Source organism: Ruegeria sp. AL1 (assembly GCF_056540905.1).
In genome coordinates, this window is record NZ_JBQFXP010000002.1 from 112,878 (window position 1) to 222,609 (window position 109,732).

At 59.0% G+C, this 109,732-nt stretch carries 113 protein-coding genes, 1 tRNA gene, 2 pseudogenes and 1 riboswitch (2 of these 117 only partly in view); of the genes and pseudogenes, 58 read left to right on the forward strand and 58 right to left on the reverse strand.

Translation table 11 applies throughout. The features are described 5' to 3' along the window. Positions 1–572, forward strand: the 3' end of a protein-coding gene (locus ACRZ9X_RS03615; protein ID WP_480516003.1) for a hypothetical protein. The gene continues 907 nt to the left of window position 1, outside the view; 572 of the gene's 1,479 nt are visible here — the last part of the coding sequence; the start codon falls outside the window, past its left edge; it ends in the stop codon at positions 570–572. Positions 573–686: 114 nt separating this feature from the next. On the opposite strand, the gene ACRZ9X_RS03620 is transcribed toward ACRZ9X_RS03615, so the two are convergent. From ACRZ9X_RS03620 to ACRZ9X_RS03630, 3 genes are all read right to left on the reverse strand, one after another. Continuing rightward, the gene (locus ACRZ9X_RS03620; RefSeq protein ID WP_480516004.1) at positions 687–1,067 is read right to left on the reverse strand and encodes a hypothetical protein; all 381 of its coding nucleotides are present in this window, start codon (positions 1,065–1,067) and stop codon (positions 687–689) included. Positions 1,068–1,151: 84 nt separating this feature from the next. Beyond that, positions 1,152–1,553, reverse strand: coding sequence for a DM13 domain-containing protein (locus tag ACRZ9X_RS03625; protein WP_480516005.1), 402 nt, complete (start codon positions 1,551–1,553; stop codon positions 1,152–1,154). A gap of 360 nt (positions 1,554–1,913) precedes the next feature. Continuing rightward, positions 1,914–1,987, reverse strand: a tRNA-Cys gene (locus tag ACRZ9X_RS03630). 221 nt (positions 1,988–2,208) lie between these two features. On the opposite strand from ACRZ9X_RS03630, the gene ACRZ9X_RS03635 reads away from it, so the two are divergent. The 3 genes from ACRZ9X_RS03635 to ACRZ9X_RS03645 all read left to right on the forward strand — a co-directional run bounded on the left by ACRZ9X_RS03635 (position 2,209) and on the right by ACRZ9X_RS03645 (position 5,206). Next, on the forward strand, positions 2,209–2,862 hold the full coding sequence (locus ACRZ9X_RS03635) for a protein-L-isoaspartate O-methyltransferase family protein (RefSeq protein WP_480516006.1): 654 nt from the start codon (positions 2,209–2,211) through the stop codon (positions 2,860–2,862). A gap of 95 nt (positions 2,863–2,957) precedes the next feature. Next, complete coding sequence (locus ACRZ9X_RS03640) at positions 2,958–4,376, forward strand: TolC family outer membrane protein (protein WP_480516007.1); 1,419 nt, start codon at positions 2,958–2,960, stop codon at positions 4,374–4,376. Positions 4,377–4,450: 74 nt separating this feature from the next. After that, entirely contained in the window at positions 4,451–5,206 is a 756-nt protein-coding gene (locus ACRZ9X_RS03645) for a hypothetical protein (RefSeq protein WP_480516008.1), read from the forward strand. A 3-nt stretch (positions 5,207–5,209) separates the two neighbouring features. Here the strand turns inward: ACRZ9X_RS03645 and ACRZ9X_RS03650 are convergent, their stop codons facing one another. After that, positions 5,210–6,667 (reverse strand): cobyric acid synthase, encoded by a 1,458-nt coding sequence (locus ACRZ9X_RS03650; protein WP_480516009.1) that lies wholly within the window; start codon positions 6,665–6,667, stop codon positions 5,210–5,212. 60 nt (positions 6,668–6,727) lie between these two features. Between ACRZ9X_RS03650 and ACRZ9X_RS03655 the strand changes: the two genes are divergently transcribed. After that, positions 6,728–7,297: a cobalamin biosynthesis protein CobQ gene (locus ACRZ9X_RS03655; RefSeq protein ID WP_480516010.1), complete on the forward strand. Its 570-nt coding sequence runs from the start codon at positions 6,728–6,730 to the stop codon at positions 7,295–7,297. A gap of 79 nt (positions 7,298–7,376) precedes the next feature. On the opposite strand, the gene ACRZ9X_RS03660 is transcribed toward ACRZ9X_RS03655, so the two are convergent. Beyond that, positions 7,377–7,697, reverse strand: a complete 321-nt coding sequence (locus ACRZ9X_RS03660) for a DUF6280 family protein (protein WP_037310273.1) — start codon at positions 7,695–7,697, stop codon at positions 7,377–7,379. A 219-nt stretch (positions 7,698–7,916) separates the two neighbouring features. On the opposite strand from ACRZ9X_RS03660, the gene efp reads away from it, so the two are divergent. Continuing rightward, on the forward strand, positions 7,917–8,480 hold the full coding sequence (efp, locus tag ACRZ9X_RS03665; RefSeq protein ID WP_480516011.1) for an elongation factor P: 564 nt from the start codon (positions 7,917–7,919) through the stop codon (positions 8,478–8,480). A 55-nt stretch (positions 8,481–8,535) separates the two neighbouring features. Here efp and ACRZ9X_RS03670 read toward each other — a convergent pair whose 3' ends face one another. Together ACRZ9X_RS03670 and ygfZ are read right to left on the reverse strand one after the other, a co-directional pair. After that, the gene (locus ACRZ9X_RS03670; protein ID WP_480516012.1) at positions 8,536–9,477 is read right to left on the reverse strand and encodes an ABC transporter transmembrane domain-containing protein; all 942 of its coding nucleotides are present in this window, start codon (positions 9,475–9,477) and stop codon (positions 8,536–8,538) included. 106 nt (positions 9,478–9,583) lie between these two features. Beyond that, positions 9,584–10,321 (reverse strand): CAF17-like 4Fe-4S cluster assembly/insertion protein YgfZ, encoded by a 738-nt coding sequence (gene ygfZ / locus ACRZ9X_RS03675; protein WP_480516013.1) that lies wholly within the window; start codon positions 10,319–10,321, stop codon positions 9,584–9,586. Positions 10,322–10,394: 73 nt separating this feature from the next. On the opposite strand from ygfZ, the gene ACRZ9X_RS03680 reads away from it, so the two are divergent. Then, positions 10,395–11,069 (forward strand): TIGR04283 family arsenosugar biosynthesis glycosyltransferase, encoded by a 675-nt coding sequence (locus ACRZ9X_RS03680; RefSeq protein WP_480516014.1) that lies wholly within the window; start codon positions 10,395–10,397, stop codon positions 11,067–11,069. Positions 11,070–11,076: 7 nt separating this feature from the next. Here ACRZ9X_RS03680 and ACRZ9X_RS03685 read toward each other — a convergent pair. Both ACRZ9X_RS03685 and ACRZ9X_RS03690 read right to left on the reverse strand, forming a co-directional pair. Continuing rightward, a pseudogene (locus tag ACRZ9X_RS03685) lies at positions 11,077–11,832 on the reverse strand (hypothetical protein); the annotation flags it as partial. Positions 11,833–11,909: 77 nt separating this feature from the next. Next, a complete protein-coding gene (locus ACRZ9X_RS03690; RefSeq protein ID WP_480516015.1) occupies positions 11,910–12,779 on the reverse strand; it encodes a MurR/RpiR family transcriptional regulator in 870 nt (289 codons plus the stop codon). A gap of 155 nt (positions 12,780–12,934) precedes the next feature. On the opposite strand from ACRZ9X_RS03690, the gene ACRZ9X_RS03695 reads away from it, so the two are divergent. From ACRZ9X_RS03695 to ACRZ9X_RS03735, 9 genes are all read left to right on the forward strand, one after another. Next, a complete protein-coding gene (locus ACRZ9X_RS03695; RefSeq protein ID WP_480516016.1) occupies positions 12,935–13,690 on the forward strand; it encodes an N-formylglutamate amidohydrolase in 756 nt (251 codons plus the stop codon). Between the two features lie 8 nt (positions 13,691–13,698). Further along, positions 13,699–14,271 carry a TRAP transporter small permease subunit gene (locus tag ACRZ9X_RS03700; RefSeq protein WP_480516575.1) on the forward strand — a complete coding sequence of 191 codons (573 nt, stop codon included), beginning with the start codon at positions 13,699–13,701 and terminating at the stop codon, positions 14,269–14,271. Continuing rightward, positions 14,268–15,587 carry a TRAP transporter large permease gene (locus ACRZ9X_RS03705; protein ID WP_480516017.1) on the forward strand — a complete coding sequence of 440 codons (1,320 nt, stop codon included), beginning with the start codon at positions 14,268–14,270 and terminating at the stop codon, positions 15,585–15,587. The genes ACRZ9X_RS03700 and ACRZ9X_RS03705 overlap by 4 nt, the downstream gene beginning before the upstream one ends. Positions 15,588–15,604: 17 nt before the next feature. Continuing rightward, a complete protein-coding gene (locus ACRZ9X_RS03710) occupies positions 15,605–16,246 on the forward strand; it encodes a Link domain-containing protein (protein WP_480516018.1) in 642 nt (213 codons plus the stop codon). 58 nt (positions 16,247–16,304) lie between these two features. Then, positions 16,305–17,339, forward strand: a complete 1,035-nt coding sequence (locus ACRZ9X_RS03715) for a TRAP transporter substrate-binding protein (protein ID WP_480516019.1) — start codon at positions 16,305–16,307, stop codon at positions 17,337–17,339. Positions 17,340–17,429: 90 nt separating this feature from the next. Next, positions 17,430–18,782, forward strand: a complete 1,353-nt coding sequence (locus tag ACRZ9X_RS03720) for a glutamine synthetase family protein (protein WP_480516020.1) — start codon at positions 17,430–17,432, stop codon at positions 18,780–18,782. A gap of 93 nt (positions 18,783–18,875) precedes the next feature. Beyond that, positions 18,876–20,258: an aldehyde dehydrogenase family protein gene (locus ACRZ9X_RS03725; protein ID WP_480516021.1), complete on the forward strand. Its 1,383-nt coding sequence runs from the start codon at positions 18,876–18,878 to the stop codon at positions 20,256–20,258. Positions 20,259–20,325: 67 nt separating this feature from the next. Beyond that, positions 20,326–21,471, forward strand: a complete 1,146-nt coding sequence (locus ACRZ9X_RS03730; protein ID WP_480516022.1) for an iron-containing alcohol dehydrogenase — start codon at positions 20,326–20,328, stop codon at positions 21,469–21,471. Positions 21,472–21,529: 58 nt separating this feature from the next. Further along, a complete protein-coding gene (locus tag ACRZ9X_RS03735; RefSeq protein WP_480516023.1) occupies positions 21,530–22,300 on the forward strand; it encodes an alpha/beta hydrolase in 771 nt (256 codons plus the stop codon). Between the two features lie 13 nt (positions 22,301–22,313). Here ACRZ9X_RS03735 and ACRZ9X_RS03740 read toward each other — a convergent pair whose 3' ends face one another. Continuing rightward, positions 22,314–22,595, reverse strand: coding sequence for a DUF1496 domain-containing protein (locus ACRZ9X_RS03740; protein WP_170652487.1), 282 nt, complete (start codon positions 22,593–22,595; stop codon positions 22,314–22,316). 992 nt (positions 22,596–23,587) lie between these two features. Continuing rightward, a complete protein-coding gene (gene parE / locus ACRZ9X_RS03745; RefSeq protein WP_480516024.1) occupies positions 23,588–25,546 on the reverse strand; it encodes a DNA topoisomerase IV subunit B in 1,959 nt (652 codons plus the stop codon). 154 nt (positions 25,547–25,700) lie between these two features. Between parE and ACRZ9X_RS03750 the strand changes: the two genes are divergently transcribed. Continuing rightward, on the forward strand, positions 25,701–26,309 hold the full coding sequence (locus ACRZ9X_RS03750; RefSeq protein ID WP_480516025.1) for a carboxymuconolactone decarboxylase family protein: 609 nt from the start codon (positions 25,701–25,703) through the stop codon (positions 26,307–26,309). A gap of 65 nt (positions 26,310–26,374) precedes the next feature. On the opposite strand, the gene ACRZ9X_RS03755 is transcribed toward ACRZ9X_RS03750, so the two are convergent. Next, positions 26,375–27,247, reverse strand: coding sequence for an alpha/beta fold hydrolase (locus ACRZ9X_RS03755; RefSeq protein WP_480516577.1), 873 nt, complete (start codon positions 27,245–27,247; stop codon positions 26,375–26,377). A gap of 127 nt (positions 27,248–27,374) precedes the next feature. Here ACRZ9X_RS03755 and ppk2 point away from each other — a divergent pair, with 127 nt between their 5' ends. Beyond that, a complete protein-coding gene (gene ppk2, locus ACRZ9X_RS03760) occupies positions 27,375–28,304 on the forward strand; it encodes a polyphosphate kinase 2 (protein WP_480516026.1) in 930 nt (309 codons plus the stop codon). Between the two features lie 125 nt (positions 28,305–28,429). Beyond that, on the forward strand, positions 28,430–29,794 hold the full coding sequence (locus ACRZ9X_RS03765) for an MATE family efflux transporter (protein ID WP_480516027.1): 1,365 nt from the start codon (positions 28,430–28,432) through the stop codon (positions 29,792–29,794). A gap of 2 nt (positions 29,795–29,796) precedes the next feature. Here ACRZ9X_RS03765 and ACRZ9X_RS03770 read toward each other — a convergent pair whose 3' ends face one another. After that, the gene (locus ACRZ9X_RS03770; RefSeq protein ID WP_480516028.1) at positions 29,797–30,195 is read right to left on the reverse strand and encodes a hypothetical protein; all 399 of its coding nucleotides are present in this window, start codon (positions 30,193–30,195) and stop codon (positions 29,797–29,799) included. A gap of 13 nt (positions 30,196–30,208) precedes the next feature. Next, the gene (locus tag ACRZ9X_RS03775) at positions 30,209–31,411 is read right to left on the reverse strand and encodes a pyridoxal phosphate-dependent aminotransferase (RefSeq protein ID WP_480516579.1); all 1,203 of its coding nucleotides are present in this window, start codon (positions 31,409–31,411) and stop codon (positions 30,209–30,211) included. A gap of 90 nt (positions 31,412–31,501) precedes the next feature. Between ACRZ9X_RS03775 and ACRZ9X_RS03780 the strand changes: the two genes are divergently transcribed. The 3 genes from ACRZ9X_RS03780 (at position 31,502) to ACRZ9X_RS03790 (ending at position 32,724) form a co-directional block, all read left to right on the forward strand. After that, positions 31,502–31,894 carry a helix-turn-helix domain-containing protein gene (locus ACRZ9X_RS03780; RefSeq protein ID WP_480516029.1) on the forward strand — a complete coding sequence of 131 codons (393 nt, stop codon included), beginning with the start codon at positions 31,502–31,504 and terminating at the stop codon, positions 31,892–31,894. Further along, complete coding sequence (locus ACRZ9X_RS03785) at positions 31,891–32,148, forward strand: succinate dehydrogenase assembly factor 2 (protein WP_480516030.1); 258 nt, start codon at positions 31,891–31,893, stop codon at positions 32,146–32,148. Before ACRZ9X_RS03780 ends, ACRZ9X_RS03785 begins: the two co-directional genes overlap by 4 nt. A 78-nt stretch (positions 32,149–32,226) precedes the next feature. Continuing rightward, entirely contained in the window at positions 32,227–32,724 is a 498-nt protein-coding gene (locus ACRZ9X_RS03790; RefSeq protein ID WP_480516031.1) for a MarR family winged helix-turn-helix transcriptional regulator, read from the forward strand. Here ACRZ9X_RS03790 and ACRZ9X_RS03795 read toward each other — a convergent pair. Genes ACRZ9X_RS03795 through ACRZ9X_RS03805 form a run of 3 tightly spaced genes read right to left on the reverse strand, consistent with a single transcriptional unit; the run spans position 32,718 to position 34,563 of the window. Then, positions 32,718–33,437, reverse strand: coding sequence for a DUF1194 domain-containing protein (locus tag ACRZ9X_RS03795; RefSeq protein ID WP_480516032.1), 720 nt, complete (start codon positions 33,435–33,437; stop codon positions 32,718–32,720). The genes ACRZ9X_RS03790 and ACRZ9X_RS03795 overlap by 7 nt on opposite strands. Further along, positions 33,434–34,138, reverse strand: coding sequence for a DUF1194 domain-containing protein (locus tag ACRZ9X_RS03800; RefSeq protein WP_480516033.1), 705 nt, complete (start codon positions 34,136–34,138; stop codon positions 33,434–33,436). Before ACRZ9X_RS03800 ends, ACRZ9X_RS03795 begins: the two co-directional genes overlap by 4 nt. Next, positions 34,135–34,563 (reverse strand): VOC family protein, encoded by a 429-nt coding sequence (locus ACRZ9X_RS03805; protein ID WP_480516034.1) that lies wholly within the window; start codon positions 34,561–34,563, stop codon positions 34,135–34,137. Before ACRZ9X_RS03805 ends, ACRZ9X_RS03800 begins: the two co-directional genes overlap by 4 nt. A gap of 191 nt (positions 34,564–34,754) precedes the next feature. On the opposite strand from ACRZ9X_RS03805, the gene thyX reads away from it, so the two are divergent. Further along, positions 34,755–35,666, forward strand: coding sequence for an FAD-dependent thymidylate synthase (thyX, locus tag ACRZ9X_RS03810; RefSeq protein WP_480516035.1), 912 nt, complete (start codon positions 34,755–34,757; stop codon positions 35,664–35,666). Positions 35,667–36,082: 416 nt separating this feature from the next. Here the strand turns inward: thyX and ACRZ9X_RS03815 are convergent, their stop codons facing one another. Further along, positions 36,083–36,289, reverse strand: a complete 207-nt coding sequence (locus ACRZ9X_RS03815) for a cold-shock protein (protein ID WP_170652516.1) — start codon at positions 36,287–36,289, stop codon at positions 36,083–36,085. A 214-nt stretch (positions 36,290–36,503) separates the two neighbouring features. On the opposite strand from ACRZ9X_RS03815, the gene ACRZ9X_RS03820 reads away from it, so the two are divergent. Together ACRZ9X_RS03820 and ACRZ9X_RS03825 are read left to right on the forward strand one after the other, a co-directional pair. Then, the gene (locus ACRZ9X_RS03820; RefSeq protein WP_480516036.1) at positions 36,504–36,821 is read left to right on the forward strand and encodes an ArsC/Spx/MgsR family protein; all 318 of its coding nucleotides are present in this window, start codon (positions 36,504–36,506) and stop codon (positions 36,819–36,821) included. A 42-nt stretch (positions 36,822–36,863) separates the two neighbouring features. Further along, positions 36,864–37,232 carry a hypothetical protein gene (locus ACRZ9X_RS03825; RefSeq protein ID WP_480516037.1) on the forward strand — a complete coding sequence of 123 codons (369 nt, stop codon included), beginning with the start codon at positions 36,864–36,866 and terminating at the stop codon, positions 37,230–37,232. Between the two features lies 1 nt (position 37,233). Here ACRZ9X_RS03825 and ACRZ9X_RS03830 read toward each other — a convergent pair whose 3' ends face one another. From ACRZ9X_RS03830 to thrS, 5 genes are all read right to left on the reverse strand, one after another. Then, a complete protein-coding gene (locus ACRZ9X_RS03830) occupies positions 37,234–37,752 on the reverse strand; it encodes a hypothetical protein (RefSeq protein WP_480516038.1) in 519 nt (172 codons plus the stop codon). Continuing rightward, positions 37,749–38,510, reverse strand: coding sequence for an HvfC/BufC family peptide modification chaperone (locus tag ACRZ9X_RS03835; RefSeq protein WP_480516039.1), 762 nt, complete (start codon positions 38,508–38,510; stop codon positions 37,749–37,751). Before ACRZ9X_RS03835 ends, ACRZ9X_RS03830 begins: the two co-directional genes overlap by 4 nt. Then, positions 38,507–39,364, reverse strand: coding sequence for an MNIO family bufferin maturase (bufB, locus tag ACRZ9X_RS03840; RefSeq protein ID WP_480516040.1), 858 nt, complete (start codon positions 39,362–39,364; stop codon positions 38,507–38,509). The genes ACRZ9X_RS03835 and bufB overlap by 4 nt, the downstream gene beginning before the upstream one ends. Positions 39,365–39,434: 70 nt before the next feature. Continuing rightward, positions 39,435–39,737 (reverse strand): BufA1 family periplasmic bufferin-type metallophore, encoded by a 303-nt coding sequence (locus tag ACRZ9X_RS03845; RefSeq protein ID WP_480516041.1) that lies wholly within the window; start codon positions 39,735–39,737, stop codon positions 39,435–39,437. Between the two features lie 222 nt (positions 39,738–39,959). After that, positions 39,960–41,951, reverse strand: a complete 1,992-nt coding sequence (gene thrS, locus ACRZ9X_RS03850) for a threonine--tRNA ligase (protein ID WP_480516042.1) — start codon at positions 41,949–41,951, stop codon at positions 39,960–39,962. 220 nt (positions 41,952–42,171) lie between these two features. Here thrS and ACRZ9X_RS03855 point away from each other — a divergent pair, with 220 nt between their 5' ends. The 3 genes from ACRZ9X_RS03855 to ACRZ9X_RS03865 are packed head-to-tail and all read left to right on the forward strand — an operon-like array spanning position 42,172 to position 44,570. Continuing rightward, complete coding sequence (locus ACRZ9X_RS03855; protein WP_480516043.1) at positions 42,172–42,921, forward strand: alpha/beta fold hydrolase; 750 nt, start codon at positions 42,172–42,174, stop codon at positions 42,919–42,921. Further along, positions 42,921–43,913: an alpha/beta hydrolase gene (locus tag ACRZ9X_RS03860; RefSeq protein ID WP_480516044.1), complete on the forward strand. Its 993-nt coding sequence runs from the start codon at positions 42,921–42,923 to the stop codon at positions 43,911–43,913. Before ACRZ9X_RS03855 ends, ACRZ9X_RS03860 begins: the two co-directional genes overlap by 1 nt. A 42-nt stretch (positions 43,914–43,955) precedes the next feature. Further along, positions 43,956–44,570 (forward strand): hypothetical protein, encoded by a 615-nt coding sequence (locus tag ACRZ9X_RS03865; protein WP_480516581.1) that lies wholly within the window; start codon positions 43,956–43,958, stop codon positions 44,568–44,570. Positions 44,571–44,603: 33 nt separating this feature from the next. Here ACRZ9X_RS03865 and ACRZ9X_RS03870 read toward each other — a convergent pair whose 3' ends face one another. Further along, positions 44,604–45,197: a DUF6151 family protein gene (locus tag ACRZ9X_RS03870; protein ID WP_480516045.1), complete on the reverse strand. Its 594-nt coding sequence runs from the start codon at positions 45,195–45,197 to the stop codon at positions 44,604–44,606. 5 nt (positions 45,198–45,202) lie between these two features. Continuing rightward, positions 45,203–46,474 (reverse strand): polyhydroxyalkanoate depolymerase, encoded by a 1,272-nt coding sequence (phaZ, locus tag ACRZ9X_RS03875; protein ID WP_480516046.1) that lies wholly within the window; start codon positions 46,472–46,474, stop codon positions 45,203–45,205. Between the two features lie 111 nt (positions 46,475–46,585). Between phaZ and ACRZ9X_RS03880 the strand changes: the two genes are divergently transcribed. The 4 genes from ACRZ9X_RS03880 (at position 46,586) to ACRZ9X_RS03895 (ending at position 50,424) form a co-directional block, all read left to right on the forward strand. After that, positions 46,586–48,388, forward strand: coding sequence for a PHA/PHB synthase family protein (locus ACRZ9X_RS03880; RefSeq protein ID WP_480516047.1), 1,803 nt, complete (start codon positions 46,586–46,588; stop codon positions 48,386–48,388). A gap of 130 nt (positions 48,389–48,518) precedes the next feature. Then, positions 48,519–48,965 carry a phasin family protein gene (locus ACRZ9X_RS03885; RefSeq protein ID WP_480516048.1) on the forward strand — a complete coding sequence of 149 codons (447 nt, stop codon included), beginning with the start codon at positions 48,519–48,521 and terminating at the stop codon, positions 48,963–48,965. A gap of 136 nt (positions 48,966–49,101) precedes the next feature. Continuing rightward, the gene (gene phaR, locus ACRZ9X_RS03890; RefSeq protein WP_480516049.1) at positions 49,102–49,656 is read left to right on the forward strand and encodes a polyhydroxyalkanoate synthesis repressor PhaR; all 555 of its coding nucleotides are present in this window, start codon (positions 49,102–49,104) and stop codon (positions 49,654–49,656) included. Positions 49,657–49,698: 42 nt separating this feature from the next. Then, positions 49,699–50,424, forward strand: a complete 726-nt coding sequence (locus ACRZ9X_RS03895) for a trypsin-like serine peptidase (protein ID WP_480516050.1) — start codon at positions 49,699–49,701, stop codon at positions 50,422–50,424. A gap of 3 nt (positions 50,425–50,427) precedes the next feature. Here ACRZ9X_RS03895 and ACRZ9X_RS03900 read toward each other — a convergent pair whose 3' ends face one another. From ACRZ9X_RS03900 to ACRZ9X_RS03920, 5 genes are all read right to left on the reverse strand, one after another. Further along, positions 50,428–51,642 carry a DegT/DnrJ/EryC1/StrS family aminotransferase gene (locus ACRZ9X_RS03900; protein WP_480516051.1) on the reverse strand — a complete coding sequence of 405 codons (1,215 nt, stop codon included), beginning with the start codon at positions 51,640–51,642 and terminating at the stop codon, positions 50,428–50,430. Between the two features lie 112 nt (positions 51,643–51,754). Continuing rightward, positions 51,755–53,059 carry an NAD(P)/FAD-dependent oxidoreductase gene (locus ACRZ9X_RS03905; RefSeq protein ID WP_480516052.1) on the reverse strand — a complete coding sequence of 435 codons (1,305 nt, stop codon included), beginning with the start codon at positions 53,057–53,059 and terminating at the stop codon, positions 51,755–51,757. 8 nt (positions 53,060–53,067) lie between these two features. Continuing rightward, positions 53,068–54,426, reverse strand: coding sequence for a glutamine synthetase family protein (locus ACRZ9X_RS03910; protein ID WP_480516053.1), 1,359 nt, complete (start codon positions 54,424–54,426; stop codon positions 53,068–53,070). Then, complete coding sequence (locus ACRZ9X_RS03915) at positions 54,426–55,106, reverse strand: type 1 glutamine amidotransferase (protein ID WP_480516054.1); 681 nt, start codon at positions 55,104–55,106, stop codon at positions 54,426–54,428. The genes ACRZ9X_RS03910 and ACRZ9X_RS03915 overlap by 1 nt, the downstream gene beginning before the upstream one ends. Positions 55,107–55,164: 58 nt before the next feature. Further along, entirely contained in the window at positions 55,165–56,484 is a 1,320-nt protein-coding gene (locus ACRZ9X_RS03920; RefSeq protein ID WP_480516055.1) for a glutamine synthetase family protein, read from the reverse strand. Positions 56,485–56,534: 50 nt separating this feature from the next. Between ACRZ9X_RS03920 and ACRZ9X_RS03925 the strand changes: the two genes are divergently transcribed. Next, complete coding sequence (locus ACRZ9X_RS03925; protein WP_480516056.1) at positions 56,535–57,422, forward strand: M90 family metallopeptidase; 888 nt, start codon at positions 56,535–56,537, stop codon at positions 57,420–57,422. Positions 57,423–57,519: 97 nt separating this feature from the next. On the opposite strand, the gene ACRZ9X_RS03930 is transcribed toward ACRZ9X_RS03925, so the two are convergent. The 11 genes from ACRZ9X_RS03930 to secG form a co-directional block, all read right to left on the reverse strand. Beyond that, positions 57,520–58,326 (reverse strand): ABC transporter permease, encoded by an 807-nt coding sequence (locus ACRZ9X_RS03930; protein WP_480516057.1) that lies wholly within the window; start codon positions 58,324–58,326, stop codon positions 57,520–57,522. Then, positions 58,323–59,210 carry an ABC transporter permease gene (locus ACRZ9X_RS03935; RefSeq protein WP_480516058.1) on the reverse strand — a complete coding sequence of 296 codons (888 nt, stop codon included), beginning with the start codon at positions 59,208–59,210 and terminating at the stop codon, positions 58,323–58,325. The genes ACRZ9X_RS03930 and ACRZ9X_RS03935 overlap by 4 nt, the downstream gene beginning before the upstream one ends. 55 nt (positions 59,211–59,265) lie before the next feature. Then, on the reverse strand, positions 59,266–60,015 hold the full coding sequence (locus ACRZ9X_RS03940) for a transporter substrate-binding domain-containing protein (protein WP_480516059.1): 750 nt from the start codon (positions 60,013–60,015) through the stop codon (positions 59,266–59,268). 31 nt (positions 60,016–60,046) lie between these two features. Continuing rightward, positions 60,047–60,823 (reverse strand): ABC transporter ATP-binding protein, encoded by a 777-nt coding sequence (locus ACRZ9X_RS03945; RefSeq protein WP_480516060.1) that lies wholly within the window; start codon positions 60,821–60,823, stop codon positions 60,047–60,049. Between the two features lie 125 nt (positions 60,824–60,948). Next, positions 60,949–61,692, reverse strand: coding sequence for a phosphate/phosphite/phosphonate ABC transporter substrate-binding protein (locus tag ACRZ9X_RS03950; RefSeq protein WP_480516583.1), 744 nt, complete (start codon positions 61,690–61,692; stop codon positions 60,949–60,951). 5 nt (positions 61,693–61,697) lie between these two features. Next, positions 61,698–62,135, reverse strand: a complete 438-nt coding sequence (locus ACRZ9X_RS03955; RefSeq protein WP_480516061.1) for a tellurite resistance TerB family protein — start codon at positions 62,133–62,135, stop codon at positions 61,698–61,700. Positions 62,136–62,156: 21 nt separating this feature from the next. Then, the gene (locus ACRZ9X_RS03960; RefSeq protein ID WP_480516062.1) at positions 62,157–62,606 is read right to left on the reverse strand and encodes a tellurite resistance TerB family protein; all 450 of its coding nucleotides are present in this window, start codon (positions 62,604–62,606) and stop codon (positions 62,157–62,159) included. 41 nt (positions 62,607–62,647) lie between these two features. Further along, positions 62,648–62,941, reverse strand: coding sequence for a DUF1330 domain-containing protein (locus ACRZ9X_RS03965; protein ID WP_480516063.1), 294 nt, complete (start codon positions 62,939–62,941; stop codon positions 62,648–62,650). Positions 62,942–63,014: 73 nt separating this feature from the next. Further along, positions 63,015–63,791: an isocitrate lyase/PEP mutase family protein gene (locus tag ACRZ9X_RS03970; RefSeq protein ID WP_480516064.1), complete on the reverse strand. Its 777-nt coding sequence runs from the start codon at positions 63,789–63,791 to the stop codon at positions 63,015–63,017. Positions 63,792–63,893: 102 nt separating this feature from the next. Beyond that, on the reverse strand, positions 63,894–65,537 hold the full coding sequence (locus ACRZ9X_RS03975) for a CTP synthase (protein WP_480516065.1): 1,644 nt from the start codon (positions 65,535–65,537) through the stop codon (positions 63,894–63,896). A gap of 159 nt (positions 65,538–65,696) precedes the next feature. Beyond that, positions 65,697–66,062 (reverse strand): preprotein translocase subunit SecG, encoded by a 366-nt coding sequence (gene secG / locus ACRZ9X_RS03980; RefSeq protein ID WP_480516066.1) that lies wholly within the window; start codon positions 66,060–66,062, stop codon positions 65,697–65,699. A 151-nt stretch (positions 66,063–66,213) separates the two neighbouring features. On the opposite strand from secG, the gene nthA reads away from it, so the two are divergent. The 5 genes from nthA to ACRZ9X_RS04005 all read left to right on the forward strand — a co-directional run bounded on the left by nthA (position 66,214) and on the right by ACRZ9X_RS04005 (position 69,584). Next, positions 66,214–66,828, forward strand: a complete 615-nt coding sequence (nthA, locus tag ACRZ9X_RS03985) for a nitrile hydratase subunit alpha (RefSeq protein ID WP_480516067.1) — start codon at positions 66,214–66,216, stop codon at positions 66,826–66,828. After that, positions 66,825–67,502: a nitrile hydratase subunit beta gene (gene nthB / locus ACRZ9X_RS03990; RefSeq protein ID WP_480516068.1), complete on the forward strand. Its 678-nt coding sequence runs from the start codon at positions 66,825–66,827 to the stop codon at positions 67,500–67,502. The genes nthA and nthB overlap by 4 nt, the downstream gene beginning before the upstream one ends. Continuing rightward, positions 67,499–67,834: a nitrile hydratase accessory protein gene (locus ACRZ9X_RS03995; protein WP_480516069.1), complete on the forward strand. Its 336-nt coding sequence runs from the start codon at positions 67,499–67,501 to the stop codon at positions 67,832–67,834. Before nthB ends, ACRZ9X_RS03995 begins: the two co-directional genes overlap by 4 nt. Positions 67,835–68,049: 215 nt before the next feature. Beyond that, complete coding sequence (locus ACRZ9X_RS04000) at positions 68,050–69,342, forward strand: adenylosuccinate synthase (RefSeq protein ID WP_480516070.1); 1,293 nt, start codon at positions 68,050–68,052, stop codon at positions 69,340–69,342. Continuing rightward, the gene (locus ACRZ9X_RS04005) at positions 69,342–69,584 is read left to right on the forward strand and encodes a DUF2842 domain-containing protein (protein ID WP_480516071.1); all 243 of its coding nucleotides are present in this window, start codon (positions 69,342–69,344) and stop codon (positions 69,582–69,584) included. Before ACRZ9X_RS04000 ends, ACRZ9X_RS04005 begins: the two co-directional genes overlap by 1 nt. A 191-nt stretch (positions 69,585–69,775) precedes the next feature. On the opposite strand, the gene ACRZ9X_RS04010 is transcribed toward ACRZ9X_RS04005, so the two are convergent. Both ACRZ9X_RS04010 and ACRZ9X_RS04015 read right to left on the reverse strand, forming a co-directional pair. Next, positions 69,776–70,288 carry a GNAT family N-acetyltransferase gene (locus ACRZ9X_RS04010; protein WP_480516072.1) on the reverse strand — a complete coding sequence of 171 codons (513 nt, stop codon included), beginning with the start codon at positions 70,286–70,288 and terminating at the stop codon, positions 69,776–69,778. Between the two features lie 254 nt (positions 70,289–70,542). Continuing rightward, positions 70,543–72,417, reverse strand: a complete 1,875-nt coding sequence (locus ACRZ9X_RS04015; protein ID WP_480516073.1) for a hypothetical protein — start codon at positions 72,415–72,417, stop codon at positions 70,543–70,545. A 122-nt stretch (positions 72,418–72,539) separates the two neighbouring features. Between ACRZ9X_RS04015 and ACRZ9X_RS04020 the strand changes: the two genes are divergently transcribed. Then, positions 72,540–73,247, forward strand: coding sequence for a thiamine diphosphokinase (locus tag ACRZ9X_RS04020; RefSeq protein ID WP_480516074.1), 708 nt, complete (start codon positions 72,540–72,542; stop codon positions 73,245–73,247). Here ACRZ9X_RS04020 and ACRZ9X_RS04025 read toward each other — a convergent pair. The 3 genes from ACRZ9X_RS04025 to ACRZ9X_RS04035 are packed head-to-tail and all read right to left on the reverse strand — an operon-like array spanning position 73,192 to position 76,224. After that, positions 73,192–74,106: a DMT family transporter gene (locus tag ACRZ9X_RS04025; protein ID WP_480516075.1), complete on the reverse strand. Its 915-nt coding sequence runs from the start codon at positions 74,104–74,106 to the stop codon at positions 73,192–73,194. The genes ACRZ9X_RS04020 and ACRZ9X_RS04025 overlap by 56 nt on opposite strands. Positions 74,107–74,150: 44 nt before the next feature. Further along, entirely contained in the window at positions 74,151–75,524 is a 1,374-nt protein-coding gene (locus tag ACRZ9X_RS04030) for an L-serine ammonia-lyase (RefSeq protein WP_480516076.1), read from the reverse strand. 1 nt (position 75,525) lies between these two features. After that, complete coding sequence (locus ACRZ9X_RS04035; RefSeq protein WP_480516077.1) at positions 75,526–76,224, reverse strand: glutathione S-transferase family protein; 699 nt, start codon at positions 76,222–76,224, stop codon at positions 75,526–75,528. 168 nt (positions 76,225–76,392) lie between these two features. Between ACRZ9X_RS04035 and rpiA the strand changes: the two genes are divergently transcribed. The 6 genes from rpiA to ACRZ9X_RS04065 all read left to right on the forward strand — a co-directional run bounded on the left by rpiA (position 76,393) and on the right by ACRZ9X_RS04065 (position 82,575). Next, the gene (gene rpiA / locus ACRZ9X_RS04040; RefSeq protein ID WP_480516078.1) at positions 76,393–77,178 is read left to right on the forward strand and encodes a ribose-5-phosphate isomerase RpiA; all 786 of its coding nucleotides are present in this window, start codon (positions 76,393–76,395) and stop codon (positions 77,176–77,178) included. A gap of 129 nt (positions 77,179–77,307) precedes the next feature. Beyond that, a complete protein-coding gene (gene gor, locus ACRZ9X_RS04045; protein ID WP_480516079.1) occupies positions 77,308–78,666 on the forward strand; it encodes a glutathione-disulfide reductase in 1,359 nt (452 codons plus the stop codon). A gap of 72 nt (positions 78,667–78,738) precedes the next feature. Then, entirely contained in the window at positions 78,739–79,881 is a 1,143-nt protein-coding gene (gene hflK / locus ACRZ9X_RS04050; RefSeq protein WP_480516080.1) for an FtsH protease activity modulator HflK, read from the forward strand. Beyond that, positions 79,881–80,759, forward strand: coding sequence for a protease modulator HflC (gene hflC, locus ACRZ9X_RS04055; RefSeq protein WP_480516081.1), 879 nt, complete (start codon positions 79,881–79,883; stop codon positions 80,757–80,759). Before hflK ends, hflC begins: the two co-directional genes overlap by 1 nt. After that, positions 80,759–80,953 (forward strand): DUF2065 domain-containing protein, encoded by a 195-nt coding sequence (locus tag ACRZ9X_RS04060; protein ID WP_480516082.1) that lies wholly within the window; start codon positions 80,759–80,761, stop codon positions 80,951–80,953. Before hflC ends, ACRZ9X_RS04060 begins: the two co-directional genes overlap by 1 nt. Positions 80,954–81,135: 182 nt before the next feature. Then, positions 81,136–82,575, forward strand: coding sequence for a Do family serine endopeptidase (locus tag ACRZ9X_RS04065; RefSeq protein WP_480516585.1), 1,440 nt, complete (start codon positions 81,136–81,138; stop codon positions 82,573–82,575). 233 nt (positions 82,576–82,808) lie between these two features. On the opposite strand, the gene ACRZ9X_RS04070 is transcribed toward ACRZ9X_RS04065, so the two are convergent. The 5 genes from ACRZ9X_RS04070 to ACRZ9X_RS04090 form a co-directional block, all read right to left on the reverse strand. Then, entirely contained in the window at positions 82,809–83,477 is a 669-nt protein-coding gene (locus ACRZ9X_RS04070; RefSeq protein WP_480516083.1) for a Crp/Fnr family transcriptional regulator, read from the reverse strand. A gap of 128 nt (positions 83,478–83,605) precedes the next feature. Further along, positions 83,606–84,211, reverse strand: coding sequence for an inner membrane-spanning protein YciB (locus tag ACRZ9X_RS04075; RefSeq protein WP_480516084.1), 606 nt, complete (start codon positions 84,209–84,211; stop codon positions 83,606–83,608). A 15-nt stretch (positions 84,212–84,226) separates the two neighbouring features. Next, entirely contained in the window at positions 84,227–85,129 is a 903-nt protein-coding gene (locus tag ACRZ9X_RS04080; protein WP_480516085.1) for an EamA family transporter, read from the reverse strand. 86 nt (positions 85,130–85,215) lie between these two features. Further along, complete coding sequence (gene ftsY / locus ACRZ9X_RS04085; protein ID WP_480516086.1) at positions 85,216–86,352, reverse strand: signal recognition particle-docking protein FtsY; 1,137 nt, start codon at positions 86,350–86,352, stop codon at positions 85,216–85,218. A 57-nt stretch (positions 86,353–86,409) separates the two neighbouring features. Beyond that, positions 86,410–87,081: a lysoplasmalogenase gene (locus ACRZ9X_RS04090; protein ID WP_480516087.1), complete on the reverse strand. Its 672-nt coding sequence runs from the start codon at positions 87,079–87,081 to the stop codon at positions 86,410–86,412. A gap of 90 nt (positions 87,082–87,171) precedes the next feature. Between ACRZ9X_RS04090 and ACRZ9X_RS04095 the strand changes: the two genes are divergently transcribed. Beyond that, positions 87,172–87,567, forward strand: coding sequence for a hypothetical protein (locus ACRZ9X_RS04095; RefSeq protein ID WP_480516088.1), 396 nt, complete (start codon positions 87,172–87,174; stop codon positions 87,565–87,567). On the opposite strand, the gene xseA is transcribed toward ACRZ9X_RS04095, so the two are convergent. Next, a complete protein-coding gene (gene xseA / locus ACRZ9X_RS04100; RefSeq protein ID WP_480516089.1) occupies positions 87,564–89,051 on the reverse strand; it encodes an exodeoxyribonuclease VII large subunit in 1,488 nt (495 codons plus the stop codon). The two genes, ACRZ9X_RS04095 and xseA, sit on opposite strands and share 4 nt — an antisense overlap. A 75-nt stretch (positions 89,052–89,126) precedes the next feature. On the opposite strand from xseA, the gene purD reads away from it, so the two are divergent. Next, entirely contained in the window at positions 89,127–90,389 is a 1,263-nt protein-coding gene (purD, locus tag ACRZ9X_RS04105; RefSeq protein ID WP_480516090.1) for a phosphoribosylamine--glycine ligase, read from the forward strand. Between the two features lie 106 nt (positions 90,390–90,495). On the opposite strand, the gene ACRZ9X_RS04110 is transcribed toward purD, so the two are convergent. Both ACRZ9X_RS04110 and ACRZ9X_RS04115 read right to left on the reverse strand, forming a co-directional pair. Then, the gene (locus ACRZ9X_RS04110) at positions 90,496–91,221 is read right to left on the reverse strand and encodes an FG-GAP repeat domain-containing protein (RefSeq protein ID WP_480516091.1); all 726 of its coding nucleotides are present in this window, start codon (positions 91,219–91,221) and stop codon (positions 90,496–90,498) included. A gap of 47 nt (positions 91,222–91,268) precedes the next feature. After that, entirely contained in the window at positions 91,269–91,592 is a 324-nt protein-coding gene (locus ACRZ9X_RS04115) for a 2Fe-2S iron-sulfur cluster-binding protein (RefSeq protein ID WP_480516092.1), read from the reverse strand. 127 nt (positions 91,593–91,719) lie between these two features. On the opposite strand from ACRZ9X_RS04115, the gene ACRZ9X_RS04120 reads away from it, so the two are divergent. Beyond that, the gene (locus tag ACRZ9X_RS04120; protein ID WP_480516093.1) at positions 91,720–92,091 is read left to right on the forward strand and encodes an OB-fold nucleic acid binding domain-containing protein; all 372 of its coding nucleotides are present in this window, start codon (positions 91,720–91,722) and stop codon (positions 92,089–92,091) included. 471 nt (positions 92,092–92,562) lie between these two features. Here ACRZ9X_RS04120 and ACRZ9X_RS04125 read toward each other — a convergent pair whose 3' ends face one another. Further along, positions 92,563–93,252: a glutathione S-transferase N-terminal domain-containing protein gene (locus ACRZ9X_RS04125; protein WP_480516094.1), complete on the reverse strand. Its 690-nt coding sequence runs from the start codon at positions 93,250–93,252 to the stop codon at positions 92,563–92,565. Positions 93,253–93,382: 130 nt separating this feature from the next. Continuing rightward, positions 93,383–93,460, forward strand: a riboswitch (SAM riboswitch). Between the two features lie 62 nt (positions 93,461–93,522). Here ACRZ9X_RS04125 and metZ point away from each other — a divergent pair. Further along, on the forward strand, positions 93,523–94,713 hold the full coding sequence (gene metZ / locus ACRZ9X_RS04130) for an O-succinylhomoserine sulfhydrylase (protein ID WP_480516095.1): 1,191 nt from the start codon (positions 93,523–93,525) through the stop codon (positions 94,711–94,713). A 198-nt stretch (positions 94,714–94,911) separates the two neighbouring features. Then, a complete protein-coding gene (gene folE2 / locus ACRZ9X_RS04135; protein ID WP_480516096.1) occupies positions 94,912–96,015 on the forward strand; it encodes a GTP cyclohydrolase FolE2 in 1,104 nt (367 codons plus the stop codon). A gap of 346 nt (positions 96,016–96,361) precedes the next feature. Here the strand turns inward: folE2 and ACRZ9X_RS04140 are convergent, their stop codons facing one another. Beyond that, positions 96,362–97,141, reverse strand: coding sequence for a hypothetical protein (locus tag ACRZ9X_RS04140; protein ID WP_480516097.1), 780 nt, complete (start codon positions 97,139–97,141; stop codon positions 96,362–96,364). A gap of 11 nt (positions 97,142–97,152) precedes the next feature. Between ACRZ9X_RS04140 and ACRZ9X_RS04145 the strand changes: the two genes are divergently transcribed. Together ACRZ9X_RS04145 and ACRZ9X_RS04150 are read left to right on the forward strand one after the other, a co-directional pair. Continuing rightward, a complete protein-coding gene (locus ACRZ9X_RS04145; protein ID WP_480516098.1) occupies positions 97,153–98,601 on the forward strand; it encodes a TrkH family potassium uptake protein in 1,449 nt (482 codons plus the stop codon). After that, positions 98,601–99,062 (forward strand): annotated as a pseudogene (locus ACRZ9X_RS04150) (thiamine pyrophosphate-binding protein); the annotation flags it as partial. The gene ACRZ9X_RS04145 and the pseudogene ACRZ9X_RS04150, both read left to right, overlap by 1 nt. A 181-nt stretch (positions 99,063–99,243) precedes the next feature. On the opposite strand, the gene ACRZ9X_RS04155 reads toward ACRZ9X_RS04150, so the two are convergent. Then, positions 99,244–100,974: a peptidoglycan-binding protein gene (locus ACRZ9X_RS04155; RefSeq protein WP_480516099.1), complete on the reverse strand. Its 1,731-nt coding sequence runs from the start codon at positions 100,972–100,974 to the stop codon at positions 99,244–99,246. A gap of 205 nt (positions 100,975–101,179) precedes the next feature. On the opposite strand from ACRZ9X_RS04155, the gene ACRZ9X_RS04160 reads away from it, so the two are divergent. Further along, positions 101,180–102,109, forward strand: coding sequence for a glycine--tRNA ligase subunit alpha (locus tag ACRZ9X_RS04160; protein WP_480516100.1), 930 nt, complete (start codon positions 101,180–101,182; stop codon positions 102,107–102,109). Positions 102,110–102,117: 8 nt separating this feature from the next. On the opposite strand, the gene ACRZ9X_RS04165 is transcribed toward ACRZ9X_RS04160, so the two are convergent. Then, positions 102,118–102,750, reverse strand: a complete 633-nt coding sequence (locus tag ACRZ9X_RS04165; protein ID WP_480516101.1) for a MarC family protein — start codon at positions 102,748–102,750, stop codon at positions 102,118–102,120. Between the two features lie 78 nt (positions 102,751–102,828). Between ACRZ9X_RS04165 and ACRZ9X_RS04170 the strand changes: the two genes are divergently transcribed. The 5 genes from ACRZ9X_RS04170 to ACRZ9X_RS04190 all read left to right on the forward strand — a co-directional run. Next, entirely contained in the window at positions 102,829–103,350 is a 522-nt protein-coding gene (locus ACRZ9X_RS04170) for a DUF6446 family protein (RefSeq protein WP_480516102.1), read from the forward strand. Between the two features lie 4 nt (positions 103,351–103,354). Continuing rightward, positions 103,355–104,563: a sodium/glutamate symporter gene (gene gltS / locus ACRZ9X_RS04175; protein ID WP_480516103.1), complete on the forward strand. Its 1,209-nt coding sequence runs from the start codon at positions 103,355–103,357 to the stop codon at positions 104,561–104,563. A gap of 9 nt (positions 104,564–104,572) precedes the next feature. Next, positions 104,573–106,777: a glycine--tRNA ligase subunit beta gene (gene glyS / locus ACRZ9X_RS04180; RefSeq protein ID WP_480516104.1), complete on the forward strand. Its 2,205-nt coding sequence runs from the start codon at positions 104,573–104,575 to the stop codon at positions 106,775–106,777. A gap of 43 nt (positions 106,778–106,820) precedes the next feature. Next, complete coding sequence (locus ACRZ9X_RS04185) at positions 106,821–109,382, forward strand: putative PEP-binding protein (RefSeq protein ID WP_480516105.1); 2,562 nt, start codon at positions 106,821–106,823, stop codon at positions 109,380–109,382. A 203-nt stretch (positions 109,383–109,585) separates the two neighbouring features. Next, a protein-coding gene (locus ACRZ9X_RS04190) for a cell wall hydrolase (protein WP_480516106.1) crosses the window boundary here: on the forward strand, positions 109,586–109,732 show its beginning. The gene runs 480 nt beyond the window's last position; 147 of the gene's 627 nt are visible here — the first part of the coding sequence; its start codon is at positions 109,586–109,588; its stop codon lies beyond the right edge, outside the window.

The following is a 109,732-nucleotide window of genomic DNA, read 5'->3' on the forward strand; positions in this document are numbered from 1 at the left end:
TAATTGATACCGGCATCACCTTTCTGCCCAGCCAAGTCGCGTTGGAAGATCTGAAAGCACTGGATGATCTGAGCAGTGCCGAGGAGGCGCGTTTGGTGATTTCTGAAATCGCGTCAGGCCGCACCCTTTCGGTGTTCGACCAAGCACTTTATTGTACCCGCGATATCCATGTCTCATTTCCCGGGGCTTATCTGGCAGCAGCGTTGCGGGGCCCGAAACTCCGTGCGGCAGCCGCTACGGTGACGTCTTTGCAGAGTGCTTGCGAAAATGTGGCCAAAATCACTGCGACCGAAGCTGTTTTATCGGATCGACACAAGATTGCTTTGCCCGATGAGGTGCTTTTGTTTCAAACCGGTGATGATGTCGATAAGGGCTTGCTGCTGATTTCCTTGCTCATGTCAAGCTCGGCGATCTCCAGTTCCGACAAGTCCTCGGCGACCTTAAGTGTCACAGACAGGTCGACATTCTGCCAGATCGCGGATCAGATTATTGACCTGAAGAACCTTGGCCCGGTCGCTGTCATTTCAGGCACAGAACAGATGAGACTGGGGCAGGGGGCGATGCAACTCTGAATTAGGTATTTGGAAGAACGGCAGCCAAGTCAGGCCGAGTGGCACGTTGTCTGCATCAATGCCAGCCAGACCACTCCTGGTTTCGCAAAGCGCAGGTCAATGCTGAAAGGGCTTTCAATTCGGCCTTTTGCGAGGCAGCAGCGCCGCCAAAATCACGCACCACCCAAGTATTCCCTGCCCATGGGCGCTCAGGTTCTGCCGGTAAGAGAAAAACAGCATCTCCAGCGGCTTGATTGGCTCTCTGGGTGGCCAGATCACCCATTGAAGGGGTAGGTCCGGGATGATCATGCGATAGTACATGTAATAGATTTGCGGCGACAGCCATACGAACATCCAAAACAATACAAGAGCGCCCGCAAACCTTGCCCAAACCGGATAGGGGTGCAAAATGCGCCGTGCCGAAAAAACCACCAGCACAAATAGCGTGAGACTAAGCAAGGCAAGTCCTGCCTGCCCCCAGTTTGATAAATCGAAAAAGGAATCCTGACGGTACAAACCTGCCCTCCCAACCGCCGGGCAATCAGACGAAAACCGCCCACAAGCGCGGGCGGCTCTTGGTAGGCTTTGACGAGAGGTTGCTTATTTAAGCGGTGCAACCGCCAAAATCACAGTGAACTGTTCGCAATAAATGTAAAGCTCATTGTATTTTGACGTGTCGATCCCCGATGGGATCTTGAACGACGCTTCACCCTTCTTGACAGTCAGTTTGTCGTGAATCTTGGAGCCCTTGGCATAGCTCTCGCCATTGCCGAAACCAATCTTGATGTCCGGCGGGTTCTTGGACGGGTCAAAGACGTAATCGCTTTTGAGTGTGACGGTGTCGCCGGTAACGGAAACGGTCCCTTTTACCTTATAGCCACGACGGCCGGAAAGACTGCCCGTGCGTTCCTTGCCTCCGGCAAATGCAGAAGGGGTTCCCAGCGAGAGTGCGGCTGCCGAAGCAAGTCCCAGCTTGACGAATTGGCGGCGTTTGATTGTCATGACGAATTTCCTATCTCATTCTACGACGTCTAGATGCTGAGCAGACTATTGCTGCGCTGCCAATTCACATCGCGTCGAGGGAATTTGAGAATTTGAAACAAATGAAATTTATTTTTGGGAAGAAATCGCCGAATGTGTTCGAAATCCTTTGGAATTCAGGGCGGTAACCACGCGAATTGCATTGTTAGTTCGCTTATCTCTTCACCGCAACGTTTCGCCAAGTAAGCATAGGAAGGCGGCAGGGAAGGGGCTTTCCAGCTTCATGCACGGCACATCCCGTATGGCCTGCAAATTGGTCACTTCAGCATTTGCTGACGTTTTAATTCTATACATTTAATGGACTTGCTTGAATGAAATGTGTGGAGGCGAGTACCGGAATCGAACCGGTGTACACGGATTTGCAATCCGCTGCGTCACCACTCCGCCAACTCGCCTTTTCAAGTGAAATCAAGCACTTGCTGTGGTGTGATGGGCGTTTTAACAGCTTTGCCGAGGGAGGTCTAGAGGCTAACTTTGAAAACTGGTGTGCTCGACCTGTTTTGGGTGGGCGGCATCGGGTTTTTTTGCCGCGCAGGTTTTGATGCCTGGGCCGTTGCCGCTTGGCGGTCGATGTGGCACAAGCCGGAGAGACACGGCAAAGCACACGAGCGACCACATGACAGATTTTGCAGCCCGGCGCCTTACGATGGTTGATACGCAGATTCGACCTTCCGATGTGACCAAGTTTCCCATTATCGATGCCATGCTGAAAGTGAAGCGCGAGAACTTCGTTCCGGATGCGCAGCGGGAAGCGGCTTATGTTGATGGGCTGGTCGATCTGGGCGAAGGGCGCTGCGCGTTGGAGCCGCGGACATTGGCCAAGATGCTGGACGCGGTGAATATCACCGAGGAAGAGGTTGTGCTGGATATCGCCGCAGGGCTTGGATATTCAACCGCCGTCGCGGCGAAGATGGCGCAACTGGTTGTTGCCGTTGAGGAAAACGAAGCGCTTGCCAGTGAGGCACAGTCCGTTCTGGCCGAGGCCGATGTCGATAACGCCATCGTGCATGGCGGTCCGCTGGCCGAGGGTGCCGCCGAACATGGGCCCTATGATGTGATCATGATCCAAGGCGGGGTGGAAACGGTGCCTGCCGCGCTTTTGGATCAGCTCAAGGAACACGGTCGGATCATTTGTGTGTTCATGGAGGGGGATTTGGGCACCGTCAGGGTGGGACGCAAGTCAGCCGGTCGTGTCACCTGGCGCCATGCTTTCAACGCAAGTGCCCCGGTCCTGACGGAATTTTGCGCTGAGTGTGCATTTTCGCTATAGTTGACCAATAGTTTATTTTGACGCCTTGATTACTTGAAAACAAGGCCGCAAATTGCTCTGGTGATTGCGTAATTTCGTTTTGAGAGGATTTGGTGATGCGTGGGACGGCGAAAGGGAAGCTGGTCAGATCGTTGGCTTTGACCGCTGGCGTTGCGTTGAGTGCGCTGCCCGGACGTATGGTGTGGGCGGATAACCTGACCGATGCTTTCATCGGCGCGTATAACACAAGCGGTCTGCTAGAGCAGAACCGCGCCCTGTTACGCGCTGCGGACGAAGATGTAGCCATTGCCTTATCCGCGCTGAGGCCGATCATCAACTTTACTGCGCAGGTCAGTCAGGACACCACACGAGTATCGAACAGCGCCGGGGTGACGCGCACCGAGCCGTCCAACTTCTTTACCGGGCTGACGCTAAGCCAGTTGATTTATGACGGCGGTTTCTCGGTTTTGGGAAAGCAGGCCGCGCAGGAAATCGTTTTGTCGACGCGCCAGACCCTGATTGATATTGAACAGGTGATCCTGTTTCGGGCGGTGAATGCCTATCTGGGTGTCGTGCTTCAGGAAGAAACCGTTCAAATTCAGCAAAACGACGTGGATGTGTCAGCAGAAGAACTGCGCGCCTCGCAGGATCGTTTTGAAGTGGGCGAAGTGACACGCACGGACGTAGCGCTGTCCGAAGCGCAGCTTGCCAGCGCGCAGGCGGAACTTGCGGTAGCCCGCGGTAACCTCAGCACGGCGCAAGCGGAATACGTCAACGCGGTTGGCAAGCAGCCGGGACGTACGTCGGGCCAGCCCAGCCTGCCGCCTTTGCCGCGGTCGGAATCCGAGGCGATTTCGTTCGCTCGAAACAACCACCCGGCCATTCTTTCGGCCCAGCACGAAGTGCGCGCGCTGGATCTTGGGGTGCAGCAGCAGCGGGCGAATCTGGGCCCCAATGTCAACCTGAGCGCCGATGCTGGTATTACCGAGAGCTTTGACAACGATGATAGCGTCGAAGACGCAACCATCGCGCTGACATTCAATCAACCGATTTATGCCGGTGGTCGGTTGGCGGCGGAAGTGCGCCGGGCCATGGCGACACGCGATGCATCTCGGGCCAACCTTCTGAACGTGCAAAAGGACATCACCCAAGGCGTGTCGGAAGCCTATGCCAACTTTCAGGCCGCGTCTGCAAGCCTGCGGGCCTCAACCGAGCAGGTGCGCGCTTCGCAGGTTGCCTTTGACGGCATCCGCGAAGAGGCAACACTGGGCGCAAGGACAACGCTGGACGTTCTGAACGCACAGCAGGACCTTCTGGATGCGCAACTGAACGAGGTTGCATCGCGGACCGAGCGGTCGCTGGCGGCATATCAGCTGTTGCAGGCGCAGGGTCTTCTGACGGCGGAACGTCTTGGTCTGGCGGTTCAGATTTATGACCCGACGCTGTACTATAACCTGGTCAAGAAGGCCCCGGCGCAGGTCAGCAAGCAGAGCAAGGATCTGGATCGGGTGCTCAAGGCGTTGCGCCGCGAGTAAGGATTGTAGCTACCGGTTGTGGCGCTGGGTTGGATTGGGTACAATCGACTCAAGGCAAAGAGCGGTAGAGAACAATGTCTGATAGTGTAGTGAATGCAGGTTCAGAGGACGTCCTGTCATCGGTCAAGCGTTTGGTCGATGAGGATGTACGCGAAGAATCAGAGTTTATCTTTGTTCCGTCGTCGCCTCAGCGCAATCACGGGCGGCTCGTGCTGACCGAGGCGCTGCGCGTCAGCGCGGAATCGCCGACGCGAGGCAAGGCTGATCCTCTGAAGCTGACACCGCGGGACAGTATCTCTTCAGCCGGGCCGATGAATGCGGCCAATCTGTCCGATTTGCCGGAAACACCAATGCGCCTGCAGCCCTGTGACAAGGTGAGTGTAGATGATCCCGCCGAACCGCCCAAAGCCCCGGAAGGGAACCGCCAGCGGGACCTTACCGGCAGCTTGAGTGCAAAGATCGAAGCGCTGGAGGCGGCGATTGCGCGAACCGAGGACCAGTGGGAGCCGGACGGGCAGAGCAATGATGCCTATTCCGGCACGAAAACGCGCGCGGTCGAATGGCCCACGGACGCTGCCGAAACTCAGGCGGCGACGGAACCAAAGATGACGTTCATCAGAAGCAAGCGTCCCGGGCAGGACAAACCGGGTTCGGCTGAAAAAGCGCCTGAGGCCACAGTTGCATTGGACGATGACGCCCTGCGCGCGCTGGTAACCCAAATCGTGCGCGAGGAGTTGCAGGGTGCGCTTGGGGAAAGAATTACCAAGAACCTGCGCAAACTGGTGCGCCGTGAGATCAACAGGGCAATCGCCACGCGGGATCTGGACTAATCCTCACCCGCGCTGAGGCGCTTGCGCCAATGCCAATACCTGATCCAGATCCATGTGCCGCTCGAGGTGGTCGGCCAGCGCGTCCAGGACCTGGTCTACCCCATCTTCATATGAAATCTCGGATGTCACGCCCAGTTGCGCCAGATAGGTGGCGCGGAACCCGTCGGCTGCAAAAATTCCGTGCAAATAACTGCCGCGAATGCGTCCGTTCGCGCTGGCGGCCCCTTCGGGGCGACCATCGACCTCAAGCCAGGCGCGATTGCAATCAGGGCCTTCTGTGCGCCCCATGTGGATTTCATATCCGCTGACATGCTCGCGACCGGGCAGGGCGATGGCATTGCGCAACGTGACCTGTTTCTTGTCTTTCATGACTGTGGTCACGTCCAGCAATCCCAGACCCTTGACCTTGCCCGGACGACCATCCACCCCGTCCGGGTCGTCGATGGATTGCCCCAGCATCTGATAGCCGCCACATAATCCCAGCACATGCCCGCCGCGCCGGACATGGGCGTGCAGGTCAATGTCCCAGCCCTGAGCCCGGAAATACGCCAGATCGCCGATTGTGGATTTACTTCCGGGCAATAACACAAGGTCCGCATCGCCAGGCAGGGCGCGCCCGGCGGGCACGATCTCGACCGTAACGCCGGGTTCTGCCGACAGCGGATCGAGGTCATCGAAATTGGCCATTCTCTCGAGCTGAGGCACAACCACCTTGCACGTCCCGCCGGAGTGAGAACGGATGTCCATCATGTCTTCGGCGGGAAGTTTCCAGGCATCGTGAAACCAGGGAACCACACCCAGACAGGGCCAGCCGGTCCGCGCGGCGATATCGTCCCGGCCTTCGTCGAACAGTGCAACGTCGCCTTTGAACCGGTTGACGGCAAAGCCCCGGATCATGTCGCGGTCACCGGCGTCCAGCACCGCCTGCGTTCCCACGATCTGCGCAATGACGCCGCCCCGGTGAATGTCGCCGACCAGCACAACGGGTACACCAGCGGCGCAGGCAAAGCCCATATTCGCAATGTCTCCCCTTCGCAGGTTGGTCTCGGCCGGACTGCCAGCGCCTTCGATCAGCACCAGATCGGCATCCGCACACAACCTGTCAAAACTTTCGAGTGCGGCCCCCAAAAGTCTGGATTTGTCCTTGCGGTAGTCACCAGCCTTCATCGTCCCCGCGCGTTGACCCTGCACGATGATCTGAGCCCCCGTATCCGTTTCCGGTTTCAACAGGATCGGGTTCATGTCCGTATGGGGCGGTCGCCGTGCAGCCCAGGCTTGCAAGGCCTGCGCGCGCCCGATCTCGCCGCCATTCTGGGTGACAGCGGCGTTGTTGGACATGTTTTGCGGCTTGAATGGCGCAACTTTCAGCCCGCGTCGTGTGTAGGCGCGGGCCAGGCCGGCCACGAGAACTGATTTGCCGACATTGCTGCCGGTGCCCTGAATCATGATGGACCGAACCATGGCCTGTCTCCTATGCTGGCGCGCAGATGACCTGATTTGACGGCAAAGGAAAAGCCCCAGATGAACACGCCCGCGCATCTTTTGATCGGGGCCGCGGTCTTTGCCCGTCCTGCGCGTGGCCCTGTGCTTGCGGCAGCGCTGCTGGGATCGCTGCTGCCGGATGCTTCGCTTTATATTCTGGCCGGGGTATCGCTGTTTCTGCTGGGTATCCCCGAGCAGGTGGTATTCAGACAGCTCTATTATTCGCCCGAATGGCAGACGGTGTTCGCCATCGACAATTCATTTCTGCTCTGGGCCGCCGCTCTGATCTTGGGCCTTTGGCGGCGATGGGCATTTCTGACTGTGATGGCCGGGGCCGGGCTGCTGCATCTGGGGCTGGACTTCTTTCTGCATGCCGGGGACGGGCGGCCGCAGTTCTGGCCAATCACCGCATGGGTGTTCCACAGCCCGGTCAGCTATTGGGACAGCTCACACCACGCGCTCTGGGTTGCGCCAGTGGCGATGCTTGCATGTGTTTTATCATATGTTGTGCTGTGGCGGCGGGGGATAAGTGCAGGCGCTACACTGTTCTTTGGCGTTCTTTTGGCTGCTGAAATCTGGGTTGCGCGCCAGTGGATCCTGTTTTTCTGAAGAGCAAAGCCAGCTCAGGCCAATGAAAAACGCGCTCTGAGCGAAAGAGCGCGTTTTTTCTGTAGGTCGCGTTTATTGGTCAGGCTGCTTCGGCCTGCTGTGCGGCATTGCGGCGCTCGCTTTCTTCGCGAGACAGCGCAACCGAGGTGCGAACACCACGGCCCACAAATTCCATCAGGCCGCTGACCACGCGTTCGTTCGGGTCGATCCCGGCGCAGGACAAAACCTCGCGCCCATCGCGCGAGCGCGCCCAGCGGGCAATCTGCTCGGGGCCGTTGCCATATTTCTTGTCGTCCGCAATGGCATCGTCCAAAGCAGCCAGTACGACAGCCGCAAACAGTTTCCGAGCGCGGTTCCCCTGCTCATTGTTAAAGGCAGTGCCGTCAACGAAATCTCTCATCTCGTCTTCCTTGTTGTTCTTGCTCTTGCAATTTTCGGCGTAGCGGTGCTTATGACCTATTCAGCGCGATTCGGATACAGCAAAAATGCATAGCTACGTTGCGTAATGTGCATGGCTTTCTGCATGTGCAGCACTAGGTATCGTTGTCTTGCCAGGTGGTGTCCCGCCAGATATAGGGACGACAACTGACGCATCAACCGTTTGTGAAGGATTTATGTCATGCCCAAGATAAATGGGAACGAAATTCGCCCCGGTAACGTGCTTGAACATAATGACGGGCTGTGGGCAGCGGTCAAAGTGGACCACGTAAAACCCGGTAAAGGCGGCGCTTTTGCACAGGTCGAACTGCGCAACCTGCGCAATGGATCAAAGCTGAACGAAAGGTTCCGCTCGGCGGACAAGGTTGAACGTGTGCGCCTGGAACAGAAAGATCAACAGTTTCTGTACGAATCCGATGGCATGTTGGTGTTCATGGACTCCGAGACCTACGAGCAGATCGAACTGCCCGCCGAACTGCTGGGCGAACGCCGCCCGTTTCTGCAGGACGGCATGACCATCGTGGTCGAGTTCTACGAGAGCGAAGCGCTGAATGCGACGCTGCCTCAGAAGGTCACCTGCAAGATTGTCGAGACCGAACCGGTCGTCAAAGGCCAGACCGCCGCGAACTCATTCAAGCCTGCTGTACTGGACAATGGCGTCAAGGTGATGGTGCCGCCGTTCATCGGTCAGGACGAGATGATCGTCGTGAACACCGAATCGATGGAATATTCTGAGCGCGCCTGATCGCAGCGCCACAGCCGTGTTGAAAACCGCGCCTGCCTTGGTGCGGTTTTCTTTATTATCGGTCGTCGATTCTTCGATACCGTGAAGGGTCGGGACCGAACAGTTCCAGCATCAGTTCGAACTTGATCCGGTTGGCACTTACCTGGCGGTAAAATGCAATCAGAAACGATGTCGGTCCCTGAATGCGGCTGAGGCCACTTGTCGCTGCAACCACGGTGCCAACATCTGTGCGCCCTTGCAAAACAAGCCAACCGCCCAGCATGAGGACGCCAACGGTTCCAAGCCCGTTGATCACACTGAGCAGGAATTTGGCTGACAATTTCCAGACAAACATTTTTCGACGGGTTTCGAATATGTCATTGAACTCGGCGTCGATTTCATGAACGGCAGCCTGTATATCTTCATCCGTCAGCCGGTCGGTGGCATGTCGCAAAATACGTACACGATCAGCGATGAACCGGTTCACTCGGCGTTGTGAGATCAGGACGATGGCGATTTGCGGCAAGATCATCGACAGCGCGATCAGCCCAAGCTCTGGCTGTGTGGATGAGATATACCCGATCACGCTGAACAATGTTCCGATCTGCACCACCGGATCGGCAAAGGCCCCGCCAGCAAACTTGCCAAGTTCTTCCGCCTCGGCTGAAATCGCTGTTGTCATGGTGCCTTCGCGTGTTTCCTGACCACTGGCGCGCAGATCAGACGCGCGCATCAGTAATCGTCGTCTGATCAGGCGGATCATGTCCTCGCCCAATGTGCCCGAGCGGTATCCCAACAGCCATTTTAACCCGAGGCTCAGCAGGATGACTCCCATCATTCCGGCACCCAGCAGGAACAACCGCTCGGCCTCGACGTTGTCCTTGGTCAGGTGGTTGATGATGTCCCGTTGAAACTCAAGCGGTGCGGCTGCGAGGGCGGCAACAGCCAGCGACAGGATAATCAGAACAATCTGCCGCCCGGCACTCGCGCGCCAGATCGCGGTATAAAGCCGAAACATGCATACATCCCGAAACGTCCACCTCTTACAGTGATACCGCGCGCTCGGAGGACGTCAAACACTCAGCAAGGTGCCACCTGTGCAGGGTGATGCATCGGCAACATCGTTATTCCGGCAAATGCAGGGTTGCGTCGCCGGCGGTCATCTCTCCTTTGGCCCGGTCAAGGCGCAGGTAGGCGATGGCCTTGCCGCCGGATTGGGTGAACACGACCCCCGCCGCTTTGCCATTGGCCTGAATCTCGGCCCCGATTGGTGCGCTGCCTGTGATGTCGACGGTCCTCAGGCCCTTTCGCAACTCGGTCTTGTGTTTCATGCGAGCTGTGACCTCCTGACCGACATAACAGCCTTTCTTGAAATCCAGCCCATTCAGTGCCTCGAACCCGGATTCCAGGATGTAGCTGTCCGCCGTCAGCTCGACCCCGGTTTCCGGAATGCAGTGGCGCACCCGGATCGCGTCCCAATCAGTGCCGTCATCGCTTTCCGGATTGGTGCTGTAGCTGCGCCAGCCCAGATCAGCGTGCCGCGGGTCGGGCAGGGCACCGTCGGGGGCCGGACCGGTTCCGCGTTGCACGTTCAGGTCGGTCGCATCAATGCGCACATCCGCGCGCAGCTTATACATGGACAGCCGCTTGATCACGTCATCGGCTATCGTTTCTGCAACGTCCAGCACGACATCCGCGCCGTCGCGTTTCAAAAAGAAATCCGCCAGAAACTTGCCCTGCGGCGTCAGCAACGCTGCGTAGACCAACCCGTTATCAAGGCGCTGAATGTCGTTTGTGATCAGCCCCTGCAGAAAGCTGTCGGTATCCGTCCCGGTCAGGCGCAAAATGCGGCGATTGGGCATGGGTTGGTCCTCGTCTTTGGGTTTGGCACCGTGATATAGGCTTTCGCAACGCCATGACCAGAGGGTTTCCGACGTGTCCGCACCGATCAGTATCGTTATCCCGACGCTGAACGCCGGGAAAGAGCTGCCCGCGACTTTGCAGGCGCTGATGGAAGGGCTGCATTCTGGGCTGATCCGCGAGCTGATCGTGACCGATGGCGGCTCCACCGACCTGACGCTTGAAATGGCTGACGAGGCGGGGGCAGTGATTATCACCGGAGTGCCATCACGCGGCGGGCAATTGCGGCGGGGTTGCGATGCGGCAAAAGGCGAATGGCTAATGATCCTGCACGCCGACACCGAACTGCAACCTGGTTGGAGCGCAGTCGTGGCAGAGCACCTGACTTCGCCGCGCCCGGCTGCTTTCCGCCTTGTGTTCCGTGCAACGGGATTTGGCCCCAAATGGGTCGCGGGATGGGCCAATTTGCGCACTCGGTTGTTCGGGCTACCCTACGGGGATCAGGGCCTTTTGGTGCCGCGGCGGCTCTATGCTGCTGCGGGCGGTTTTCCGGATGTCCCCCTGATGGAAGATGTCGCCCTGATCCGGGCACTGCCGCGTGTTGTGGTGTTGAATGCGGCCGCAGTCACGAGTGCGGAACGCTATACCCGTCAGGGCTGGATCCGGAGGGGGGCTTGGAACCTTTGGACGCTGACCCGGTATTATTGCGGCGCGGACCCCGAGGTTCTGGCGCAGTCCTATCGGCGCTAAAGGCCGAGCGTAGCTCCACGATGGATTTACCCAGTCGGAAGGGCGCCGCAAAACTCACCAAACACAGCGCGACGATCTGCAAAACCAGAATATGCGCGTTGGCCTGCAGATACTCCCACTCGTCTTTCAGTTTTCCGACCTGATCCACCAGATCGTCATAGCTTTGCGCCAAAATCAGATAGTCGCCCGCAATCGCGGGCACTTTGCGGCGCATATTGTCGATGGCGGCTTGGGTGGTTTCGTCCAGAGTCGTGAAAACGAGAAACTGATCGATGTTGAATGCGTCAGCCTTGGCGGTCATTTCGCGCATGTCATCCATGTCGTCCTTGTCCTGACGTCCAAACAGAAACTGAAGCCCCTGCAGGGGGGCCACTTCGTTGGTAACGGCGATAAACAAGGGCAATTCTGAGTTGCTGGCGGTTGAGGCCGACAGAAACTCGACCTTTTCGCACAAAACCCCGGTATCCGGGTCATAGGCCGGATCACAAAAGCGCAGCCGAAAGCGCGCGGCATCCCTGTCAAAAGCAAGCGTGGCGGCGTAGGCGACGTCGATCTGCCGGTCCAGTCGAGAACTGTCCGAGGTATAAAGCCCCGCCAGAACCGCCACCAATGCACCGATGCCGCCCAGTACAACCCAGACCAGATCGGCCAGCTTCCAGGCACGATGTCCGGCTGGCTTGCGAAACAGAAATCCAGTGCCGATCAACCCGATCAAGAAGAAGATGATCAGCAACGGTAATTGATTTTCAGTCACAAAAGTCATGGCTCCAAAGTGAACCTCTGCCGCGCGGCTGGCAACACTCCTCACGCGCAGTTGTAGAATTGCGGGGTTTGTAACAGTTAAGAGCCTGAACTTTGGCCAAATTTTCTGAACAGCTTGGTGCGGTCGAACGCCTGTTCCAGCTCATCCGTGCGGTCTTTGACCGAATCCCACAGCCGTTCCTGCATTTCGGCGATGACACATTCCATCAAAGTCAGGATCGCAGCCATCGAATCCCATGCCGACGGTACGGCAATACGGGCCGCGAAGGTGTGCTTGGCCATGCGATGAATGGGCGAGCGCCACTGATCCGTCAGCAAAACAATCTGCGCCTGGCGTTCCTGACACAGCTGGCCGATCAGTAAAGTCGTATTTTCGTAGCGCCGAACATCCAGTGCGATCAGCACGTCATCCTTGCGGATATCCAGCAATTCATGGGTCCATGACGCGGCCACCGGCAAAAGGCGCACATCCGGTCGTATCATCTGCAAATGAAGATACAGGTATTGCGCCAAAGTGCCCGTGATGCGACCGCCGGTGATGAATATCCGCCGGGAGGGGTCGCATAACAGGTTGCAGAAACTGTCAAATTCCGACGGATCAATCTCGTCAATCGTGCGTTTCTGGTTGGCGAGCGTTTGCTGGGAGTAGCGGTTGAGAATGTGTTCCTCGGGCAGATCGTTTTTCCAGACATCGCGCTTGGCAACGGGGTCCGAGATCATCTCTTTGACCTCGCTGCGCAGGGCGGCCTGAAACTGCGGATAGCCGTCAAACCCGGTTTTTTGCAGCATTCTGGCAACCGTCGTGGTCGAAACCGACGCGGCCGTCGCCAGCTCGGTGATGCCACCAAGCCCGGCCATAGGGTAGTCGTCCAGCAAAACGCCGAGCAGTTGCCGCTCGGAAGGTGTCATCTTGTCACGATGGGCCAACAGCCGATCCGTCACACGCACTTAAGATCCTCCTCTCAGCGTTTCGGTGTCAGTGTGAATAATTTTTCATCAAGTTCAAGTGTGGTGTAATTTTAACAGGAAAATTATTGACAGATGTGTAATGCTTGTGGAAATTTTTCCAGAACCGATCATTCTTGGAATCACAGGGCAGCAGATTGGACTTCGGCACAGTTGTTCACACAGAAAACGCGGGCACCGCGCCGTCGGTTTTGGTGGTGTGCGAGCATGCGTCGAACCGTATCCCGGAATTTCTGGGCACCATGGGGCTGGATGCCGCGGCGTTGGATAGTCACATCGCCTGGGATCCGGGGGCCTTGGCCGTAGCTGAATTGATTGCCGGACGTTTATCTGCTGCATTGGTCTATGGGGGTGTCTCGCGTCTGGTTTATGATTGCAACCGGCCGCCCGAAGCCGCTGGTGCAATGCCGTCGCGCAGCGAAGACGTTGATATTCCCGCAAACGCTGCGCTGTCATCTGATGAGCGCAAGGCGCGGATTACCAACGTCTATGATCCGTTTCGAACAGCTTTGTCAGACCAGATAAGGACGCATCGAAGCTCATTGGAACTGATGGTGACAATTCACAGTTTCACCCCTGTATATCTGGGTCAGCGACGGCAAGTCGAACTGGGCATTCTGCACGGTGCCGACGACAGGTTCGCCCGCGCGATGATGGCAGGGTATTCCGTCGATAACCCTTATGTGACCCGTATGAACGAGCCTTATTCGGCCGCCGACGGCGTTGCACACACGCTGGATGCGCAGGCTCTGCCCAACGGGCTGCTGAACGTGATGATCGAGCTCAGAAATGATCTGATTGCGACACCCCGGCAACAAAGCAAGGCTGCGGAATGTCTGGTGCCGTGGATCACGCGCACGCTGGCCGGGTTCGAAGAGGGGGCAGCTGGGTGATCCGCGTCATGGGGGCATATGTCCGCGTGGTTGATGCGATCAACTACCGGGTCGGGCGGGTCATGATGTGGGGCCTGTTTGTGATGATGGGAATCTTGTTGTGGTCCTCGATCTCGAAGACCTTCTTTTTGCCTTCGCTCTGGACGCTCGAGATGGCGCAGTTCGCGATGGTGACCTATTACATCATGGGCGGGCCATATTCGATCCAATTGGGATCGAACGTGCGGATGGACCTGTTTTATCACAACTGGAGCCATCGCAAGAAAGCGTGGTTCGACGCTTTCACCGTTTTGCTTTTGATCCTGTATCTGGGGGTTTTGTTTTACGGTGGGCTGGGCTCGACCGCCTACAGTCTTGGTTACTGGGGCACAGAACCGGTGTCGTACTTCACCGGACTGCTGACCGGCAGTGAAGAGATCGGACGGCTTGAACGCTCATCTACCGCGTGGCGGCCCTATATCTGGCCGATTAAGTCGATCATGGTGTTGGGCTTTTTTCTGATGCTGCTGCAGGCGATATCAGAGTTCTTCAAGGACATCGCCAGGATCAACGGGCAGGAGATCGGGGTGCGTCGGGCATGAGCCAGGAATACATTGCCATCTTCATGTTTGCGTCGATGATGCTGATGCTGTTCACGGGCCAGCGTGTCTTTGGCGCGATCGGTGCCGTTGCCACCGTTGCCGCGTTGGCATTGTGGGGCACGGGCGGGCAGGACATCACCTTTTCTGCCGCGATGAAGCTGATGAAATGGTATCCGCTGCTGACCCTCCCGATGTTCATCTTCATGGGATATGTGCTGTCGGAAAGCCGTCTGGCTGATGATCTGTATCGCATGTTCCATGTTTGGATGGGCCCGGTAAACGGCGGGCTTGCGATAGGAACCATCGGTCTGATGGTTCTGGTTTCGGCCATGAACGGGCTCAGCGTTGCGGGTATGGCCATCGGCGCCACCATTGCGTTGCCCGAGTTGCTGCGGCGGGGGTATGACAAGACCATGGTTACCGGGGTCATTCAGGCGGGCTCCAGCCTGGGTATTCTGGTGCCACCCTCGGTCGTGCTGGTACTTTACGCGATGATTGCCCGGCAACCCGTGGGGCAGCTTTGGCTGGCTGGGATTGTGCCGGGTCTGCTGATGGCCGGGATGTTCATCCTTTATATTTGGGTGCGCTGCCGTATCCAGCCCGAGCTAGGCCCGGCTATGGAAGACGCGCACACCGTGCCGCGGGCCGAGAAAATCCGGCTGTTGGGGGCAGGGGCGCTGCCGCTGATCATCTTTGCGGCTATGATGGTGCCTTTTGTGAACGGTTGGACCTCGTTGGTGGAGAGCTCGGCGATCGGGGCGCTGACGGCGCTGGTTGTGTCGGTCGTGAAACGGCGCATGACCTGGAAGATTTTTGAGGATTGCACCAAGCAGACGCTGGCGATCTCGTGCATGTTCATGTGGATCATCCTTGCGGCATTGGGTTTTGGCGCGGTGTTCGACGGATTGGGAGCGGTCAGGGCGATCGACAACCTGTTTACCGCGCAGCTGGGACTGTCACCCTGGATGATCCTGATCCTGATGCAGTTGAGCTTTATCGTCATGGGCACATTTCTGGACGACACCGCGATGCTGGTGATTGTTGCGCCCCTCTATGTGCCGCTGGTTGGTGCGCTGGGCTTTGACCTGATCTGGTACGGGGTGCTGTATACGATCACCACCCAGATCGCGTACATGACGCCCCCCTTCGGATATAATCTTTTCCTGATGCGCGCGATGGCACCGCCGGAAATTACTCTGCGTGACATATACGGGTCCATTCTGCCATTTGTTCTGGTGATGGTGCTGGCTTTGTCGATCATCATGGTTTTTCCGCAGATCGCATTGTGGCTGCCAGATTACGTTTACGGCAAATGATCCAGGAGGCACGCAGAATGGACGAGGACAAGACTTCGCATAAACTGGAGCTCCGCATTCAAAAGCTCGAAAGCCGCATCCTGTATGGCGGCGCTGCAATCACGGCTATCGCGGCGGTTTTCGGGATAACCGGAATTGTCACATTGTCAGATGTCCGCGAAACTCTTGACGAGGCGGTGGACGCCGTTTTTGAAAGCGAAGCCAGCCAGGCCATTTCCGCAATGCAAAGCGAAGTGGAAGCCAAGCGGGACGAGATCTCGACTCACTATGAAGCGATCAAATCCGTTCGCTCAGAGCTATGCGCTGACCCCGGGTCGGTCGAAAAATACGGGTTCTGTATCTTTCACGCCTCGCCGCCGGGCGTGAACTACGTTCTGAACTACGGAGCAGCGGCCAGCCTGTGCGCCGCCAACGGGGCGCGTTTGTGCTCGGGCGCTGAAGTGAAAGCGGCGCATGGCAAAGGCTATTCGAAATGCGCGATCGGCTGGGTGTCCGATCTGGGCGCAAAATCGCGCCCGGGTGGCGATCCGACTTATAATCAGACCGGAACGCTGGCCATGTCGATGCAAACGGGAAGTGATGGATGTAAAGGCGGTTTCAGTACCTGGCCCGGGCAGAACATCGTGACCCAAACCGCCAACGCACATTGCTGCATGTGAGATAATCAGAGTGCCGGAAGGCATCACAAATCGAAACCCAACTGGAGAGGACGAAAACATGACAACAAGACGCAAGTTTCTGAAGACAGCCGGGGTTGGTGTCGCTGCCGCGCCTTTGGCGACGCCTGCGCTGGCACAAAGCACGATCACATGGCGGATGCAGACCTATGCGGGTCCGGCGCTGGCCGCCCATGTGATTGATCCGGCTATCGATATGTTCAACAAGATTGCCGGGGACCGGATGCAGATCGAGCTGTTCTATGCCGATCAGCTCGTCCCGACCGGTGAACTGTTCCGCGCCATGCAGCGGGGCACCATCGATGCGGTGCAATCGGATGACGATTCGATGGCCTCGCCCACCGAAGTGACTGTGTTCGGCGGGTATTTCCCGTTCGCCTCACGTTATTCTCTGGATGTGCCGGTGCTGTTCAACCAATACGGTCTGAACGAGATCTGGGACGAGGAATATTCGAAGGTTGGCGTCAAGCATATCTCGGCAGGAGCCTGGGACCCGTGCCATTTTGCGACCAAGGATCCGATCAACAGCCTTGAGGACCTGAAGGGCAAACGCGTCTTTACCTTCCCGACGGCAGGCAGATTCCTGAGCCAGTTCGGCGTGGTGCCCGTTACGTTGCCGTGGGAAGACATCGAAGTTGCCGTTCAGACCGGCGAATTGGATGGCATCGCGTGGTCGGGCATCACCGAAGATTACACTGTTGGATGGGCGGATGTGACCAACTATTTCCTGACCAACAACATTTCGGGAGCATGGGCGGGGTCGTTCTTTGCCAATATGGATCGCTGGAATGAACTGCCCGAGGATTTGCAGACCTTGTTCCGGGTGTGCTGTGACCAGTCTCACTACTATCGCCAGTGGTGGTATTGGGGTGGCGAAGCCAGCCTGCGCGTCAATGGTGACAAGCTGCAGCTGACATCGATTCCGGATGAAGAATGGTCACAGGTCGAAGAAGCAGCGGTTGTGTTCTGGGATGAGATCGCCGCCGAGTCCGAAATCAAGGCGAAAGTTGTGGACATCTTCAAGCAATATAACACCGACATGCTGAAGGCCGGACGGCCGTACCGCTACGGGTAATGCCATTGGCCGGCCCGCTTCTTGGCGGGCCGGCTTTTTCGAAGACCAAGAATTTTCGGCGAAAATTCTCGCACATCTCAGAGGTAATCTATGCTGACATTCGAGCATCTTAAGACACAGGTTGCGGCCGGAGAAATTGATACTGTGTTGGTTTGCATGGTGGATATGCAGGGCCGTCTGATGGGAAAACGGTTTCATGCCGCCCATTTCGTTGCCGGAGCCTGGGAAGAGACTCATTGCTGCAATTACCTTTTAGCGACCGACCTTGAGATGGGCACCCCGGACGGGTACGCCTCGACCAGTTGGGAGCGGGGTTATGGCGATTACGTCATGAAACCGGACCTCGGGACGCTGCGCCCGGTGCCATGGCTAGAAGGCACGGCGATGGTGATGTGCGATGTGCTGGATCATCACACGCATGAGGAAGTCGCACATGCTCCGCGTTCGGTTCTCAAGCGTCAGGTCAATCGTCTGAAAGAGATGGGCTATGACGCAATGTGCGCGACGGAGTTGGAGTTCTTTCTGTTCGAGAAGAGTTTTGATCAGATTCGCAAGGAAGGCTTTCGCGATCTGGAACCGATCTCGGGCTACAATGAGGACTACCACATCCTTCAGACCACCAAGGAAGAGCATGTGATGCGTCCGATCCGCAATCATTTGTGGGATGCGGGGATACCGGTTGAAAACTCGAAAGGTGAGGCCGAGACCGGGCAGGAAGAGTTGAATGTCAAATATGCGCCCGCGATGGAGACCGCCGAGTATCATTCGATCGCGAAAAACGCGGTGAAAGAGATTGCGTGGCAGCACGGGCATGCGGCGACGTTTTTGCCGAAGTGGCATCATGAGAAAGTGGGCAGTTCCTCGCACGTCCATCAGTCGCTTTGGGCTGGTGGGGAGCCAATCTTTTTCGACGAAAAAGATCCGCTTGGGATGTCGGTGGTGATGAAGAGCTATATGGCTGGATTGCTGAAATACGCGGCGGATTACACTTATTTCATGGCCCCTTATATCAACAGTTATAAGCGGTTCATGAAAGGCACCTTTGCGCCCACGCGGATCATCTGGTCGGTGGACAACCGTACCGCAGGGTTCCGCCTGTGTGGGGATGGCACCAAAGCTGTGCGAGTGGAGTGCCGGATTCCGGGCTCGGACATGAATCCCTATCTCGCGATAGCGGGTATGCTTGCTGCCGGGATTGCGGGGATTGAGGAGGGGCTGGAGTTGCAGCCTCCGACCAAGGGGGACGTCTATCAGGGCGAGACGGGGATGATCCCGGGCAACCTGCGTGCGGCGCGGGATGCGTTGCACGGGTCGGGCATGCTTCGGACGGCTATGGGGGATGATGTTGTGGATCATTATGCCCGCGCGGCTGAGGTGGAGATTGAAGAGTTCGAGCGGGTGGTGACTGATTGGGAGATTGCTCGCGGGTTTGAGCGAGCTTGAGGGACAGGAGCGAGGGGCCAGCCCCTCGCGCTCCCCGGGATATTTTTAGCCAGATGAAGCAGGGATCCTGCTGTCATTCGAGATGGAGTGAAGATGGGGCAGATGTTGAAATGTGTCTCGCCGGTTGATGGATCGGTTTTTGCAGAGCGTGAGGTGCTGTCGGCGGATACGGCAATGGCGGCCGTCGCACGGGCAGGTGCGGCGCAGGCGAAGTGGACGGCGCGGCCGTTGCAGGAGCGGATTGATCTTGTGATGGAAGGCGTGGCCGCTGTGGGTGCGATGAACGACGAAATCGTGCCCGAGCTGGCGCATATGATGGGGCGTCCGGTGCGTTATGGTGGCGAGTTTGGTGGCTTCAATGAGCGCGCCAGCCATATGGCTGCGATTGCCGAGGACGCGCTGGCCGATATTGCCGTGGGTGAGGATGAGACCTTTCAGCGCTATATCAAACGTATTCCGCATGGGGTGGTGTTTGTGGTGGCGCCCTGGAACTACCCTTACATGACGGCGATCAATACGGTAGCGCCTGCGCTGATCGCGGGCAATAGCGTGGTGCTTAAGCACGCCACGCAGACCCTTCTGGTGGGCGAGCGTATGGCGCAGGCGTTTCATGCGGCTGGTGTGCCTGAGGACGTATTTCAGAACGTGTTCCTCAGCCACGATGTGACCAACGACCTGATCGCGGGCAACGCCTTCGATTTCGTGAACTTCACCGGATCGGTAGGTGGCGGGCAGGCGATGGAGCGGGCTGCGGCGGGCACCTTTACCGGTGTCGGGACGGAACTGGGGGGTAAGGACCCCGGCTATGTCATGGAGGATGCTGATCTGGAGGTGGCGGTTGACACGTTGATCGACGGGGCGATGTTCAACTCGGGCCAATGCTGTTGCGGGATCGAACGGATCTACGTGCATGAGAGCCTCTATGATGAGTTTGTTGCCAAAGCGGTCGAGATTGTGAGGGACTATAAGCTGGGCAATCCATTGGATGCCGAGACAACGATAGGTCCGATGGCCAATGTGCGGTTTGCCGACGAGGTCCGGGCACAGATTGATGAGGCCGTCGCTGCGGGGGCGGTGGCTCATATCGACCCCTTCCCCGAAGATGATGGCGGTGCTTATCTGACCCCGCAAATTCTGACAAATGTCACCCATGACATGCGCGTGATGCGGGATGAGAGCTTTGGGCCTGTCGTTGGCATCATGAAAGTGTCCTCGGATGACGAGGCAATCGCATTGATGAATGACAGCGAATTCGGCCTGACCGCCAGCCTGTGGACCCGCGATGTGGAGCGCGCTGCGCGTGTTGGCGACCAGATCGAGACCGGCACCGTGTTCATGAACCGCGCGGACTATCTGGATCCGGGCCTGTGCTGGACGGGCTGCAAGAACACCGGACGCGGCGGCGGGTTGTCTGTTATCGGCTACCACAACCTGACACGTCCCAAATCCTACCACCTGAAGAAGGTCACGGCCTAAGGACGATTTGCCTGCCCCGGAGTGACCCCCTCACCGGGGCAGGCCTCAAAACAAAAGGAAATCTGACATGACACTTGTTGGAAACTGGTCCTATCCGACCGCGATCAAATTCGGCGCTGGCCGGATCAGGGAACTGCCCGAGGCCTGTGCCGCCGCCGGAATGAAGCGCCCGCTGCTGGTCACGGACAAGGGTTTGGCCGACCTGCCGATCACCACGGCCACGCTGGACATTATGGAGGCCGCAGGGCTGGGCCGCGGTCTGTTCAGCGACGTGGACCCGAATCCCAATGAAAAGAACCTCGAAGCCGGGGTTGCCGCCTATAATGGGGGCGGTCATGACGGGGTGATTGCCTTTGGTGGAGGATCGGGTCTGGACCTGGGCAAGATGGTCGCCTTCATGGCCGGTCAGACGCGCCCGGTTTGGGACTTCGAAGATATCGGCGATTGGTGGACCCGTGCGGATGGGGACGCCATCGCGCCCATCATCGCGGTGCCGACAACGGCTGGCACCGGGTCCGAAGTGGGGCGCGCCAGTGTCATTACCAATTCGGAAACCCACGCCAAGAAGATCATCTTCCACCCCAAAGTTCTGCCTACGGTCGTGATCTGTGACCCGGAACTGACTGTGGGCATGCCTAAGTTCATCACCGCGGGCACCGGTCTGGACGCCTTTGCCCATTGTGTCGAAGCGTTCAGCAGCCCGCATTACCATCCCATGTCTCAGGGCATCGCGCTGGAAGGGATGCGGTTGGTCAAGGACTACCTGCCGCGCGCCTATGCTGACGGAACCGATATCGAAGCGCGCGCCCAGATGATGAGCGCGGCGGCGATGGGGGCGACGGCGTTCCAGAAGGGCCTCGGCGCGATCCACGCGATGAGCCATCCGATTGGCGCGGTGTTCAACACCCATCACGGCACCACCAATGCGGTCTGTATGCCCGCTGTGCTGGATTTCAACGCCCCTACCATCGCCGACCGGTTCCAACAGGCCGCGGCCTATCTGGGCATTGAGGGCGGCTTTGACGGTTTCCGCGCCTTTGTGCAGGAATTCAACGATGCGCTGGGCATCCCGCGCAAACTCTCCGATCTGGGCGTGACCGAGGCGTCGATCCCTGAACTGGTCAAAGGCGCGATCATAGACCCGTCCTGCGGCGGCAACCCGATTGAGCTGACCGAAGACAACCTGACCGCGCTGTTCAAAGCTGCCCTTTAAGCCTCTTGCGCGCATTCTCCCTCATCATACATTCTGACTGTAGGTGAGGGAGATTTTCATGACAAAAGAGATTGTTCTGATCCACGGAGCCTTTGCCGGGCCGTGGTGCATGCAGGATTACGCGGAATTCTTCCGCGCGCGGGGCTGGACGGTGCATACCCCCGCGCTGCGCTATCATGGCGGGGACCCAAAGGCCGAGCCTGACCCGGGCCTGACCGACACCAGCGTCATGGACTACGCCGATGATATTGCAGCATTTTTGCAAGGCCTGGACAGCAAGCCTGTGCTGCTCGGCCACGCCATCGCGGGGGTGGTGGCGCAGCAGGTGGCGTCTCGGGGCCTGGCCAGCGCCATTGTCCTGATCAACCCGAATGCGGCTTGGGGGACCTTGCCCGAAACCGACGACGAACGCGCCGTGCCGCGCGCTTTGATGGAAGGCGGGGCGTTCTGGAAACAGCCCATGCGCGTCGATTTCGACCTGATGGCCCCCTTTGCGCTGAACAAGATGCCCGAGGCGCAGCAGCATGAGGTATTCGACCAGCTTGGCCCGGAAAGCGGGCGGGTGATGTTTGAGATGTTCTTTTGGATGTTCGACGATCACCACGCGATGAAAGTCGATATCGACAAGGTCGACTGCCCGGTTCTGATCGTCTCGGGCACCGAGGATCGGGCCGTGAACCCCAACACCTGCCGCGCGCTGGCGAAGCTTTACGGAGACCGCGCGACCTTTATGCCCGTCGAAAACCACGCGCATTTTCTGTTCATGGAACCCGACTGGGAAGGTCCCGCCGGGCAAATTGCCGTCTGGCTGGATGACAAGGTGGGCTAGCGCGCCCACCGCATTACCGGCTGGTCTGAAAGCTGCTTTGCGGTTTCCAACGCAGCTGACCATCCTCGCCCCGTGCACAACGCAACAGGTGTTCTTCGCGCGTGTTGACAGTTGAGGTCACGGTGTTGTCGCCGAACAGCACCACAAAGGCGTCCTCGGAATAGGCCATACCTTCGTAATAACAAAACCGCGTCTCAGCCCCGTCCGGAATCGGAGATGCGGTGCTGAGCATCTGCTGCGCAGAGGCTGCCGAGGCCATCAGGGTCAGGGCCAGCCCGAGGGTTACTGTTTTCATGTCGTCCTCCCGTTCGGAAATGTGTTCGTAGTTACATTGGGTCTTGGACGCTCGGAACCTCAAATGTCGTTCTTTGATAACGGATTGAGAGTAAGTGTGAACGGGATCAACGGGTTAGGCAAGGGGTTTGCGGTGTGCCGAGCTGAAGCCCGGCCTACGGGGAGATGGCCGGGATCGGACGCAGGTATTCTGGTGATGTAGGATGGGTGTTTACACCCATCCTATGCTTGCTTGAGACAATCGTTATAAGCACTCGTCCTGCGATTGCCGATATTCATTCACTACCTGTGGCGTTTTCGCAAAGTGTTCTAACTGCGAAATCTAGATCTTCTTGTGACTTCAGATTGGGCCAACGCGCCATGAAAAGATCGTCGATTATTTGCACTCCCTTAGTATCGATTACATCCAATGCAATTGTTCGAACTTGAATTCGATTTGGAAATAGTTCTCGAATATCAAAGACCTGCTCTGAATAAGTTATGGATTCTCCTGATGCAACCGGATCGAATTCAATAATTGCCCGACCATTTAATTCGAGCGCCTCTATTACCTTGTCATTGGAACTTACAATGAGACCAGAAATCGGTATGTTGGTAACGTTGTTTACCCTTACAGTAACTAAGTTTCCTTTTCCAACTGGACTAATCTCGGAGTATTCGACGATGCCAAGGTCAGTTACACATTTCTCAAGACGATCTCGAATTTCTTGATTGCTAGTAGAAGTCGGATCGATACGCCTGAACCACTCTGAAATCGAACGCGCACTTTCAGAACTAATGTTGTTGTCTTTTGCAGCTGATGGTTGACCGTAAACTACAGAAACAATCAGGGGCGCAATGCAGCAAGCAAGTGAAAGAAGAATTCTAATTTTCTCAGCCCATCAATTTTACGAAGAAACTCGATTTCCGCACAACTCTAAGGGCGCTTTCGGTGTAACTTGACCCTGCAAATCCAATTAGACGATCTAAGCTCTAATTGTGCAATCGTGTTTATCAAACATCTAGCTCCTCCACAAACCGCGCGTTCTCTTGGATATATTGGAACCGCAGTTCAGGCTTCTTACCCATCAGACGCTCGACCAGATCGCCGGTTTCGCCGGGTTCGTCCTCATCAATCGTGACGCGGATCAGTTTGCGGGAGGCGGGGTCCATTGTGGTCTCTTTCAGGTCTTTGGCGTCCATTTCGCCCAGGCCTTTGAAGCGCGAGACGTCGATCTTGCCTTTGCCACCCAGACCTTTTTCCAGCCATTCGTCTCGCTCGGCCTCGTCAAGGCAATAGACGCGTTTGGCCCCTTGGGTCAGGCGGTAGAGGGGCGGGCAGGCGAGGTACAGGTGGCCTGCGTCGATCATCGGGCGCATCTGGGTGAAGAAGAACGTCATCAGCAAGGATGCGATATGCGCGCCGTCGACATCGGCGTCGGTCATGATGATGATCTTGTCATAGCGCAGATCGTCGACGTTGAACTTGGTGCCAAGGCCGACACCCAAGGCCTGCGTCAGGTCGTTGATCTCGGCATTGGTGCCCAGTTTGGAACTGGCCGCGCCCAGCACGTTCAGGATTTTGCCGCGCAAGGGCAGCAGGGCCTGCGTTTTGCGGTCGCGGCCCATTTTTGCGGAACCACCGGCCGAGTCGCCCTCGACGATGAATAATTCGGTTCCGTCGCGTGTTGATGAAGAACAGTCCACCAGCTTGCCGGGAAGACGAAGTTTTTTAGTGGCGGACTTGCGTTGTGTTTCTTTCTCGGCCCGTCGGCGCAGGCGTTCCTCGGCCCTTAGGATGAGGAAATCCAGTATCGCGCCGGCGGATTTTGTGTCGGCGGCGAGCCAGTTGTCGAAATGGTCGCGGACCGAGTTTTCGACCAGCCGTTGCGCCTCGACCGTGGCGAGGCGGTCTTTGGTTTGGCCTACGAATTCGGGTTCGGAGATGAAACACGAGACCAGCGCGCAGCCGCCGGTGATCAGGTCATCGCGGGTGATCTGACCGGCTTTTTTGTTGTTGATCAGCTCTCCGTACGCCTTGATGCCTTTAAGGACAGCGGCCCAGAAGCCTGCCACATGGGTGCCGCCTTCGGGGGTGGGGACGGTGTTACAGTAGGATTGGATGAACCCGTCGCGAGAGGGCGTCCAGTTGATCGCCCATTCGACCTTGCCGGGGGTGCCGAATTTTTCGTTGAAATCTACGGTGCCTGCAAAGGGCTGCTCGGCATAGGTGGACGAGCCGTTCATCGTTTCTTTGAGGTAATCCGAGAGCCCGCCGGGGAAGTGGAACGTGGCCTCGGTCGGGGTTTCGCCGTCGTCGATATGAGATTTCCAGCGAATCTCAACACCCGAGAATAGGTAGGCCTTGGAGCGGATGGATTTGAACAGGCGGGCGGGTTTGAATTTGTGGTGGCCGAAGATCTCGGCATCGGCGTGGAAGGTGACCGTTGTGCCGCGCCGGTTGGGGGCCGCACCGATCTTTTCCACGGGGCCCAGAGGGATGCCGCGCGAGAAGCGTTGTTCGAACAGGGTTTTGTCGCGGGCCACCTGCACGACCATCGAGTCGGACAGGGCGTTGACCACGGACGCGCCCACGCCGTGCAGACCGCCCGAGGTCTGGTAGGCTTTGCCCGAGAACTTGCCGCCCGCGTGCAGGGTACACAAGATGACCTCGAGCGCGGATTTGTCGGGGAATTTCGGGTGCGGGTCGATGGGAATGCCGCGTCCATTGTCGCGGACTGTCAGGGCGTAATCTGCGTGCAGTTCGACCTCGATCCGGTTGGCGTGACCCGCGACCGCTTCGTCCATCGAGTTGTCGAGGATTTCGGCGACCATATGGTGCAAAGCGCGCTCATCCGTGCCGCCGATATACATGCCGGGGCGTTTGCGGACCGGTTCCAGACCTTCGAGCACCTCGATCGAAGAGGCGTCATAGGCGGTCGTGTTTTCGGGCGTCAAAAGATCGTCGGGCATGGGTGCTGCTCTTGTTTTCAAGTTTCCCCCATTATGGCAGGTGATGTGGTCCGGGGGAAGAGGGGCCCGAGGTGTTGTAGGTGGATTGCTGATGCTGCCGCGTTGCAATCCGGTGCAAACCCGGCTCAAGTGGTTGAGGAAACAGGAGGCGGTTATGAGCTGGATCAGGACAATTCCATTTGACGAAGCGACGGGCCGGTTGAGGACGCTCTATGAGCGGGTGACCGGGCCGGATAACAATGTGGACAACATCATGATGGCGCATTCGCTGCGGCCGCATACGATGGAAGCGCATATGGCGGTCTATAAGAACGTGCTGCATCACTCGGCCAATCAGGTGCCGAAGTGGTTTCTTGAGGTGCTGGGCGTATGGGTCAGCGCGTTGAACCGGTGCAGTTATTGCGTCGAGCATCATTTTGCCGGGCTGCAGCGGTTGCTGGGGGATGAGGCGCGTGGTGACGCGATCCGGGCCGCGATCGAGGCGGGTGAGCCGGGCGACGCCCCGTTGGATGCGGCGCAGGTTGCGGCGATGCGCTATGCGCGGGTGCTGACCGAGGCTCCGGCGGATTTGACTGAGGCGGATATCGAGGCGTTGCGGGCCGTTGGTTGGGACGATGGGGAGATTTTGGAGATCAATCAGGTGTGTTCGTATTTTTCCTACGCCAATCGGACGGTGCTTGGGTTGGGCTGTTCGACCGAGGGCGATGTTTTGGGCTTGTCGCCGAACAATTCGGATAACCCGGATGATTGGGGGCATCGGTGAGGGCAGGAGCGAGGGGCCAGCCCCTCGCGCTCCCCGGAGTATTTGGGAAAAGATGAAGGTGGGGGCTAGTGTTGCCAGGAGAGGATGGCGTTTGCGACGGCTTGCGGGTTTTGATGGTGTAGCCAGTGGTCGCAATCCGGCAATGTGATGCGGGTCAGGTCCGGTGCGAAGTCTTCGAGCCCCTTGGTGGATTGAGGCAGAAGGGCGCGATCCTGCAGTCCCCATAAAAGGAGATGTGGACAGGCCACGCGGAGTCTGTCCAGGGGCAGGGCAGGGATATCGGTTATTGGCTGTCCAGGTGCGGCTACCATGAGCGGGGAGGCGCGATACCAGTTCAACATTGCCTCGAGCCGGGCAGGGCGCGCCCATTCGCGCCGGTAGTCCTGCAGTTCCGCTGCCGTGAGCCAGTCCTGGCCCATGCCGAAGCGAAAGAAACGTTCCAGTCGCGCAAAGTTATTGGCCGAGAAATGTTTGGCTGCATCTGGTGCGCGCAGTTGGTTGATGTATTGCGAGGCTTCGGATTGCGCGCCGCCTGCGGCCATTTCCCGTTGAAATGGCACCGGATGGACGCCGTTGGCGATGATCAGCCGGTCAACCTGTTCGGGGCGAAACATGGCCAGCCCATAGGCAACTGATGCGCCCCAATCGTGGCCCAGGACCGTCACCGGTCTGCCGATGTGGTCGATCAGGGCGCTCATATCGGCGACCAGCTGTGACAGGATATAGTTTTTTACGCCTTTCGGGGCCCAGCTTTGTCCATAGCCGCGCTGATCCGGAGCGATGCAGTGATAGCTGTCGGCCAAATACGGTGCCAGATCGCGCCAGGCACCGCCATATTCCGGAAAGCCGTGCAGCATGAGCAAGGGTGGGCGGTCTGATTTACCCCAATGGCGGATAAAGAAGGGATGTCCGCCCAATGTGATGCGTTGGCTGTTCATCATGAGCCTTTTCTGGGTGCTTTTTGGGCGGAGTTGAGAGATTTCACCGCAGTTTGATGCCGATCAAAGCAGCAATTCGAGGTTTTTGCTAGGCGTTTGCCAAACAGTACATCAACGGAGAAACTGGATGGCAGCGATCGCCCAAACGGAAGAAAAGTCGCCTAAGATCAATATCGTTCCTGAAGCAAGGACCGAAACGGCAGTGCCCAGCACGGAAAAGATTCGGCGCGCCTTTGAAAGCGGGAAATATCCTTATGATCGAAAAATGGCACGGGCGGATTATGAACGCCAGAAGGCCCAGTTGCAGGCCGAATTGCTGAAGGTTCAGTTGTGGGCGCAAGAAACCGGCCAGCGGTTTGTTTTGCTGTTCGAGGGCAGGGACGCCGCCGGTAAAGGCGGTACGATCAAACGGTTTATGGAGCATTTGAATCCGCGTCAGGCGCGCGTTGTTGCGCTGAACAAGCCCACGGACGAAGAAAAGGGACAGTGGTATTACCAGCGGTATATCCGGCAATTGCCGACAGTTGGTGAGATGGTTTTCTATGACCGGTCCTGGTACAACCGCGCGGGCGTCGAGCGTGTCATGGGTTTCTGTACGCCCAACGAGTATCTGGAATTCATGCGTCAGACGCCCGAGTTAGAGCGGATGCTGGTCCGTTCGGGTATCCAGCTTTACAAGTATTGGTTCTCGGTCACGCAGACCGAACAACAACGGCGCTTCAAGAGCCGTGAGACGGATCCGTTGAAGCAGTGGAAACTGTCGCCAATCGACAAAGCCAGTCTGAGCAAATGGGATGATTATACCGAGGCGAAGGAGGCGATGTTCTTTTATACCGACACCGCAGATGCGCCCTGGACCATCGTCAAATCGAATGACAAGAAGCGTGCGCGTCTGAACTGTATGCGGCATTTCCTGTCGACCGTGGATTATCCGGACAAAGACCATTCGGTGGTCGGTGAGCCGGACCCGCTGATCGTGGGGCAGGCGCATCATGTCATTCATCGGTCCGAGCATATTCTGGGCACGTCACTGCACCCGGATGGCAAAGCGACCTGACCTGCCGCGCTGAATAGTGATGCCGCCGCCCTTTCGCCCGGGCGGCGGTTTGCCGTTTGATCTCAAGCTGAAATTTCACGCGTCCCCACTTGTCTCGGTCCCGGCGCGGGCCTAAGGCTGTCGGGATGAGCAATCCGATGACATATCGTGGCCATGCGCAGGCCATAGCCGTGCTGGGCCTGCCGTTGATCGGCGGACATCTGGCGCAGTTTGCCATCGGGTTGACCGATACCATTATGTTGGGATGGTACGGGGTTGAGGCGTTGGCGGCCGTTACGTTGGCCAACAGTTATTTTTTCGTGTTGTTCCTGTTCGGGGCGGGTTTTGGCTGGGCGGTCATGCCGATGGTTGCCACCGCTGCGGCCGAAGGTGATGAAACAAGCATTCGCCGCTCTACCCGTATGGGGTTGTGGCTGTCGCTACTTTATGCGGCGCTGATGATGCCGCTTTTGTGGTGGTCCTATCCGATCCTGATTGCGTTAAAGCAGGACCCTGAAGTGGCTGAAACTGCGTCGCAATACCTGCGTGTTGCTGGATGGGGATTGTTTCCCGCACTGTTTGTCATGGTGTTGAAATCCTATCTGGCCGCGCTGGAGCGGACCCAGATCGTGTTGTGGATCACCGTGGTCGCGGCTGTGGTGAATGCTTTTACCAACTATGCGTTGATCTTCGGCAATTGGGGGGCACCAGAACTGGGTGTGATCGGGGCCGCTATCGCCTCGGTGGTAACGCATATCGTGTCTCTGGCGGCGGTGATTGCCTATGCGGTTCGCACCTTGCCCGAACATGGGTTGTTCCAGCGGTTTTGGCGGCCGGATTGGGAGATGTTCAACAGCGTTCTGCGCCTGGGCATTCCCATCGGCCTGACCACTTTGGCCGAGGTGTCCTTGTTCGCCACTTCGGCTGTCATGATGGGATGGCTGGGACAGGTGCCCCTGGCGGCGCATGGTATCGCGCTGAATCTGGCCTCGGCAACGTTCATGGTGCATCTCGGCCTGTCGAACGCGGCCACGATCCGCGCGGGAAATGCGCTGGGCCGCCGCGACCGCGCGCATCTTGAAAAGGGTGCGATCGTGGTGACAGCCATGTCGCTGATCATGTCCTTGCTGACGATTGTTTTGTTCCTGACCTGCGCCGAGCCGCTGATTTCCTTGTTCATGGAAACCGACGATCCGCAACGGCCGCAGATTCTGTTGATTGGCAGCGGATTGCTGGCAATGGCGGCCTTGTTCCAACTGGTGGATGGGGCGCAGGTGATTGCACTTGGGCTGCTGCGTGGCTTGCAGGATGCCAAAATTCCGATGGTGATGGCGGCGCTTAGCTATTGGGTCGTGGGGATTCCCGCATCGTATTACTTTGGCTTTGTTCAGGGGATGGAAGGCATCGGCGTATGGCTGGGTCTCGTCCTCGGTCTGGCTTGTGCCGGGGTTCTGTTGATGGCGCGATTCTGGATGCAATCCGTGCGCACCGTCGGGGTCGCGGCCGAGTAGCCTTAGTTCTCCAACCGATCCGATTTCTTACGCACCAGTACCGAGCGCAGATCATGCATCGCCATCAGTAACCGGTCGGTGACATCCTCAAGCTGCGCCTCTGTTGCTTTGGACTGCGCCCACTGGGTAGTCAGGTTCAGGTGGTCTATGGTGCGATGAATATCGTCGATATCGCGGCGCGCCAGCAGGGCAGCGCGTTCCTGCATCCAGCGTGTGATCTCGGCCCGGTCTTCGTCGGTCAGATCACGCTGCCCCTGAGGTTTGACCTCGCCATTTCGGATGTTGATGACAGCGATCTGCTCCATCTCGATCCGGCGATGGCGGTTCTCCGTGTCGATCCGAAAAACCACCGCCCCGTTTTCACGGATACGGAAATAATAGTCTGGCAGGAGGTCTGACATCAGACGTCTCCTGTCACTTCAGCGCGGCGCAGAAGGTCTGGATGCGCGTACAGGCTTCTTTCAGTGCTTCGTCAGAGGTCGCATAGCTGACCCGGAAATTCGGCGATAAGCCAAAGGCCGCGCCAAAGACAACCGCCACGTCGGCCTCTTCCAGCAAAGCCGTTGCAAAAGCCTCATCCGAGTCAATCACTGTGCCTGCGGGTGTGGTTTTGCCGATCAATCCTGCGATCGAAGGATAAACGTAAAATGCCCCTTCCGGCACCGCACAGGTGATCCCGTCGATGGCGTTCAACATCTCGACGACAAGATCGCGGCGGCGCTTGAAGGTCACATTGTTCGGGGCCAGAAATTCCTGTGTGCCGTTCAGCGCCTCAACCGCGGCCCATTGACTGACCGAGCAGGGGTTCGACGTGGATTGCGACTGTATCTTGCGCATCGCCGCAATAATCTCGACAGGACCCGCGGCATAACCGATGCGCCAGCCGGTCATCGCATAGGCTTTGGACACACCGTTGCAGGTCAACGTACGCTCATAAAGACCAGGTTCAACTTCTGCAGGTGTGCAGAATTCAAAACCGTCATAAGCCAGATGCTCATACATGTCGTCGGACATGACCCAGACTTGCGGATGACGCATCAGAACATCGGTCAGGGCTTTCAATTCGTCACGGCTGTAACCGGCGCCGGTGGGGTTTGAGGGCGAGTTGAAAATGAACCATTTGGTCTTGGGCGTGATCGCGGTCTCAAGCTGTTCCGCGGTCAGTTTGAAGCTGTTTTCCAACGAGGTTTCGACCACGACGGGCGTGCCACCCGCCAGCAACACCATGTCCGGGTAGCTGACCCAATAGGGCGCGGGGATGATGACCTCGTCACCTTCGTTCATCGTGGCCATCAGCGCGTTGTACAATGTCTGCTTGCCGCCGGTGCCCACAGATATCTGTGCCGGGCTGTATTCCAACCCGTGATCGCGTTTCATCTTGGCGCAGGCGGCTTGCTTGAGTTCCGGGATGCCATCCGGTGCGGTGTATTTTGTCTTACCCGCCGCAATCGCCGCAACAGCGGCGTCCTTGATGTTTTGCGGTGTGTCAAAGTCCGGTTCGCCTGCGCTCAGGCCGATGACGTTGCGTCCGGCGGCCTTCAACTCGGCCGCTTTCGCCGTCATTGCTATGGTCGGTGATGGTTTTACGCGAGAGAGTGTCGCAGACAGGAAACTCATGGCGGCCTCGGTTTGTATGTTTAGCTTGTCTGTCATAGGGTGCGCCCGAATGACGATCAAGCGATATGAATAAGAGATTTGGAGACCCTGATGAAAGATGAAAACGACTGGTACGGCCCGGATTCTGCAACCTTCGGGGACCGGCTAGCGGCAGCGCGGGACGCTGCAGGGATGACGCAGGCACAGATGGCGCGGCGTCTGGGTGTCAAAAAGGCCACCATTGCAGCGTGGGAGAATGACCTGTCCGAACCGCGCGCCAACAGGCTGTCGATGCTGGCTGGTATGGTGAACGTGTCGATCATGTGGCTGTTGACGGGCGAAGGCGACGGCATGGACGCGCCGGTCGATTCCGATGACGATACAGTCGAATTGGCGGGCGTTGTCGCTGAGCTGCGCTCGATCCGGGGCGAGATGCGCGCAAGCGCAGAACGCGCGGCACGGCTCGAGAAAAAACTGCGCCTGATGTTGGAACAAGAGCAGTGAGCGAAACACGTGATACACGCATCAAGCGCATGAAAATGCGCTCGATGCGGCGTGGGATCAAAGAGATGGACCTGATTCTGTCCGCCTATGCCGAGCGCAACCTGGCGGAGATGGATGACACCGGGCTGGACTTGTATGATGCGCTTTTGCACGAGAATGACCAGGACCTGTACCAGTGGGTGACCGAGCAGGTCGCGCCGCCTGAACAGTTTGCTGCTCTGATCTCGGAAATCGCACAAACCTTTCAAAAATAGAAGAGAATTGGACTTAACCGATTTTTCGGAAATTCACGTCATCGTGCAGGGAACAGCGCGAGTGAATCGGAGGATCGGATGAGTATGGAAATGCAGGTTTCCGGGCAGGGGGCCAGGGGCTTCATGACCAGTTATCTTGAAGCACTGGCATTGGTCGAGCGTTTGCACCGCCTGCTTCTGGATGTCATCAAAGATGAGTTCGAGCGGGTCGGCATTCTGGAAATCAATGCTGTGCAGGCGTTGCTTTTGTTCAACATCGGCGATCACGAGGTGACTGCGGGCGAATTGAAAAGCCGGGGTTATTATCAGGGCAGCAACGTCAGTTATAACCTCAAAAAGCTGGTCGAAATGGGGTATATGCACCACCAGCGCTGCGAGATCGACCGCCGTTCGGTGCGCGTGCGCTTAACCCCACGCGGACGGGAAATCCGGGACATCGTTTCGCAGCTTTTTGCGCGCCATGCAGACGGCCTCCAAAGTCGCGGGGTGCTGGGGGCTGAAGGGATCGAGGATATCACCGGATCACTGAAACGGGTCGAGCGGTATTGGACGGACCAAATCCGCTATATCTACTGAATGTGCGGGGATGCGTCTGAAAGGATCAGCCCCTCCAGTTCGCGTTTCAGCTTGCGTGTCATGGCTTCTTCATAGGCTTCAAAGCCCAATGCAACTTCAACAAACGCATTCGGTCCAAGGGTGACCCAGGCACGATAACATGCCGATAATTCCCCGACCTGGACGTGGCGCCTGTCGCCTTGTTTGGGATCGTCAGTACCGATCACCAGACCGTTGATGGTGATCCCCGACCTGCTGAGCGTTTGTTTGACGTCGCGCGGATGCGGGCCAAGGTTGTGTTTGCCGTCGCCCGACAAATCCAGCGTGCGCCGCCAGCAGTCGGGATGTTGATCCAGAAGGCTTGCTCCAAAGGTCATCGCCGATCCCACCGCTGTCCCTTGCGGCGCGGCAGAGCGCGTGACCGAACGTAGGTTCTGTGTGACGCGCTGCAACGTCTGGGCGGACCGAATTTCGGTCCAATCCAATAACATTCGGTGATGGCCGGTCTCGCTCCACTCAAAAACCGCAAGCCGAACAAATGCGGCTGAGTTGGACAGCAACAACTGCGCCACTTCGGAGTGGCCCAAGGCTGCGGCCAATCCCTTGATCTGTAACTGATATTCACGGCTGTCGACTGATCCGGACACATCCAGCCCCAACGCCAGCGCCTGTCGGCATTGCGCGGTAGCGGCCCCTGCCCAGACGCACACCAGAACACATGCCAGCCGGATCATTCACGGTCGCCTATCGACAGCTCGCTCAGTTCCAGCCCTTTGAGTTCGCGTTCCAGCTTGCGGCGCATTGCCTGTTCAAAATCCTCGAAACCGTCGGCGATCTCCAAAAACGCTCCGGGCCCGTGCAGAACTTCCTGTTTAAAGAACGGGATCAGGTCAACCTCGCCTTCAAAGTCGGCAGCATTGATCACAAGGCCGTTGACGGTGACGTTGTCGAACGGGAAATGCTTATACGCGATCTGGGGGCCATACCCGTCATTGTTCTTACCGTCGCCGGAAATATCGATGGTCCGAAACAGGCATGCAGGTGCGCTTTGCATCAACCTTGCGCCAAATGCCAGTGCATGGCCCATCGCTGTCGGAGAGTCCATCGTCGACCGGACCGAGGTTCCGACGCGGTGCGCGATGGTGATCAGGGTCTCAGGGCTGTCGACCAGGTGCCAATCCACAATCAGGGCTTGGTTGAAGCTGCCGGACCACTCATAAACCGCCAACGCAACCGGATGCGGAGAGGCAAAGAACGCGGCCTCAACTTCGGGCGCGATCAGAGCGGCGGCCAACCCGCGGCGCTGCAGCATGTCCTCGGTCGCGTCAACCGAGGTCGAGATATCCATCGCAAGGGCAAGAGCCAGCCGACATTGTTCGGCCCAAGCGGGGCTGACGCCAAGCGTCAACCCCAGAGAGAACAGCCAGCGGATCACCAGTGACCGGTGCTTTCCATGCTGGTCCAGGGCTCTGCAGGCTCCAGAGCGTCGCCGTTCTGGAGCAACTCGATCGAAATATTGTCCGGCGAGCGCACGAACGCCATACGCCCGTCACGCGGTGGACGGTTAATCACAATCCCATTGTCCTGCAGCATCTGGCAGGTCTCATAGATATTGTCGACGCCATAGGCGAGGTGACCAAAGTGGCGGCTGTCGCTGGGCAGTTCATCATCGCCGTCCCAGTTGTATGTCAGCTCGATCGGCGCATCTTCCTGCCCCGGAGGGGCCAGAAAAATCAACGTGAACCGACCGGCCTCGCTTTCATGCCGGCGGGTTTCTTTCAGGCCCAGCAACTCATAAAACGCCATGGATTTTTCAAGATCCTTCACGCGAACCATAGTGTGCAGATATGTCAGTCCCATCGCGACTTTCCTTATTTCGTGTGTGCTTGTTCGCAGCTTAGCGCGCGAACAAAGCATGTCGAGGGGCGCGGTGGCACGGTGGGTTTCGGGCAGGGTGCAATTTAACGATACGAACCCTTCATATAGCAGTTTCGACCCCCGCGCGACCGAGATATAGTGGTGGGCGACTCATTGCTGGAAAGGAAAATTTCATGCCGCTGTCTTCTGACCAACTGGCCGAGATCGAAGCGCAACGCGCGCAGGCAAGCCCGACACGCCGTGTTGTCGCGGACGGTATGGAAGACCACCTATATACGGCGCATCAGGTTTTGGACCACGGTTTTGTTCGCGTGATCGATTATATGGGGGATGATGCGGCGATCTGTCAGGCGGCGCGCGTATCTTACGGCAAGGGCACCAAATCGGTTCAGAATGACGAAGGGCTGATCCGTTACCTGATGCGGCACTGGCATTCGACCCCGTTCGAGATGTGCGAGATTAAGTTACATGTCAAACTGCCGGTGTTCGTGGCGCGCCAGTGGATTCGCCACCGGACCGCCAATGTGAACGAATACTCGGCGCGGTATTCGATTCTGGACCGCGAATTTTATATCCCAGCGCCCGAACACGTGGCCGCACAATCCGAGGTCAACAATCAGGGACGTGGCGACACGTTGCAGGGGGAAGAGGCCGCGCGGGTGTTGGAGATTCTAAAGGCCGACAGCGCGCGTTGCTACGACAATTACGAGGCGATGATCGCTCAGGACGGCCAACAGGGGCTGGCGCGCGAATTGGCGCGGATGAACTTGCCAGCCAACATTTATACGCAGTGGTACTGGAAGGTGGACCTGCACAATCTGTTCCATTTCCTGCGGCTGCGGGCCGATCCACATGCGCAATACGAAATCCGTGTCTATGCGGATACCATGTGCAAGATCGTGGCGGACTGGGTGCCTTTTGCCTATCGCGCGTTCGAGGATTACCGCCTTGGCGCAGTCAATCTGTCTGCGCAAATGGTGGCCTGCCTGCGCCGTATGCTGTCCGGTGAAGCTGTCACGCAGGAGAATTCCGGCATGACCGCCCGCGAATGGCGCGAGTTTGAGGCTGTAATCCGGAAGGGCTGAGTGCATCTGGCGTTTATCCATCCGCTCGTTATGGATTTTCTGTGCCGACAGCAAGACATGTATGACGTCATTTCAGGGTGCTTTTTGTGCGACGCCACCGTTTGTCCCGGTAAAGTCAAATAGCCGATCGCCCGCCCGAATTGCTTGCCCGCGCCGGATTCACTGAGAGACTGCCTCGCCATTCGGGGCAAAGAAGGCAACGAAGGGCACAGGTCTGAATCTGCAAGCCGGGGAACTGGACGATTGTTCCGATTCAACCGGGATATCCTGCGCTGTTGCGATGGGGAAAGCCGTAGACACTCATGCCACAGATGATCCGGCGCGAGGCTAATATCGTCGTCAAATTGAGTGGTCAACGGCCGTCTGTTGGGCCGCTAACCGTTTTTAATACACTTCGTGATGTAACGAAGGTTCTTCTACAATGGCTTCAAATCAGCCGCCATCTGGCGTCCGTCACGGCCGTCCTGCAGCTCGTACTGGACTTTCTGATTGTCGGCGAGTCCGGTCAGACCGGATCGTTCTACGGCTGAGATATGAACAAACACGTCTTTGCCGCCTTCATCGGGGGCGATAAACCCATAGCCTTTAGTGGTATTAAACCATTTCACGGTGCCGGTAGGCATTTCCCGTGTCTCCTTCTACTTACACGTTGTCCCACAAATTGGTGGGGCTGTGGCTGGCGCGACGGCAACACATCACTATTTCACCCACGCAAGACAGCGCGAGTTTCGTGTTCCGCCTTTTTCAACATTGCACGGTAAAGTAAAAAATCAAGAATAACCGAGGCTAACGAACCGTTTTGCACAATTTTGTATCAAAGACAGGAACAATCGAAATATGCGCCTTTATGGACTGAAAACATGCGATACCTGCCGTAAGGCACTGAAAACACTTCCACAAGCCGAGTTTGTGGATGTCAGGGCGCAGGGTGTTCCTGCTGAAGTGCTTTCACAGGCTTTCGAAAATTTCGGCAAAGCTTTGCTCAACACCCGATCGACAACCTGGCGTGGGTTGAGCGAGGAGGAACGCAACCATCCCGTGTTGGATCTATTGACCGCCCACCCAACTCTGATGAAGCGCCCATTGATTGCAATTGAGGGGCAGATGTTCCTGGGTTGGACAGATGAGACCCGGCGGGGACTTGGAGTCGTCTGATCCATCACATATGTGACAAGCTCAGGTACGGAGTAGGTTTGAATGCGCAACGCAGCCATGGTTTTGGGCGTCATCGCCGGTTTGGTCGGAATGATCGTCGGTTTTTTCGGATATGGGTTTGTCGAGGCTATCCGCCAATTTGGCGAGATCGAAGGCATCGCCGAGCAGGTTGAGAACCCGGGGCTTGTTCAGACAGCCTCGGTCGTTGCGCCCTTGCTTGCGATTGCGGGCGGCGCAATGGCGCATTCACGCGCATTGATCGCGGGCATTTTGCTGCTGATTTCGGCGGCGGGGATGTATTATGCGTTTGGGTTCGGTGTCTTCACCATGTTCCCAATCGCCTTCGCAGGTGTTGCGGGGATGCTTGGGCTGGCCGCGGGAAAACCGGACCAGCCCAAGGCGCATTTCTAGGTTACTTCAAGCGCAGAATGCGATCCAGTGACAGTGGGCCTGCGCCGTTGATGAAAATGACCAGCAGCAGGAAGGTCCACATAACCCGCTGATCCATCAGTGTGATCGAGTTGTTGAACAAACCGCCCAATGCAACGCCGTGGCCAGTCACGTCAGCAATGGTCTGCACCCAGACAAACCCGATCATGCCAAGTGCGGCCAGACGGGTCAGCAAACCAACCAGCAAAAGCGCAGGCAGGACAAATTCTGCCACGGTGCCAAAGAAGATCACGATGCGCTGAAAAAAGCTCATCTGCGTGACGTCATACAGAACGGCTTCGGCCGCTTTGGGGAATATCTGACCGAACGCACCCGCCGAGGGCGAGAAAATCGAGCCATCGATTTTCAGCGTGGCCGAATTCCAGTAATAGACCAACAAGACAGCGATAAAAATCAGCCGGGCCAACGTCGGCGTCAACCAGCCGGACGCGCTGTCCACCTTTTCGATTTTTTCATTGTAAGTTGAGATCAGGGCAGTCATGTGTCCAGCCTTTCGATAGTCACGGAAGTAATTGCACCGCCCTGTAAAAGCAGTGCCAGAGTGGTTCCAAGGTCAAAGTCGGGGGCGTTTGCAACAACGGTTTCATAGGCTTCGCCGATGCTGTGCCCGCCTTCGATAAGAGCGATCCAATCGGCACCGCCCTCGGGCAGAAGATCGGGCGCGGGATCATATTCGGCGCGGGTAATCAATACATCCTGCGCGCCGGGTTCCGGTTTGGGAGCGTCAGTTAGCGAATTGAAGCGCCAAATCGCATGGATCGGCCATTCCGATCGGATGACCTGCATCGCAGGGGCCAGGGTCAGTTTCGCCTGCATCAGGTCCTCGGGCGAGAGCGTCAGCGCTTCGGCTTCGATCCCCTGACTGTCTGCGGCGTGATAGGACCGGCGCAGGGCGAGTTCCAACCGCGCGACATCCGCCAGATATCCAATGTGCGACAACTGCTCCATCCCCGCCAGAAACTCGGGGAATTTCTCACCATAAAACATCATCAATGGTGAAGAGGGTGGATTCTGCCGCAAGAACATTCCGGACAACCCGTCCATGTTCTGCGCGCCCAGCAGTTTGGTGATCACCGGAAAAGCCTGATGCATGGCTTCGGTCAGCGACACGGCAACATTGTTGCGGTAAACGCTGAACCTGCGACCCGCGGGTCGGTTTTCGGCGTCCAGCAGACCGTCAGGGACAGGTTGATTGGCATCCAGCAGGGCCGTGTGAAAATGTGTCTGCGACACGCTCATGCCGGAACCCGTTCGAGCGCGGTTTGCGCGCGTTCCGCCTCGGCCCGCAAAACAGGCCAGTCCGGAACATCCGTGTCCCATTCGATCAACAGGGGTTTTGGGCCGGATTTGTCCAGCACATAATCCAGAAGCGCCCAGACCGGGTCCACAACCTCGCGCCCATGGCTGTCGATCAACAGCGGTTTGCCGTGGTCGTCCTCATCCTCATCATGGCCGCCAAGGTGGATTTCACCGACCTTGTCCAGCGGATAGGCGTCGATATAGCCCTGCGGTGAGAAATCCAGATTGGTCGCTGACACGAAGACGTTGTTCACGTCCAGCAAAAGGCCGCATCCGGTACGTCGCGCGATTTCGCGCAGAAAATCGGGTTCGGACCATGTACTTTCTTCGAAGGCCAGATAGCTGGACGGGTTTTCCAGAAGCATCTGCCGCCCGACAATTTCCTGTACCTGATCAATATGATCGCAGACGCGACTTAGCGTTGCATCGGTATAGGGCAGCGGCAGCAGGTCGTTCAGAAAGTGGCTGTCATGGGTCGACCAGGCCAGATGTTCAGAAAAGCTGGCGGGGTTCAGCCATCCGACAAGGTGTTTCAATCGCGCAAGGTGATCCGCGTCCAACGGAGTGTCGCCGCCAATTGACAAACCGACACCGTGGACGGAGATCGGGAAAAGTTCGGACAGATGACGCAGTTGCGCCAGAGGGCGTCCGCCATCACCCATATAATTCTCGGCATGGATTTCCAGCCAGGCCACTGGTTTTGCGTGGTCAAGTATCTGCGAGAAATGCTGAGGCTTATAGCCGACACCCGGAGCTGCGGGCAAACGGTTCGACCTGAGTGCATCGTCCAACATGAACCTATTCCCTGATCACGACAAAGGGGCGGGCGTGATTGCCCGCCCCCTGACATTCGAATGTTCAGCCTTATGCCGGCAGGTCACGATCCAGCGGCTCCAGCGAACCTTCGCGGGCTGCGCCGTCTGCTGTCTTGGGCAGTTCGATATCGGCACAGGTGCCGGCATCGACCAGAGTCCATGCGTTGCCCTGATAATCGACGGTCGAAGTGCCCGCACAGGTGGTGCCGGGGCCTGCGGCACAGTCATTCTGACCGGCCAGAGACACGCCATAACATTTCTCTTTCGCCTGGGCGCTTGCTGTGGTGGCAACGCCCGAAACGGCGGCTGCAACTGCGCTTGCGATAACCAGTGTTTTTGCGGTGTTCGACATCTCGAGTAATCCTTTTGCTGACTGCGTATGTCTGCTTGTGACACTGACAAAGGTAGTGGCTTGGGCCGCAGAGTTGAATTCACGAGCCCGTGTCTCACAACCCCGTCAAAGACTGTCATGCCCTCTTGCAGGTTAACAAATTGTTTTCGAAATGAAAATTGCTAATTGTTTCAATCCGGCCCCGAATTCAGGGCCGGATTTTCAGCGATTTGCCGCCGAATGTTACAGCTGATCGGGCGGTGTCGCGGCCTGCGACAGCTCATTTGTTACAGTCTCAAGCGATTGAACCTGCGTTTGTTTTTCGCCCAGACGCCGCACGCTGACGGTACGGTCGTCCACTTCACGATGCCCGACCGCGAGAATCACGGGGACTTTACCAACTGAGTGTTCGCGGACCTTGTAGTTGATCTTTTCGTTGCGAATGTCGGCCTCGGCCCGCACACCTGCCGCCCTGAGAGTGTCGACCACGTCTTTGACGTAGGCATCCGCATCAGAGGTGATCGAGGCAACCACGACCTGACGCGGGGCCAGCCAGAACGGCAGCTTGCCTTCCCAGTTCTCGATCAGGATGCCGATGAACCGTTCGAACGAGCCCAGGCAGGCGCGGTGCAGCATATAGGGGCGGTGCCGGTCGCCATCAGCGCCGACATAGGTCGCGTCCAGCCGCTCGGGCAGGTTGGGATCAACCTGGAATGTGCCGCATTGCCAGACCCGGCCGATGGCGTCGGTCAAATAGAAATCCAGCTTGGGGCCGTAGAAAGCGCCATCGCCGGGCTCCAGCGTATAATCCCGGCCCACCGCCTTGATCGCGTTTTCCAGCGCGCCTTCGACATAATCCCAGCTTTCATCCGTACCCACGCGTTTTTCGGGGCGGGTGGCAAAGCGGATCTCGAACTCTTTGAAGCCGAGCTCGTCATAGACATTTGCCAGAAAGTCGATGAAGCGGGCGCATTCCTCTTGGATTTGGTCCTCGGTGCAGAAGATATGAGCGTCATCTTGCGTGAACCCGCGCACGCGCATGATGCCGTGCAAGGCGCCCGAGGGTTCAAACCGCGCGCATGATCCGAACTCGGCCAGCCGCAGGGGCAGATCGCGATAGCTTTTGAGGCCCTGATTGAACACCTGCACGTGGCAGGGGCAGTTCATCGGCTTCAGCGCGTTGATCCGGGTCTGATCGCGGTTCTTCGAGCTGGCGTCGTCATGCTCGCCATCGCGGCTTTCGTCGACTTCGACCAGGAACATGTGGTGCTGGTACTTCTCCCAGTGGCCCGAGGCCTCCCACAGTTTGCGGTCAACGACCTGTGGGGTGTTGATCTCGTTATACCCGCCTGCGCGTTGCTTGCGGCGCATATAGTCCTGCAGTTGGGTGTAGATGGTCCAGCCGTTGGGGTGCCAGAACACCTGACCGGGGGCTTCTTCCTGCATGTGGAACAGGTCCATCTCGCGGCCCAGCTTGCGGTGGTCGCGTTTGGCGGCCTCTTCCAGCATGTGCAGGTGGGCCTTGAGCTTTTCCTTGCCGGTGAAGGCCACGCCGTAGATGCGTTGCAGCATCTGGCGCGAGCTGTCGCCGCGCCAATAGGCGCCGGCGATGGACATCAGCTTGAATGCATCACCCGGCAGCTGACCGGTGTGCTGCAGATGCGGGCCGCGGCAGAGGTCCTGCCAGTCGCCGTGCCAATACATGCGCAGCGGCTCATCGCCGGGGATGGCGTCGATCAGTTCGACCTTATAGGGCTCGTCATTGGCGGTGTAGAAATCGATCGCGCGCTGACGGTCCCAGACTTCCGTTGTCACGGCGTCGCGCTTGTTGATGATTTCCTTCATCTTTTTCTCGATCAGGCCGAGGTCTTCGGGGGTGAAGGGTTCGGCGCGGTCGAAGTCATAGTACCAGCCGTTATCGATCACGGGGCCGATGGTGACTTTGGTGTCGGGCCAGATCTCTTGCACCGCACGCGCCATGATATGCGCCAGGTCGTGGCGGATCAGCTCATTGGCCTGCGCCTCGTCTTTCATGGTGTGGATGGCGATTTGCGCGTCGGCGTTGATGGGCCATTGCAGGTCCCAGTGCTTGCCGTCGACCGTGGCCGAGATGGCCTTTTTGGCCAGCGAGGTCGAGATGTCGGCCGCCACCTGCGCAGGCGTGACACCGGCGTCATAGGATCGTGCATTGCCATCGGGGAAGGTGAGTGAGACGGATTTTGAATCCAGGGCCATATTGGCTCTCCTCGTCGGTTTGGCGCCCACTGAACGCCCGGTTGCGGGTTATGTGTGTTGCGCTGCTTTGGCAGGTGGTGGTGCGTGTGTCAAGGGTGGGTGCGAGGGGCGCTGCCCCTCGCGCTCCCCGGAGTATTTTCGAAAAGATGAAGGGTTGGGAGCCGGGAATTGCAGCCGATGCCCGGACGTGCATGATGAGGTTAGCAGCAGTGAGGATGGTATGGCACAGGCAGAATTTCTGAAAACGGCGCAGGGACGGCGGCTGGCGTATCACCAGAGCAAGGGGGTGGGGCCGACGGTGGTCTTTCTGGGCGGCCTGAAGTCGGATATGGAAGGCACCAAGGCGGTGCACCTTGAGGCCTGGGCGCGGGTACGTGGGCAGGGGTTTCTGAGGTTCGATTATTCCGGTCACGGCGAAAGCTCGGGCACGTTCGAGGAAGGGTGTATCGGTGATTGGCACGAGGATGCGGTTGCTGCGATTGAGACATTGACCGATGGGCCGCTGATCGTGGTGGGCTCGTCGATGGGGGGCTGGCAGGCATTGTTGCTGGCGCGCGTGATGCCTGAGCGGATCGCGGGGATGGTTACGATCGCTGCGGCGCCCGATTTTACGGAAGACGGGTATTGGGCATCATTCTCGGATGCGCAGAAGACCGCTTTGGAGACCGTGGGCCATGTCGAACTGCCGTCGGATTACATGGAGCCCTACATCATCACCAAACGCATGATCGAGGATGGGAGGCGACAATTGGTGTTACGCACACCTTTGGAATTGCCATTTCCTGTCAGGTTTCTGCAGGGCACAGCTGATACGGCAGTTTCGACCGAGACTGCCGTCCGGCTGCTGGAACATGTGACCGGCGCGGATATCCGTTTGGAACTGGTCAAGGATGCCGATCATCGGTTTTCGGACGGGCCGTGTTTGGGGATTATCGAGCGGGCGATCCTCGATGCGATGGGGGGTGCCTGATGCGATTGTTCGGGTGGGTTTTGGGGCGATTTCTGTTGGCACTGATTGCGGTTGGTGCGCTGGTTTATGTCTTTGGGCCAAGGGAACCGGTCGAATTGCACCCTCGGTTCGAGGCCCGCAAATTCGGCGAGGGGGTTCAGGTATACTTCGAAAGCATCGAATCTGCCTTTGATGATATCGTGCCGGGTGTTGAAAAGCGGGTGGTGTGGCGCGACGGTTTCAAAGAGCAGAGAACACTGTATTCCGTTCTGTATATCCATGGGTTTTCCGCGACTTCTGAGGAGATTCGCCCTGTTCCGGACCGTGTGGCCGAGGCGTTGGAGGCGAATCTGGTCTATACACGGCTGGGCGGGCATGGCCGTGACGGGGCTGCGATGGCCGAGGCGACGGCCTCGGGTTGGATGCAGGATACAGCCGAGGCGCTGGCAGCAGCGCGGGCTGTCGGGGATCAGGTGGTGGTCATCTCAACCTCAACGGGCGGGACATTGGCAGCGGCGGCGGCTCTGGATCCGGAACTCAGCGCAAATGTCGCGGCGATGATTTTTGTGTCCCCGAATTTTGGCGTGAATGACAAGGCTGCTTGGATACCGTCCTTGCCTTGGGCGCGGGTTTGGTTGCCGATGATCATGGGACCTGAACGGGGGGCGCCTGGGCCGGATGCGGAAAAGAACAAATACTGGACCGTGGTGTATCCTTGGGAGGCCGTGGTGCCGATGTCCGTGCTGGTCGATGCCGTCTATGCGCTGGACTTTTCGACGGCGAATATCCCGGCCCTGTTTTGGTTCTCTGATGATGACAAAGTGGTGCGGCCCAAGCGCACGCACAAAGTGGCGCAGGCATGGGGCGGGCCGGCATCGGTTCAGCTGGTAACCATGGGGCCGGGGGATGATCCGCACTCGCATGTGGTTTCCGGCCGGCTGATGTCTCCGGGGCAGACGGACAGGACCGTCAGCGGAATACTGACTTGGCTTGCCGCGCAAGGGATTGAATGACCGCCCTAAGGCGAGGGGACGAGGATGCGCAAACCCGGAAGTATGTGGAGTCTGGAGACATTGGGACGGGTGCGACTGTCCCGGTATTTCTACATGCGAGATTTCCTCTATTCCGAGATTGCCAATTTTCATCAGTTGCAAAATATCCCCGAAAATCCCGATCTGGCCATCGAGACTGGACGTGCCTTTTGTCAGACGCTGCTGGATCCGCTTGAGGAAACCTTTGGGCGCATTGCCGTGCGGTCGGGATATCGGTCACCCGCCCTGAATCGATTTGGCAACGAGAACAAGCTGAATTGTGCCCGCAATGACAATCCTATGGAATGCCATATCTGGGATCGCGGAGAAGGTGATGCCCGAATCGCCGGCGCATCGATCGTGATCCCATGGTTTGCCGATCGCTTTGCTGACGGGCGGGACTGGCGCGATCTTGCGTGGTGGATGCACGATCATCTGAACTATTCCGAGATCTGGTTCTTTCCCAAACTCTGCGCCTTCAATCTGGTTTGGAGGCCAAGACCGCATCGTCGGATCGACAGTTATATCGCCCCGCGTGGGTGTCTGTTGCGCGCAGGTGGTGAGCCTCACGAGCCACTGGAACAGCGGCGCGCGCGATATGCTGATTTCCCGGATTTTCGTGGTTTGGTATACCCTTAGGCGGCGAAGTTCGCCTTCGCAAAAGCCTTCGAGTTAATCCGCTGTTCGACTGAGCGTTGCGCGCTGCGCTTTGGTCAGGACGACGGGTTCTGTGACCGGTTTACCAGTTTCGATGTCGAAGAACGGGGTGCTCCTCCAGCGACCGGACAGCCTCGATGTGGCGGTGCGGTGCAGCAGGCCAAAGAGCGCATATCGCAGCTTTTCATGGGTCTGTTTGCCGTTGGGCCCGGGAACAAAGCCGCGCGTTGTTACCGGGCCGAGAGGGGTGGTGTCCTGCAAGCAGTTCACAATGAAAGCAGCGAACGGGAGGGTGGGCGTTGCAGGCGTTGTTGCCACTGGAGCGTTACAGCATCTGGCGTACCACCGCAGCATTCCCTTGGGACTCAACCGCATGACCGCCAGATTCGCGGCATCTGAGTGGATCCTGATCGCATCAGGGGTTGTGTGGAACACATCTACCGGGCCCGGTGCCGGATCGGGTTGGCCAAAATAAAGTTGGGCGGCGCGGCAATCATGGCAATAGCACACGACATGGGTGCCATACCTGACCCCGGCTGATGTGAGATGTCCATGTAAGGTTCCACAGCTGCAGGAAAAGGCGATATTCGAAGCCGCCTTTCTGTCCATTTTCGTCAGGCGACCCTGTTCTTGTTGGCTGCGCGTCGCCCTGGCTTGCGGCTGTTTTCGTTCATGAAATCAATGACAAGCGGTCGGATGTTGTCACGCCAGCTGCGACCCGCGAAAATGCCATAGTGACCTGCTCCGGGCTCGACATGGCTGGCCTTTTTGCTGTCGGGCAGACCGGTGCACAGGTCCAGCGCGGCGATACATTGACCCGGGGCCGAGATATCGTCATTCGCGCCCTCAACCGACTTGACGGCGACATCGGTGATTTTGCCGATATCCACCTTGTGACCGGCCACGACAAACTCGTTGCGCGCAATCTCGCGGTTTTTGAACACACGCTCGACCGTTGAAAGGTAGAATTCGGCCGTCATGTCCATGACTGCCAGATACTCATCGTAAAACCGGTTATGGGCGTCGTGGTCAGACGCTTCATCGCGGACCACGCGCAGGATCTGGTCGGTAAAGGCCTTGCTGTGACGCTCGGCGTTCATTGACATGAACGAGGCCAGTTGCAGAAGGCCCGGATAGACCATCCGACCAACGCCACGGTACTTGAAACCGACGCGCTGGATCATGGTTTCTTCCAACTGCCCCATCGTCACACGACGTCCGAAATCGGTGACTTCCGTTGGCGTGGCATCGGGATCAACCGGACCGCCGATCAGGGTCAGCGTGCTGGGTTGGGCCTTTGGCTCCACCTCGGCCAGATAGGCCGTTGCGGCGAGTGTCAGTGGTGCGGGCTGGCAGACGGCAACAACATGCGTGTCGGGACCCAGCTCTTTCATGAAATCGACAAGATAGAGAGTGTAATCCTCGACATCGAACTTGCCTTCGGACACGGGGATGTCGCGCGCGTTATGCCAATCGGTAATGTAAACTTCGCAATTGACCAGCAGGCTTTTGACGGTCGAGCGCAGCAGCGTGGCATAGTGGCCCGACATCGGCGCCACCAGCAGCACCTTGCGGGGTTGTTCCTCGCGCCCATTGACGCGGAAATGAATGAGATCGCCAAAGGGGCGCTCAAGCACCGTGGTGATATCGACAAGATGATCCTTGCCGTCCTCGCAGGTGAAGGTGCGAATGCCCCAATCCGGTTTGACTATCATGCGTTGGAACGTGCGCTCAGTCACCTCGCCCCATGCGGCCATCCAATTGAAGGCCGGATTTGGCGTCATCGAAAATAACGGGTAAGATGCCATTGCGCTGGCGGTTGCGCCCAGCCACTGATTGGTGTTGCGGACCGTCTCCATCAGGTCGTAGGTCATCATATAGCGCATCGAAGGGGCCTCCTGAGTGTCAGCCTTGGATTTCGGACCATTCGTCGCTTTGCCCCCCGGTGCCCACGACGTTATTCTGCATAGCAGCGAGACTAGGTGGGAATTGTTAAAATGACAACTACAGAGGGCGATACGCCTCAGATGACCGAAGAACATATTGAACGGCTTAAAGAAAATTTAGTTAAGGTCGAAGAACTGTCCCGGCGTCTGGTGGAGGTCATGGCGGGAAAGAAACCCCATACCCCGGCGCTAGACGCTCCGAATCAAGAGCTTTTTGCAAAAGCGGCAACGGCCTATTGGGCCGACGCCTGGCAGAATCCCGCGAAGCTGATGGAGCAGCAAATTGAGTATTGGGGCAAGTCAGTGCTGAACTTCGCCGAGGTGCAAAAGGCGCTGACCAGCAAAGGTGATTCAGCAACCAGCACGCCGGTCAAAGACAAGCGGTTCTCGAATCCGCTATGGGAGACCAACCCCTATTTCCGCCTCATTCGCCAGCAATACCAAACCAATGCCGAAACACTTGCGCAAGCCGTCGCATCGGTTGAAGACCTGGATTCCAAAGACAAACAGCGGCTTCAGTATTTCTCGCAACAGATCATCGACATGATGGCCCCGACGAATTTTCTGGCCACTAACCCGGACGCGCTGGAAAAAGCGCTTGAAACCGAGGGGCAGTCGCTCATTCAGGGGCTTGAGAATCTGGTCTCCGACCTGGAAGCCAACAATGGCGAGCTGGTGGTGAAATTGGCCGATGACAGCGCTTTTGAGGTCGGCGGCAACATTGCAACCTCGCCGGGCGACGTGGTGTATCGCAACAAGATGATGGAGCTGATCCAGTATAAGCCCGCGACTGAAACGGTGCACGAAACACCTATTGTTCTGTTCCCGCCCTGGATCAACAAATTCTATATTCTCGATCTCAAAGCCCAGAACAGCATGATCAAGTGGATTACCGAACAGGGATATACCTTGTTCGTGGTCAGTTGGATCAACCCGGATGCCTCCTATGCAGACGTCGGCATGGAAGAGTATATTCAGGACGGGTTTTTGGCCGCGATCGACGAAGCCAAGAAGATCTGCAAGGTCAAACAAGTGAATGCAGTTGGCTATTGCATCGCGGGCACGACGCTGAACCTGACGCTTTCCCTGTTGAAGCAGCGGGGCGACAAGTCAGTGAAATCGGCGACGTTCTTCACGACCCTGACGGATTTCGGTGAGCAGGGTGAATTCACGCCGTTCCTGCAGAATCATTTCGTTGACGGGATCGAGGACCACGTGGCCAAGGAAGGTGTTCTAAACGCCTGGATTCTGGGACGCACCATGTCCTTCCTACGCTCGCGTGATCTGGTTTATTCGCCCGCGATCCGCAATTACATGATGGGCGAGACACCGCCCGCGTTTGATCTTTTGTACTGGAACGGTGACGGCGCGAACCTGCCGGGCAAAATGGCGGTGCAATATCTGCGCGGTCTGTGTCAGGCCAACGATTTCGTCGGCGATGGATTTGAACTGATGGGCCACAAGCTGCATATCCGCGATGTGGATGTGCCCCTGATGGCGATCACCTGCGAGACCGACCACATCGCCACCTGGAAAGATTGCTACCGTGGTTTTCAGCAAGCAGGATCGCGGTCAAAGACTTTTGTGGTCTCGGAATCGGGTCACATTGCGGGAATCGTGAATCCGCCCAGCAAGAAGAAATACGGTCACTATACCAACCCGGATCTCAAGGCGGATGCCGATACCTGGCTGAAGGAAGCAGATTACCACGACGGGTCCTGGTGGCCGATGTGGGAGGCCTGGCTGAAAAAGCGGTCCGGCAAGCAAGTGCCTGCGCGCGATACAGGCGATTCGAACCATCCTTCGCTGGCCCCGGCGCCCGGGACCTATGTGAAGGTCAAGGCAACCGCCTGATTTCAAATTGAAACTAGAATTTTTCTGCATCGCAGCAAGAAAAAACTTGCAATGCTGCGATGCAGCAATCATATTGTCCTCAAGCTGATGAAAACCGGGGCGGGCCCGGTTCGGCAAAAGGATTAGGACAATGGCAAAGACTCAAGACTTTACCGCGACCCTGAAAGAAATGATGGGCGCATTCCCCGTTGACACCACCGCTCTGGAAGGTGCCTTCAAATCGACCGCAACCCTGAACGAAAAACTGTCGGGTGTTGCTCTGGACGCTGCTGAAAAGTCGGCTGAAATCTCGAACAAATGGACCAAAGACACTCTGGCCAAACTGAGCGAGATGTCGAAAGCCAAAGCAGAGCCTGCTGACTACGCAAAAGCCGCAACCGACTTCGCAAGCGCGTCGGCCGAAGTTGCTGCTGAAAACCTGGCCGCTTTCGCAGAAATCGCGAAAAAGGTTCAGACCGAAACTGTTGAGCTGCTGATGGCTGCCGGCAAAGAAGCTGCAGAAGATGCAACTGCCGTTGTCAAAAAAGCAACCAACGACGTTACCGCAGCTGCCAAGAAAGCCGCCGCTGCAAAGTAAGTAATGTCCGCGAGACGCACCTAATCCTCCCATATGGTGCAGATCGCTTGGGGCAGGTCGCTTGACCTGCCCTTTCTTTTTGTGCTGCAGTCGCATAACCTTCGCTGCAACGCATCATCCTTGGGGAGGGTAAACGGTGGCAGAACAAGAAAAACCGTTGCTGATAAAACGCTACGCCAGCCGACGGCTCTATAATACCGAGACCAGTGACTATGTGACACTGGAAGACATCGCAGGTTTTATCCGCGACGGGCGCGAGGTGCAGATCATCGACCTCAAAACGGGTGACGACCTGACCCGCCAGTATCTGCTTCAAATCATCGCCGAACACGAAAGCCGGGGTGAAAACGTGCTGCCGGTCAACGTTCTGAACGATCTGGTGCGCAGTTACATGGTGCCCGGCGGGGGCATGATGCCACAATTCCTGCAAAGCTCGTTCGAGATGTTGCGTGAAAGCCAGTCCAAGATGATGGAAAACATGAGCGCCATGAACCCGATGACCAAGATGCCGGGGTTCGAAGCGATGCAGGCACAGCAGCAGGCATTTCTGAAGGCGATGACCGGTGGTCTGTCGGGCGGCTGGTCCGGACCGGACAGTGAAGAACAACCGGATGCCGAGCCCAAAGAAGATCTGGACGATATCAAGAAACAACTGGCCGAGTTGCAGCAAAAGCTGTCCAAGCTCAGCTGATCCGGGCCGGTGTGGCGGCTGGTTCTGTTTGGTGCGCTGCTCTTGGCTGGTATTGCGGCTGCGCAGGGCAAATTCTCAACTGTTTGGGTGTCGGTCTGCACGTTGGGCAGCGATGCCGCTGCCGGTTGTGCAGACATTCGGGCGCGCGAGATACTCGATGCGTCCACCGCGCCCTGGCAGGCCATCGGGCGGGTCAATTTCGCCAGCAGGTCACAGCGATCCCATTGCACAGGCGTTCTGATTTCCGAACGGCATGTGCTGACCGCTGCGCATTGTCTGTATAACGGTGCGCGCAAACGGTGGATTCCGCCCTCCAGCATCCGCTTTGCCGCCGGGTATCAACGTGGAGAGGCCACGGCGGTATCAGTGGTTCAGGCTTATCGGATGAACCCTGAGCAAGGGCAGGCGGGACAATTCGACAATCGCCCGGATCTGGATTGGGCTGTGCTGGAACTTTCTGAGCCTATCGGTCAGAAGGTCGGGTATTTCGCGCTCGGCGATGAAAGCGCTGGCGGGTTTGTGGCCGGTTATCCAGGTGTTCGTCGTCATGTTCTGAGCCGTACGCCAACCTGCAGCGCCAGCCCGCTGCAAAGGGGGCTGATGCGCGCCATCTGTCCGGTCATGATGGGCGACTCCGGTGCGCCTCTGCTGGTCCAAACCGAAAACGGGCTTGCCGTCACCGGCATCCTGTCGCGCATTGCGCCAACCCCCGAGGGGATCGACGCGTTGTTTCTGTCTGTGGACCTGTTCGGTGTCGCGGGCCCCTAGGCGTCAGGTGCCATAGACTGGCATCGGACCTGCCACGTCACCGACCGAGGCCAGCAAGATATCAGCGATCACGTCCAGTTCGTCTTTCGTCAGCCGCACTGGCAGGCGCACGTCGCAGGCTCGCATCAACATCTCGCGGGTTTGTGGCAGTTCAGCCTGTTCTGGCAGAAACTGCCAATTCCAGAACGCGCGGGCGTTGTCTTCGCTCAAGCCGAAAACCTGGACTTTCACACCGCGCGAATCTGATGCGGCCGCAAAAGCCTGGATATCGGCGTCATCCAGACCGACAAGATTGAATTGAATGGAATCCGGCGCGCGCCGCTCGGGCGTCAGCGGGGCGGGGACGTCGATGAAGGGCGAGGTATTCAACCGCGCTGCCACGTAATCGTGGTTGGTCAATCCGTCATGCACCCGCCGCGCCAATTCGGGGATTTGTGGGCGGATCACCGCCGCGCTCAGGTTGCTCATGCGCAAATTATAAAGCGGCAGTTTGTTTTGCCAGCGGGCGAAGGCCAGTTCCAGCTCGGGCGAGTTGTCACCATGCGGGGGCTTGTGCTTTTTCCAGTTGTGCTCATACGCGCCAGACATGATCACTGCGCGCGCCACCAGATCAGCGTCGTCGGTGATCAGAATGCCGCCTTCGCCCGCGTTGATCATCTTGTAAGACTGGAACGAGAAACAGCCGATCTTGCCGATGGTGCCGATATTTCGGCCATGCCACGTGGTGCCCAGCGAATGGGCGGCGTCCTCAATCACCGGGATGTCGCGTGCGTCACACAGCTGCATGATCGCGTCCATATCCGAGGTATGTCCGCGCATATGGCTGATGATGACAGCCTGCACGCCGTCCAGCTTGGCGGCGAAGTCTGCCATGTCGATGCGATAGTTCCGGCCGACCTCGCAAAGCACCGGAATGCAATCCGCATGAACGATCGACGATGGGACCGCAGCGAAGGTAAAGCCCGGTATCAGCACCCGTGCGTCGCGCGGCAGGTCCAGCGCCTTGAGCGACAGGAACAGTGCGGCAGAACAGGACGATACCGCCAGCGCATACTTGCTGCCCAGCAGCGCAGCGAATTCGGCCTCAAGCAAAGCGACCGGTGCATCCTGCGGCGCGGTATAGCGGAACAGATCGCCGGACTGCATCAGGGCGTCGATGGCGTCTCGTGCTGCGGCGGGGATGGGTTCGGCGTCATGGACGTTGGGTACAAGCGTCATATTTGGATTTCCCGAATTTTAGCTTTGGGAAATATAAAGTCATAAACTCCTCACGCCAAGACCTGTTTCGCCGCATTGGCGAAATTTCACCATACTGTCGTGATTTAAAGGGTCAGAGGCCCAGCCGGTCGCGCAGGGCGAACCATGTCATCGCCAACACCAGCAGGGGGCTGCGCAGGGCGGGCCCACCGGGGAAGGGCAGGGCGGGCACGCGGGCCATGGTGTCAAAACCCTCGGCCTGGCCTTGAATTGCCAGCGCCATCAACTGGCCGGCATGGGTTGCGGTGCCCACGCCATGACCGGAATAGCCTGAGGCCGACAGGATGTTCGGGGCAAGGCGTGTCAGATAGGGCATCCGCCGCATCGTAATCGCCAGCGTACCGCCCCAGGCATAGTCGATCCGGACGTCGCGCAGATGAGGGAAGATCTCGGTCATTGGCTTTCGAACCTTGGCGGCGATGTCGGCAGGGAAACGATAGCCATAGCTTTCGCCGCCGCCAAACAGCAGGCGATTGTCGGCGCTGAGGCGAAAGTAATTCACCACGAATTTGGTATCGGCCACCGCCACGTCGCGCGTCAGAACGCGGGCGGAATCTGTGCCCAAAGGCTCGGTCGCGGCGATGAAATTGTTGATCGGCATGACACGCGCCGCAACCTTGCTGTTCAGCCCGCCCAGATATCCGTTGCAGGCCAGAATGACGTGATCGGCACTCACGTTGCCCTGCCCGGTTTGGACGATGGCGGGCGCGGAGTCCTCGACCCCCGTCACCTCGGTGCTTTCAAAGATGCGCACACCCGCTTTGGTCGCCGCCCGCGCCAGACCCAAAGCATAGTTCAGCGGATGCAGATGCGCCGCGCCTTTGTCCAGATACCCTCCGCGATAGGCCGGCGAAGGACAGAGCGCATGGCCCGCGCCTTCGTCCAGAATCTCCATCTGGTCATAGGCGTAGCGATCCGAGAGATGCGCCGCGTGGTCGTGAAGCTCTTGCTGTTCACTGCTACTTAGCCCCAGGACTGCGACGCCGGGTTTCAGATCACAATCGATCTTGTGTTTGGAAATCAGCGATTTCACCAGAGCCTTGGCGTCCTCGGCCAAATCCCACAGCTTGGCGGCGTCATCATCCCCGACCAGCCGTTCGAGGTCTTCCTGATCCATCCGCTGCGCGCTGCCCAACTGGCCGCCGTTGCGGCCTGATGCGCCAAAGCCCACGCGATGCGCCTCGAGCAGAACCACATCGAACCCGGCCTCGGCCAGATGCAAGGCGGCAGACAGGCCCGTGTATCCGCCGCCGACCACACAGACGTCAGCCTTTACGTCCCCAGTAAGCGCGGGAAAGCGATCAATGGTGTTGGCCGTCGCGGCATACCAACTGGCCGGAAATTCGGCCTTGCGGTCATTGGCATAGAGCAGGTTCATCGCTTGGCTCAGACGTTCATCAGCAGATGTTCACGCTCCCACGGAGAGATGACCTGCAGGAACTCCTCATACTCTGCCCGTTTCACGATGCCGTAGACGCGGGCGAAATCGGGGCCGAGGACCTCGTGCAGGGCCGTGGCCTCATCGAACAGGTCCAGTGCGTTGCCCATGACCTGCGGGATATCGCCATCGCCCTCATAGGCGTCGCCATAAAACTGGCGGCGAGGGCGTTCCTGTTGGGTCAGGCCCAGGTAGCCGCAGGCCAGCGACAAGGCGATGCCCAGATAGGGGTTGCAGTCCATGCCTGCGATGCGGTTTTCCACCCGGCGCGCCTCGGGGCCGGACAGGGGGACGCGGATACCGGTGGTGCGATTGTCGCGCGCCCATTCCAGATTGATCGGCGCGGCGTGGTCCTTCACATAGCGCCGGTAGGAATTCACATAAGGCGCCATCACCGCAAGACCCGCAGGCAGGTGGTTCTGCAGCCCGGCGATGAAGTTGTAAAACGCATCCGTTTCACCCCCTTGCGGGCCCGAGAAGATATTCTGACCGCTCTCGATATCGATAATCGAGTGGTGGATGTGCATGGCCGAGCCCGGCTCATCTTCGATCGGCTTGGCCATGAAGGTGGCGAAACAGTTGTGACGCAGGGCGGCCTCGCGGATCAGGCGTTTGAAATAGAACACCTCATCTGCCAGCTTCACGGGATTGCCGTGGCGTAGGTTGATCTCAAGCTGGCCCGCGCCGCCTTCCTGCGTGATGCCGTCGATCTCGAACCCCTGATGTTCGGCGAAGTCATAGATGTCGTCGATCACTGGCCCGAACTCATCCACGGCGGTCATCGAATAGGCCTGCCGAGCGGCGGCCGGGCGGCCCGAGCGGCCCATCATCGGCTTGATCTCTTGCGCCGGGTCGACATTGGGGGCGACCAGAAAGAACTCCATCTCGGGGGCCACAACCGGTTTCCAGCCCTTGTCGTGATAAAGCTGCACAACGCGTTTCAGCACATTGCGCGGGCTGAACGGGATCGGGTTATCGTCGCGGTCATAGGCATCGTGAATCACTTGCAGAGTCCAGTCGCCCGTCCATGGTGCGGCGGATGCCGTCGTGAAATCGGGCTTGAGGATCATGTCGCGTTCGATGAACCCGTCTTCACCCGCTGCCTCGCCCCAATCTCCGGTGATGGTCTGATAGAAGATACTGTCGGGCAGGTGGAAATAGGTCTGTTTGGCGAATTTCGACGCAGGCACCGCCTTGCCGCGGGCAATGCCGGGAAGGTCCGAGATGATGCATTCGACCTCATCCAGTCGCTGGCCGTCGATATAGGTTCGTGCCGCCTGCGGCAGCTCATCTGTCCAATCGGCCATCAGGCCCTCTCTTTCTTCAGAAACTTTGCCATGTAGCGCCCGATTTTGCCGTTGTCATCTGCAGCATCGCCCCGGCGGGCGGCGGCCTGCATCAGGGCGTCGGGCACAACACCCTTGCCCCGTGTTTCCATCAAGCCCCGAATAAAATCATTGCCGTATTCCGGATGGGCCTGCACGGTCCAGATCGAGTCGCCATAGCTAACCATGGCGTTCTGGCAAAAGTCGTTGCTGCCGGTCACGGTCGCGCCCTCAGGAAGCGCGACGACCTGATCCTGATGCCACGCGTTCAGCGTGACCGTCTGGCGCCCAAACGCGTAATCGGTGCGCCCGACGGCCCAGCCGCCTTTGAATTTTTCCACCTTGCCGCCAAGGGCCTGCGCGATGATCTGATGGCCAAAGCACACCCCGATCAGCGGGTTTCCCGTGTCGCGGATATCGCGGATCAACTGTTCGAGCTTGGGAATCCAGGCATGTTCTTCGTAAGCGCCATGGCGCGATCCGGTAATAACCCAGCCATCGGCCTGATGTGCGTCGTCAGGGAATTGGTCGTCAACGACGTTGAAGGTTTGAAACTCAAAACCATTTCCGTCCAACAGGGTGCGAAACATGCCATCATACGTACCGAATTGGTCACGCAATTCATCAGGCGGATGGCCGGTTACGAGGATGCCGATTTTCATAGGTCACCAAATTTGATCAAATTTATTCTAACCAACCACATGTAGGCGGGCAAGAGGATCATACGGCCTCGAGAGTGCTGAGCCAGTGTTCTTCAGATGGGCGTTCAGCAAAGCCAGCAATTTCCTGCCGCTTGGTCATGGCAAGATTGCGGATCAGGTCTGTGGAAAAGATGCGGGCAACCAATGGGTCGGTCTCGAACGCGGCCACAGCCGAAGACCAGTCGGGGGCCAGGTGCGGAAGGTCCGGGATTTCGTAGGCGTTGCCGGTGATCGGGGCAGACGGCTGCATCTCATCCTCGATCCCGATCAATGCGGCCCCCAGAACCGATGTCAACATGAGGTAAGGGTTGATGTCGCCCCCGGCAACACGATGTTCAATCCGCCGTGCAGCGGGGGCACCGCCTGGAATGCGGATGGCAGATGTGCGGTTATCATAGGCCCAGCTTGCACCGGTCGGCGCATGTGCGCCGGGGATCAGCCGCGTGTATGAATTGCCATGAGGCGCGAAGATCAGCGTGCAGCCCGGCATCGCGGCCAGACACCCAGCCACCGCCGATCGCAGCAGATGCGTCCCCTCGGACTCACCATTGTCGAATACGTTTTGACCGCTTGCATCAAGGACTGAGAAATGCACGTGTAACCCGTTGCCAGCATCTTGGGGATAGGGCTTGGCCATAAAGGTGGCCGTGAATCCGTGTTTGCGCGCAATGCCACGCACCAAGCTTTTGAAAAGCCACGTGTCATCGGCGCAACGCAGCGCGTCCTGATGGTTCAGATTGATCTCGAACTGACCGATCCCACTTTCCGAGATCGCAGTTTGGGCAGGGATGTCCATCGCGGCGCAGCCGTCGTAAAGATCGGTGAAGAAGGCGTCGAACGCATCCATTTCCGCCATCGAAAGCACCGCCTCGTCACTCAGCCTGCGGCCGGTGATCGGGTTCAGCGGGGGCTGCGGCTGCGCGCCGGACGCGTCGAGCAGGGTGAACTCCAGCTCGGTCGCTGCAATCACCTGCCAGCCACGTTCGGCATACCGGTCCAGGACCGCCGACAAGGCGTGGCGCGGGTCGCCTGCAAAGGGCGTTCCTTCATCGTCATACAGACACATCGGGACCAACGCGGTCGGAGTATCCAGCCAAGGCATCGGAACCGCGCCCCGCTCGGTCGGGCGCAGAACTCCGTCGGCGTCCCCGCTGTCAAAGACCAGTGGGCTGCCCTCGATGTCGGCCCCCCACAGGTCCACATTAAGCGCCGAAAACGGCATCCGTACCGCGCCTTTGTCCAGCTTGTCAGCGTAGGACGGCGGCACGCGTTTACCGCGCATCTGACCGTTCAGATCGCAGGCGGCGACGCGGAAGGTGTGCAGGGCGCTCAGGTCCATTTCAGGCTCCGTTGGTCATGTTGCTGCAGGTTTAAAGGAGGCTTTGTGCCTTGTCACCAAATTTGATCAAATTCGGCAAGTTTGCGACAGGTGATTGTGCCCACCCGGTTCGCGTCTATATTCCTTCCATGTTCATCTTCCTGACCATAGTTCTGATACTCGCAGGCAGTTTGGCCTATTTTTTCTGGTCGAAAAAGCAGGCCCGGGCGGCGCTGCTTGCGACCCCGCTAAGCGCCCACCGGCGGGTGGTGATTGACAGGCAGGTGCCCATTATCCGGCGTCTGCCGACGGGGCTGCGTGCGCATCTGGATGGCAAGGTGAACCTGTTTCTGGATCAGGTGAGTTTCTATGGTTGCGACGGTCTGGAAGTGACCGAAGAGATGGAGCTGTCGATTGCGGCACAGGCCTGCCTGCTGGTGATCAACAGCGACATTTGGTACGACAACTTGACGACGATCCTGATCTATCCCAACGCATTCAAGTCTAAGCAACAGCGGCATTCGGGTTATGTCGTTACCGAGAAAGAGATCGTGCGGACTGGTGAAAGCTGGGATCGTGGGCCGGTCATCCTGTCATGGGCGCACAGCCAACAGGGGGCAATGGATGATCGCGACGGGCAGAATGTGGTGCTGCATGAGTTCGCTCATCAGATCGACGACCTGTCGGGCGGCACCAACGGCGTACCGATCCTGAGCGAAGGGCAGAGCTTTGCCGAGTGGGAGAAGGTGTTTCTGACCGCTTTTGATGCTCATGTCAGCGCCGTTGAAAACGGGCGACCCACTGTCATTGATCCCTATGGTGCAACGGGGCATGAAGAGTTTTTTGCCGTCTCGGTCGAGGTGTTTTTCGAGCGTCCGAGGGCGTTGAAGCAGGACGTGCCGGAGGTCTATGAGCAGCTCTCAAAACTGTTCCGCCTGAATCCGGTCGCGTGGGCTTAGAGCAGCTTTGCGTTCACTTTGAATCAAGAGACGCTGCTTCTCCGTTCGGTCGAACGTGCTTTTCGATGCTATTGTTCCTGTTAAAAATCAAATTGCCTTAGCGCGCCACGTTCAAACGGAATTTTATCCTGGCCTTCCGTTCGGCTGGCAAGTGGCGGTTCAGGCGTTTGTTGACCATGCCGAAGCCCCATACAATCACCAGCGTCAGCAGGATGAAATAGAAGGCCAGAATCGGGTATGGGACGAAGGGGTTAAACGTCTTGTCCGCAAAGTAGCTTGCGTAATAAAGCGCATCGCCGCGTTGTTGCCATGCAGGGAAGGCCGAGAAGAAGACCAGCGTGGTGGACTGGAATACAAAGATCGCCTCGTTCGTATAGGCGGGCCATGCCAGCCGCAGCATGGTGGGCCAGATGATCCGCCGAAAGCGCGCCCAACCGGACATGCCATAAGCGTCCGCAGCCTCGATATCGCCTTTGGGGATGGACCGGAGCGCGCCATAGAAAATCTCACCCGAATAGGCCGAGGTGTTCAGGAACAGAACAATCAGCGCCCCCAACCAGGCCGAGGTGAAGGCGTCGAACATCGGATAAGGCTTTTTCAGCGACAGGAAGAAGAAATAGGCAAAGAAGAACTGGATAAACAGCGGCGAGCCTCGGAACAGAAAAATGAACCACTCAGCCGGTTTGCGCAGCCATTTGTTCGGTGATGCCTTCCCGACCGCCAGCGCGGTGGCCAGAAAAAAACCGGTGACCATCGCCATGATGCCGAAATAGATATTCCAGATCATGCCCGAGCCGATCAGCGTGAAATGCTCGCACAGGGTGAAGTCGGTCTTGGGCAGCAGGCGTTCGCCATAACCCAAGGAGCGCAGGCCGTAATCCTGAATGGTCTGGAGGCAGCTCATGCAGTGGTCTCCTTGCGCAAAAGCTCTCCGCCGGATGTGGCCTGACCGTGGGACAGGCGGCGCATCAGCTTCTCAAGCCCAAGCTCCGAGACGCGGGTCATGCCGAGGTAGAAGATCAGCAGCGCCAGGAAATACCACATACGCCAGTCGCCATGCGGATAAGATGTAAAGCGCGAGGTTTTGGTGCCACCCAGTTCGCGCGCCCAATAGACGATATCTTCGATCCCCAACAGGAACAGCAGGGGCGTCGCCTTGATCAGGACCATCCACAGGTTGGAAAGGCCGGGCAGAGCGTAAACCCACATCTGCGGCACGAGGATGCGCCAGAAGGTCTGGCGGCGGGTCATGCCATACGCTTCGGCCGTCTCAAGCTGGGCGTGGGGCACGGCGCGCATACCGCCGAACAGGACGTTGGCAGCAAAAGCACCGAACACGATGGAAAAGGTGATGACCGCAAGGAAGAAGCCGTAGGTTTCATGCACCCATTCGGGGGCGGTGCCGAGCGGCAGTTTGGCGGCCTGACAGACGATGAAATCGTTGCCCTGCCGGATCGGGTCGGTCCATTCCGGGCACAGGACCTTGTGGCGCAGCCATTCGAACCCCTGATCCAGCGCGATGACGAAGAACAGGAAAAACGCGATGTCGGGCACGCCGCGTACGATGGCGATATACCCTTTGCCCAGCCAGCTGAGCGGCGGAAAATGCGACCGGGCGGCCATGGCTCCGGCAAAGCCGAAGCCAAGCGCAACGGGGGCGGTGACGGCCAGCAGGGCCAGCACCTTGAGGAATGAGGCGTAAAACGACCAGTGGACGCCGTTGGTCAGATAGCACGAGAACCAGCGGAACGTGCCCAGCGTGTCAGGATCAGCGCAGTACGAGAACATCAGGCGTCTTTCGAGCGTCCGGCGCGTTGCCGCGCCGGACCGTTGGATATGGGGCTTAGTTGGTTACAACCGTGCCGTCAGCATTATAGGTCGAGATACCTTCGCCGAACCATTTGACCAGCATCTCGTTCAGGGTGCCGTCCGCTTTCATCGAGCCAATGGCCGCGTCGAATTTGCCGCGCAGTTCCGCGTCGCTTTCACGCACGCCGATGCCGATGCCACCACCCAGCGGAACCAGCTCGCCGACAAAGACCAGCTCGCCATTCGATTCTTCGACAATCGGGACCAGGAAGTCATAGTCGGCCAGAACCGCATCCGCCTCGCCGTTGCGCACGGCGGCGATGGTTTCTTCGGGGCTGGCGAATTCGACCAGGGTTGCCCCGGTTTCAGCCACGTATCCGGCCTGAATCGTGGCGGTCTGCGCGGCGACGATGCCACCGGCGACGTCAGTGCCTTCGGCAGCGGCAACATAGGCCGAGGCGGTCGGCGGGTAGTAGTTCTGCGTGAAGTCGATGACCTCATCGCGTTCGTCGGTGATCGACATGCCCGCGATGATGGTGTCGTAGTTCCCCGAGACCAGGTTCGGAATGATCGAATCCCAGTCGTTCTTGACCCACTCGCACTCAAGTCCGGCGCGCTTGCACAGCTCATCGCCCACTTCGCGCTCGAAGCCATCGATCTCGCCGGCGTCGTTGATGAAGTTATACGGAGGGTAGGCACCTTCGGTCCCCATGCGAACGGTGTCGGCCATAGCGATACCGGCGGTCAGGGCCAGTGCTGCAGTGGTCAGAATCAGGTTTTTCATTTTTGCTCCCCTTATTGGTTCTGTCCGTTGATTATGCCGCCTGAGTGGCGGAGAGAAATCCCTGAAGCCGCTTGGATTCAGGGGTGGTGAAGATGTCTTCGGGCGTGCCTTCTTCTTCGATCAGGCCTTGATGCAGGAACACGACATGGCTGGAGATATCCGCCGCCATTTTCATGTCATGGGTCACGATGATCATGGTGCGGCCTTCGGCGGCCAGATCCTTGATCACCCGGATCACTTCCTGTTCCAGTTCCGGATCGAGCGCCGAGGTGGGTTCGTCAAACAGCAGCGCCTCAGGCTCCATGCACAGCCCGCGCGCGATGGCGGCGCGTTGTTGCTGGCCACCTGACAACTGGGCCGGATAGACGTCGCATTTGTCTCCGATGCCGACCTTGTCCAGGTATTTGCGCGCGCTTTCTTCGACCTCAGCCCGGTCGCGGCCCAGCACGGTCACGGGGGCCTCCATCACGTTTTGCAGGATGGTCATATGAGCCCACAAGTTAAACTGCTGGAACACCATCGACAGGTTGGTGCGGATGCGCAGCACCTGCTTGGGATCAGCGGGACGGCGATTGTGTTGGCTGCCGCTCCAGCGCACAGGCTCACCCTTGAAGACGATCTCGCCCTGTTGGCTGTCTTCCAGAAGATTGCAGCATCTCAACAGCGTGGATTTACCGGAACCTGACGACCCGATCAGGGAAACAACGTCACCTCGATGGGCCGTGATATCCACACCGTTCAGAACTTCGAGCTGCCCAAAGCTTTTGTGGAGGTTTCTGATCTCGATGACGGGTGCGGTATCTGTCACGGGCGGTCCAGGAGTGGTTGGTGTTGATGCGGTACTAGGGCTGAAAAATCGCATCAATGCAATGCGCAAATGACAAGTTCAGGACCGGAAATCATCAATTTGACCAGACGACCTGATCAAAACCGTCAGTTTGCCGACCGGATTGTCTGCGGCGCAGGCGGGTTGGGAATCTTCAGGTATTCATATTCCGGGACATGGATCACCCCGCGCAGATGCAGAGCCTGACGATCCGCAGCATCAAGATCGGCCACCGCCAGGGCCAGAGCATTCAATACCCGGCCCGGGTTGTTGTCCATTGCCGTGATGTAAGGCAGCGCCGGTGTGGGATCGGTTCTGTCAACGACGCGCAAAGACTGGCCCAGATTGGTCGTGTCCTGCAGCAAAAGCCAGGTGAGCACATCCAGCGATGCATAGTCCGCAAGCCCCTCGCAAACAGCCTGCGCCGATGCAGCATGTGAGCCTGTTTTCATCAGTTTGTCTGGTTGCAGGGATCGCGCTGCAAGATGGGTTATGGCCGCGGCCCAGCCGGACTGAGACAAGGCTTCGTTATAGGCGAATGTGCCCCTGCACAGATCAGTTAGATCGCGATCGTCCTGTTTGCGGGCTACAAAAACCGAGCGGTAGTGACCCGGTGGACAACCGGGCAGGTCATAGTCTGGGGTGGCGACCAGCCGGACTTTGCCATGCAGCCGTGTACGGTAAGGCATCCCGCAGGTCTGGGCCAGAACAAGGGTCGGATCCTGCCAGATATCCCAGACGTCGCGGTTGCGGGTCAGAGTCGGGGGGCCGAAACCCAGATGGCCCCGAATCAAGGCCCAGAACCGATCATTGACCGGTTGCAGCGCGGGCATGTCATACATGCCCAACATTGCAGTCACGATCTGGCGGCCTTTTGACGGGCTCGTGCTGAATCGACATCGCTGACGCCCAACAGGCTGACCACCAGCCGCAGCAGAGAATCCTCTTCGCCGGTGCGTTGCCCGTCGGCCAGCGCAACCGACCACATGGCCTGCACCACTGCGAGGCGGTCATCATAAGCGACGGCCTCCTTGATGGCACGGGTGAAGCGCACGGTGTCGGGGGCCTCGGCTTCAAGGTCTTCGGCGCGGGCGCGCAAGGCGGCGGCCTCGAACGGTGACAAGCCGTAGCGCTGAGCGGAAATCCGGTCGATTCGGGTCATTTCACTGTCGGCATAGTCATTGTCGGACCGGGCAATACGCACCAACAAGGCTGTCAGGGCCAGGCGGGCATCGTCTTCGGCAAGCGGATCGGGCTGCGGCTTTGTCAGCCGGGACAGGAAATCACTGAACATGAACACAGATATAGTCGGGGCTTAGCTGGCTTCCAAGTTGCTTTGCACCCGTTCGCGCGCAGCTTTGCTGTCGTTGAAGCTCAACCCCATCGCGGCGCGGGCTTCTTCGACGATCTTTATTTCGCCTTCGTCCGAGTTGCCGTCGGCCAGAACCACTTCCCAAAGAGCGTCCAGCGCGGCCAGACGTTCCTGCAGATCGGTGGTCTCGCGGATCAGTTTGCCGAACGTGTCGGTCTCGGGGGCGGCGGCATGCAGTTTCTCGCAGGTGGCGCGGACCTTGGCGGCCTCGATGGCGTTATGCTGATAAAGGCGGGCAAGGATACGGTCGATCAGGCTGATTTCTTCCAGTTTATAATCGCGATCCGCCTGTGCCACGCGCACCATCAGCGCCCCCAGCGCAAGCTCTGCATCCGGGTCGGGCAGCTTGTCATGTTGTGGCGGGCGCAGAGCCTGAAAGAACTTTTTCAACATGTGGTCAGAATATTCCGTATTTTGCGGCGCGCCAAGCGCGGCTAACCGTCATAGCCCTGAATGATCACAAGATCGCCGGTCGAAACGGGATCACGCAGGGCTTTTGCCGCCTGATATCCCTCGCTTTCGTAACAGGCCAGCGCCTGTTCATAACTTGGGAATTCGATCACGACAGTACGGGCGCGGGCCTGACCTTCGACCTCGGCCCGCTCGCCGCCGCGCACAAGGAAGGTCCCGCCATATTCGGCAAATGGGGCAGCATTGGCGGCGATGTAGGTCTTGTAGGTCTCGATGTCGTCCACATCGACATGGGCGACCCAATATCCTTTGGCCATGAGGCATCCTTCCAGCGTTCACAAAACGCAAGGTGCGGAGGAATGTCTCAGAATGCAATCCCCTAAAAGTGGATCAGGCCCCGCTTTGCAGCGCCTCGCGGGCCTTGTCTTGTAGCCAGGCGAGCATTTGCCTGTAAGGAACCGGGCCATAGCTGATCCGCGCGACGCCCAGCCCGGCCAGCGTGGCCGTATCCGGAGTACCGGGCAGGGCGATGATGTTGACGGGCAGGCTGGTCGCGTCGCAGAGGCGTTTGATCATCGCCTCATCTTTCAGGCCCGGCGCGAAGAAACCACTGGCTCCGGCGTCGGCATAGGCCTGCGCGCGCGCCATGGCATCGTCCAGCATTGCCTCGTCATGTGTGTCGGGATGGGCCTTGAGGAAGATGTCGGTGCGGGCATTGATGAAGGCGGGTACACCCGCGACATTGCAGCCTTCACGCAGAGCGGCGACGCGGGCGGCCTGGGTTTCGATGTCATAAAGCTCTTTGGTTCCAACGATCTGGTCTTCGAAGTTGAAGCCGATCACCCCGGTTTCCAGCGCGCGCTGCACGTTGGTCGCGATATCGACCGGAGATTCTGCGTAGCCACCTTCGAAATCCAGCGTCACCGGCAGGTCGACCGCCTCGACGATCCGGCGGGCATTGTCCAACGCAGCGTCCATTGGCACGTTTTGGCCGTCGGTAAAGCCCTGCGCCATGGCAACCGGGGCGCTGCCGGTGGCAATCGCCTTTGCCCCTGCATCACGCACGGCACCCGCGCTGCCTGCGTCCCAGATGTTATAGAGGATGACCGGATCGCCCTTTTTGTGCAGGGCTGCAAACTGTTCCGCTTGGGTAATCTGGTCGGTCATGGCCGGTCTCCTGTCGCTGCTATGGCGGCAGTTAACCGTGCAAACCCTCGGTGCGTAAAGGTGTTTCGCACCGAGGGGTACAATAGTGTTATTGGTCCGTGATCAGACCAGCCGCGAGGTGTCCTTGGCGGCGCGCACGAATTCGCGGAACAGGGGGTGCGGGTCGAAGGGTTTGGATTTCAGTTCCGGGTGGTACTGAACGCCGATGAACCACGGGTGATCCGACCATTCGACAATCTCGGGCAGGCGGCCATCGGGTGACATGCCCGAGAAGTTCAGGCCCGCCTTTTCCAGCTTGTCGCGGTATTTGATATCGACCTCATAGCGGTGACGGTGGCGTTCCTCGATCGCGGTGCCGCCGTAGACCTCGGCCACTTTCGATCCGTCGGCCAAAACGGCATCATATGCGCCCAGACGCATGGTGCCGCCCTTGTCGTCACCGACCTTGCGTTCAACCTTGTGATTGCCCTGCACCCATTCCTTGAGGTGATAAACCACCGGTTCAAAACGCTTTTTCCCGGCTTCGTGGTCGAATTCTTCCGAACCCGCCTCGGTGATGCCGGCCGCATTCCGCGCCGCTTCGATCACGGCCATCTGCATTCCGAGGCAAATGCCCAGATAGGGGACCTTGTGCTCGCGTGCGTATTGGGCGGCCTTGATCTTGCCCTCGGTGCCGCGTTCGCCAAATCCGCCGGGGACGAGGATCGCGTGGAAGCCTTCCAGATAGGGGGCGGCGTCTTCGGTATCAAAGACTTCGGCATCGACCCATTCGATCTTGACCTTGACCCGGTTGGCCATGCCACCGTGGGTCAGGGCCTCGGCAATCGACTTATAGGCGTCTTCCAACTGAGTGTATTTGCCGACGATGGCGACCTTCACTTCGCCCTCGGCGTTGTGGATGCGGTCGCTGACATCTTCCCATTTCGCCAGATCGGGCTTGGGCGCGGGGCTGATCTGGAACGCGTCCAGTACCGCCTGATCCAGACCTTCGCGGTGATAGGCCAGCGGGGCGTCGTAGATGGTGGACAGATCCTGCGCCGCGATCACGCTGTCGGGGCGAACGTTGCAAAACAAGGCGAGCTTTTCACGCTCTTTCTTCGGGATCGGACCTTCAGACCGGCAAACCAGAATGTCGGGGGCCAGTCCGATTGAGCGCAATTCCTTGACCGAGTGCTGGGTTGGCTTGGTTTTCAACTCACCCGAGGCTTTGATATAGGGCAGCAGCGTCAAGTGCATGAATAGGCATTGGCCGCGCGGCTTGTCCTGACTGAACTGACGGATGGCCTCAAAGAAGGGCAGGCCTTCGATATCGCCGACGGTACCGCCAATCTCGCAGAGCATGAAATCGACCTCATCCTCGCCAATAGCGATGAAATCTTTGATTTCGTTGGTGACGTGGGGGATCACCTGAATGGTCTTGCCGAGGTAATCTCCGCGACGTTCCTTTTCCAACACGTTGGAATAGATCCGCCCCGAACTGACCGAGTCGGTTTTGCGTGCCGCCACACCGGTGAAACGTTCATAGTGGCCAAGGTCCAGATCGGTTTCGGCCCCGTCGTCGGTCACGAACACTTCGCCATGTTCAAAGGGCGACATGGTGCCGGGATCGACGTTCAGGTAAGGGTCCAGCTTGCGCAGGCGTACCGAGTATCCACGGGCCTGCAACAGCGCGCCCAAGGCCGCCGAAGCCAGTCCTTTGCCCAAGGATGAGACCACACCACCGGTGATGAAAATAAATCGCGCCATGTTTTTCGGCTGCTCCCGTGAGACGTCAAAATCAGCTGCCCGGCGGCTTGAAAAAACCGCTGCACCACGGGACTTCACTTATAAAGGATTCGCGCCCAAAGCGCAAGAGAACCGCAAGATGCTGTTGCAGTTCTCTTTTGGGTTTCTAAGTGTAGTGGCTTAGTCGGCTTGCGGGATCAGCGGCGCGTTGTCGCCCTGCGCTGGCGGAAGCAAGTCATCCGCGGACGGAACCGCGGGTGCGCTTTCCTCGGTCGATGCCGGGGCGGGAACGCCCAGACGGTCGATAACCGAGCTACCCGAAGATTTCTGTGCCGCCAAAATGGTCAACGTGATCGAGGTGACGATAAAGCACGCAGCCAGGATCCACGTGACCTTGCCCAATGCGGTTGCCGCTGCGCGCCCGGTCATGGCACCGCCACCGCCACCGCCCATGCCAAGACCGCCACCTTCGGACCGCTGCATCAGAACGACGGCGATCAGGCCCAGAGCCAGAAGAAGATGGATGATGAGAACGACGTTTTCCATGGGTGTCCCGTACAGCGTGGCGTGTATCGCGTGGTACTTATGCAAGTTTGGTTCCGGGGGCAAGGGACGAGTTGGCATCACTGTTGGTGATGTTGCACATCACGTTAAGGGGACTGGACAGAGCGGTGATCCGTGTCGCAGGCTGTGGCTTATGCCACATGACGATCACGACCACCCGCACGCCCTGTTGCCGCCCGAACCCGCGCTGCGCATCAAAGCGCTGGAAACGATTCTGACCCGCAAGGGGCTGATCGATCCGGCGGCGCTGGATGAGATCATTGACGCCTATCAGAACAAGATCGGCCCTCAGAACGGCGCCCGCGTCGTTGCCAAGGCGTGGAGCGATCCCACATTCAAGGCCGCTTTGCTTGAAGACGCGACGCCGCTTGTTGCGGAACTGGGCTATTTCGGGCGTCAGGGCGAACATATCATGGTGGTCGAGAACACGGTCGAACAGCACAACATGGTCGTGTGTACCCTGTGCAGTTGTTACCCGTGGCCGCTGCTCGGCATTCCTCCGGGTTGGTACAAGTCCGACGCCTATCGCGCTCGTGCGGTTCGCGAGCCGCGGAAGGTGCTGGCCGAGTTTGGCGTGACGCTGCCGGAAGAGACTTCGGTTCGGGTCTGGGATTCGACTGCCGAGATGCGCTACCTCGTTCTTCCGATGCGTCCTGAAGGCACCGAGGGGCTGGGCGAGGATGAACTGGCCGCGCTGGTCAGCCGCGACAGCATGATCGGCACCGGTCTGGCCAAGGTGCCCTCATGACCCGGGTTCACGATATGGGCGGACGGTTTGGCGATGGTCCGATCAACCCCGAAGCCGAGGACGCGCCGATCTTTGCGGAAGACTGGCACGCACGGGCGCTGGCGGTGACGCTGGCCTCGGGCTTTCTGGGGCAATGGAATATCGACGTCTCGCGCCACGCGCGTGAATGCCTGTCGCCTAAGGATTACGCCCGGTTTTCCTACTACGAGAAATGGATGGCCGGGCTGGCGGATCTGCTGGTGCAGCAGGGCGTGCTGACGCTGGATGACCTTCGTGGAGAAACCGCGGATGCAGATCACCCGTTGGCCTCGCGCAAGCTTAAGGCCGAGAACGTGGCGACCGCGCTAGCCAGAGGCGGCCCGGCTGATCGCCCGTCGAATGTCGCAGTGGAGTTCGAGGCCGGGCAAACGGTTCGCACCGTGCGCCCCACCGCAAACCGACTGGTCGAGGGTGGCCATACCCGTCTGCCGATCTATGCCGCAGGCGCAACGGGCCGCATCCTGCGCCTACACGGCACCCATGTGCTGCCCGATTCCAACGCGCACGGGCTGGGCGAAGCGCCCGAGCCGCTTTATGCCGTGGCTTTTCCGGCCTCGGAACTTTGGGCCGACCCGGAACATCCCGGCGATGAGGTCGTTCTGGACCTTTGGCAAAGCTACCTAGAGCCCGCATGAACGATTGCGTCCCCCACACCGCGCCCGAGCCAGTCTTCGCCGAACCCTGGCACGCGCAGGTCTTTGCCGTCACCGTTGCGCTGAACGAAGCGGGTCGCTTTGACTGGCCCGATTGGGCGTCGCGCTTTTCGCAGACGCTGAAACGCAATGGGTTGAACAAAGAGCTGGATGGCGGTGACGACTACTTTCACGCCTGGCTTGAAACGCTCGAGTCGCTTTTGACCGAGCAGGGCGACGCCGCTCCTGACGACATCGCGGCCTTGCGCAATGCTTGGGAAGAGGCGTATCTGACCACGCCCCACGGCAAACCCGTGCGCTTGTCGGAAAGTTAGAGGGGGCTCTGCCCCCGCCGCCCTTTGGGCGACTCCCCCGGAGTATTTGAAAAAAGGTGAAGCAGGGGATCCGATCTTCATCTGGCTATAAATATCCCCGCCGGAGGCACCGCGCGGCACGCGCGGTTCTGATCTGCGGCGAATTATCGGTTTCCCTGCCGTCTGAGCCTCGCTATACGAGCCGGGTTTGAACACTCAGCGTAAAAGGACCGGATATGGCCAACGTGGTTGTTGTCGGCGCCCAATGGGGTGACGAAGGAAAAGGCAAGATCGTGGACTGGCTCAGCGAACGGGCGGACGTCATCGCGCGTTTCCAGGGCGGGCATAATGCCGGGCATACGCTGGTGATCGATGGCGAAGTTTACAAGCTGCACGCGTTGCCCTCGGGTGTGGTGCGCGGTGGCAAGCTGAGTGTGATCGGCAATGGTGTCGTGCTGGACCCGTGGCATTTGATCAAGGAGATCGGGACGATACGGGCGCAAGGTGTGGATATCACCCCCGCGACGCTGATGATTGCCGAGAATACACCGTTGATTCTGCCGTTCCACGGTGAGTTGGACCGGGCGCGCGAGAGCCAGAATTCGGTGGCCAAGATCGGCACCACAGGCCGTGGGATCGGGCCGTGTTATGAGGATAAGGTGGGGCGTCGGGTGATCCGCGTGGCTGATCTGGCGGATGACGCGACGCTGGCGTTGCGGGTGGATCGGGCTTTGGTCCATCACAACGCTTTGCGCAACGGGCTGGGGCTGGAGCCGATTGACCGGGATGGATTGATCGCGCAGCTGAAAGAAATCGCGCCTGAAATTCTGCCGTTTGCGGCACCTGTGTGGAAGGTGCTGAACGAAAAGCGCAAGGCGGGTAAGCGTATTCTGTTTGAGGGCGCGCAGGGCGCGTTACTGGACATTGATTTCGGGACCTATCCGTTTGTGACCTCTTCGAATGTGATCTCGGGGCAGGCCTCGACCGGGGTGGGGATCGGGCCGGGCTCGATCGATTTCGTGCTGGGGATCGTCAAGGCCTATACCACCCGTGTGGGAGAGGGTCCGTTTCCGACCGAGCTGGATGACGCAGATGGCCAGCGTCTGGGTGAGCGCGGGCACGAGTTTGGCACTACCACCGGACGGAAACGCCGGTGCGGCTGGTTCGACGCCTGTCTGGTACGTCAAACCTGCGCGACCAGCGGTGTGAACGGCATTTCGCTGACCAAGCTGGATGTGCTGGACGGGTTCGAGACGCTGAAGATTTGCGTCGGTTATGAGCTGGATGGCAGCCGTCTGGATTACTTGCCGACCGCCGCCGACCAGCAGGCGCGTTGCACGCCGATCTATGAAGAGATGCCGGGGTGGAGCGAATCTACCGAGGGCGCGCGCAGCTGGGCCGATCTGCCCGCCAATGCGATCAAATATGTGCGCCGGGTAGAGGAGCTGATCGAATGCCCCGTCGCTTTGCTGTCCACCAGCCCGGAGCGGGAGGATACCATTCTGGTCACCGACCCGTTCGCAGACTGATGGCTGGGGACGATAAACCGGGCCTCAGCTACAAGGCGCGGCGACGCTGGTCGCTGGTGCTGCTTCTGGTGGGCCTGCCGGTTTACATTGTTGCGGTTGTGACCGTGGTGAACTGGCTGGATCGACCACCGATCTGGCTGGAACTGCTGGTTTATGTGGCACTGGGTATTCTCTGGGCCTTGCCGTTCAAGTTTGTGTTTCGTGGGGTTGGAAAGGAAGATCCAGGCCAGGATCAGGACTGAGTTTGGCGAGCGCCGTGGGGCGTGTTTTGGAGAAGGGTGCAGATTATCCTCGGTGCCAACCGGTTTGAGCTGCTCATGAGACAAAAAGCTCTGGCGGTGACTGGCATTTTTGGTCGCGCACAAGCAGGTCAATGACTTGGCGTGTTTGATCTGATCTTAACGCACCCAAACCTCACAGCGGTGTTGAATCTCTAGTCAGACCAGCTGAATACGGCACGAGCGAATGCGTGATATTCCCCGGTAATCTCTTGCGCCACGGTGAACGGCGTGGGCCAGGACGGGGTGAATTTTGCCGCCACCTCACCAGTCATCATGTCCAGGTTGGCGCTGTGTTTGGTGGCCAGATGGCGCATTCGTTGATTGGTTGCCAGACAAAGCATGTGAACTTCGCGAATACCCCGGTTGCGGGCCCCGGCAATGATGCGTGACAGCAGTGCATCACCGATGCCACGGTTCTGCCAGGGGGCTTCGACGGTGAAGGCGGCCTCGGCAATGCGGGGATGGTTGTCGCCAAGTGGCCGCAGTTCGGCCATGCCGCGCAGACAGGTATCCGGGAAAGCACCGTAAATCAACGACGCATCGTCGAGCAGGGTGGAGACATAGTGTTTCAGATATTCTGCCGGGACATCTGTCCCAAATCTGGATCGCAATGTCTCGGGTTCGAGATTCTGAAAATGTGTTGTAACAAGGGATTTGTCGAACACACGCAGTCTCCGAATCGCAAGGTCATTCATAACGGGTACCTCAGATCAAAATCGGGGGGCTTTACCATCAGGCCGATGCATTTGTTCTGTGCGGTAATACTAGCGCAATTCTGCGGTGCAGCATAGACGACGTGACGTCAGTGGTGGCACCAAGTGTATTTCCCGCCTTGCCTTGCACATTTGAGCGGCAAAGACAGGGCCGGAGTCACCTCCGGCCCTGTCAATTTTCGAGGGGGGTGTTGTGCGCTTGGGCGTTAACCCGCAGCGCGTTTGTCGTTGGGGCGAAAGCCGATATCCGTCGATGCAGCGAACCGACCGCCACCGGCCTTTTCGATCTTGCCGTCCCGAAGCAACTGACCGAAAGACCGCAAGCTTTCCTCGCGATTGAACTCATCCTGCTTCAAAGACCGGACCTTGTTCATCAATTGCGGGCGCGAAAACTGCTCCTGTCCTTCGATGAAAGACAAATACGCTGCGGCGGCTTCCAGCAGGTCCGGAAGGGATTGCGCTCCTTGTTCCTTGGCAAAATGGGCAAACCCGCCTTCGTCGTCGGCCATATCTTCTTCGGCTTGCTTGACACGGCGCGGCATCACCGGGGCGGTATCGTTGGTTTCAGGATCGATGCGCTGTTCCGCCACAAGTTTCAACGGGGCCGCGATCGCGGATTGCGGGCGATCACTGGTCACGTGCACTTCGGGGCGGCGGGGGCTGACCACCGATTCAAGATCGCCACGATATTGATGATCTGCGGGCTGCTCGGGCTTGCCCGCACTGTCCGCGCGCTCTGCTTGAGTGGCGGCGACTGCGGCACGCAGATGCGAATAGGTTTTCAGCTGATCCGCAGTGTCCGGGTCTTCCATACGCGCCCCGGCCGTATCCATCAGGCGCGAAACATCCTGATCTTCGGCGGCAGGCTCTTCGGTGGCGTCCTGAGTTTCGTCTGAATCGCGTGCGGTCAATTCCGCTTCGACCAGCGCGATCTCGTCGAGCAGCAAGGCTTCGTCTTCAACACTCAGGACGTTGCGCGCGAATTCCGGCGCGTCCGCATCGTCATCCTGCGCATCAGACATATCCGTCTCGTCCGCGTCCAGGATGTTCTGGATTTCATCCAGATCGATATCGGCATCCGGTTGGTCATCGACCTCCGAGAACAGCACGTCATTGGTCGAAACATCCAATTCTGCGTCCATTTCCGGTGCACTGTCGGTGTCGTCATCTTGCACAGTTGCGCTCAGAACAAGCGGCGGCAGGGCCTGATCAAGGTCTTCCACCTCGGCAGGTTCGTCCTCGGTTGCCTGTTCATCGACGGTGAACTCGAGCGCTTCCGGCATGTCATCGACATCAAACGGCGGCTCGCTCACAGGTTCCGGTTCGGCGATGTCCTGTGCTTCGGCAACCGGTTCCGCTTCGACCACCGGGCTGGGGTCAACCGGGGTTTCGACGTCCGTCAGCGGCGCAGCGTCTGCCACAGGTTGCGGTTCGACGAATGTTTCTTGAGTCGGTGTCGCCTCAACCTCGGTCTGCGGCGCCGGCGCTGGCTGGTCCTGCAGGTCAGCGGGGCTGAGCGCACCGGCCTCAAAGGCGGCGGAAATCGCGTCGACCTTGGGCTTGGCCGTCGCAAGAAAACCGTTTTCTTCGTCTTCTTCGTCCGCCAGACGGGCCGGGGCCTCGTCATTATGAGAGACGACGGCGCGAATGCGCTGCAGTTTTGCGGCTATGCTGTCGTCGGTTGGCTGTGGCGCTGCCGAGGGGGCAGCAGCGCCGAGGTTGGGTGTTTCAATGGGCATGTCCGGCACCTCGGGTTGCACGGACGCAGGTTGCACCGCTTGCGGCTGCATCGCCGCAACAGGGGTCGCGGCCACGGCGGGGGTCTCTTCCGTGGCACGCAGCAACAGTCCGCTATCGTTCTGGCTGGCCTCGACCTTTCGTGCGATATCACGCTGGGCGATGCGGGTCAGCATTTCGGCGTCCGGCTGTGGGGGCTCGGACCCGAAATAACGGTCATCTGCGGCGAGATCGCGAAAGTACTCGGCAATAGCCTTCATCGTTTCAAATGAATCGTCGAAGCCTTCCAATGTGCAGGAAAAGGTCCCGTATGAAACGGTTAATACTTTGTTGTTCTGTACCATCAGACGCACGTCCTTTACAAACTACCAGGTCGTGTTGCCGGGGCTGGACCACGGCATGCGACTCGTAACTGATGCTATGAGTCTATCATTTTGTGGTCTGAATATGTCCAAAACCGGAAAAAATGGTCAATCTTAAGAAAAATGAGCCGATTGTTCATTCGGAATCGCCTATCGCCTTGTTTGGCGGGGGGGAATTGGATCCGCAGGATGTGAATCTGGTGCTGGATCGCGCCAGTTTGATCGTGGCGGCAGATGGCGGAGCGGCCCGTTTGCTCGATTCGGGCCACATTCCTGACGCGGTTATAGGGGATTTCGATTCGCTTGAATCCGACCAGCGTGTCCGAATTCCGGCAGATCGTTTGTTTCCAATTGTCGAACAAAGCACCACGGATTTCGACAAGGCTTTGCGGCACATTCAGGCCCCTGTGGTTCTGGGTGCAGGATTTCTGGGGGCACGGGTTGATCATCAACTTGCCGTTTTCAACAGCCTGGTCCGACTGGCCGACCGGCCTTGCGTGTTGCTCGGGCAGCACGAGGTTGTCTTTCATGCTCCGCCCAGGTTGCGTCTGAAACTGACAGCGGGAGCGACCGTGTCATTGTTTCCATTTCGGCACGTAACCGGCCGCAGCGCGGGGCTGGAATGGCCGATTGATGATCTGATATTCGCGCCCGATGGGCAGGTCGGAACCTCGAACCGAGCGGTGGCTGAAGTGAGGCTTGAAATGGATGGGCCGGGCATGGTGGTGTTGGTGCCGCGCACAGCCCTGGATCAGGTCATGCGGGCGTTTCTGTCGGGCCGGACCGGGCGTTGGCCCGCTCGTGCAGAATGACGTAAAGCCCCGCGGCGATGGTGATCACGATACCGACGGCGGCGAGGCCGTTGGGCAGGTCTCGGAAGATGAACCAGCCGATCAGGGTGGCAACCGGAATTTCAAGATACTGCATCGGAGCCAGAGTGGCCGAAGGCGCATAGCGCAAGGACCACGTCATCAACAAATGAGCCACCGTGCCCAGAACGCCGATGGCGCAGAGTAGCCACAGTGTTTGCCTGCTGGGCACAACGAAGGACAACTGATCAATCCCGGCACTGCTGCCGATCAGAAGGATCGGCAGCAGGATGACCGTTGCCATTCCGCCGGATACCGCTTGCAACGCGACCGGATCGGTTTCTTTCGCGATCTGCCGCGTGACCAGCATGAACAGGGCAAACACCACGGCAACGATCAGCGGCAAAAGGGCGGGGGCTCCGACTTCGGCAAAGCTGGGCTGGATCACCAGCAAAGTGCCGATGAAGCCGACGATACACGCGCTCAGACGGCGAGGGCCGACCTGTTCGCCCAGCACGAAGCGACCCAGCAGAAGCATGATGAACGGCATGACAAAGGCGATGGCGACCGCATCGGCCAGTGGCAGGAACAGCAGTGCGCTGAACATGGCCGAAATACCGGCGATATGCAGCAGCGTACGGATCACCGTCAGCCGCAGGATGCGACCGTGCATCCTCCATGGTCGGCCCGTGGCTGCGATCAGCGGGGCCAGAATGACTACCTGCACCGCAAAGCGCACCCAGACGAGCAGGGCGATGGGGGTGGTCTCACCCAGCACTTTGGCCATGGCGTCGCCCAGCGGGGCAAGCACGCAAAAGCCGAGCATCAGAATGATGCCAAAGACGGGGCGATCCTGGGTCATGACGGGCACGCTAGGTCAAGCGGTGCCCGGGGGGAAGGGCAAACTCAGCAGTTGGGGACGTTGACTGCCAGCCCGCCCAGCGAGGTTTCCTTGTATTTCTCGTGCATGTCGGCCCCGGTCTGGCGCATGGTCTCGATCACCGCGTCCAGCGGGACGAAATGGTGGCCGTCGCCGCGCAGCGCCAGCGAGGCGGCCGAGACTGCTTTGATCGCGCCCAGACCGTTGCGTTCGATACAGGGGACCTGCACCAGACCGGCGACTGGGTCGCAGGTCATGCCCAGATGGTGTTCCAGCGCGATCTCGGCGGCGTTTTCCACCTGCTCGGGCGTGCCGCCCATGACGGCGCAGAGACCGGCGGCGGCCATGGCTGATGCGCTGCCGACCTCGGCCTGACACCCGGCTTCGGCGCCCGAGATCGAGGCGTTGTACTTGACCAGACCGCCAATGGCGGCGGCGGTCAGCAGGAAATCCTCGATCCGGGATTCCGTGGCCCCCGGTACGTGGTCGAGGTAATAGCGCAGCACGGCAGGTAGCACGCCCGCGGCACCATTGGTGGGGGCGGTGACGACCTGTCCCCCGGCGGCGTTTTCCTCGTTCACGGCCATGGCGTAGACGCTCATCCAGTCGTTGATCGTGTGCGGGGCGTTCAGGTTCATGCCGCGTTCAGCCACCAGCGCGTCATGGATGCCCTTGGCGCGGCGGCGCACATACAGGCCGCCGGGCAAGATGCCGTCGGTGGTCAGGCCACGCTCGATACAGTCGTTCATCACCTGCCAAAGACGGGCAGAGCCCTTTGCAAAGCTTTCGGGACAGCCACGGGCGATTTCATTGGCGCGCTTCATTTGTGCGATGCTTTTGCCGCTGGCGCGCGCCATATCCAGCATCTCGACCGCCGATTTGAACGGGAAGGGCACCGGTTTGCCTTCATCCGTGTCCTTGCCTTCGGCCAGTTCCTCTTCGGTCAGGACAAAGCCGCCGCCGACCGAGTAAAACACCTGCCGCAGAATCACGTCGCCCTGCGCGTCGGTGGCCATCAGGATCATGCCGTTGGCATGGCCGGGCAGGTTATGTTCGAAGTCAAAAACCAGATCGGTTTTGGGATCGAACCGCAACTTTGGCAGGCCTGCAGGTGAAACCGTGTGGGTCTCATGTATCTGGGCCAGCGCGGCCTCGGCCTTGTCGTTGTCATAGGTGTCGGGGACAAATCCCGCGAGGCCAAGGATGGTGGCGCGGTCGGTCGCGTGGCCGACGCCGGTAAAGGCCAGCGATCCGTGCAGCGATCCGCGCAGGCCCGAGAACTCGAACGGGGAGTCCCGCATCATGTCGAGGAAGCGCGCAGCGGCGACCATGGGGCCCATGGTATGGGACGAGGACGGGCCGATGCCCACTTTGAACATTTCGAAGACAGAAAGAAACATGTCAGGTAGCTGAGCCTTCTGGTGGATTGGCATGGGTCGGAGAGGTGAAGGGGGTGGCCCCCAGCCCCTCGGCTTTGATTGCGGCGCGCGTTGCGGGGCGCATTTCCAACTGCATCAGGATGGTCTGCAGATATGGGGTGTCGGCCAGTTGATACCAACTGCGGTCGGCCTGTGCGGGATAAAGCGCCATCCAGCGCATCATGCAGGCGACATAATAGGTGAGAGCCGAGGGCTGCGTGCTGAACCAGTCGGGGCCTTGATGGGCCAGCGCGTCGAGCATTTGCAGGTGCTGGCGCAGCCGGGGGCGGATGCCCGCGCGTAAGGCTTCGGCCTGTGCGGCCTCAATGTATTTCTCGGCGTAGAACAGGATGCGCAGGTCGGCGTGCAGGGTGTTCGAGGCAAAGAACAGGTATTTCAGAAACGCAGCCCGGTCGGGACTTTCGGGGCCGGGGGCCATCTGCCCGTGGGTATCGCCCAGCCACAGCAGGATCGCGGCGGTTTCAAAGATCGGACCCTGTGGAGTTTCCAGCACCGGGATCAGCCCGTTGGGGTTCAGCGCCCGATAGGCCGCACTGTCCTGTTCGTTCCGGGTGCGGTCGACCAGAACGGTGTCATAGGGCAGGCCCATCTCTTCCAACACCAGCCGGATCACCAGCGAGGCGTTGTCGGGGGCGTAATGCAGGCGGTACGGCGTCTCCATGACCTCTATCTATGTGCTGCGGCGGCGGTACGTCACCCTGATTGCGACGTTTCCTATCGGAAAGGCGTATTCCAGCGGCATGTTAGCACAGGTGCGGGGCGATTTGCCTCTCGCAGTCGTTGGGGGCATTCCGTATAAGGCGGGCAGACTGTCTTGGGGGATGTTGTCATGAGCAAAGATTTGTCGCCGATCGACAAAGCCAAATATGTTGCCGCCTACCGCGCTGCCGATCTGGTCGAGGACGGGATGCGCGTGGGTCTGGGCACCGGATCGACCGCCGCGTGGCTGGTCAAGCGTCTGGGTGAACGCGTGCGCGACGAAGGGCTGAAGATCAAGGGCGTGCCGACCTCGACCGCCACGGCGCAGCTTGCGCGTGAGGTGGGGATCGAGGTCGTCTCGCTGGATCAGGCCGGGTGGCTGGACCTGACTATTGATGGCGCGGATGAGTTTGATGATGAGTTCAACCTGATCAAGGGCGGCGGTGCGGCGTTGCTGCAGGAAAAGATCGTGGCCACGGCCAGCGATCAGATGGTGGTGATCGCCGATGCGGGCAAAGAGGTTGAGACGCTGGGCGCGTTCCCCTTACCGGTCGAGGTGATCCCCTTTGGCTGGCAGACCACGCGCACCCTGATCGAGGAAGCGCTGGACACGATGGACGTGCTGGGCACCTCGGTCACGTTGCGCATGAATGGCGAGGCCCCGAAGGTGACCGACGAGGGCAACCACATTCTGGACCTGCATCTGAAACGCATTGGTAACGCGCGGCAACTGGCACTGGTGCTGAACCAGATCCCAGGCGTGGTCGAGAATGGTTTGTTCATCGATATCTGCGACAAGGTTATCGTGGGCTATGGCGATGGCCGGGTCGAGCTGCGCGACCTCAACGCGGGCACGGTTGAGACCGATTTGCTGGGCGAGAGCGGGGACAACCTGTTTTCCGATCTGGCGGACTAAGCGCCGGGCGGGTGGTTTGGCAAGCAGCGGAAGAAAAATCGCAATTTCGGCAGCCGGGGGTTGGCAGTTGGAAATTTGCGCCCAGATATCCAGTGAATTTTGGTCACGCGGAATAAAAGGAACGCACCTATGAGCTTTGACTATGATCTGTTCGTCATCGGAGGCGGCTCGGGCGGGGTCCGCGCGGCACGCGTGGCGGCGGGTGAGAACGGGGCCAAAGTGGCGCTGGCGGAAGAGGATCGTTACGGCGGGACCTGTGTCATCCGGGGCTGTGTGCCGAAAAAGCTGATGGTTTTCGCCAGTGAGTTCTCGGGCATGGTCGGGGATGCGCAGGAGTATGGCTGGGACATCCATCCGGGTGCGTTTGACTGGAACACGTTCCACGGCAAGCTGGTTGCCGAACTGGACCGGCTGGAAGGCATCTATCGCAATATCCTCAAGAACAACGGCGTCGAGAGCTTTGATCAGCGGGCCCGTGTGGTTGATCCGCATACGGTCGAACTGGCCGACGGTACACGCAAGACGGCCAAGCATATTCTGATCGCCACCGGTGGTCGCCCCGTCGTGCCCGAGTTTCCGGGGTCTGAACTGGCCATCACGTCGAACGAGATTTTCCATCTAGAGAAGCTGCCCGAAAGCATCCTGATCGTGGGTGGCGGCTATATCGCCTGCGAATTCGCCGGGATCATGAACGGGTTGGGGGTGAAGACGACTCAGTTCTATCGCGGGGCGCAGATTCTGCGCGGCTTCGATGACGAGGCGCGCGGGCTGATCAGCGAAGAGATGTGCCAGAACGGCGTCGATCTGCATCTGGGCACCAATGTGCTGGAGATGGTCAAGGACGGCGACAAGATCCGCGTGAAGGCCACCAACGGGTCCGAACAGTCGTTTGATGTGGTGATGTACGCGACGGGCCGGGCTCCGAATGCGGATGATCTGGGGCTGGAAGGCTTGGGAGTTGAACGTGGCCGCAAGGGCGAGATCATCGTGGATGAATACAGCCAGACTGGCGTGCCTTCGATCTACGCTATCGGAGATGTGACGGACCGGGTGAACCTGACTCCGGTCGCAATCCGCGAGGGTATGGCATTTGTCGAGACCGTGTTCAAGGGCAACCCGACGCCTGTGGATCACGAGTTGATCCCGACCGCGATCTTCACGCAGCCGGAAATGGGCACCGTGGGTCTGAGCGAAGAAGAGGCGGCGGAGCAAGAGCCGATCGAGGTCTATGCAACCTCGTTCAAGCCGATGCAGAAAGCCTTTGCCGGTGGCACGCAGCGGGTGCTGATGAAGCTGATCGTGTCTCAGGCGACGCGCAAGGTTCTGGGCTGTCACATCGTGGCGCCGGGCGCGGGTGAGATGATCCAGCTGGCCGGGATTGCGGTCAAGATGGGCGCCACCAAGGAAGATTTCGACCGCACGGTTGCGGTTCATCCGGTGATGGCCGAAGAACTGGTGACAATGCGGCAACCTGTACGCACGGCTTGATTTGCAACCGCGCGCACACACGTTACAAGGGAAGCCGTGATCACACGGTCCAACACAAGGGAAAAAACACATATGGCGGGCAACAGCGGCGGCCCCTGGGGGGGCGGAGGCTCATCCGGTGGCGGAGGAAATCGGGGTAACAACGGGGACGGGCGCAAGCCCCCCGAAGGCGACGGCCCGCAGATCCCCGAGATCGACGAGCTGATGAAGAAGGGTCAAGAGCAGCTGCGCGTCCTCATGGGCGGCCGTGGCGGCGGCGGCCGTGGCACCAACGGCTCAGGCGGCGGCGGTGGTCCGGCGTTTACCAAGGGGACCGTTGCGATTGGTCTTGTGGCCGCTGCGGTCTTGTGGGGGCTGGCCAGCTTCTACACCGTCAAGCCCGAAGAACAGTCGGTTGAGCTGTTTCTGGGTGAGTTCTCGGCCGTGGGTAATCCGGGTCTGAACTTTGCCCCGTGGCCGTTTGTGACCGCCGAGGTTATTCCGGTCACCCGCGAACAGAACGAAGACATGGGCGGCGCGCGTGGCAGCGACGATGGTCTGATGCTGACCGGCGACGAGAATGTGGTCGATATCGACTATCAGGTCGTCTGGAACATCAACGACCCGGCCAAGTTTCTGTTCAACCTGCGCGACCCGCGTCAGACGATCCGCGCCGTGTCGGAATCGGCCATGCGTGAGATCATCGCGCAAAGCGAACTGGCCCCGATCCTGAACCGGGACCGCGGTATCATCGCTGAACGTCTACAGGAGCTGATTCAGCAGACGATGGACAGCTACGACTCGGGCGTGAACATCGTTCGTGTGAACTTTGACAAGGCCGACCCGCCACAGGACGTGATCGCCGCCTTCCGCGACGTTCAGGCCGCCGCGCAGGAGCGTGACCGTCTGCAGAACGTCGCTGACGCCTATGCCAACCGTGTGTTGGCCGAGGCGCGCGGTGAAGCGGCGCAGGTTCTGGAAGAGGCCGAAGCCTATCGCGCCCAGCAGATCAACAGCGCACAGGGTGAGGCCAGCCGTTTCAGCGCGGTTCTGGAAGAATACTCCAAAGCGCCGGATGTGACCCGCAAACGTCTGTATCTGGAGCGGATGGAGCAGGTTCTGGGTGACGTGGACAAGATCATTCTGGATGAAAACTCGACCGGATCGGGGCAGGGCGTCGTGCCGTATCTGCCGCTGAACGAGTTGCGCCGCAATTCCGGACAGGAGAGCAACTGATGCGTAAAGCGACATTCATTCTGCCCGTCATCGTGATTGCGATTGTCGGCATTCTGTCCTCACTCTTTATCGTGGACGAGCGTGAGCGCGCGCTGGTTCTGCAGTTTGGACGTGTCGTGACGGTTAAGGAAGAGCCCGGACTGGCGTTCAAGATCCCGCTGATTCAGGAAGTCGTTCGCTATGACGACCGCATCCTGTCGATCGATGTGCAGCCGCTGGAAGTGACGCCTCTGGATGACCGCCGTCTGGTGGTTGATGCCTTTGCCCGCTATCGGATTTCCGATCTGGAGCAGTTCCGTCAGGCTGTTGGTGTCGGCGGCATTCCGGTGGCCGAAGACCGCCTTGACCGCATCCTGCGCGCCGAAACCCGCGAAGTTCTGGGTTCGGTGTCATCGCGCGATATCCTGAGTTCCGACCGTGCCGCGCTGATGCTGCGCATTCGGAACAGTGCGATTGCCGAAGCCCGCGCGCTGGGCGTCAACGTGATCGACGTGCGTCTGAAGGCGACCGACCTGCCGCAGGCCAACCTCGAAGCCACCTTCGACCGGATGAAGGCGGAACGGGAACGTGAAGCGACCGACGAACGCGCCCGGGGTAACGAAGCCGCGCAGCGTGTGCGCGCGCAGGCGGATCGGACCGTGGTCGAACTGGTCTCGGACGCGAACCGCGAGGCCGAGATCATTCGCGGTGAGGCCGACGCCGAACGCAACGCGATCTTTGCCGACGCCTATGGCGCTGACCCGGAGTTCTTTGAATTCTACCGCTCGCTGTCGGCCTATGAACGCGCGCTTGGTGGCGGCAACAGCTCGATGGTGCTGAGCCCGGATTCCGAGTTCTTCAACTATCTGAAATCTCCCACAGGGCAGGTTGCCCAGTAATGGGCATGATCCTTCTGGCCTTCGGGCTGGTGCTGATTGTCGAGGGGCTGGCCTATGCGCTGGCCCCTTCGCTTATTGAACGTATGCTGGAGGCGCTCAGAACGCTGCCGGAACAGGCGCTGAGATTGGTGGGATTACTCGGCGCTGTCAGTGGTTTCGTTCTGATATGGGCCGCATTTCAGGTCGGCTTTTAATACAGTGATCTCACTTGCAGGTGATTTCCCCGCGATCCCGAGTTGCGGGCTTGGACAAACTGACTACATTGTTTGCCAAGACGGGCCGCTATGGGGTGGTCACACCATAAGTTTCGACAAGGAGTTCGCAAGTGCAGGCTAAAGCGCGCAGTATTTCCGTCCGGCGGGACGATGTAAGTGTCATGATGCGGCTGATGTGGCTGGCCTTTGCCGGAATGCTGCTTGTTCTGGCCCAAGCCGTTGCAGCGCAGGCGCGTGGCGACAGTCTGGCACCACTCGCCGAGCAAATCAGCCCGGCGGTGGTCAACATTACCACCTCGACCTTGATTGAGGGGCAAACCGGCCCGCAAGGGATCGTGCCCGACGGCTCTCCGTTTGAGGATTTCTTCCGCGAGTTTCAGGATCGTAACGGCGACGAAGGCAACCGCCCACGCCGCAGCAATGCGCTGGGATCGGGTTTCGTAATTTCCGAGGACGGTTTCATCGTGACAAATAATCACGTCATAGCGGAAGCCGACGAAATCCTGATCGAATTCTTCCCCGGTGACGGCCAGCCCAAGAAAGAGCTGCCCGCCAAGGTGATCGGTACGGATGAAAAGACCGATATTGCGCTGCTCAAGGTCGAAGCATCTGGTCCGCTGCAATACGTCACCTTCGGTGACAGCGATATCGCGCGCGTCGGGGATTGGGTCATCGCGATGGGCAACCCGTTGGGGCAAGGCTTTTCGGTCTCGGCCGGGATCGTATCGGCCCGCAACCGTGCGCTCAGCGGGTCTTATGACGATTACATCCAGACCGACGCGGCGATTAACCGGGGGAACTCGGGCGGGCCGCTGTTCAACATGGATGGCGAGGTAATTGGCGTGAATACCGCGATCCTGTCGCCCAATGGCGGCTCGATCGGGATCGGGTTCTCGATGGCGTCCAACGTGGTCATCAAGGTCGTAGATCAACTGCGTGAGTTTGGTGAGACACGGCGTGGCTGGTTGGGTGTACGCATTCAGGACGTGACCGAGGATATGGCCGAGGCCATGGGGCTGGAGAAGCCCGGCGGCGCGCTGATCAGCGATGTTCCCGATGGCCCGGCCAAGGATGCCGGTCTGCTGGCAGGCGATGTCATCCTCAGCTTTGACGGAGTCGAAGTTGAAGACACGCGGGGTTTGGTGCGTCAGGTTGGCGAGACCACCGTGGGCAAATCGGTCCGTGTTGTTGTGCACCGCGATGGGGGCACGCAGACCGTCCTTGTGACGCTGGGACGTCGTGAGGATGCGGAACGCGCCGAAGAGGGGGGCGAAGAGGCAACTCCTGAAGCCGAGGAAGAGGAAAACAAAGACATTCTGGGCCTGACGATTTCGCCGCTGACCGACACGCTCCGCGAGGAAATGGGGCTGGACGGCGAAGCCGAAGGTCTGGTTGTGACGGGTGTAGAGGAGTCCTCTGAGGCCTATGCCAAGGGACTGCGTGCCGGTGACCTGATCACCGAGGCCGGTCAGCAGAAAGTGACGTCGATCAGCGACCTTGAGACGCGGATGGACGAAGCAAGCGAAGCCGGGCGCAAGTCGCTGTTGTTGCTGGTGCGGCGCGGTGGAGAACCAAGGTTCGTGGCGCTGAGCCTGGAATAACAGGCGTGAAACCCCAAGGTACAAAGGCCGGGGCGCAATCCCCGGTCTTTTTTTGATCAGGTCAGGGGAAAGAAAAAAGCCATATGCCGGGGAAGGCATATGGCTCTGGTACAGGGAGAGGCTGATGGACAGATATCGGGGATGATAAGGTCAGCCTCCTACGGTAACGAGATTGACCTTAGGGCAATTAAAGGGGTGCGTATGTGAAGTGGATCACAGGACCAGCGGAAATTTCAGATCAGATCAGATTCAGCCAATTGGCGCAGCGCATCAAAATCTTGAATCTGCAATCCGCCGCGTGAGGCTTCGACCACGTTGCTGCGTTTCCAGGTCGAAATGGTCTTGGACACTGCTTCCCGCGTGGCACCCACGAACTCGGCCAGTTCGCTTTGCGACAAGGTGATGCGGTCGGACGGGTTCTCTTGCTGTCCTGCAAGATGCAGCAATTTCCGGGCCAGCCGGACGGGCATGGGCAGGAAAACCTGTTCATTCAACTGCGCACCCATATAGCGCATTCTTAAGCCCGCAAGCCGGATCATATCCTCGGCGAGATCAGGGTGTTGCCGAATCTGGGAAATGACATCCCGGTGGCGCACCCTGAGGACACGCGATGGTTCCGCCGCCGTCACTGTCGCGGTGCGTGGGCCGCTGTCGAAAAGTGCGATTTCCCCAAAGACTTCTCCGGGACGCATCAGGCTGAGCGCCAGTTTCCGTCCGCTCATCGCCAGAAAGGACACTTCGAGCGCGCCGGAAATCAAGGCATACAAAGCTTCGCCTTCATCGCCTTGCTCGAACAGGACGTCTCCCCGGTCCAATTCCAGTTCCGAGGCTTGCGCGGCCAACATGGCCCGCAGCCGTTCCGAGGCTTCCGAAAGGAATCCGCTGTTTGGAAATGCCGTCATGTGGGGCGGTGTGCTCCGGTTTGGTTATTTGAGTGGTGGCTCAACTTTCCACAGCTTGCGCGTTAAGCCAAGGTTTTTATCGAATTTTCGAACAATCCGCCAGTTCCACCCCAGTGAGTACGTTGCTCTTATTGTTTGTCGGGATCGTCCATATAGGTCTGCAGAATACTGAATTGCAGCATCAGGAACACCATCAGGGCGATGGGAAATCCGAAGGTTTCGATCTTGACCCATAGGTCGGTCGACAAGGTGCGCCAGACCAGTTCGTTGGCCACGGCCAACACCGCGAAACAGGCGCACAGGCGGCGGGTTAAGATCATCCAGCCTTCGTCACGCATGGGCAGCATTTCATCCATTACGTAGGCCAGGTACGATTTACGCTGCAACAGGCCGATCCCGAGAATCAGCGAGAAGAAGCCGTAGACCAACGTGGTTTTCATCTTGAAGAACCGCTCGTCATTAAACCAGGCGGTCAGGCCGCCGAAGAAGATCACCATGATAGCGGTGAAAATCTGCATGCGGCTGAGTTTGCCTGTCAGCACCCAAAGAACACCCATCGCCGCTAGCATCAGCGGCACAAACAGGATCGTGGCGATGATGAATCCGGAATATTCGATGCCGCCGATCAGAAAGCTGTCATCCCTCAAGCGGAGGTAGATGAAGAAAAAGGCCAGTGGCGGGCCCAGCTCTAGCGCCTGTTTCAGAAAAGGGTTGATCTCTTTTTTGGCTGCCATGTCGATTCCTGCTGCTTACCCGCCCATTTCAACTATTACAGCGCCAAGTGCAATCAATGCCATCAGAGCAATGCGTCTGGGGCCGACAGTTTCTTTCAGCACGAGCCAGCCGATCAGGGCGGCAAAAACCGTGGACGTTTCGCGCAGAACGGCGGCCTCGCCCACCTTGTCGAGGCGGGTGGCGAGCATGATGGCTCCGAATGACATCGGGGCGATGATACCGCCCGCAATCCCGCGCAGCATCAGGGGACCAAGGGCGGGGCGATGGATCATGGCGCGGTATCTGAGGGCGGCGTAGATTGGCATGGCCGCCCCGTCAATCATGAAGAACCACGCCAGGAAGGTGAACGGGTCGGCGGTTGCGCGGATGCCGTAGGCGTCATAGGTGGTGTAGAGCGCCACGAACAGCCCTGTGGCCAACGCCAGCGCCAGCGCGATGCCCAGCGTCTCGCGGTTGGTTTCGAGATAGCGCAGGTTATAGGCGGCAAGCCCCAAGATGCCCGCCATCAGGGTTGCGACGCCGAACCATTGGATGATTGAGAAGGTCTCGCCAAACAACAGGTAGGCTCCGATCACGGTGAACAATGGACCGGTGCCGCGCACGACCGGGTAGACAACCGTGTAGGAGCCTTTGGTATATGCGGCGGCCTGCAGGACTTTGTAGCCGATATGGATCACCCAGACGACGGCAAAGATGGGCCACATATAAGGTTCGGGCCATGGGACGACGAAGAAGGCAAAGGGGGCTGCCATGAGACAATAGCAGGCATCGATGGCGCCGCGCGACATCCACGGGTCATGTCGGCCCTTTTGCAACGCGCCGAAGACCGCGTGCAGGAAGGCGGCCATCAGGGCCAGCGTGAGGGCGAGTTGGTGGCCGGATTCAGTGCCTTCGAGGGAGATCAGCCAGTCGCTCAATATTTGTGTCTTTCACGGATGGAGAGGCCGGGGGTTTTCCACCCCCGGACCCCCGGAGGATATTTTGGGCCAGATGAAGTTGCGGATCAGGTTTGCAGACCAGTGAGAGCGGCGGCGAATTCTTCGGGATCGAACGGGGCGAGGTCGTCTATTTGTTCGCCCACGCCGATGGCGTGAATGGGCAGGCCGAACTTGTCGGCCAGCGCGACGAGTACGCCGCCCTTGGCGGTGCCATCGAGCTTGGTCATCACAAGGCCTGAGACATCGGCCAGTTTGCGGAAGGTTTCGACCTGGCTGAGGGCGTTCTGGCCGGTGGTGGCGTCCAGCACCAGGAGGGTGTTGTGCGGGGCGGTGTCGTCGACCTTGCGGATGACGCGGACGATTTTGGCCAGTTCCTCCATCAGGTCGGCGCGGTTTTGCAGGCGGCCTGCGGTGTCGATCATCAGCAGGTCTGCGCCGTCGTTCTGCGCTTTGGTCAGGGCATCAAAAGCGAGGCTGGCTGGGTCAGAGCCTTCGGGGGCGGTGAGTACGGGCACGCCCGCGCGGTCGCCCCAGACTTGCAGCTGTTCGACGGCGGCGGCGCGGAAGGTGTCTCCGGCGGCGATGACGACCTTTTTGCCAGCGGCTTTGAACTGGCTGGCAAGCTTGCCGATGGTGGTGGTTTTGCCCGATCCGTTGACACCCACGACCAGCACCACCTGCGGGCGTTTGGGGTAGAGGGGCATGGGTTTGGCCACAGGTTCCATAACGCGGGCAACTTCCTGAGCAAGAAGTTGCTTGATCTCCTGAGTGGAAAGTTTGCGGCCCAGGCGGCCCTCGGCCATGTTGGCGGCGACGCGCAGGGCGGTGTCGACGCCCATGTCCGAGGCGATCAGAAGCTCTTCGAGCTGTTCCAGCATGTCGTCGTCCAGCGTGCGGCGGACAACGGTGCGGTCTTCGCCGCGCTTCAACAGGCGGCCCAGCAGGCCTCTGGATTCAGAGGTTTCAGGCGCAGGTGCCGTGGGTGCCGGATCAGCAACGGCGGGCGCTTGGGGTTTCGCCGGTTGCGGCGCTGGTGCAGGTGCTGGAGCTTCGGAGACGGGTTGCGGTTCGGGCTCGGGTTGAGGAATGACCGGATCGGGTGCGGTTTCCTCGCCGCCATCCTCGACAATCGCGTCCAGCCCCTGTTCGAGGCGCGAGGAGGATTTGAACAGCTTGTCCTTGAGCTTTGAGAAAAACGCCATTTTGGTCTCCGCAGGTGTTTCCTTCACCTAATGCGGATTGGTGGCAGTTGCAAAGGGTCAGGTGAAGGCGATCACGAACCCGGACTGTGCGCCCCAGTAAAGCGGCCAGACCATGTAGGGAGTCAGCTGCAGGGCGGGATGGTTTGCGGGCAGCAGGAATTTCTCGGTCGCCAGGATCATGTCGGAGGCGATGAAGGCCAGCGCGGCGGGCAGCGCCCAGCGGAGCGGGCCTGTGTCGGGCAGGGCCAGCACGGTGACGCCCATGCCGAGGATGATCGGGATATAGGCCAGCACGGGGGGCTTGAGGTCGCCGGCGCGCGGGGCCAGCAGGGTGGTCATGACAATGCCAAGGATCAGGAGGGACCAGAAGATCGCGGGTTGGGTCAGGATCAGGCCGGGATCGCTGGCGGAATGGGTCAGGAACAGCACGATATAGGCCAGATGTCCGGCGGCGAAGGCGGCGATACCGGCCATGAAGGTGGTCTCGGTTTCGCGTGATAGAAGGGCGTCGCCGATGGCGCAAAGGGCAAGGGCGAGGACAAGCAGCCAAGGTGCCGTGCCGATAAGGGCGGCAATGGCCAGCAGCCCAACGGAAGCAGATTTCAAAGCGGTGCGCAGGGTGCTGGCGGGCTGCGCGGTGAGTGGCAGGTAGGCCAAGGCGCAGGCCAGCGCGGCCCAGAAGTGGAATGTCATCATGAACTGTCCCGGTTTTTCGACCAGTTTCGCCATGAGTACCGGGGTGCTTCAAGATGTGACGTCGGGGGAACGCCAGCGAAAGGTTGAATGGCGCAAGCGGGCGGCATCTGACAGAATATGGACATGTTCAGATATGGAATGATTCTGTTGGCGCTGCTCGCACAGTCCGCTGCGGCACAGTCGCCTTTGTCGGGGACGGAGTTTGACGCCTATACACGCGGAAAAACGTTGTTTTATGGTTTTGACGGACAGACTTATGGCGTCGAGCGGTATCTGCCGAACCGCCGAGTGATCTGGTCGTTTCTGGATGGGGATTGCAAAGAAGGCGTCTGGTATGAGAGCGGGGGGCAAATCTGTTTCCTCTACGAGGACCGGCCCGACCCGCAATGCTGGGTGTTCATCGAATCCGGCGGCGGGCTGATCGCGCAGTTCGAGGGTGATCCTGCGGCGACAGAGCTGTATGAGGCCGAGGATATTGGGGAAGAGATGATCTGTTACGGGCCGGATGTAGGGGTCTAGAACAGGGATCCTTGATCGGGCGCAGGTGGTTTCGGCGGTCGCTTGGGCTTGGCCGCGCCACCGGGGCCGGTGCTGAGGGTTCCATCTGCGAATTCGATTTCGAGAGTAGTGTGTTTTTCGGCGTTGGCCTTGCGGGTGACGACTTGATCCGCGGCGCGGATAACGGCGTAGCCACGATCCAGTGTCGCCTTGTAACTGAGGGTTTCGCGTAGGCGATCTGTGGCCTCTAGCTGTTGGCGCAGACGATCCAGACGGGTGGTTTGGGCTGTGTTCGCTCGCTCGGAAAGGCGTGTGAGGGTTTGGCGCTGCTGGTCGATCTCTCGCAGAATTGGGCGCAAGGAAAGGCGTGAGGACAGGTTGCGCAGGACCTCTTGCCGGGTTGTCACGAGGCCGCGCAGGGTTGAGGGGCGCAGGTGGGCGGAAAGCTCCACCAGTTGCAGGCGGCGGTTCTGAACGCCGCGATCCAGCGCCGGGGTCAGGCGGTCCGCAATAAGATCAAGGCGTTGGCGCGGGGTGTTCAGCAGGCTGTCGGGGCGTGGCAGGGCGCGGGACAGGTCGCGCAGGCGCTGGCTGCGGCGCTGCACCGCGTCTGAGGCGGCGCGGGACAGTCGCGCGCCTTGTTCACCGGTCCAGGCCAGCAGTTCCATGCGGACGGGAACGGCCAATTCGGCGGCGGCGGTGGGCGTGGGCGCGCGGCGGTCCGAGACAAAGTCTATCAGGGTTGTGTCGGTCTCGTGCCCCACGGCCGAGATCAGCGGGATGTCCGAGGCGGCGGCGGCGCGGGCGACGGTTTCTTCGTTGAAACCCCAAAGGTCTTCGATGGACCCACCGCCACGTGCGACGATGATCAGGTCGGGGCGCGGTAGGGCGCCGCCCGGAGTGAGCCGGTTGAAGCCTTCGATGGCGCGGGTGACTTCCGGGGCGCAGTTTGCGCCTTGCACGGCGACAGGCCAGATCAGCACCTTGCGCGGAAAGCGGTCGCGCAGGCGGTGCAGGATATCCCGGATTACCGCGCCCGAGGGGGAAGTGACCACGCCGATGATCTGCGGCAGATAGGGCAGGGGTTTCTTGCGCTCGGGCGCGAACAGCCCCTCGGCTTCCAGTTGTTTCTTGCGCTTTTCCAGCAGCGCCATCAGCGCGCCTTGTCCGGCGACGGCGACCTCATCGACATTCAGGTTGTACTTGGACTGCGCGCCGAAGGCGGTCAGGCGACCGGTGACGACGACCTCTAGCCCCTCTTCGGGGACTACGGAGAGGCCGGAAATCTGGCCTTTCCATGTGGTGCAGGCCAGCACGTTCCGGTCGTCTTTGATGTCATAATACAGATGGCCAGAGCGGGCTTTGAACACGCGCCCGACCTCACCGCGCACGCGAATGCGGCCAAATGTGCCTTCGAGCGTGCGCTTCACCTCGCCCGAGATATCGGAAACCGTGTATTCAGGGGTGTTTTGGCCGGGAATGGGGTCGTCAAGCAGGTCGGACATTTCAGCGCCTTGTGTCATGTGCTGGCGCAGCTTAGAACGCGCGCAAGGCGAGGCCAAGCAGATCGGAGAGCTTTCATGAACATCCTCATTCTCGGCAGCGGTGGACGCGAACACAGCCTGGCCTGGGCGGTGATGCAGAACCCCAAATGCGACCGTCTGATCGTGGCTCCGGGCAATGCCGGGATCGCTCAGATCGCCGATTGCGCTGTACTGGATATCGAAGACGGCGGGGCGGTGGTAAACTTTGCCGAAGAAAATGCGATTGATTTCGTCATTGTCGGCCCCGAGGCCCCTTTGGCCGCCGGGGTCGCGGACCGGTTGCGCGAGGCCGGTGTGCTGGTCTTTGGACCGTCGGCGGCAGCCGCGCAGTTGGAAGCATCGAAGAGCTTTACCAAAGAAATTTGTGATGCGGCGAACGCGCCGACGGCGGGCTATGCGCGGTTCACTGAGGCTGAGCCAGCGAAGGATTATATTCGCGCGCAAGGGGCTCCGATCGTGGTCAAGGCTGATGGTCTGGCCGCTGGCAAAGGCGTAATCGTCGCGATGGACGAGCAGACCGCGCTGGACGCGATTGATGATATGTTCGGTGGTGCCTTTGGTGGCGCGGGCGCAGAGGTTGTAATCGAGGAGTTCATGGAAGGCGAAGAGGCCTCGCTGTTCGTGTTGTGCGACGGAGAGGACATTCTGTCCATCGGAACCGCGCAGGATCATAAGCGTGTGGGTGAGGGCGATACCGGGCTGAACACCGGTGGTATGGGGGCGTATTCTCCGGCCCCAGTGCTGAGTGCCGAGGTTGAGGCGCGGGCGATGGAAGAAATCGTGCGCCCGACAATGGCTGAAATGAAACGGCGGGGCACTCCGTTTCAGGGCGTGTTGTATGTCGGGCTGATGATCAAGGATGGCCAGCCTCGCCTTGTGGAATACAATGTGCGCTTTGGCGATCCTGAATGTCAGGTACTGATGATGCGGCTGGGCGCGCAGGTGATGGACCTGATGCACGCCGCTGCCGAGGGACGCCTGGCTGAGACACGTGTGAACTGGGCCGATGATCACGCCATCACGGTTGTGATGGCGGCCAATGGGTATCCGGGGGCGTATGAGAAGGGCTCGGTCATCAGCGGGTTGGACGCGCTGGCTGAGGACAGCAGGAACATGGTATTTCATGCGGGGACGAAAGCGGCTGAAGGCCAGATCGTGGCCGCCGGTGGTCGTGTGCTGAACGTCACGGCGCGCGGGGATACCTTGCAGGAGGCGCGGGATCGGGCTTATGCGATGGTGGACGGGATCGACTGGCCCGACGGGTTTTACCGCCGCGATATCGGCTGGCGGGCTTTGTGATTTGATTGCCGGGCTGCGCCCGTCTCGATTTTTCCCGTAGGGGGGCTTTGCCCCCTCGGCCTTGCGGCCTCACCCCCAGGATATTTTTGGCCAGATGAAGGGCGGATCAGCAGTTGAGGGCTGAGGTCAGATCCTTGCGGTCTTTGAGTGGGCCGAGGTCGGTGGTTTGCCAGCTGCCATTGTATGAGACGCTGATGATGCGGGACCAGTCGGCGTTGGCCAGGATCATTTCGGGACCTGTCGCGCAGTAGCGCAATCCGCCGGTGATGAAGGCATCCCCGATACGGTGATTGGTCAGACCTGGCAGGGTCGCGATCTCAGTCAGCTTGCCTTCTTTATAGCGCCAGATGCGCAGTGTTTTGGCCAGATGGGGACGGTCGATATAGGCAATCTCGATATTGCCGTCTTCGTCCAGGTCCCATATTCCAACTGGTGCGAGCCAACGGTTGCGGGTGCCGATATGCGGCGTGGCGGCGATCTTTTCGCCTCGTTTGTTGTAGATTGCCAGCTGCGCCCCGGTGTTTTTCTGGGACTCGATGACGATCACCTCGTTTGATCCGTCAAGATCAACATCTGCAAGGCGGGGGGCGAGGTCTTCGAATACGCGGTCTTGTGGTAGACGGATGGTCACCACCACCCGATCTCTTGGCTTTTGGGTGTCTGTGTTCTCAATGGTGATTTCCAGCGCGCCATATTCGATGTTGTCCCCCAGAACCCCATGCGCGTAACGCGTGGTAGGTTCAGTATAGCGGGCCGTTGTAATAGTTTCAGCCGCAGTGGCGATGCCCGCCCCCGCCAGCCACATGCACAAAGGCAGCAGCGCGCCGCGCATCCGACGCCGCCATGGGCGGGTGGGGGGACGCGGCGCTGTCGAATGCATCAGATCTGTTTTTCCGGCATTTGCACGATCAGACCGTCCAGCGCGTCCGTAACCTTGATCTGGCAGGTCAGGCGCGAGCGGGCGGGGTCTGGTTCATAGGCGAAATCCAGCATGTCCTCTTCCATGTCATCCTTGGCCGGAACTTTCTCGACCCAGTCGGGGTGCAGGTAGACATGACAGGTCGAACACGCGCAGGCGCCGCCACAATCGGCTTCGATGCCGGGGATGTTGTTGTCGCGAGCCCCTTCCATGACGGTCAGTCCGTTGGCAACCTCGACTGTGTGCTCGGTGCCGCCGTGCTCGACATAAGTGATCTTTGCCATTGCGTGCGTCTTCCTTTTGCGATGTTCGAAACCTTCCTTAATCAAGGCATTTAGGTCTTTCCAGCATCATTTGCGACTCAGTATGCCGTGACTGGACTTTCACGTTATATGTTCTATTTTTGTTCTCATGTTTGTTATCCCTGCTCACCCTGCGGTTTCAAACCGGGACTGGCCGCGTCCGCCCCGGTGCCTGCCTGCCAACCGGCTGCAGGATCCGCCTGACAATGCGCGCGTGACGGTTGCAGGGTTGGTGATCCTGCGGCAGAGGCCGGGGACCGCCAAAGGGGTGATCTTTGTCACCCTTGAAGATGAGACCGGCGTTGTGAACGTGATCGTCTGGCGCAAGATCTACGAGCAATTCCGCCGCGCGGTGATCTCGGGGCGGTTGTTGCGGGTGACGGGGCGGATGCAGAAAGCCGATGCTGTGATCCATGTGATCGCGGAAGAGATCGAGGACATCTCGGGGATGCTGGATGTACTGGTGCGGGGTGAGGGCTAAGGCCGCGATGCGGACAAAGCTGCCGTCAGTCGTTAGCGCTTAGCCGTTCCATGTCAGCGTAAACGAAGCTCGCGGTAGGGCTCAGAGCGATGGCAAAGTGAAACGTTTCCCCGTCGGTCTCACTCCGACAAAGCCCAAACATCGAAACTCCCGTATCTCGGTCGGTGGCGTCGGCTTCTTCGAGCCTACAATCCGAAAACGATGCAGCGTCGGTGTGTCCGATTTCAGACATACGCTTGAAATAATACGATGTTGTGGTGATGAGGTAGTCATGGTCGGTTGGTCGGTAAATCGATACAAACAGCAGCCATGTCACCGCGAAACTGGCGACCCCTGTGCCGACCATTTTCCAAGCAATCCGCATTCAACGCCTTTAGTCTGGTTCGCAGCAACATTTTCAACGATTTAGTTGTGCACTTTAGAGACTACTCGGTCAATCTGGGCTCAGAACCGACATTGGATCAAGGTGCCTCACCGCTTGAACAAAACCCCCTGCGATTGCTTGTCCCGGTGATCTCCTCGCAGCTCTGCATGCAGGGCGCGCCCGGCCTGAACGCCGGGGCGGGCGCTGACCGTTTCAAGCCAGCGGGCGAAGTGGGGTTTATCCTCAAGGACCTGCTGCTGGCCTTCCCACAGGCTGGCCCAGCCCCAGATCGACATATCGGCGATCGAATAGAAATCTCCGGCGACATATTCGTTTTCGGCGAGCCTCCGATCCAGAACGCCATACAGGCGCCCGACCTCGGCGCGGTAGCGGTCTTTGGGGTAGGGCAGGTCTTGCGGTGGGTCCAGTTGGGGGGCGTATTTCAGAAAGTGATGCGCCTGACCTGCCATCGGGCCAACACCGCCCATCTGCCACATCAGCCATTCTTCGACCGCGATCCGGTCACGTTCGGTTTCGCCGTAAAAGCGCCCGGTCTTGCGGGCGAGATACATCAGGATCGCGCCGCTTTCGAACACCGAGATCGGCGCACCACCAGGGCCGTCCGGGTCAACAATGGCGGGCATGCGATTGTTCGGCGCGATCTTCAGGAAGTCGGGGTCGAACTGATCGCCCTTGCCTATATTGATCAGGTGAGTGGTGTAAGGCAGCTCCATCTCTTCGAGTGCGATGGACACCTTCCAGCCATTCGGCGTGGGCCAGAAATACAGATCGATCATGATGCCTCCTTCGGTTGTCAGGGATCATGAGGGTTTCGCACCATACGGCAAGAGGTCGCTTGGAAAGGTTACGAAAGCGTGACGATTTGCCCCTTGGGCTTGACGACTGTGGGGCCGGGGCGTAAACGCATCCGCACCACGTGGCGATTTGTTACCGGATTGCGGGCCACGCTAAACAACACCGCTAAAAGGTCAGGATGAAAGACCCCTTTCGCTTGGCCGCGTCTGGGGTTTTTTGTTGCCTCCCCGCCGGAGGCTGAAAGGAATGACATGAGCGAGAGCTGGAACAAGCGCACCCAAGCCGTCCATGGCGGCATCCGCCGCAGCCAATACAATGAAGTTTCCGAAGCGATCTTTCTGACGCAAGGTTTCGTCTACGACAACGCCGAGCAGGCCGAAGCACGGTTCATTGAATCTGGCCCTGATGAGTTCATCTATGCCCGGTACGGCAATCCGACGGTGTCCATGTTCGAACAGCGCATCGCGGCGCTGGAAGGCGGCGAGGATGCCTTTGCCACCGCCTCGGGCATGGCGGCTGTAAATGCAGCGCTGTGCGCGATGTTGAAAGCGGGCGACCATGTGGTTTCAGCCAAGGCCCTGTTTGGATCGTGCCTTTATATCCTTGAAAACATCCTGACCCGGTATGGGGTCGAGGTCACCTTTGTCGATGGCACCGATCTGACGGCGTGGAAAACGGCGATCCGGCCTGACACCAAAGCTGTCTTCTTCGAATCAATGTCCAACCCGACGCTCGAGGTAATTGACATCGAAGCCGTGGCCGACCTGGCCCACGCGGTTGGCGCGACAGTGATTGTGGACAACGTGTTTTCGACGCCCGTCTTCTCGCGCGCGATCCAGCAGGGGGCCGATGTGGTTGTCTATTCGGCCACCAAGCACATTGACGGGCAGGGCCGCGCGCTTGGCGGTGTCATTATCAGCACCCGCGACTTCATTCGCGGCACGATTGAACCCTATCTCAAGCATACAGGCGGGGCGCTGAGCCCGTTCAACGCGTGGATCATGCTCAAGGGACTTGAGACCATGGCGCTGCGTGTCAACGCACAGGCCGAAACAGCACAGGTTCTGGCGGAAGCGTTGGAGGGGCACCCCGCGCTTGACCGCACCTTGTATCCGGGCCTGAAAACGCATGCTCAAAACGCATTGGTGCACTCTCAACTGGGTGGCAAAGGCGGAACGGTCTTGTCGCTGGATATCAAGGGTGGAAAAGCGGCTGCGTTTGCCTTTCTGAATGCGCTGACCATACCGGTGATTTCCAACAATCTGGGTGATGCCAAATCTATTGCGACACACCCCGCCACAACGACTCATCAAAGGCTGAGCGAGGAACAACGGGACGAATTGGGCATTACACCCGGCCTGATCCGGTTTTCCGTGGGCCTTGAAGATGCCGCTGATCTGCTTGCCGATATCGAACAGGCACTGAAACTGTCTCAGACCTAGCCGGAATGTCCCCGCGTGGGCTCGGACCACGCGGGGCAATGCCTAGGCCGGAAAGGCCTCGTTTGATCCGACGTATTCAGATGCGAATTGACGGTTTTGTTCGGGTTTTTTCGATCCGGTCTGTTATGGGGTGCGTATCGGATTTGTAAGTTGATCAGAGTCGTTTATATTCCTTCGACCTAGCAAGGGACCCCGCGCATGAACATTCATCCCCGCGACATCGACGAAACGCCGGATCGTGATCAGGCTGCTGCCGCCCTGAAAGTTCTGAAAAGCTGGGCTCAGTCGGCATCCGAGGCCGAGGTAAACCAGCTTGACCCCGCTGTCGCGCGGTTGATCCCGGGACTGGTACCTGTAAATTATCCTTCTCTTTCAAGGCAGTATCCTGACGACTTCGAAGCGGATGCCGCATACCGCGCGACGATGCCGGATTTGCAGAATGGCCCGTCCAGCCTGATCCGCGGTGCCAAACAGCAAATTCAGCATGTGGGGATTTCCAATTTTCGCATGCCCATTCGTTTTCACCGCAAACATGGGGCGGATCTGACGCTCGAGACCTCTGTTACCGGGTCCGTCAGCCTTGAGGCTGACAAGAAGGGTATCAATATGTCCCGAATAATGCGGTCCTTTTACAAACACGCTGAACGGACGTTCAGTTTTGAGGTGATGGAAGCCGCGCTGAACGACTACAAGACCGATCTGGACAGTCTGGATGCGCGGATTCAAATGCGCTTCTCCTTCCCCGATCAGGTTGAAAGCCTGCGGTCCGGTCTTGTGGGGTATCAGTATTACGACATCGCGCTGGAACTGGTCGAACGCGCGGGTGAGCGTCTCAAGATCATGCATCTGGACTATGTTTATTCCTCGACCTGTCCCTGTTCGCTGGAACTGAGCGAACATGCCCGGTCGATGCGGGGCCAATTGGCGACACCGCATTCGCAGCGCTCGGTCGCGCGTATTTCGGTGGTTGTGGATTGCAATGCCGATTGTCTGTGGTTCGAGGACCTGATCGCCCTGTGCCGTCGCGCCGTACCGACCGAAACGCAAGTGATGGTAAAGCGTGAGGATGAGCAAGCATTCGCCGAGCTGAATGCGGCGAATCCGATTTTTGTCGAAGACGCCGCGCGGTTGTTTTGTGCCGAACTGCAGGCCGATCATCACGTCGGAGATTTCCGTGTCGTGGCCAGCCATCAGGAAAGTCTGCACAGTCATGATGCTGTATCGATTCTGACCGAAGGTCCGACCTTCGACTCGGCGAGCCTTGATCCCAGGTTGTTTTCGACCCTGTTTCACACTGGGTGATCCCAAATTAACATGCTGAAAAAAGCGGCAAAAGAAAGCGCTGGGCGCTTTATTGCCGCATTGCAGCAACTGTTGCTGCCAACGCGAAGTGTTTCGCGGTAGTATTGCCCTGAGTGTAGCTGATGCGCAGCCTCTTTTTCAAAGCTGAGGTTGCATCGAAGGACCTTAGGCATGTGCCAACCTGACCTGCAGAGCTTCGTGCCGAAAGCCCGGCTTTCGACGCTCGAATGGCGTCTTCTGCGTCCGGCTGCATCGTATTCACAGGAGAAACAGAAATGAATCCGATTTCCCAACCGCTTGAGTTTCAGGCAGCCGCCATTCGGATGGCAGGCTATGCGGTGGTCAGTCAGTTAGAGATTATGCAAGTTATGACCCGCGCCGCGTTCCAGGTCCCGATGGCGCCGATCCACGCATTTAAAAGTGCGGAACCCGTCGCCAAGGTTGTGCCGCCAAAGGCGACCGTGACCAAGCGCGCGGCACCCAAGGCTCCGGCGGCACCTGCGCCCAGGAAAGCCAAGGCTGCGCCAAAACCGGCGCCGACAGCGAAAGCCGCTCCGGCTGCGGCCAAGGCGAAACCTGCCCCGGCGGCCAAACCCGCAGCCAAGGCTGCCCCGAAAAAGGCTGTTGCTGCCAAGGCGTCCCCGGCCACGGCCAAACCGGTTGCCAAAAAGGCCCCGGCGGCGAAACCTGCAGCCCCGAAGACAGCGGCCCCCAAAGCGGCTTCTACAGCCAAGACCGTCAGTCCGAAGCCCGCCCCTAAGCCTGTTGCCAAACCGGTTGAAAAGGCGGCCAACACGACGGCGACGTTCAAATCCAGTGCAGCCGCCAAGACGCCTGTCGCAAAAGCTGCGACATCAAAGTCCACAACAGGGTCGACTAAAGCAAAACCAACCCCGGTTAAGCCTGCATCGACGGCCGCCAAGGCGGAACTCCAAGCAAAACCGGAACCGGTAGCAGCCAAGCCCGCAGCCGCGAAACCCGTTGCGGCGAAGGCGACAGAAAAGCCTGCGGCCCCTGCGCGGCGCACCCGGGCACCGTCCACCCCCCCGGCAATGCCGACACCTTCGGCGAAAACCGAACAGTAATCCGGCCCCATCGGCTTGACACGGTCCTCATGGCGCGCCAACGCTGCGCGTCATGACGGATTTGCGCCCGGTTGGATATGTAATTGGCCTGTTGGTCGCCATTCTTGGGGCGACCATGCTTTTGCCCATGCTCGCCGACATGATCGAGGGCAGGGGCGAATGGCACGTATTCCTTGAAAGCGCGATCATCACTGTTTTGACAGGCAGTGTTCTGGCGATGAGTTGCTCGAACGGTGTCGGGGAAGGTCTGACCATTCGTCAGACCTTTTTGCTGACATCCGGCGTCTGGGTTGCGCTGCCGATATTTGGCGCCATCCCGTTCCTGTTTGGCGAGACCGAGTTGCGGTTCGTCGACGCGTATTTCGAGGCCATGTCAGGGTTGACCACAACAGGTTCGACCGTGATCTCGGGGCTGGACGGTTTGCCCAGCGGCTTGCTGCTGTGGCGCGGCATCCTGCAATGGCTGGGCGGTATCGGCATCATTGTGGTGGCGATGGTCTTCCTGCCCGAGCTTCGGGTCGGGGGGATGCAGATCTTTCGATCAGAGGGGTTTGAAACCATGGGGAAAATCCTGCCGCGCGCGCAGGAGATTGCCGGACAGATTTCCCTGATCTACGTCTTTCTGACCGTCGCCTGCGCATTGGTCTATGCCGGCTTCGGCATGGGGTTCTTTGATGCGGTTGTTCATGCGATGACCACCATCGCGACCGGCGGGTTTTCCAATTACGACAGCTCGTTCGCCACGTTCTCGGGCCCGATGGAATATGCAGCCGCCGTGTTCATGATTTTGGCGGCGTTGCCCTTTGTCCGTTATGTGCAACTGGCAAACGGGAATTCTAGCTCGCTGTGGCGCGACAGTCAGATTCGGGCTTTTCTGGCGACCATCCTGGTTCTCGTGGCAATCATGTCGATCTTTTTGACCTCCGTGTTTCCGCACCATTGGGAACAGGCTGTTCGCGAGTCGTTGTTCAACATTACCTCAATCATCTCGGGCACTGGCTATGCCAGCGTGGATTACATGGGATGGGGCAGCTTCCCGGTCATGTTGTTCTTTCTCATCGGTCTGATCGGAGGCTGCGCAGGCTCGACCGCCTGTTCGATCAAGGTATTCCGGTATCAGCTGCTGTTTGCCTCGATCAAAACGCAGATCAACCGCATTCGATCCCCGCACGGGGTCTTTGTGCCGCGTTATGACGGCCGGGCCATTAGCCGCGATGTTCTGACTTCGGTCATGAGCTTTTTCATGTTCTTCGTGCTGTCGATGGGTGTGCTGTCCTGGGCTCTGGCCCTGACCGGCCTGGATTTCATCACCTCGGTGTCTGGGGCCGCGACGGCCCTGGCAAATGTGGGCCCCGGATTGGGCAACCAGATCGGTCCGGCAGGCAATTTTGCGGGGCTGAACGATACCGCAAAATGGCTTTTGACCATTGGGATGCTGGTTGGCCGCCTCGAGTTGCTGGCGGTCTATGCCATCTTCACGGTGCAATTCTGGAGAGATTGATGAAAAGGCCTCTGGGGGCTCAGATATCTCATATGCTGAAGGATCGGGGTGTCGAGGAGGTTTTCGGAATTCCCGGGGTCCACAATCAGGACATGTTCCGGGGCATCGAAGAGGCGGGTCTGACCCATATATACTGGTGTGGCACGAACAGGGGGCAGGGTTTATGACCGATGGATATGCTCGCGCAACGACCGGCCCGGCGTGGCTTACGTGATCACAGGTCGGGGGCTGGGCAACATCCTGACGCCAATGGGGCAAGCATATTCGGATTCGGTTCTTATGTTGGTGATCTCATCGTGCCTGGATGAGACCGGGGCGCAGCATGGCCAATGGCACCAGATGAAAGATCAACGCGCCGCGTCGCCCAGTGGTCCTGTCAGGCTGATACTGACCAAGCGGCTTATGGCTTGATTGACCGTGCGTTTGAAGAATTTGCCGTATCGCGGCCGCGCTTGAGGCACGAAACCCGGATTTCTGCAAAATTGGCCTAAACTTATGGCGCTATTTCCGCCTCTTCAGAACGTCTGGAAGACATGCAACAGGCTGTTCGGGCCGCGTTTGAAGCGCCTGTTCCGACGCTCATTCGGGTGACGCCAGACATCTTCGACAACTAAGCGCTGCGCCGGGCCGCGGCTTTGTGCCCTAATCCCAACAATGCACCAGAACAGTCATGCCGTTTGCGCGACGACTCAACTCATTCGGGGAAATCTTGCCGCCGTCTTGTGCGGTCTGCCCAGACACGCCTGCCTTGGTCAGTACATCCGTCAATTGCGCGGCATTTGCGGCAAGGCTGACCTTGTCAGGCAAGCTGCGCCCATCGGATGGGGTAGGCAGCAACATGCCCACGACGTTACCACTGCCATCGAACACAGGTCCGCCGGCATCTCCGGGCTGGCTTGCCAGCGCCAATCGCTTGACGCCTTCTTCGCCATTCAATCCGCGAATATCAGCGATTTGGCCGAAGCTCAGGCTTGGTCCACCCAGTGCGCCTTCGTATGAAAAGCCCGACACTGTGATCTCGGACTGGAGACGAGGTTGATCGGCGCGGAATTCTGCCACGCTGATCGGTGCCAGCGTCCGGCGAGGGCGCAGGACCGAGACACCCAGCTCTGCGTCTGTCCAGGCGACTTCAACCTCCTGATCACCGTCCAGTGTGACCCGCGTGCATTGGTCGGTTGCTTCCGATACGGTCAGGACCGTTCCGTTGCGGTCGGCAAAAAAGCCCGAGCGCGACAGGCGCGGTTTACGGATTTGAAGACCCGAGACCAGATCGATCCGCTGTTCCGCATCCGACCCCGCCCCGGCATCCAGCACTGCGTCAGTGGTCGTATAACTGCCGCGCATCGCGGCCAGAACCCGTCTGTGCCGCGCATCATCTTCTTCTGGCCAGACCAGTGTAAACCCTTTGATCTTGCCATCTTTCAACGCAGCCTGCGTCACGGACACGATGCCATTGCCGCGCCCTTCGAGTGTAAAGCTGTCTTTGCGCAGTGTCCGCGGCCCGTTCAGCGGGACGATTTCAAGCGATTGCATGACCTCGTACAAAGCACGCAACGTGGCCTGATTGCCTTCCTGACTAATCAACAGCACCTTGGCGTCTAGATCGCCTGAGCTGGAGAAATGCGCGAAGGGGGCTTCGTATTTCTCGAATGCAACGGCTCCAAGGGGAAGATCCAGTTCGATTCCGGCCTCCAGGTCTGCATACCGGTCCATTCCAACGCTGATCAGAGGTGCATTGTAGTCGTCGATCAGAGCTTTTCTTTGTGCCGTGGTCAGGACGCCAGTTGATTCAAACCCGTTGAAGCGCTGCCATTCACCCATCGACCGCCGGGTGCCCTGTCCAAATGCCCCATCGATGGTCGAATTGTAGAACCCCGCTGCCTGCAAGGCGGTCTGCAGGTCGCGTCTTTCCTGTGCGGTCAACAAGCGCTCGCTCTGCAATGCCTGAGCGCGGGTTTCTTCGCCTGCTTGCAGGGTCAGGTTGGCGGAAGGCTGTGGTTGCGTCTCAAGCGAGGGCGTAACCGGCTCTGGCTCGGGCCTGCTTGCACCTGCAGGCCAGAATTGTTGGTTCATGTTGCTGGAAAACGCGATGAAACTGTCGCGCGGGATTTGCCCTTCGGCCCGATAGACACGCAAGACCTGTTCGGCATCCTCACGCAGATATGGCCCGATAACAATGGCATACCACCCGCTGTTCAACCGGAACCCGTTCACATCCGGCAACGCATCCGCATAAACCTGCGCGCGCTCCTGCGCTTGACGCAGATTTGGTTGTGCTTCGACCTGAACCCAGACGCCCGTGTCTTGCTGGGCAGAAACCGCGCCTGCAAAAGTAAGCACTAGAAAAGAAATTGCCAAAAATATGCGTGTCATTGTCTGCCCGTATCTGCAGTGTTTTATCTTTGGGGCAGATTACGCGAAATTCAGCTGGAATTGCCATGCCCGTGTTAAGGGGAATTTCCAGTGTGGCGGCGCAGTGACAGCCTGGACGCATTGGCCCGTTGACGCCCCTCTGACCCTTGCATAGGAAGGGCAAAACCCATCGGAACAAGGCGCCAGTGCGCCCAAAGGGAATGACATGACCGAACCCAGCAGCGCACCTCGTTCGTTTCAGGAGATCATCCTGCGGCTTCAGACCTATTGGGCCTCGAAAGGCTGCGCGATCCTGCAGCCTTACGATATGGAGGTCGGCGCGGGCACGTTCCACCCGGCGACGACGCTGCGCGCTTTGGGGTCCAAGGCGTGGGCCGCAGCTTATGTGCAGCCCTCGCGCCGTCCGACCGATGGGCGCTATGGTGAGAACCCGAACCGGTTGCAGCATTACTATCAGTATCAGGTGCTGATCAAACCCAGCCCACCGGATTTGCAAGAGCTGTATCTGGGATCACTGCAGGCCATCGGCATCGACATGGACCTGCATGATATCCGGTTCGTCGAGGATGACTGGGAAAGCCCAACGCTGGGTGCCTGGGGTCTGGGCTGGGAGGTCTGGTGTGATGGCATGGAAGTCAGCCAGTTCACCTATTTCCAACAGGTTGGTGGCCACGATTGCGCGCCGGTGTCGGGTGAGTTGACCTATGGGCTTGAGCGTCTGGCTATGTATGTGCTGGGCATAGATCATGTGATGGATATGCCGTTCAACGATCCTCAGTCCCCCAGCCCACTGACCTATGGCGACATCTTCAAGCAGACCGAAGAGGAATACGCCCGCTGGAATTTCGACGTGGCCAATACCGAAGTTCTGCTACGCCATTTCGAAGAGGCTGAGGCCGAGTGTGCCACCATTCTGGCGCAGGAGCATGACGATCCGAAGACCGGCAAGCGGATCGTGATGGCGCATCCTGCCTATGACCAATGCATCAAGGCGTCGCATATCTTCAACCTTCTGGACGCGCGGGGGGTGATCTCAGTCACCGAGCGGCAGGCCTATATCGGCCGCGTCCGCGCGTTGGCCAAGCAATGCGCCGACGCGTTCGTGCAGACCGAGGCCGCCGGGTTCGAGGCCTGATGGCGGGCTCAGGCCAAACCGGGCAGCAGCGCCTTCAGGCCATCGGCGATCATGCTGATGGCAATGGCCGACAGGATCATGCCCATAAAGCGGCTCATGATCACGCGCGCGTTGTCCGACAGCCGCTGCGCCAGCCACGCGGCGTTCCAGAACGTAATCAGCAGCAGGGCGACAACGATCAGGAAAACACCAGCGTAGGCAATGGCTTCTATTGGCTTCTTGATGTGATGGGCATACAGGATCAATGTTGTGATCGTGCCGGGGCCGACCAAAATGGGAAAAGCCAGCGGATAGAACGCGACCGTGTCGGGCTCGGGGTAGGATTGCTTTTCCCCGTCGGTTCCGTGGTGCGAGCTGCTCTCGTTTCCGTTCAGCATGTTCAGCCCGATCATCAGAACGACCAGCCCGCCCGCGACGCGCAGGTGATCGACGCTGATGCCAAACAACCCCAGCGCCTGACTGCCGATCGAGGCGAAGGCGCTGCCGAGAATAATGCAGTAAACCGCTGTTTTCACGGCGACTTTGCGCTGTTCTACGGCGGGCAGGTCCTGCGTGACGCTCAGAAACACGGGCAGGTTGGTGATCGGGTTCATGATCGCGAACAACGCGCCGAAAAATCCGACGGCAAGAGTGGTTTCCATGAAAGGTGCCTCGTTTCAGCCCGTGATCGTCTGGAACCTGTCCTATTTTCCCGGAACTTGAAAGAGGCGGCGTAAGAGATGACAGGGAAACTTCTGGCGCTGATCCTGCTGTTCTCGGCCGCTTTGGCCGGGGGCGGTATGTATTACCTTCAGGTTTATGGGTTCTACTATGATGTCGAACCGCGTCCCGGACAGGACGTCGCGTTGCTAGTGCAAGGGGCGGATGCCCCCGAGGCGATTGCCTATTCCGCGTTTCAGGCGATTGATGCCGACAGCTCTCCGATCCGGTATCGGGCCTGTTTTGAAACCGAACTGACTGCAGATCAGTTGGCAGGGTTTATATCCGTAGAAAACCCCGAACCCCTGACCGCGCCGGGATGGTTTGATTGTTATGATGCCGTCGCCTTGGCTGATGCGTTGAAATCGGGGCAGGCGAAGGCGTTCATGGGCGCGAAGAACATCCACTATGGTGTCGACCGCATTGTGGCGATCACGCAGGACGGCAAGGGTTACGTCTGGCACGCGCTGAACAATTGCGGTGAAAAGGCCTATGACGGCACGGTGGTGGGCGAGGAATGCCCGCTCAGACCGCAGGAGTAAGCCCATGGGCCAGGCTGTCGCGATCCCCGATTTTCTGACCGCAACCCTGGGCTTTGCGGTCTACCTGCTGGGGGCCGAGATCAACGCCCGCGTCGCGACCTTGCGCAACTTCAACATCCCCGAGCCGGTGACCGGAGGGCTTCTGGCCTCGCTGGTGGTGCTGTTCCTGTATCTCACATTCGGGATTGAGCTGTCCTTCGGCCTGACCGCGCGGGATTTTCTGCTGGTTCTGTTCTTTGCCGGGATTGGGCTGAATGCCCGGCTGTCGGATTTGATCGCTGGCGGCAAGCCGTTGCTTTTGTTGCTGATATTGACCCTTCTGACCATCGTCGCGCAGAATGTGATCGGTGCTGGTGGGGCGGTTCTGTTCGGATATCCGGCGCAGGCGGGCGTGCTGTTTGGCTCCGCCGCGCTGATCGGCGGACATGGCACCGCGATTGCATGGGCGCCCGAAGTGGCCGAGGCCACCGGGCTTGCAGGCGCGACCGAACTGGGCGTGGCGGTGGCAACATTGGGCCTTGTGCTGGCGGCTCTGGTTGGCGGCCCCATCGCGCGGCTGCTGGTCGAGGGCCGCAAACTGAGCCCCAGCCGCCCCGAGGAAGAGCATACCGTGGGTCTGCCCGATGAGGTTGACGCAAAAACGGCGATTGATCACCAGACCATCATGCGGGTGCTGCTGCACCTGAACCTCGCCATCATCGCGGGCTATATCCTCAGCGATTTTATCAGCGCGGCGGGGCTGAAACTGCCCCTGTTCGTGCCTTGCCTGATCATGGGCATTGTCATCGCCAACCTGCGCACCGCGCTGTTCCCCAAAGCGCCGCCCGTGGCGCGCACGCCGTCTTTGGCGCTGATCTCGGAATTCGCTCTGGGCGCGTTTCTGGCCATGTCTCTGATGAGCCTGCAGCTGTGGACCATTGCCGAACTGGGCCTCGCCATCGCCGTGATCATGACGGCCCAGACCCTGTTCGCGGTGGCCTTCGTGCTGTGGGTGTTGTTCCCGCTGATGGGCTCGAACTACCGCGCCGCCGTGCTGGCCGCTGGTTTCGGAGGCTTCGCCCTGGGCGCAACCCCGACCGCTATCGCGAATATGACCGCCGTGACCAAGCGATATGGTCCTTCGCCTATTGCCTTTATCGTGCTGCCCCTTGTATCCGCCTTCTTCGTGGATATCGCCAATGCCATCGTCATCCAGACGATCGTGAGTTTCTAAGGACCGACTATGCCCGACCTGCTGATCGAACTGTTTTCCGAAGAAATCCCCGCAAGGATGCAAGCCCGCGCCGGTGAGGACCTGAAAAAGCGGATCACCGATGGTCTGGTCGAGGGCGGTCTGACCTATGCCTCTGCCGCCGCGCTGACCACGCCGCGCCGCCTGACGCTGGCGATTGAGGGGCTGCTGGCCGAAAGCCCGACCATTCGCGAGGAACGCAAAGGCCCGAAAGTGGGCGCTCCGGACAAGGCCATCGAAGGCTTCCTGCGCGGTGCGGGTCTGACCCGTGACCAGTTGGAGGAACGCGAGACCCCCAAGGGTGCGGTCTATTTTGCGACCATGGAAAAAGCAGGTCGTCCGGCAGCGGACATCGTGGCCGAAGTGCTTGAGGCCACCATCCGCAACTTCCCGTGGCCCAAATCGATGCGCTGGGGGGCTGGCTCGATGCGGTGGGTGCGGCCTTTGCATTCGATCCTGTGCATCCTCAGCGATGAAGCGGGTGCGCAGGTTGTGCCGTTGGAGGTCGAAGGGATCACATCCGGCGACACGACCGCAGGCCACCGTTTCATGGCCCCGAACCGGTTCGCGGTCACCTCGTTTGACGATTACGCCGCCAAGCTGAAGCGCGCCTTTGTGGTGCTGTCGCCCAGCGAGCGCGCCGAGCATATCTGGAACGACGCGCAGAACCTCGCCTTTGCCGCTGGTCTGGAGGTGGTCGACGACAAGGGCTTGCTGGCCGAGGTCGCGGGTCTGGTCGAATGGCCGGTGGTGCTGATGGGGCAGATCGATGACGAATTCCTCGACCTGCCGCCCGAGGTGCTGCAGACCTCGATGAAAGAGCATCAGAAGTTCTTTTCGGTGAAGAACCCCAAGACCGGGCGGATTGAGCGGTTCATTACTGTGGCCAATCGCGAGGCTGCAGACAATGGCGCGACCATTCTGGCGGGGAACCAGAAGGTGCTGTCGGCCCGTCTGGCCGACGCGAAATTCTTTTGGGAGAATGACCTGCGCATCGTGCAATCCGACGGGTTCGAGCCGTGGGTCGAAAAGCTGGATGCGGTGACCTTCCACGCCAAGCTGGGATCGCAGGGGGAACGCGTGAACCGGATCGCGGCGCTGGCGCATGAACTGGCCCCGGTGGTTGGGGCCGATCCGGCGCTGGCGATGATGGCCGCACAGGGGTGCAAGGCGGATTTGTCGTCCGAGATGGTGTTCGAATTCCCCGAGTTGCAGGGCCTGATGGGCCGCTACTATGCGGATGCCGCCGAATTGCCTGCAGAAGTGGGGCTGGCGAGCGAGGAGCATTATTCGCCGCTGGGTCCGTCCGATGACCTGCCGACCGCGCCGGTGTCGGTGGCGGTGGCGCTGGCGGATAAGCTGGATACGCTGACCGGGTTCTGGGCGATTGATGAGAAACCGACCGGCTCGAAGGACCCGTTTGCTCTGCGCCGTGCGGCGCTGGGGGTTATTCGGTTGGTGTTACGTAGTGAACTGCGATTGAAACTTCTTGACCTGCTGAGCAGCCAATTCGCGAGGGAAAACGATGCCATCGTTGCCGCGATCCAGAAGAAGCAAGAAGACGCGGTGGACGAATTTAGGGAGAAAACCGGCGGTGGAGCCATGCTAGTCGGCCCGGCCTCAGGTATCGGTTACATGGTCGTTGACGGCAGGAAAGTGGATGCAAGGTCGGTTGATCTTCTCTCCTTCTTCCACGACCGCCTCAAGGTCTTCCTCCGCGACGAAGGCATCCGCCACGACGTGATCGACGCCTGTATCGCGATGGAGGGCAATGATGACCTCAACCTGCTGGTCAAGCGCGCCCGTGCGCTGAATGCGGTGATTGCAACCGAGGATGGCGAAAACCTTGTGCAGGGGTTCAAGCGGGCCAACAACATCCTGTCTCAGGCCGAGGAAAAGGATGGGGTGGAATACTCCTACGGCGCGGATGTGAAATTTGCCGAGACCGATAGCGAAAAGGCGCTGTTTGCAGCGCTGGATGCGGCGCAGGCGCAGATCGATCCGGCCTTGAAGGCCGAGGATTTCCCGGCCGCGATGGCTGCGATGGCCGCTCTGCGGGCTCCGGTCGATGCGTTCTTTGAGGATGTGCAGGTCAATACCGACAACGACATCCTGCGCCGCAACCGCCTGAACCTGCTCAGCCAGATCCGGCAGGTGTGTTCAAGTGTCGCGGATTTGACGCGGATCGAAGGCTGACTTAGATCGCGCTTGCGTCAACCGGGCAGGGGCTTATGCTGCGGTGAAACCAAAAGGTGCCGCAGTGCAGAATAACCCGCAAACGACCCTGATCACATCCACTGCGCCTGTTGCCGCCAACACCCATGGCGGCCGGGCCAAATGTCTGCAACGTCTGGTCCGGCTGGAGATGCCGGTGCCCCGCACCGTTGCTTTGTCATTCGACGCAGTACAGCGGATCGCAAAGGGGCATGTTCCTGATATTGCAGCCATTCTCAGTCAGTTCGACGGCGATGCGTTGCTTTGCGTGCGCCCGAGCTCGGAAGACCCCGATTGGGGTGGCCCGGGGGCGGTTCTGAACATCGGGATGAATGACGCCAACTATCTTGTCCTGTCCAGCGCCATGGGCGCCGATGCTGCGGCTGCACTGTATCTTAGGTTTGTGCAAAGCTATGCCACCCATGTTGCGCGCCTGGACCCGGATGTGTTCGACGATATCGAAGCGGATGGGCGCGAAGGGCTCAGCCTGTCGCTGCGTGCCTATGAGGATGAAACCGACGAGACATTTCCGCAGGATCGGGGTGAGCAACTGATCGGTGTGCTGCGGTCTATGGCGCGCGCCTGGGACGGCACCTCGGCCCGCCTGTTGCGGCAGGCCAAAGGCGCGCCCGCGGATGCCGGGCTGGGCCTTGTCATTCAAGAGATGATCCCCGGCGTTGGACAAGGGGAATGCGGCTCTGGTGTATTGCAGCTGGTCGATCCTTCGACCGGAATGCCGCAGATCACGGGCCGTTATCTGAGTCAAAGCCAGGGTCGGGATGCGCTGGGCGAAGGTGTTTCCGCCTTGTATCTGGAAAAAGACGAGCGTGGTCAGTCTCTTGAGGATGTCGCGCCCGAAGCCTTTGCTGACCTCAAGGCCCACGCGGCCGCCATGCGGGAAAAGCTGCGCGAGGAAATGCAGGTTGAGTTCGTGATCGAAAGCGGTCGGGTGCACATTCTGGATGGCGTACGCGTGCAGCGCGGCTCGCGCGCGGGGATGCGGATCGCGGTGCGGCTGGCCGAGGACGGCATCATCCCGCGTCAGGAAGCGGTGATGCGGATTGACCCGCATTCCCTGAACGAGTTGCTGCACCGTCAGGTTCATCCTGAAGCCAGACGCGATGTTCTGACCACCGGGATCGGTGCAAGCCCCGGTGCCGCGACCGGCAAGATCGTGTTCACCGCCGCCGAAGCCCAGGCCAGCGCCGCGCGCGGAGAGCCTTGTATTCTGGTACGGCGCGAAACCTCGCCCGAAGACGTGCGCGGGATGCATGCGGCGGTGGCCGTGCTGACCGAAAAGGGCGGCATGACCAGCCATGCGGCGGTGATCGGGCGCGGATTGGGTCTGCCATGTATCGTCGGCGCGTCTGAGATGCGGTTTCAAACGAAGAAGAAACAACTCTCGGCCCCGGACGGGCGGGTGTTCAAGACAGGCGATACGCTGACAATTGACGGCAGCTCGGGGCAGGTTTTGGCAGGAACGCCGGCGATGCTGGAAGCGGCTTTGGATGATTGCTTTCAGACCTTGATGGCCTGGGCCGATGCCGAACGCGATATTGAAATCCGCGCCAACGCCGACACGCCCGCCGATGCCCAGACGGCCCGGAATTTTCAAGCGCAAGGGATCGGGTTGTGCCGGACCGAACACATGTTCTTTGATCCCGGTCGCCTGACAGTGATGCGCGAGATGATTTTTGCGCAGACCCCGTCCGGGCGTGCCGCCGTGCTGGAACGGCTTTTGCCCATGCAACGGCAGGATTTCATGCAGCTGTTCCGAATCATGGAAGGGCAGCCGGTCTGTATCCGTCTGTTTGACCCGCCGCTGCATGAGTTTCTGCCCACCACCCGCAGCGGTCAGCGTGAATTGGCCGAAGCGCTGGACCTGCCGGTGTCGGATGTCGAACGCCGTGTCAGTTCGATGAGCGAATATAACCCGATGCTGGGTCTGCGCGGTGTGCGCTTAGGCGTAACCGTGCCTGAAATCTACGACATGCAGGCTCGCGCAATTTTCGAGGCAACGCTGGACGCCAGCAAGGACGGCGCGCCGGTTGTGCCTGAGGTGATGATCCCTCTGGTCTCGGCCAAGCGTGAGGTTGAACTGGTCAAAACGCGTATTGACGCGGTTGCAGCCGAGGTGGCCTCGGAGCGCGGGCAGGAGTTCGATTACAGGCTCGGTGTGATGGTTGAAACGCCCCGCGCCTGCCTTCGGGCAGACGAGATCGCACCGCATTCCGCGTTTTTGAGCTTTGGAACCAATGACTTGACGCAAATGACCTATGGGCTGTCCCGCGACGATGCCGGGCGGTTCATGTCAGCTTATGTGCGTTTGGGCGTGTTTGGCGAAGACCCGTTTCACGTTCTTGACGCGGATGGGGTCGGGGAACTGTTGCGGTTGGGTGCGGAACGTGGCCGGGCCGCGCAGCCGGATGTGACGTTGTCGGTCTGTGGCGAGCACGGGGGCAACCCCGAATCAATCGCCATATGCCGGGCGCTGGGCTTCGACTATGTTTCCTGTTCGCCCTTCCGGGTTCCGGTCGCTCGGCTGTCTGCCGCTCAACTGGCGATTTCGTCCAAACTTGGGGGTTGACTTATTGTCTCCACCCTAGAAATAGTAGTGCAACACACGTCACGCTGTCGAAATTTTTTGACTGCGTGAGCGGGTTTTTTCTTGCCTTTTTAAGAAAACTAGACGTTTGCCCCTAAGTGGGGTATCAGCCTCGTCGCGCCCGCCGGGGGAGGGTTTGGCGCGTTAAAGTGCCTGTGCGAGGTTATCTGATGAGAAGCTACATAATGGCTGCTGCCGTACTGGCGGCAACCGTGCTGCCAAGTATGTCCTATGCTGACCAGCGGGACAGCGACACCGATATTGTGGACGTGGTCGCCCGGAAGGAATTGTCCGGGCAGAATTTCCGCGATTACCTGACTTTGTTCCAGCCG

Excerpts from the sequence above, each read along its gene's own strand:
- nthB (WP_480516068.1), top strand. The coding sequence starts at position 66,825 with ATGACCCGGGTTCACGATATGGGCGGACGGTTTGGCGATGGTCCGATC.
- ygfZ (WP_480516013.1), bottom strand. The coding sequence starts at position 10,321 with ATGCCCAATCGCCGCATTTTGCGCCTGACCGGGACGGATACCGACAGC.
- ACRZ9X_RS03815 (WP_170652516.1), bottom strand. The coding sequence starts at position 36,289 with ATGCCTACCGGCACCGTGAAATGGTTTAATACCACTAAAGGCTATGGG.
- ACRZ9X_RS03970 (WP_480516064.1), bottom strand. The coding sequence starts at position 63,791 with ATGACCGACCAGATTACCCAAGCGGAACAGTTTGCAGCCCTGCACAAA.
- ACRZ9X_RS03655 (WP_480516010.1), top strand. The coding sequence starts at position 6,728 with ATGAACACGCCCGCGCATCTTTTGATCGGGGCCGCGGTCTTTGCCCGT.
- ACRZ9X_RS03750 (WP_480516025.1), top strand. The coding sequence starts at position 25,701 with ATGAGCTGGATCAGGACAATTCCATTTGACGAAGCGACGGGCCGGTTG.
- ACRZ9X_RS03650 (WP_480516009.1), bottom strand. The coding sequence starts at position 6,667 with ATGGTTCGGTCCATCATGATTCAGGGCACCGGCAGCAATGTCGGCAAA.
- thyX (WP_480516035.1), top strand. The coding sequence starts at position 34,755 with ATGCCGCTGTCTTCTGACCAACTGGCCGAGATCGAAGCGCAACGCGCG.
- ACRZ9X_RS03805 (WP_480516034.1), bottom strand. The coding sequence starts at position 34,563 with ATGGGACTGACATATCTGCACACTATGGTTCGCGTGAAGGATCTTGAA.
- hflC (WP_480516081.1), top strand. The coding sequence starts at position 79,881 with ATGCGTAAAGCGACATTCATTCTGCCCGTCATCGTGATTGCGATTGTC.
- ppk2 (WP_480516026.1), top strand. The coding sequence starts at position 27,375 with ATGGCAGCGATCGCCCAAACGGAAGAAAAGTCGCCTAAGATCAATATC.
- ACRZ9X_RS04095 (WP_480516088.1), top strand. The coding sequence starts at position 87,172 with ATGTTCAGATATGGAATGATTCTGTTGGCGCTGCTCGCACAGTCCGCT.
- ACRZ9X_RS03625 (WP_480516005.1), bottom strand. The coding sequence starts at position 1,553 with ATGACAATCAAACGCCGCCAATTCGTCAAGCTGGGACTTGCTTCGGCA.
- ACRZ9X_RS04020 (WP_480516074.1), top strand. The coding sequence starts at position 72,540 with ATGGTCAATCTTAAGAAAAATGAGCCGATTGTTCATTCGGAATCGCCT.
- ACRZ9X_RS03855 (WP_480516043.1), top strand. The coding sequence starts at position 42,172 with ATGGCACAGGCAGAATTTCTGAAAACGGCGCAGGGACGGCGGCTGGCG.
- secG (WP_480516066.1), bottom strand. The coding sequence starts at position 66,062 with ATGGAAAACGTCGTTCTCATCATCCATCTTCTTCTGGCTCTGGGCCTG.
- ACRZ9X_RS04125 (WP_480516094.1), bottom strand. The coding sequence starts at position 93,252 with ATGATCGATCTGTATTTCTGGCCCACGCCGAATGGCTGGAAGGTGTCC.
- bufB (WP_480516040.1), bottom strand. The coding sequence starts at position 39,364 with ATGTTGGACGATGCACTCAGGTCGAACCGTTTGCCCGCAGCTCCGGGT.
- nthA (WP_480516067.1), top strand. The coding sequence starts at position 66,214 with ATGCCACATGACGATCACGACCACCCGCACGCCCTGTTGCCGCCCGAA.
- ACRZ9X_RS03865 (WP_480516581.1), top strand. The coding sequence starts at position 43,956 with ATGTGGAGTCTGGAGACATTGGGACGGGTGCGACTGTCCCGGTATTTC.
- ACRZ9X_RS03955 (WP_480516061.1), bottom strand. The coding sequence starts at position 62,135 with ATGTTCAGTGATTTCCTGTCCCGGCTGACAAAGCCGCAGCCCGATCCG.
- ACRZ9X_RS04000 (WP_480516070.1), top strand. The coding sequence starts at position 68,050 with ATGGCCAACGTGGTTGTTGTCGGCGCCCAATGGGGTGACGAAGGAAAA.
- ACRZ9X_RS04025 (WP_480516075.1), bottom strand. The coding sequence starts at position 74,106 with ATGACCCAGGATCGCCCCGTCTTTGGCATCATTCTGATGCTCGGCTTT.
- ACRZ9X_RS03780 (WP_480516029.1), top strand. The coding sequence starts at position 31,502 with ATGAAAGATGAAAACGACTGGTACGGCCCGGATTCTGCAACCTTCGGG.
- ACRZ9X_RS03830 (WP_480516038.1), bottom strand. The coding sequence starts at position 37,752 with ATGACTGCCCTGATCTCAACTTACAATGAAAAAATCGAAAAGGTGGAC.
- glyS (WP_480516104.1), top strand. The coding sequence starts at position 104,573 with ATGCCCGACCTGCTGATCGAACTGTTTTCCGAAGAAATCCCCGCAAGG.
- ACRZ9X_RS03775 (WP_480516579.1), bottom strand. The coding sequence starts at position 31,411 with ATGAGTTTCCTGTCTGCGACACTCTCTCGCGTAAAACCATCACCGACC.
- metZ (WP_480516095.1), top strand. The coding sequence starts at position 93,523 with ATGAGCGAGAGCTGGAACAAGCGCACCCAAGCCGTCCATGGCGGCATC.
- ACRZ9X_RS04070 (WP_480516083.1), bottom strand. The coding sequence starts at position 83,477 with ATGACGGCATTTCCAAACAGCGGATTCCTTTCGGAAGCCTCGGAACGG.
- ACRZ9X_RS03940 (WP_480516059.1), bottom strand. The coding sequence starts at position 60,015 with ATGAAAAACCTGATTCTGACCACTGCAGCACTGGCCCTGACCGCCGGT.
- ACRZ9X_RS04060 (WP_480516082.1), top strand. The coding sequence starts at position 80,759 with ATGGGCATGATCCTTCTGGCCTTCGGGCTGGTGCTGATTGTCGAGGGG.
- ACRZ9X_RS04015 (WP_480516073.1), bottom strand. The coding sequence starts at position 72,417 with ATGGTACAGAACAACAAAGTATTAACCGTTTCATACGGGACCTTTTCC.
- hflK (WP_480516080.1), top strand. The coding sequence starts at position 78,739 with ATGGCGGGCAACAGCGGCGGCCCCTGGGGGGGCGGAGGCTCATCCGGT.
- ACRZ9X_RS03670 (WP_480516012.1), bottom strand. The coding sequence starts at position 9,477 with ATGTTTCGGCTTTATACCGCGATCTGGCGCGCGAGTGCCGGGCGGCAG.
- ACRZ9X_RS04160 (WP_480516100.1), top strand. The coding sequence starts at position 101,180 with ATGACCGAACCCAGCAGCGCACCTCGTTCGTTTCAGGAGATCATCCTG.
- ACRZ9X_RS03735 (WP_480516023.1), top strand. The coding sequence starts at position 21,530 with ATGACAAAAGAGATTGTTCTGATCCACGGAGCCTTTGCCGGGCCGTGG.
- ACRZ9X_RS03900 (WP_480516051.1), bottom strand. The coding sequence starts at position 51,642 with ATGACGCTTGTACCCAACGTCCATGACGCCGAACCCATCCCCGCCGCA.
- ACRZ9X_RS04005 (WP_480516071.1), top strand. The coding sequence starts at position 69,342 with ATGGCTGGGGACGATAAACCGGGCCTCAGCTACAAGGCGCGGCGACGC.
- ACRZ9X_RS04065 (WP_480516585.1), top strand. The coding sequence starts at position 81,136 with ATGATGCGGCTGATGTGGCTGGCCTTTGCCGGAATGCTGCTTGTTCTG.
- ACRZ9X_RS03910 (WP_480516053.1), bottom strand. The coding sequence starts at position 54,426 with ATGGCCGATTGGACAGATGAGCTGCCGCAGGCGGCACGAACCTATATC.
- efp (WP_480516011.1), top strand. The coding sequence starts at position 7,917 with ATGCCCAAGATAAATGGGAACGAAATTCGCCCCGGTAACGTGCTTGAA.
- ACRZ9X_RS04170 (WP_480516102.1), top strand. The coding sequence starts at position 102,829 with ATGACAGGGAAACTTCTGGCGCTGATCCTGCTGTTCTCGGCCGCTTTG.
- ACRZ9X_RS04110 (WP_480516091.1), bottom strand. The coding sequence starts at position 91,221 with ATGCGCGGCGCGCTGCTGCCTTTGTGCATGTGGCTGGCGGGGGCGGGC.
- ACRZ9X_RS04155 (WP_480516099.1), bottom strand. The coding sequence starts at position 100,974 with ATGACACGCATATTTTTGGCAATTTCTTTTCTAGTGCTTACTTTTGCA.
- rpiA (WP_480516078.1), top strand. The coding sequence starts at position 76,393 with ATGAGCAAAGATTTGTCGCCGATCGACAAAGCCAAATATGTTGCCGCC.
- ACRZ9X_RS04120 (WP_480516093.1), top strand. The coding sequence starts at position 91,720 with ATGTTTGTTATCCCTGCTCACCCTGCGGTTTCAAACCGGGACTGGCCG.
- ACRZ9X_RS03635 (WP_480516006.1), top strand. The coding sequence starts at position 2,209 with ATGACAGATTTTGCAGCCCGGCGCCTTACGATGGTTGATACGCAGATT.
- purD (WP_480516090.1), top strand. The coding sequence starts at position 89,127 with ATGAACATCCTCATTCTCGGCAGCGGTGGACGCGAACACAGCCTGGCC.
- ACRZ9X_RS03755 (WP_480516577.1), bottom strand. The coding sequence starts at position 27,247 with ATGAACAGCCAACGCATCACATTGGGCGGACATCCCTTCTTTATCCGC.
- ACRZ9X_RS03905 (WP_480516052.1), bottom strand. The coding sequence starts at position 53,059 with ATGAACCTGCTCTATGCCAATGACCGCAAGGCCGAATTTCCGGCCAGT.
- ACRZ9X_RS03965 (WP_480516063.1), bottom strand. The coding sequence starts at position 62,941 with ATGGCCAAAGGATATTGGGTCGCCCATGTCGATGTGGACGACATCGAG.
- ACRZ9X_RS03935 (WP_480516058.1), bottom strand. The coding sequence starts at position 59,210 with ATGTTCTCGTACTGCGCTGATCCTGACACGCTGGGCACGTTCCGCTGG.
- gor (WP_480516079.1), top strand. The coding sequence starts at position 77,308 with ATGAGCTTTGACTATGATCTGTTCGTCATCGGAGGCGGCTCGGGCGGG.
- ACRZ9X_RS04075 (WP_480516084.1), bottom strand. The coding sequence starts at position 84,211 with ATGGCAGCCAAAAAAGAGATCAACCCTTTTCTGAAACAGGCGCTAGAG.
- ACRZ9X_RS03880 (WP_480516047.1), top strand. The coding sequence starts at position 46,586 with ATGACAACTACAGAGGGCGATACGCCTCAGATGACCGAAGAACATATT.
- ACRZ9X_RS03770 (WP_480516028.1), bottom strand. The coding sequence starts at position 30,195 with ATGTCAGACCTCCTGCCAGACTATTATTTCCGTATCCGTGAAAACGGG.
- ACRZ9X_RS03960 (WP_480516062.1), bottom strand. The coding sequence starts at position 62,606 with ATGTTGAAAAAGTTCTTTCAGGCTCTGCGCCCGCCACAACATGACAAG.
- ftsY (WP_480516086.1), bottom strand. The coding sequence starts at position 86,352 with ATGGCGTTTTTCTCAAAGCTCAAGGACAAGCTGTTCAAATCCTCCTCG.
- xseA (WP_480516089.1), bottom strand. The coding sequence starts at position 89,051 with ATGTCCGACCTGCTTGACGACCCCATTCCCGGCCAAAACACCCCTGAA.
- thrS (WP_480516042.1), bottom strand. The coding sequence starts at position 41,951 with ATGGCCCTGGATTCAAAATCCGTCTCACTCACCTTCCCCGATGGCAAT.
- ACRZ9X_RS03710 (WP_480516018.1), top strand. The coding sequence starts at position 15,605 with ATGGACGAGGACAAGACTTCGCATAAACTGGAGCTCCGCATTCAAAAG.
- ACRZ9X_RS03835 (WP_480516039.1), bottom strand. The coding sequence starts at position 38,510 with ATGAGCGTGTCGCAGACACATTTTCACACGGCCCTGCTGGATGCCAAT.
- ACRZ9X_RS03645 (WP_480516008.1), top strand. The coding sequence starts at position 4,451 with ATGTCTGATAGTGTAGTGAATGCAGGTTCAGAGGACGTCCTGTCATCG.
- ACRZ9X_RS03715 (WP_480516019.1), top strand. The coding sequence starts at position 16,305 with ATGACAACAAGACGCAAGTTTCTGAAGACAGCCGGGGTTGGTGTCGCT.
- ACRZ9X_RS03920 (WP_480516055.1), bottom strand. The coding sequence starts at position 56,484 with ATGGACCTGAGCGCCCTGCACACCTTCCGCGTCGCCGCCTGCGATCTG.
- ACRZ9X_RS03950 (WP_480516583.1), bottom strand. The coding sequence starts at position 61,692 with ATGTTGGGCATGTATGACATGCCCGCGCTGCAACCGGTCAATGATCGG.
- ACRZ9X_RS03820 (WP_480516036.1), top strand. The coding sequence starts at position 36,504 with ATGCGCCTTTATGGACTGAAAACATGCGATACCTGCCGTAAGGCACTG.
- folE2 (WP_480516096.1), top strand. The coding sequence starts at position 94,912 with ATGAACATTCATCCCCGCGACATCGACGAAACGCCGGATCGTGATCAG.
- gltS (WP_480516103.1), top strand. The coding sequence starts at position 103,355 with ATGGGCCAGGCTGTCGCGATCCCCGATTTTCTGACCGCAACCCTGGGC.
- ACRZ9X_RS03740 (WP_170652487.1), bottom strand. The coding sequence starts at position 22,595 with ATGAAAACAGTAACCCTCGGGCTGGCCCTGACCCTGATGGCCTCGGCA.
- ACRZ9X_RS04165 (WP_480516101.1), bottom strand. The coding sequence starts at position 102,750 with ATGGAAACCACTCTTGCCGTCGGATTTTTCGGCGCGTTGTTCGCGATC.
- ACRZ9X_RS03720 (WP_480516020.1), top strand. The coding sequence starts at position 17,430 with ATGCTGACATTCGAGCATCTTAAGACACAGGTTGCGGCCGGAGAAATT.
- ACRZ9X_RS04030 (WP_480516076.1), bottom strand. The coding sequence starts at position 75,524 with ATGTTTCTTTCTGTCTTCGAAATGTTCAAAGTGGGCATCGGCCCGTCC.
- ACRZ9X_RS03860 (WP_480516044.1), top strand. The coding sequence starts at position 42,921 with ATGCGATTGTTCGGGTGGGTTTTGGGGCGATTTCTGTTGGCACTGATT.
- ACRZ9X_RS03885 (WP_480516048.1), top strand. The coding sequence starts at position 48,519 with ATGGCAAAGACTCAAGACTTTACCGCGACCCTGAAAGAAATGATGGGC.
- ACRZ9X_RS03995 (WP_480516069.1), top strand. The coding sequence starts at position 67,499 with ATGAACGATTGCGTCCCCCACACCGCGCCCGAGCCAGTCTTCGCCGAA.
- ACRZ9X_RS04090 (WP_480516087.1), bottom strand. The coding sequence starts at position 87,081 with ATGGCGAAACTGGTCGAAAAACCGGGACAGTTCATGATGACATTCCAC.
- ACRZ9X_RS04035 (WP_480516077.1), bottom strand. The coding sequence starts at position 76,224 with ATGGAGACGCCGTACCGCCTGCATTACGCCCCCGACAACGCCTCGCTG.
- ACRZ9X_RS04145 (WP_480516098.1), top strand. The coding sequence starts at position 97,153 with ATGACGGATTTGCGCCCGGTTGGATATGTAATTGGCCTGTTGGTCGCC.
- ACRZ9X_RS03795 (WP_480516032.1), bottom strand. The coding sequence starts at position 33,437 with ATGATCCGGCTGGCATGTGTTCTGGTGTGCGTCTGGGCAGGGGCCGCT.
- ACRZ9X_RS03845 (WP_480516041.1), bottom strand. The coding sequence starts at position 39,737 with ATGTCGAACACCGCAAAAACACTGGTTATCGCAAGCGCAGTTGCAGCC.
- ACRZ9X_RS03790 (WP_480516031.1), top strand. The coding sequence starts at position 32,227 with ATGAGTATGGAAATGCAGGTTTCCGGGCAGGGGGCCAGGGGCTTCATG.
- ACRZ9X_RS03930 (WP_480516057.1), bottom strand. The coding sequence starts at position 58,326 with ATGAGCTGCCTCCAGACCATTCAGGATTACGGCCTGCGCTCCTTGGGT.
- ACRZ9X_RS03975 (WP_480516065.1), bottom strand. The coding sequence starts at position 65,537 with ATGGCGCGATTTATTTTCATCACCGGTGGTGTGGTCTCATCCTTGGGC.
- ACRZ9X_RS03640 (WP_480516007.1), top strand. The coding sequence starts at position 2,958 with ATGCGTGGGACGGCGAAAGGGAAGCTGGTCAGATCGTTGGCTTTGACC.
- ACRZ9X_RS03765 (WP_480516027.1), top strand. The coding sequence starts at position 28,430 with ATGAGCAATCCGATGACATATCGTGGCCATGCGCAGGCCATAGCCGTG.
- ACRZ9X_RS03870 (WP_480516045.1), bottom strand. The coding sequence starts at position 45,197 with ATGGACAGAAAGGCGGCTTCGAATATCGCCTTTTCCTGCAGCTGTGGA.
- ACRZ9X_RS03725 (WP_480516021.1), top strand. The coding sequence starts at position 18,876 with ATGGGGCAGATGTTGAAATGTGTCTCGCCGGTTGATGGATCGGTTTTT.
- phaZ (WP_480516046.1), bottom strand. The coding sequence starts at position 46,474 with ATGCGCTATATGATGACCTACGACCTGATGGAGACGGTCCGCAACACC.
- ACRZ9X_RS03705 (WP_480516017.1), top strand. The coding sequence starts at position 14,268 with ATGAGCCAGGAATACATTGCCATCTTCATGTTTGCGTCGATGATGCTG.
- ACRZ9X_RS03700 (WP_480516575.1), top strand. The coding sequence starts at position 13,699 with ATGGGGGCATATGTCCGCGTGGTTGATGCGATCAACTACCGGGTCGGG.
- ACRZ9X_RS03660 (WP_037310273.1), bottom strand. The coding sequence starts at position 7,697 with ATGAGAGATTTCGTTGACGGCACTGCCTTTAACAATGAGCAGGGGAAC.
- ACRZ9X_RS04115 (WP_480516092.1), bottom strand. The coding sequence starts at position 91,592 with ATGGCAAAGATCACTTATGTCGAGCACGGCGGCACCGAGCACACAGTC.
- parE (WP_480516024.1), bottom strand. The coding sequence starts at position 25,546 with ATGCCCGACGATCTTTTGACGCCCGAAAACACGACCGCCTATGACGCC.
- ACRZ9X_RS03825 (WP_480516037.1), top strand. The coding sequence starts at position 36,864 with ATGCGCAACGCAGCCATGGTTTTGGGCGTCATCGCCGGTTTGGTCGGA.
- ACRZ9X_RS03915 (WP_480516054.1), bottom strand. The coding sequence starts at position 55,106 with ATGAAAATCGGCATCCTCGTAACCGGCCATCCGCCTGATGAATTGCGT.
- ACRZ9X_RS03730 (WP_480516022.1), top strand. The coding sequence starts at position 20,326 with ATGACACTTGTTGGAAACTGGTCCTATCCGACCGCGATCAAATTCGGC.